The 113809-nt window shown below is 57.2% G+C and carries 109 protein-coding genes, 1 tRNA gene and 1 other RNA gene (1 of these 111 only partly in view); 57 read left to right on the forward strand and 54 right to left on the reverse strand.

Annotation, left to right across the window (positions count from 1 at the left end; genetic code table 11):
- Window positions 1–33: 33 nt before the first annotated feature.
- Both NYE85_RS06885 and NYE85_RS06890 read left to right on the forward strand, forming a co-directional pair.
- The gene (locus NYE85_RS06885; protein ID WP_259003942.1) at window positions 34–486 is read left to right on the forward strand and encodes a ribonuclease domain-containing protein; all 453 of its coding nucleotides are present in this window, start codon (window positions 34–36) and stop codon (window positions 484–486) included.
- A gap of 5 nt (window positions 487–491) precedes the next feature.
- Window positions 492–791 (forward strand): barstar family protein, encoded by a 300-nt coding sequence (locus tag NYE85_RS06890; protein ID WP_259003944.1) that lies wholly within the window; start codon window positions 492–494, stop codon window positions 789–791.
- A 42-nt stretch (window positions 792–833) separates the two neighbouring features.
- Here NYE85_RS06890 and yjgA read toward each other — a convergent pair whose 3' ends face one another.
- Window positions 834–1382: a ribosome biogenesis factor YjgA gene (gene yjgA, locus NYE85_RS06895; protein WP_259003945.1), complete on the reverse strand. Its 549-nt coding sequence runs from the start codon at window positions 1380–1382 to the stop codon at window positions 834–836.
- A 169-nt stretch (window positions 1383–1551) separates the two neighbouring features.
- On the opposite strand from yjgA, the gene pmbA reads away from it, so the two are divergent.
- Together pmbA and cybC are read left to right on the forward strand one after the other, a co-directional pair.
- On the forward strand, window positions 1552–2892 hold the full coding sequence (gene pmbA / locus NYE85_RS06900) for a metalloprotease PmbA (RefSeq protein ID WP_259003947.1): 1341 nt from the start codon (window positions 1552–1554) through the stop codon (window positions 2890–2892).
- 139 nt (window positions 2893–3031) lie between these two features.
- Complete coding sequence (gene cybC / locus NYE85_RS06905) at window positions 3032–3418, forward strand: cytochrome b562 (protein ID WP_259003948.1); 387 nt, start codon at window positions 3032–3034, stop codon at window positions 3416–3418.
- Between the two features lie 18 nt (window positions 3419–3436).
- Here cybC and NYE85_RS06910 read toward each other — a convergent pair whose 3' ends face one another.
- Entirely contained in the window at window positions 3437–4222 is a 786-nt protein-coding gene (locus NYE85_RS06910; protein WP_259003949.1) for a helix-turn-helix domain-containing protein, read from the reverse strand.
- Between the two features lie 113 nt (window positions 4223–4335).
- On the opposite strand from NYE85_RS06910, the gene NYE85_RS06915 reads away from it, so the two are divergent.
- The gene (locus tag NYE85_RS06915) at window positions 4336–5124 is read left to right on the forward strand and encodes a sulfite exporter TauE/SafE family protein (protein ID WP_259003951.1); all 789 of its coding nucleotides are present in this window, start codon (window positions 4336–4338) and stop codon (window positions 5122–5124) included.
- 32 nt (window positions 5125–5156) lie between these two features.
- Here NYE85_RS06915 and rnk read toward each other — a convergent pair whose 3' ends face one another.
- Window positions 5157–5567, reverse strand: a complete 411-nt coding sequence (gene rnk / locus NYE85_RS06920) for a nucleoside diphosphate kinase regulator (RefSeq protein ID WP_259003953.1) — start codon at window positions 5565–5567, stop codon at window positions 5157–5159.
- Window positions 5568–5921: 354 nt separating this feature from the next.
- Here rnk and NYE85_RS06925 point away from each other — a divergent pair, with 354 nt between their 5' ends.
- The 10 genes from NYE85_RS06925 (at window position 5922) to NYE85_RS06970 (ending at window position 14687) form a co-directional block, all read left to right on the forward strand.
- Window positions 5922–6266: a glycine dehydrogenase gene (locus tag NYE85_RS06925; RefSeq protein WP_259003955.1), complete on the forward strand. Its 345-nt coding sequence runs from the start codon at window positions 5922–5924 to the stop codon at window positions 6264–6266.
- Window positions 6267–6299: 33 nt separating this feature from the next.
- Window positions 6300–6665, forward strand: coding sequence for a glycine-rich SFCGS family protein (locus NYE85_RS06930; protein WP_259003957.1), 366 nt, complete (start codon window positions 6300–6302; stop codon window positions 6663–6665).
- Window positions 6665–6961, forward strand: coding sequence for a DUF4312 family protein (locus NYE85_RS06935; protein ID WP_259003959.1), 297 nt, complete (start codon window positions 6665–6667; stop codon window positions 6959–6961). The genes NYE85_RS06930 and NYE85_RS06935 overlap by 1 nt, the downstream gene beginning before the upstream one ends.
- Window positions 6962–6974: 13 nt before the next feature.
- Window positions 6975–7751, forward strand: a complete 777-nt coding sequence (locus NYE85_RS06940; RefSeq protein WP_004958107.1) for a DUF4311 domain-containing protein — start codon at window positions 6975–6977, stop codon at window positions 7749–7751.
- 12 nt (window positions 7752–7763) lie between these two features.
- The gene (locus NYE85_RS06945) at window positions 7764–8414 is read left to right on the forward strand and encodes a DUF4310 family protein (protein ID WP_004958108.1); all 651 of its coding nucleotides are present in this window, start codon (window positions 7764–7766) and stop codon (window positions 8412–8414) included.
- Between the two features lie 47 nt (window positions 8415–8461).
- The gene (locus NYE85_RS06950) at window positions 8462–9601 is read left to right on the forward strand and encodes an amidohydrolase/deacetylase family metallohydrolase (protein WP_259003962.1); all 1140 of its coding nucleotides are present in this window, start codon (window positions 8462–8464) and stop codon (window positions 9599–9601) included.
- Complete coding sequence (locus tag NYE85_RS06955) at window positions 9585–10700, forward strand: DgaE family pyridoxal phosphate-dependent ammonia lyase (protein WP_259003964.1); 1116 nt, start codon at window positions 9585–9587, stop codon at window positions 10698–10700. Before NYE85_RS06950 ends, NYE85_RS06955 begins: the two co-directional genes overlap by 17 nt.
- Window positions 10697–11437, forward strand: a complete 741-nt coding sequence (locus NYE85_RS06960) for a 2-dehydro-3-deoxy-phosphogluconate aldolase (RefSeq protein WP_259003965.1) — start codon at window positions 10697–10699, stop codon at window positions 11435–11437. The genes NYE85_RS06955 and NYE85_RS06960 overlap by 4 nt, the downstream gene beginning before the upstream one ends.
- A gap of 70 nt (window positions 11438–11507) precedes the next feature.
- Window positions 11508–12722, forward strand: a complete 1215-nt coding sequence (locus NYE85_RS06965; RefSeq protein ID WP_259003966.1) for a lactonase family protein — start codon at window positions 11508–11510, stop codon at window positions 12720–12722.
- 48 nt (window positions 12723–12770) lie between these two features.
- Window positions 12771–14687, forward strand: coding sequence for a transcription antiterminator (locus tag NYE85_RS06970; RefSeq protein ID WP_259003967.1), 1917 nt, complete (start codon window positions 12771–12773; stop codon window positions 14685–14687).
- A gap of 51 nt (window positions 14688–14738) precedes the next feature.
- On the opposite strand, the gene npr is transcribed toward NYE85_RS06970, so the two are convergent.
- The 11 genes from npr to NYE85_RS07025 all read right to left on the reverse strand — a co-directional run bounded on the left by npr (window position 14739) and on the right by NYE85_RS07025 (window position 23028).
- Window positions 14739–15011 (reverse strand): PTS phosphocarrier protein NPr, encoded by a 273-nt coding sequence (gene npr / locus NYE85_RS06975; RefSeq protein ID WP_259003969.1) that lies wholly within the window; start codon window positions 15009–15011, stop codon window positions 14739–14741.
- The gene (gene rapZ, locus NYE85_RS06980) at window positions 15008–15862 is read right to left on the reverse strand and encodes an RNase adapter RapZ (RefSeq protein WP_004958122.1); all 855 of its coding nucleotides are present in this window, start codon (window positions 15860–15862) and stop codon (window positions 15008–15010) included. Before rapZ ends, npr begins: the two co-directional genes overlap by 4 nt.
- Before the next feature lie 129 nt (window positions 15863–15991).
- Entirely contained in the window at window positions 15992–16453 is a 462-nt protein-coding gene (gene ptsN / locus NYE85_RS06985; protein ID WP_088499798.1) for a PTS IIA-like nitrogen regulatory protein PtsN, read from the reverse strand.
- 267 nt (window positions 16454–16720) lie between these two features.
- The gene (gene hpf / locus NYE85_RS06990) at window positions 16721–17008 is read right to left on the reverse strand and encodes a ribosome hibernation promoting factor (RefSeq protein WP_039991660.1); all 288 of its coding nucleotides are present in this window, start codon (window positions 17006–17008) and stop codon (window positions 16721–16723) included.
- Between the two features lie 23 nt (window positions 17009–17031).
- Window positions 17032–18465 (reverse strand): RNA polymerase factor sigma-54, encoded by a 1434-nt coding sequence (gene rpoN, locus NYE85_RS06995; RefSeq protein ID WP_259003972.1) that lies wholly within the window; start codon window positions 18463–18465, stop codon window positions 17032–17034.
- A gap of 50 nt (window positions 18466–18515) precedes the next feature.
- The gene (gene lptB, locus NYE85_RS07000; RefSeq protein WP_004958131.1) at window positions 18516–19241 is read right to left on the reverse strand and encodes an LPS export ABC transporter ATP-binding protein; all 726 of its coding nucleotides are present in this window, start codon (window positions 19239–19241) and stop codon (window positions 18516–18518) included.
- Window positions 19242–19247: 6 nt separating this feature from the next.
- Window positions 19248–19790, reverse strand: a complete 543-nt coding sequence (gene lptA / locus NYE85_RS07005; RefSeq protein WP_259003974.1) for a lipopolysaccharide ABC transporter substrate-binding protein LptA — start codon at window positions 19788–19790, stop codon at window positions 19248–19250.
- A complete protein-coding gene (gene lptC / locus NYE85_RS07010) occupies window positions 19759–20337 on the reverse strand; it encodes an LPS export ABC transporter periplasmic protein LptC (RefSeq protein WP_259003975.1) in 579 nt (192 codons plus the stop codon). The genes lptA and lptC overlap by 32 nt, the downstream gene beginning before the upstream one ends.
- Entirely contained in the window at window positions 20334–20888 is a 555-nt protein-coding gene (gene kdsC / locus NYE85_RS07015; RefSeq protein WP_259003976.1) for a 3-deoxy-manno-octulosonate-8-phosphatase KdsC, read from the reverse strand. Before kdsC ends, lptC begins: the two co-directional genes overlap by 4 nt.
- 56 nt (window positions 20889–20944) lie before the next feature.
- Complete coding sequence (gene kdsD, locus NYE85_RS07020) at window positions 20945–21931, reverse strand: arabinose-5-phosphate isomerase KdsD (RefSeq protein ID WP_259003977.1); 987 nt, start codon at window positions 21929–21931, stop codon at window positions 20945–20947.
- Window positions 21932–22041: 110 nt separating this feature from the next.
- Window positions 22042–23028 carry a calcium/sodium antiporter gene (locus NYE85_RS07025; RefSeq protein WP_259003978.1) on the reverse strand — a complete coding sequence of 329 codons (987 nt, stop codon included), beginning with the start codon at window positions 23026–23028 and terminating at the stop codon, window positions 22042–22044.
- Between the two features lie 330 nt (window positions 23029–23358).
- Here NYE85_RS07025 and mlaF point away from each other — a divergent pair, with 330 nt between their 5' ends.
- From mlaF to murA, 7 genes are all read left to right on the forward strand, one after another.
- Window positions 23359–24162: a phospholipid ABC transporter ATP-binding protein MlaF gene (gene mlaF / locus NYE85_RS07030; RefSeq protein ID WP_259003980.1), complete on the forward strand. Its 804-nt coding sequence runs from the start codon at window positions 23359–23361 to the stop codon at window positions 24160–24162.
- Window positions 24163–24178: 16 nt separating this feature from the next.
- A complete protein-coding gene (gene mlaE, locus NYE85_RS07035) occupies window positions 24179–24961 on the forward strand; it encodes a lipid asymmetry maintenance ABC transporter permease subunit MlaE (RefSeq protein ID WP_259003982.1) in 783 nt (260 codons plus the stop codon).
- 4 nt (window positions 24962–24965) lie between these two features.
- Complete coding sequence (gene mlaD, locus NYE85_RS07040; RefSeq protein WP_259003983.1) at window positions 24966–25517, forward strand: outer membrane lipid asymmetry maintenance protein MlaD; 552 nt, start codon at window positions 24966–24968, stop codon at window positions 25515–25517.
- 14 nt (window positions 25518–25531) lie between these two features.
- On the forward strand, window positions 25532–26161 hold the full coding sequence (gene mlaC, locus NYE85_RS07045) for a phospholipid-binding protein MlaC (RefSeq protein ID WP_259003984.1): 630 nt from the start codon (window positions 25532–25534) through the stop codon (window positions 26159–26161).
- Window positions 26161–26463 (forward strand): lipid asymmetry maintenance protein MlaB, encoded by a 303-nt coding sequence (gene mlaB, locus NYE85_RS07050; protein WP_259003985.1) that lies wholly within the window; start codon window positions 26161–26163, stop codon window positions 26461–26463. Before mlaC ends, mlaB begins: the two co-directional genes overlap by 1 nt.
- A 137-nt stretch (window positions 26464–26600) precedes the next feature.
- Entirely contained in the window at window positions 26601–26855 is a 255-nt protein-coding gene (gene ibaG, locus NYE85_RS07055; RefSeq protein WP_259003987.1) for a BolA family iron metabolism protein IbaG, read from the forward strand.
- Between the two features lie 250 nt (window positions 26856–27105).
- Window positions 27106–28365 carry a UDP-N-acetylglucosamine 1-carboxyvinyltransferase gene (gene murA / locus NYE85_RS07060; RefSeq protein ID WP_259003988.1) on the forward strand — a complete coding sequence of 420 codons (1260 nt, stop codon included), beginning with the start codon at window positions 27106–27108 and terminating at the stop codon, window positions 28363–28365.
- Window positions 28366–28429: 64 nt separating this feature from the next.
- Here the strand turns inward: murA and degS are convergent, their stop codons facing one another.
- From degS to zapG, 3 genes are all read right to left on the reverse strand, one after another.
- On the reverse strand, window positions 28430–29488 hold the full coding sequence (degS, locus tag NYE85_RS07065; RefSeq protein ID WP_259003989.1) for an outer membrane-stress sensor serine endopeptidase DegS: 1059 nt from the start codon (window positions 29486–29488) through the stop codon (window positions 28430–28432).
- 89 nt (window positions 29489–29577) lie between these two features.
- Window positions 29578–30945, reverse strand: a complete 1368-nt coding sequence (gene degQ, locus NYE85_RS07070) for a serine endoprotease DegQ (RefSeq protein WP_259003991.1) — start codon at window positions 30943–30945, stop codon at window positions 29578–29580.
- A 197-nt stretch (window positions 30946–31142) separates the two neighbouring features.
- The gene (zapG, locus tag NYE85_RS07075) at window positions 31143–31541 is read right to left on the reverse strand and encodes a Z-ring associated protein ZapG (RefSeq protein WP_259003992.1); all 399 of its coding nucleotides are present in this window, start codon (window positions 31539–31541) and stop codon (window positions 31143–31145) included.
- Between the two features lie 233 nt (window positions 31542–31774).
- On the opposite strand from zapG, the gene zapE reads away from it, so the two are divergent.
- The 5 genes from zapE to sspB all read left to right on the forward strand — a co-directional run bounded on the left by zapE (window position 31775) and on the right by sspB (window position 35605).
- Complete coding sequence (zapE, locus tag NYE85_RS07080) at window positions 31775–32902, forward strand: cell division protein ZapE (RefSeq protein ID WP_259003993.1); 1128 nt, start codon at window positions 31775–31777, stop codon at window positions 32900–32902.
- Between the two features lie 267 nt (window positions 32903–33169).
- Window positions 33170–33598 carry a 50S ribosomal protein L13 gene (gene rplM / locus NYE85_RS07085; protein ID WP_004958166.1) on the forward strand — a complete coding sequence of 143 codons (429 nt, stop codon included), beginning with the start codon at window positions 33170–33172 and terminating at the stop codon, window positions 33596–33598.
- Window positions 33599–33613: 15 nt separating this feature from the next.
- Window positions 33614–34006, forward strand: a complete 393-nt coding sequence (rpsI, locus tag NYE85_RS07090) for a 30S ribosomal protein S9 (protein ID WP_004937080.1) — start codon at window positions 33614–33616, stop codon at window positions 34004–34006.
- 454 nt (window positions 34007–34460) lie between these two features.
- Complete coding sequence (gene sspA, locus NYE85_RS07095; RefSeq protein WP_004958168.1) at window positions 34461–35102, forward strand: stringent starvation protein SspA; 642 nt, start codon at window positions 34461–34463, stop codon at window positions 35100–35102.
- 5 nt (window positions 35103–35107) lie between these two features.
- On the forward strand, window positions 35108–35605 hold the full coding sequence (sspB, locus tag NYE85_RS07100; protein WP_198773885.1) for a ClpXP protease specificity-enhancing factor: 498 nt from the start codon (window positions 35108–35110) through the stop codon (window positions 35603–35605).
- Between the two features lie 111 nt (window positions 35606–35716).
- On the opposite strand, the gene NYE85_RS07105 is transcribed toward sspB, so the two are convergent.
- Both NYE85_RS07105 and gltB read right to left on the reverse strand, forming a co-directional pair.
- Window positions 35717–37135 (reverse strand): glutamate synthase small subunit, encoded by a 1419-nt coding sequence (locus NYE85_RS07105; protein ID WP_259004001.1) that lies wholly within the window; start codon window positions 37133–37135, stop codon window positions 35717–35719.
- A 10-nt stretch (window positions 37136–37145) separates the two neighbouring features.
- Window positions 37146–41615: a glutamate synthase large subunit gene (gene gltB, locus NYE85_RS07110; RefSeq protein WP_259004002.1), complete on the reverse strand. Its 4470-nt coding sequence runs from the start codon at window positions 41613–41615 to the stop codon at window positions 37146–37148.
- Window positions 41616–42331: 716 nt separating this feature from the next.
- On the opposite strand from gltB, the gene NYE85_RS07115 reads away from it, so the two are divergent.
- The 4 genes from NYE85_RS07115 to mtgA all read left to right on the forward strand — a co-directional run bounded on the left by NYE85_RS07115 (window position 42332) and on the right by mtgA (window position 47318).
- Window positions 42332–43261: a TIGR01212 family radical SAM protein gene (locus tag NYE85_RS07115; protein ID WP_259004005.1), complete on the forward strand. Its 930-nt coding sequence runs from the start codon at window positions 42332–42334 to the stop codon at window positions 43259–43261.
- Window positions 43262–43359: 98 nt separating this feature from the next.
- Complete coding sequence (gene arcB, locus NYE85_RS07120) at window positions 43360–45699, forward strand: aerobic respiration two-component sensor histidine kinase ArcB (RefSeq protein ID WP_259004006.1); 2340 nt, start codon at window positions 43360–43362, stop codon at window positions 45697–45699.
- Window positions 45700–45936: 237 nt separating this feature from the next.
- A complete protein-coding gene (elbB, locus tag NYE85_RS07125) occupies window positions 45937–46590 on the forward strand; it encodes an isoprenoid biosynthesis glyoxalase ElbB (RefSeq protein ID WP_259004008.1) in 654 nt (217 codons plus the stop codon).
- The gene (gene mtgA, locus NYE85_RS07130) at window positions 46587–47318 is read left to right on the forward strand and encodes a monofunctional biosynthetic peptidoglycan transglycosylase (RefSeq protein ID WP_259004009.1); all 732 of its coding nucleotides are present in this window, start codon (window positions 46587–46589) and stop codon (window positions 47316–47318) included. Before elbB ends, mtgA begins: the two co-directional genes overlap by 4 nt.
- A 43-nt stretch (window positions 47319–47361) precedes the next feature.
- Here the strand turns inward: mtgA and dolP are convergent, their stop codons facing one another.
- From dolP to NYE85_RS07150, 4 genes are read right to left on the reverse strand one after another with little or no spacing between them, the layout of a single operon-like run.
- Window positions 47362–47937, reverse strand: coding sequence for a division/outer membrane stress-associated lipid-binding lipoprotein (gene dolP, locus NYE85_RS07135; RefSeq protein WP_259004010.1), 576 nt, complete (start codon window positions 47935–47937; stop codon window positions 47362–47364).
- A gap of 31 nt (window positions 47938–47968) precedes the next feature.
- Window positions 47969–48559 carry a DnaA initiator-associating protein DiaA gene (diaA, locus tag NYE85_RS07140; protein WP_004958189.1) on the reverse strand — a complete coding sequence of 197 codons (591 nt, stop codon included), beginning with the start codon at window positions 48557–48559 and terminating at the stop codon, window positions 47969–47971.
- Window positions 48560–48604: 45 nt separating this feature from the next.
- Window positions 48605–48958, reverse strand: coding sequence for a YraN family protein (locus NYE85_RS07145; protein WP_259004151.1), 354 nt, complete (start codon window positions 48956–48958; stop codon window positions 48605–48607).
- Window positions 48955–50982, reverse strand: coding sequence for a penicillin-binding protein activator (locus NYE85_RS07150; protein WP_259004012.1), 2028 nt, complete (start codon window positions 50980–50982; stop codon window positions 48955–48957). Before NYE85_RS07150 ends, NYE85_RS07145 begins: the two co-directional genes overlap by 4 nt.
- 62 nt (window positions 50983–51044) lie before the next feature.
- On the opposite strand from NYE85_RS07150, the gene rsmI reads away from it, so the two are divergent.
- Together rsmI and rnpB are read left to right on the forward strand one after the other, a co-directional pair.
- A complete protein-coding gene (rsmI, locus tag NYE85_RS07155) occupies window positions 51045–51908 on the forward strand; it encodes a 16S rRNA (cytidine(1402)-2'-O)-methyltransferase (protein WP_259004013.1) in 864 nt (287 codons plus the stop codon).
- A 41-nt stretch (window positions 51909–51949) separates the two neighbouring features.
- An RNA gene (rnpB, locus tag NYE85_RS07160) (RNase P RNA component class A) lies at window positions 51950–52327 on the forward strand.
- A gap of 87 nt (window positions 52328–52414) precedes the next feature.
- Here the strand turns inward: rnpB and NYE85_RS07165 are convergent.
- Window positions 52415–53110, reverse strand: a complete 696-nt coding sequence (locus NYE85_RS07165) for a pirin family protein (RefSeq protein ID WP_259004014.1) — start codon at window positions 53108–53110, stop codon at window positions 52415–52417.
- A gap of 217 nt (window positions 53111–53327) precedes the next feature.
- Here NYE85_RS07165 and NYE85_RS07170 point away from each other — a divergent pair, with 217 nt between their 5' ends.
- Entirely contained in the window at window positions 53328–54224 is an 897-nt protein-coding gene (locus NYE85_RS07170; RefSeq protein WP_004958198.1) for a LysR family transcriptional regulator, read from the forward strand.
- A 33-nt stretch (window positions 54225–54257) separates the two neighbouring features.
- On the opposite strand, the gene NYE85_RS07175 is transcribed toward NYE85_RS07170, so the two are convergent.
- The 11 genes from NYE85_RS07175 to NYE85_RS07225 all read right to left on the reverse strand — a co-directional run bounded on the left by NYE85_RS07175 (window position 54258) and on the right by NYE85_RS07225 (window position 61719).
- Entirely contained in the window at window positions 54258–55244 is a 987-nt protein-coding gene (locus NYE85_RS07175; RefSeq protein ID WP_259004015.1) for a glutathione S-transferase family protein, read from the reverse strand.
- 63 nt (window positions 55245–55307) lie between these two features.
- Window positions 55308–55703 carry a DoxX family protein gene (locus NYE85_RS07180; protein WP_259004016.1) on the reverse strand — a complete coding sequence of 132 codons (396 nt, stop codon included), beginning with the start codon at window positions 55701–55703 and terminating at the stop codon, window positions 55308–55310.
- Window positions 55704–55995: 292 nt separating this feature from the next.
- A complete protein-coding gene (locus NYE85_RS07185) occupies window positions 55996–56283 on the reverse strand; it encodes a YqjK-like family protein (protein WP_259004017.1) in 288 nt (95 codons plus the stop codon).
- Window positions 56280–56681: a phage holin family protein gene (locus NYE85_RS07190; RefSeq protein ID WP_259004018.1), complete on the reverse strand. Its 402-nt coding sequence runs from the start codon at window positions 56679–56681 to the stop codon at window positions 56280–56282. Before NYE85_RS07190 ends, NYE85_RS07185 begins: the two co-directional genes overlap by 4 nt.
- Before the next feature lie 2 nt (window positions 56682–56683).
- Window positions 56684–56989, reverse strand: a complete 306-nt coding sequence (locus tag NYE85_RS07195; protein ID WP_004958207.1) for a YqjD family protein — start codon at window positions 56987–56989, stop codon at window positions 56684–56686.
- 161 nt (window positions 56990–57150) lie between these two features.
- On the reverse strand, window positions 57151–57522 hold the full coding sequence (locus tag NYE85_RS07200) for a DUF1090 domain-containing protein (protein ID WP_259004019.1): 372 nt from the start codon (window positions 57520–57522) through the stop codon (window positions 57151–57153).
- A 199-nt stretch (window positions 57523–57721) separates the two neighbouring features.
- Window positions 57722–58096: an EnvZ/OmpR regulon moderator MzrA gene (gene mzrA / locus NYE85_RS07205; protein WP_259004020.1), complete on the reverse strand. Its 375-nt coding sequence runs from the start codon at window positions 58094–58096 to the stop codon at window positions 57722–57724.
- Window positions 58093–58764: a DedA family protein gene (locus NYE85_RS07210; RefSeq protein WP_004958212.1), complete on the reverse strand. Its 672-nt coding sequence runs from the start codon at window positions 58762–58764 to the stop codon at window positions 58093–58095. Before NYE85_RS07210 ends, mzrA begins: the two co-directional genes overlap by 4 nt.
- A gap of 127 nt (window positions 58765–58891) precedes the next feature.
- Complete coding sequence (locus NYE85_RS07215) at window positions 58892–59335, reverse strand: hypothetical protein (protein WP_259004021.1); 444 nt, start codon at window positions 59333–59335, stop codon at window positions 58892–58894.
- Window positions 59336–59523: 188 nt separating this feature from the next.
- Window positions 59524–60300 carry a transcriptional regulator ExuR gene (exuR, locus tag NYE85_RS07220; protein ID WP_004958216.1) on the reverse strand — a complete coding sequence of 259 codons (777 nt, stop codon included), beginning with the start codon at window positions 60298–60300 and terminating at the stop codon, window positions 59524–59526.
- A 120-nt stretch (window positions 60301–60420) separates the two neighbouring features.
- Window positions 60421–61719 carry an MFS transporter gene (locus NYE85_RS07225; protein ID WP_259004022.1) on the reverse strand — a complete coding sequence of 433 codons (1299 nt, stop codon included), beginning with the start codon at window positions 61717–61719 and terminating at the stop codon, window positions 60421–60423.
- A gap of 281 nt (window positions 61720–62000) precedes the next feature.
- Between NYE85_RS07225 and uxaC the strand changes: the two genes are divergently transcribed.
- The 3 genes from uxaC to NYE85_RS07240 all read left to right on the forward strand — a co-directional run bounded on the left by uxaC (window position 62001) and on the right by NYE85_RS07240 (window position 65566).
- Entirely contained in the window at window positions 62001–63413 is a 1413-nt protein-coding gene (gene uxaC / locus NYE85_RS07230) for a glucuronate isomerase (RefSeq protein ID WP_259004023.1), read from the forward strand.
- A 25-nt stretch (window positions 63414–63438) separates the two neighbouring features.
- On the forward strand, window positions 63439–64929 hold the full coding sequence (locus NYE85_RS07235; RefSeq protein ID WP_259004024.1) for a UxaA family hydrolase: 1491 nt from the start codon (window positions 63439–63441) through the stop codon (window positions 64927–64929).
- A gap of 73 nt (window positions 64930–65002) precedes the next feature.
- Window positions 65003–65566 (forward strand): YgjV family protein, encoded by a 564-nt coding sequence (locus tag NYE85_RS07240; protein ID WP_259004025.1) that lies wholly within the window; start codon window positions 65003–65005, stop codon window positions 65564–65566.
- Here NYE85_RS07240 and sstT read toward each other — a convergent pair.
- From sstT to NYE85_RS07265, 5 genes are all read right to left on the reverse strand, one after another.
- Window positions 65563–66798 (reverse strand): serine/threonine transporter SstT, encoded by a 1236-nt coding sequence (sstT, locus tag NYE85_RS07245; protein WP_259004026.1) that lies wholly within the window; start codon window positions 66796–66798, stop codon window positions 65563–65565. The genes NYE85_RS07240 and sstT overlap by 4 nt on opposite strands.
- Window positions 66799–67076: 278 nt before the next feature.
- Complete coding sequence (locus NYE85_RS07250; protein WP_309600856.1) at window positions 67077–68051, reverse strand: TerC family protein; 975 nt, start codon at window positions 68049–68051, stop codon at window positions 67077–67079.
- Between the two features lie 308 nt (window positions 68052–68359).
- Window positions 68360–69091, reverse strand: a complete 732-nt coding sequence (locus tag NYE85_RS07255; RefSeq protein ID WP_259004027.1) for a glutamine amidotransferase — start codon at window positions 69089–69091, stop codon at window positions 68360–68362.
- Between the two features lies 1 nt (window position 69092).
- A complete protein-coding gene (locus tag NYE85_RS07260) occupies window positions 69093–70073 on the reverse strand; it encodes a Gfo/Idh/MocA family protein (RefSeq protein ID WP_259004028.1) in 981 nt (326 codons plus the stop codon).
- Between the two features lie 57 nt (window positions 70074–70130).
- Complete coding sequence (locus NYE85_RS07265) at window positions 70131–70643, reverse strand: M48 family metallopeptidase (protein WP_259004029.1); 513 nt, start codon at window positions 70641–70643, stop codon at window positions 70131–70133.
- A gap of 150 nt (window positions 70644–70793) precedes the next feature.
- On the opposite strand from NYE85_RS07265, the gene rlmG reads away from it, so the two are divergent.
- Window positions 70794–71933 carry a 23S rRNA (guanine(1835)-N(2))-methyltransferase RlmG gene (rlmG, locus tag NYE85_RS07270; protein WP_259004030.1) on the forward strand — a complete coding sequence of 380 codons (1140 nt, stop codon included), beginning with the start codon at window positions 70794–70796 and terminating at the stop codon, window positions 71931–71933.
- A gap of 194 nt (window positions 71934–72127) precedes the next feature.
- On the opposite strand, the gene NYE85_RS07275 is transcribed toward rlmG, so the two are convergent.
- A complete protein-coding gene (locus tag NYE85_RS07275) occupies window positions 72128–74149 on the reverse strand; it encodes an NADPH-dependent 2,4-dienoyl-CoA reductase (protein ID WP_259004031.1) in 2022 nt (673 codons plus the stop codon).
- A 424-nt stretch (window positions 74150–74573) separates the two neighbouring features.
- Between NYE85_RS07275 and NYE85_RS07280 the strand changes: the two genes are divergently transcribed.
- Window positions 74574–76193, forward strand: coding sequence for an ABC-F family ATP-binding cassette domain-containing protein (locus tag NYE85_RS07280; RefSeq protein ID WP_259004032.1), 1620 nt, complete (start codon window positions 74574–74576; stop codon window positions 76191–76193).
- Here the strand turns inward: NYE85_RS07280 and NYE85_RS07285 are convergent.
- Window positions 76140–77651, reverse strand: a complete 1512-nt coding sequence (locus NYE85_RS07285; RefSeq protein WP_259004033.1) for a PLP-dependent aminotransferase family protein — start codon at window positions 77649–77651, stop codon at window positions 76140–76142. The genes NYE85_RS07280 and NYE85_RS07285 overlap by 54 nt on opposite strands.
- Window positions 77652–77773: 122 nt before the next feature.
- Between NYE85_RS07285 and NYE85_RS07290 the strand changes: the two genes are divergently transcribed.
- The 3 genes from NYE85_RS07290 to NYE85_RS07300 are packed head-to-tail and all read left to right on the forward strand — an operon-like array spanning window position 77774 to window position 81806.
- Window positions 77774–79039: a 4-aminobutyrate--2-oxoglutarate transaminase gene (locus NYE85_RS07290; protein WP_259004034.1), complete on the forward strand. Its 1266-nt coding sequence runs from the start codon at window positions 77774–77776 to the stop codon at window positions 79037–79039.
- Window positions 79040–79051: 12 nt separating this feature from the next.
- Window positions 79052–80506 (forward strand): NAD-dependent succinate-semialdehyde dehydrogenase, encoded by a 1455-nt coding sequence (locus NYE85_RS07295; protein ID WP_259004035.1) that lies wholly within the window; start codon window positions 79052–79054, stop codon window positions 80504–80506.
- Between the two features lie 58 nt (window positions 80507–80564).
- A complete protein-coding gene (locus NYE85_RS07300) occupies window positions 80565–81806 on the forward strand; it encodes an amino acid permease (protein ID WP_259004036.1) in 1242 nt (413 codons plus the stop codon).
- Window positions 81807–81870: 64 nt separating this feature from the next.
- On the opposite strand, the gene yfcF is transcribed toward NYE85_RS07300, so the two are convergent.
- The gene (gene yfcF / locus NYE85_RS07305) at window positions 81871–82503 is read right to left on the reverse strand and encodes a glutathione transferase (RefSeq protein ID WP_259004037.1); all 633 of its coding nucleotides are present in this window, start codon (window positions 82501–82503) and stop codon (window positions 81871–81873) included.
- Between the two features lie 246 nt (window positions 82504–82749).
- On the opposite strand from yfcF, the gene NYE85_RS07310 reads away from it, so the two are divergent.
- The 5 genes from NYE85_RS07310 to NYE85_RS07330 are packed head-to-tail and all read left to right on the forward strand — an operon-like array spanning window position 82750 to window position 91325.
- Window positions 82750–84969, forward strand: a complete 2220-nt coding sequence (locus NYE85_RS07310) for a type VI secretion system Vgr family protein (protein ID WP_259004038.1) — start codon at window positions 82750–82752, stop codon at window positions 84967–84969.
- Window positions 84970–84979: 10 nt separating this feature from the next.
- A complete protein-coding gene (locus NYE85_RS07315) occupies window positions 84980–86560 on the forward strand; it encodes a hypothetical protein (protein WP_259004039.1) in 1581 nt (526 codons plus the stop codon).
- Entirely contained in the window at window positions 86557–86682 is a 126-nt protein-coding gene (locus NYE85_RS07320; protein ID WP_259004040.1) for a hypothetical protein, read from the forward strand. The genes NYE85_RS07315 and NYE85_RS07320 overlap by 4 nt, the downstream gene beginning before the upstream one ends.
- 24 nt (window positions 86683–86706) lie before the next feature.
- Window positions 86707–90819, forward strand: a complete 4113-nt coding sequence (locus NYE85_RS07325) for an RHS repeat-associated core domain-containing protein (RefSeq protein WP_259004041.1) — start codon at window positions 86707–86709, stop codon at window positions 90817–90819.
- Complete coding sequence (locus tag NYE85_RS07330; RefSeq protein WP_259004042.1) at window positions 90810–91325, forward strand: hypothetical protein; 516 nt, start codon at window positions 90810–90812, stop codon at window positions 91323–91325. The genes NYE85_RS07325 and NYE85_RS07330 overlap by 10 nt, the downstream gene beginning before the upstream one ends.
- 107 nt (window positions 91326–91432) lie before the next feature.
- Here the strand turns inward: NYE85_RS07330 and NYE85_RS07335 are convergent, their stop codons facing one another.
- From NYE85_RS07335 to NYE85_RS07355, 5 genes are all read right to left on the reverse strand, one after another.
- Complete coding sequence (locus NYE85_RS07335; RefSeq protein ID WP_259004043.1) at window positions 91433–92746, reverse strand: amidase; 1314 nt, start codon at window positions 92744–92746, stop codon at window positions 91433–91435.
- A gap of 65 nt (window positions 92747–92811) precedes the next feature.
- A complete protein-coding gene (hisD, locus tag NYE85_RS07340; RefSeq protein ID WP_259004044.1) occupies window positions 92812–94122 on the reverse strand; it encodes a histidinol dehydrogenase in 1311 nt (436 codons plus the stop codon).
- The gene (locus tag NYE85_RS07345) at window positions 94122–95264 is read right to left on the reverse strand and encodes an ester cyclase (protein ID WP_259004045.1); all 1143 of its coding nucleotides are present in this window, start codon (window positions 95262–95264) and stop codon (window positions 94122–94124) included. The genes hisD (NYE85_RS07340) and NYE85_RS07345 overlap by 1 nt, the downstream gene beginning before the upstream one ends.
- Window positions 95265–95401: 137 nt before the next feature.
- A complete protein-coding gene (locus tag NYE85_RS07350; protein ID WP_259004046.1) occupies window positions 95402–96376 on the reverse strand; it encodes a nuclear transport factor 2 family protein in 975 nt (324 codons plus the stop codon).
- Complete coding sequence (locus tag NYE85_RS07355; protein WP_259004047.1) at window positions 96373–97443, reverse strand: LacI family DNA-binding transcriptional regulator; 1071 nt, start codon at window positions 97441–97443, stop codon at window positions 96373–96375. The genes NYE85_RS07350 and NYE85_RS07355 overlap by 4 nt, the downstream gene beginning before the upstream one ends.
- Before the next feature lie 321 nt (window positions 97444–97764).
- Between NYE85_RS07355 and NYE85_RS07360 the strand changes: the two genes are divergently transcribed.
- From NYE85_RS07360 to NYE85_RS07385, 6 genes are all read left to right on the forward strand, one after another.
- Window positions 97765–99003, forward strand: a complete 1239-nt coding sequence (locus NYE85_RS07360; protein WP_259004048.1) for an MFS transporter — start codon at window positions 97765–97767, stop codon at window positions 99001–99003.
- Between the two features lie 76 nt (window positions 99004–99079).
- Window positions 99080–100402 carry a histidinol dehydrogenase gene (gene hisD / locus NYE85_RS07365; protein ID WP_259004049.1) on the forward strand — a complete coding sequence of 441 codons (1323 nt, stop codon included), beginning with the start codon at window positions 99080–99082 and terminating at the stop codon, window positions 100400–100402.
- A 3-nt stretch (window positions 100403–100405) separates the two neighbouring features.
- On the forward strand, window positions 100406–101170 hold the full coding sequence (locus tag NYE85_RS07370; protein ID WP_259004050.1) for an SDR family NAD(P)-dependent oxidoreductase: 765 nt from the start codon (window positions 100406–100408) through the stop codon (window positions 101168–101170).
- On the forward strand, window positions 101167–101904 hold the full coding sequence (locus NYE85_RS07375) for an alpha/beta fold hydrolase (protein ID WP_259004051.1): 738 nt from the start codon (window positions 101167–101169) through the stop codon (window positions 101902–101904). Before NYE85_RS07370 ends, NYE85_RS07375 begins: the two co-directional genes overlap by 4 nt.
- Window positions 101895–102686, forward strand: coding sequence for an HpcH/HpaI aldolase/citrate lyase family protein (locus NYE85_RS07380; protein WP_259004052.1), 792 nt, complete (start codon window positions 101895–101897; stop codon window positions 102684–102686). Before NYE85_RS07375 ends, NYE85_RS07380 begins: the two co-directional genes overlap by 10 nt.
- 11 nt (window positions 102687–102697) lie before the next feature.
- A complete protein-coding gene (locus NYE85_RS07385; protein WP_259004053.1) occupies window positions 102698–103876 on the forward strand; it encodes a cupin in 1179 nt (392 codons plus the stop codon).
- Between the two features lie 197 nt (window positions 103877–104073).
- Here NYE85_RS07385 and NYE85_RS07390 read toward each other — a convergent pair.
- Window positions 104074–104149, reverse strand: a tRNA-Ile gene (locus tag NYE85_RS07390).
- Window positions 104150–104292: 143 nt separating this feature from the next.
- Here NYE85_RS07390 and mug point away from each other — a divergent pair.
- Window positions 104293–104796, forward strand: coding sequence for a G/U mismatch-specific DNA glycosylase (gene mug, locus NYE85_RS07395; protein WP_259004054.1), 504 nt, complete (start codon window positions 104293–104295; stop codon window positions 104794–104796).
- 47 nt (window positions 104797–104843) lie between these two features.
- Here mug and rpoD read toward each other — a convergent pair whose 3' ends face one another.
- The 3 genes from rpoD to rpsU all read right to left on the reverse strand — a co-directional run bounded on the left by rpoD (window position 104844) and on the right by rpsU (window position 109055).
- Window positions 104844–106679: an RNA polymerase sigma factor RpoD gene (gene rpoD, locus NYE85_RS07400; protein ID WP_259004055.1), complete on the reverse strand. Its 1836-nt coding sequence runs from the start codon at window positions 106677–106679 to the stop codon at window positions 104844–104846.
- A gap of 276 nt (window positions 106680–106955) precedes the next feature.
- The gene (gene dnaG, locus NYE85_RS07405) at window positions 106956–108704 is read right to left on the reverse strand and encodes a DNA primase (protein WP_259004056.1); all 1749 of its coding nucleotides are present in this window, start codon (window positions 108702–108704) and stop codon (window positions 106956–106958) included.
- Between the two features lie 135 nt (window positions 108705–108839).
- Entirely contained in the window at window positions 108840–109055 is a 216-nt protein-coding gene (rpsU, locus tag NYE85_RS07410; RefSeq protein ID WP_001144069.1) for a 30S ribosomal protein S21, read from the reverse strand.
- Between the two features lie 348 nt (window positions 109056–109403).
- On the opposite strand from rpsU, the gene tsaD reads away from it, so the two are divergent.
- Window positions 109404–110417, forward strand: coding sequence for a tRNA (adenosine(37)-N6)-threonylcarbamoyltransferase complex transferase subunit TsaD (gene tsaD / locus NYE85_RS07415; RefSeq protein WP_259004057.1), 1014 nt, complete (start codon window positions 109404–109406; stop codon window positions 110415–110417).
- 42 nt (window positions 110418–110459) lie between these two features.
- Here tsaD and plsY read toward each other — a convergent pair whose 3' ends face one another.
- Window positions 110460–111113 carry a glycerol-3-phosphate 1-O-acyltransferase PlsY gene (gene plsY, locus NYE85_RS07420; RefSeq protein ID WP_259004058.1) on the reverse strand — a complete coding sequence of 218 codons (654 nt, stop codon included), beginning with the start codon at window positions 111111–111113 and terminating at the stop codon, window positions 110460–110462.
- Window positions 111114–111220: 107 nt separating this feature from the next.
- On the opposite strand from plsY, the gene folB reads away from it, so the two are divergent.
- The gene (gene folB / locus NYE85_RS07425) at window positions 111221–111580 is read left to right on the forward strand and encodes a bifunctional dihydroneopterin aldolase/7,8-dihydroneopterin epimerase (RefSeq protein WP_259004059.1); all 360 of its coding nucleotides are present in this window, start codon (window positions 111221–111223) and stop codon (window positions 111578–111580) included.
- A gap of 129 nt (window positions 111581–111709) precedes the next feature.
- Window positions 111710–112534, forward strand: a complete 825-nt coding sequence (gene bacA, locus NYE85_RS07430; protein ID WP_259004060.1) for an undecaprenyl-diphosphate phosphatase — start codon at window positions 111710–111712, stop codon at window positions 112532–112534.
- A gap of 42 nt (window positions 112535–112576) precedes the next feature.
- Here bacA and NYE85_RS07435 read toward each other — a convergent pair whose 3' ends face one another.
- A protein-coding gene (locus tag NYE85_RS07435) for a multifunctional CCA addition/repair protein (RefSeq protein WP_259004061.1) crosses the window boundary here: on the reverse strand, window positions 112577–113809 show its 3' portion. Its footprint extends 12 nt past the window's final position; 1233 of the gene's 1245 nt are visible here — the last part of the coding sequence; the start codon falls outside the window, past its right edge; its stop codon occupies window positions 112577–112579.

Here is a 113809-nt window from a genome sequence, read left to right on the forward strand (position 1 = left end):
CGTATCCTGAGCCCCGGTACGACAGGGAAAGTAATGAACAAGCGGATTCTGGTGGCGGTGCTGATCGCCGTGGTGATGGCCGGTTTTATCGCATTGCGCGGTAATGGCGATCGGGCGATTGGCCATGTGCCTGCGGTGGCGGCAACGGAAAGTATTGATCAACTGACACAGCAAAAACGGGTGGTGCGCTACCTGAAGCAACACCAGCGCCTGCCGGGCTATTACATTACCAAGAAGCAGGCGCGTGAGCAGGGGTGGAATGCCGGTGACGGCAACCTGTGTTCGGTGTTGCCAGGCAAGGCGATCGGCGGCGATCGCTTTTCAAACCGTGAAGGGCGTCTGCCTGCCGCGCACCAGCGCGTCTGGCGTGAGGCGGATATCAATTATCAGTGCGGGCGGCGCGGTGCCGATCGCCTGCTGTACTCTAGTGACGGTTTGATTTTTGTTACGCGTGACCATTACAAAAACTTCATTCGGGTGGAGTGAGTCTGATGGGAAAAGTTGAATTTGATTTCAGCCAGATACCCGATCCGTCGGCTTTCTATCGGGATTTTGCCGGCAAGTTTGCATTGGGCGAAGAGTTTGGCGCCAATCTGGACGCGCTGTGGGACGTGGTGACCGGCGACATCGGTTTACCGGTCGAGATTGAGTTCGTCAATCTCGATAACCGGCGCAAACGCCGTTTCGGTGCGATTATTCTGCTGTTTGAAGAAGCGGAGGAAGAGCTGGAAGGCAGCCTGCGTTTCAATATTCGTGAGGACAGCAGCGCGCCAGCGCACCATCAGGGATGAACGATGATGTTCATCCCTGGATGCAGGCGGCGCTGCGGCCACTCATTCGCTGGTCTCGGCCAGCTCGCGCAGATACTGGAAGATCTGGCGGTATGCTTTTGGCGGTTTATTGGCGGCCTTTTCTTTCTGGGCGTTACGCACCAGTGAGCGCAGTTGCTGCCGGTCGGCCTGCGGATACAGATCCAGAATGGCGGGTACCGCGTCATCGCCTTCTTCCACCAGGCGGTCGCGCAGCGCTTCCAGCTTGTGGAACAGCGATACCTGCTGATTGTGGCGGTTTTTCAGCTTGTCGAGCGCGGTCTGAATCGGCTCAACGTCGCGGGCGCGCAACATTTTGCCGATCAGCTGGATCTGGCGGCGGCGGCCTTCTTTCTTGATCTTTTGCGCCAGCTCAACGGCGTTGCGCAGGTCTTCATCCAGCGGGATACGTTCCAGCGCGTTTTTCCCCAGTTCAACCAGTTCGGTTCCCAGGTCTTTCAGCGCTTCGGCGTCGCGTTTGATTTCACTTTTACTGACCCAGATAATCTCGTCATCGTCCTCGTTGTCATTGTCCGGGACATCGTCGAGCCAGTCTTCAGGCTGTTTGTTCATGGTAGGCTCCGTTAAAAAGAGGCTAATCCTAACAGGTTGCTGCCTTTATGCGAAATTCCACGCGGTTCCTGTTAGACTCAAGGGCATTATTCATTCGATTTTGCGTGCCATTCGCGCAACCACGCCGCCACGGCACTTTTCTCAACGATTTTTTAATTATGGCAGATTGATGAAAGTAGTCACTCAAGTTGCAGAACAGCGCAAGACGCTGGAACGGGCTGTTTCACAGGCTCTGGAACTGGCGGGCGCCGGTTCCGATGCGGCAGAAGTTGCCGTCACCAAAACCACCGGCATCAGTGTCAGCACTCGCTTTGGCGAGGTAGAAAACGTCGAATTCAACAGCGACGGCGCACTGGGCATCACCGTTTATCATCAGCAACGCAAGGGCAGTGCATCGTCAACCGATCTCAGCCCGGACGCCATTGCGCGTACCGTGCAGGCGGCGCTGGACATTGCGCGCTACACCTCGCCGGATCCGTACGCCGGCCCGGCGGAACGGCAGTTGCTGGCGTTCGATGCGCCGGATCTGGATCTGTTTCACCCGGCCGAGCTGGACGCCGAGCGTGGTATTGAACTGGCCGCCCGTGCCGAACAGGCGTCGCTGGCGGCGGACAAGCGCATCACCAATACCGAAGGCGGCAGCTTCAACAGCCACTATGGCATTAAAGTATTCGGCAACAGTCACGGCATGCTGCAAAGTTACTGTTCCAGCCGCCATTCGCTGTCCAGCTGCGTGATTGCCGAGCATCAGGGCGATATGGAACGCGATTATGCCTATACCATCGGACGGGCAATGGGCGATTTGCAAAGCCCCGAGTGGGTGGGGGCGGAATGCGCCCGCCGCACGCTGTCGCGCCTGGCGCCGCGCAAATTGTCGACCATGAAGGCGCCGGTGTTGTTCGCCGCCGAAGTGGCAACAGGTCTGTTTGGCCACCTGGTGGGGGCCATTAGCGGCAGCAGCGTCTATCGCAAATCCACCTTCCTGCTGGATTCGCTTGGCAAACAGATCCTGCCGGCCTGGCTGACCATCGAAGAGCACCCTCATTTGCTGAAAGGGCTGGCCTCGACGCCGTTTGACAGCGAAGGCGTACGCACCCAGCGGCGCGATATCGTCAAGGACGGGGTGTTGCAGACCTGGCTACTGACCAGCTATGCGGCGCGCAAGCTGGGCATGCACAGTACCGGCCATGCGGGGGGGATTCATAACTGGCGTATTGCCGGTCAAGGCAATGACTTTACCGCGATGCTGAAACAGCTGGGCACCGGACTGGTAGTGACGGAACTGATGGGTCAGGGCGTTAGCGGCGTGACCGGCGATTACTCGCGTGGTGCCTCCGGCTTCTGGGTGGAAAACGGAGAAATTCAATATCCGGTCAGCGAGATTACCATTGCCGGCAACCTGAAGGACATGTTGCGCAATATCGTCAGCGTGGGCAGCGACATTGAAACCCGCAGCAATATTCAGTGTGGTTCGGTGCTGCTGCCAGAAATGAAAATCGCCGGCGAATAACCGCGTGACGGCCGGCGGGAGCCGGCCAGTTTTGCAGGGGGTCGGCTTTATATCGTTGCTTACAAATATTTTCTGTCGATGTTGCGGTGCGCCGATTATGTTAATTAACGGTAACTAAAACAATAACTGGAAGGTGAGCATGAAGACAACACTGAAGGCGCTGGTGGCGTTGACGCTGCTGGGGGCCAGTTCGCTGGCGATGGCTGCCGATCTCGACGAAGATATGGATATCATTTCTGGTAACTACAAAACTGCGTTAAAAACCGATTCCATCGCCACATTTAAACAAAGCCTGCAAAATATGCGCGCTGCCGCGCAGGATGCGCAAAAGGCCACGCCGCCAAAGCTGGAGAATAAAGCGCCGGACAGTGCGGAAATGAAAGACTTCCGTCACGGTCTGGATACGCTGATCGGCCAGATTGATGGTGCGCTGGCGGCGGCTAACCAGGGCAAACTGGCCCAGGCGCAGAGCTTGGCGCAGGATTTCAAAACCACCCGCGATAGCTACCACCAAAAATACCGCTAATTGCGCGCGCGCGGCCCGCTATCGACGCGGGCTGGCGCCGCTCAGGAAACTGGACGGCGTTTGCCCCAGCACCCGACGAAACATGGCGGAAAACGCTGCGCTGTTCTCATACCCCAACTCCCAGGCAATTTGCGTTACACCCTCCCCGGCCGCCAGGCGGGACAACGCCAGCACCACGCAGGCACGCTGGCGCCATTGCGAAAAAGCCAGACCGGTTTGTGACTGAAAGAAGCGGCTGAACGTGCGGATGCTCATATACAGCTGCTGTGCCCAGTGTTGCGGTGACAGATGAATATTCGGCTGTTGCAGGAACGATTGGCACAGCGCGTTCAGTCGACTGTCGGTGGGCAAGGGGATATGCAGTGGCAACGACGACAGACGGGCTATTTCGTGCAGTAACAGGGAGACCAGGCAGGCGTCGCGCCCTTGTAGCGCATAGTCGAGCGGCATTTCCACCGCCTCGATCAGCAACTGACGCAGCAGCGGAGAAACGCTGACCACCTGACAACCCGCACTACGCGCTGTCAGCGGCAAGGCCTCTGGCTCGATATACAGGCTGCGGGTGGTGACGCCCTGCATTTTTACCTGATGAGGCATGTGCGGCGGCAGCCAGACCGCACGCTGCGGTGGCACGATCCAGTTCCCACTGCGGGTATGGACATGCATGATGCCGGTTGCGCCATACAACAACTGGGCGCGGCGATGGCTGTGCATGGGGAGGAGATAACCCGGCGGATAGTCTCTGCCGATGGCAACCACCGGCCGTGGGAGATGATCCACTTCATCGATAGCTATGTTGCGCATGGTCCTGCGATTCATATTGGCCGAATCACCATGATAGTTGGCTTTACATCGTATGCAAGCCAGTGGCCAAGATGATTACCCTATTGCCTTTTGATGTGCGGAGGCAATGCAGCATGACGGAACTGATAATTATCCTTTCTGCCGGTTTTCTGACCGGTATTACCACCATCCTGTTTGGGTTCGGCGGCGGTTTTGTGGTAGTGCCGTTTGTCTACCAGCTGATTTCCGCCTCCGGTGAGCACCCCGGTCAGGCAATGCATATCGCGGTGGCTACCTCGACGACGGTGATGATCCTCAACGCCGGCTACGCCACTTACGGGCATTGGCGCAGCGGCAGCATACTGCGGGAAACGGTTGTTCCGCTGATTTTTTTTATTGCGATCGGCGCGCTGGCAGGGGCATTGGCGGCTACCTTGATGACCGACCGCGTCATTCGCCTGCTGTTTATCGCCTATATGGTAGTCACCATCGCTGACTGCTTGTTCCACCAGGGGTTTTTACAGCGCCCGGCGCGGCGTGCGCTGTCGTCTCGCACGCACAGGTTCGGTGGGGCGCTGATCGGCTGCGTGGCGGCGATGCTTGGTGTGGGGGGCAGCGTGATGACGGTACCGCTGTTGCGGCGTCATGGCTACGAAATGAAATATTGTGTCAGTGCAGCCAATCCGCTGTCGATCGCAGTGGCGGTGATGGGGACGGCCACATACGGTTGGCTGGGGCAGGGAAAAATCGCCGGAGCGGCCTATTTGGGCTATGTAAACCTGGTTATTCTGGCGCTGTTGGCGCTGGCCGGTACGGTGGGGATCGCCTTTGCCAAACGTGCGTTGCCGCGGATTGACGATACGCTGCACGCGCGGATCTACGTGCTGTTGCTGATACTGGTGCTGGTGGCCATTGCCTGGTGACATAAGGGGCGGCGCGTTGCCGCCCGCGCCGATCAGCGGTGGTACACGCCCGCCGCTTCTGGCTGATACAGTATTTCCAGCACTTCTATTTGCGCCTGCTCCCCGCTCGGCAGCGCCCAGTCAATCTGTTTGCCGACGTGCATGCCGAGCAAGGCGGCACCCAGCGGCGCCATCACCGACAGTTGCTCACTGCTGTTTTGCAATTCAGCCGGGTAAACCAGCGTACGCACGTGCTCTTCGTTGGTATGCAAATCGCGGAAACGCACTCGGCTGTTCATGGTAACAACATGGGCCGGGATCTGGGCTGGCGGCAGGATCTCGGCCCGATCCAGTTCAGCATTCAATGCTGCAGCGACATCGGTATTGGCATAGGCCGGCTTTTCCAGCAACGCATCCAGTCGTTCCGCATCCAGCTCATTAATAGTAATGGTTGGTTTGGTCATTCCACTCTCCAATAGCCTCAAATAAACAACACAAAGCAACACCCCCGCGCCGTGGGGAGCGGGGGTGTTGGAAATGTCGGTTTGTTCTTCCGATAGTAGGGGGTTAGCGCAGGAAAAGAAAGAGATCCCGATCACGAACTTTTCTTCGACATAAACGCCACCGAGGCAAGCGTTCATCATGTTATCTTTTTGTATTCCAATTAACTTATTTGCAAAAGCGGCAATATGCGAAATGGATCCCAGATAATCACCCAATTTCCACTTTGAACTGGAAAAAAACGCGCTACACACCCAATGGAACAGAGAGTAGGGTAAAGATAACAGATAAAGTGAGCGATTCGGGAGTGACTGAAAGTGAATGAAGGAGCGGCATCGCTAAAAACCACACAGGTTGATATTACCCAGGCAGAAACCATTACCGAAAGGGTATTGTCAGATATTACCACCATGCTAAATTCAGAGAGTATTTATACCAACGCGGTGCAACAACAAATGCTGGAGTCGCATATTCGTGCAATGGTGCTGCGTTCAATTACTGGCGAACCTCTGCCTGAAGTGGACAAATCACTGTTCGATGAGATCTCGCCACATTCAATGCAGTTGGCGCAGCGAGTGGTAAGCCAGTTTAATAATTTGCCGATCGAAGAATCCTATTTACTTTCGGTACACTTTGAAGTGGCAAAAGATAATAACCAATAAGCGTTTTATTGATTTCAATCAGGAGAATAAACCATGGGTCAAATTACCGTTGTGATCGGCGACCGTCTGGGCAAAGGGCAAAAAGTTGGCCAGGGCATTGAAAGTGCGGGTGGAAAAGCCATTGTCATTCCCGGAGTGGCAGCCGACATGAAGCTGGGCGACGTAATGAAAGCAGAAAACGCACAGCTGGGTATCTCGTTCTGCGGCAGCGGTGGCGCCGGTGCCATTACCGCGCAAACCAAATATGGCTACAAGGCCAAATATGGCATGCGTTCGATTGAGGAAGGCGTGACGGCAATTAATGAAGGCTGTAACGTGCTGGGATTCGGTTTTATGGATAAAGAAGAACTGGGGCAGAAACTGGTTGAAGCCTATATCAAGAAACACGGCGTAGCATAATGAAGGAACAGTATACCACCTCGGTAATTGTTACGGGCAAGGGTGACAGCAAAGCAAAAGCCTTTGCTTCCGCCCTGGCGAATGTACAGGGTGCGGTATTAAAGTCCACCAATAATATTCTGCTGCGCATCGAACCGCAGGACGTCAGCGTATTAAGCGCGGAAGAAAAAACAACTCGAGAGAAATTCCTGTTCTTCTTTCTACCGCGTGAAAGAAAAAGTTATGCCGTTTCTCTGGAAGTAACCATAAATGTGACAGTTATCAACACAGAAAAGGTTGTTTTCACCTCGAAATAATAAGGGCAGACTCATGTTCCTAATAATTTTATTTAAGTCGATTATTATCGGCGGGCTGGTGGGGGTTGGCGTCGGTGCCGGCGCCGCCCGCATGTTCCATGCTCCGACAACACAGGGTATGGGTGCATTCCGCACCTTGGGCGAGCTGAATTCCTGCGAAGGCGATCCGGCATCACACTTCTCATTTGGCCTGGGCTTTTTCTTCAATGCCTGGGCGTCTTCCGTGGCGGCCGGTGCCTTCACGCAGGACGTTGACCACCGCATCATCCCCAACTGGGGGGCGGCCGCGCTGATGATCAAGAACCGCAATGTGGCGCAAACGCTGCACGATCCGAAAAAAATGGCCATCGCCTGCGGCATCATCGGCATGCTGGTGGTGGCCTTTCTTAACTCCACCGCCTCGGCCGTTCCGGCGGCGCTGCAGGTTACGGCCATCAAGGTGCTGGTGCCGGCTGCCAACCTGCTGGTGAATACCGTGATGCCGGTGATCTTCTGGCTGGCGGCGATTGATGCCGGCAAGCGTTCCGGCTTCTGGGGCACCATTTTTGGTGGCCTGGCACAGTTGATTATGGGCAACGCCGTTCCGGGGCTGGTGCTGGGTATTCTGATCGGCAAAGGGGTTGAAGAGAGCGGCTGGAACAAGGTCACCAAAATAATGATGGCGGTGATCGTGCTGTTGTTCGTGCTGAGCGGCTTCTTCCGCGGCTTCGACATGAAACTCCTCGAGTCCTTCAGCCTTGGCATACCGGGCTGGCTGGATGCCATTCACAACACCCTGAGCGGTAAATAAGGCGGCGTGACGATGGAACAACAAACTCAACAACAAGGCTTCTGGTACGCCGACTGGTCGTTCCCGATTTTTGTCGGCCTGCTGTCCTCGGGCGTGTTTGCCGGGACCCATATGTACTACCTGTACGGCATTGGCGCGTTCAACGAAGTGGCTTTCGTCTCGATGCTGCGTGCCGGCATGGATACCGGCGTGTATGGCGCGGTGGCGGCGTTCGGCGCCAGCTTCCTGTTTGCCCGCATTATCGAAGGCTCGCTGGTTGGCATCCTGGATATCGGCGGGGCGATCCAGACCGGTGTTGGGCTGGGCGTGCCGGCGCTGCTGCTCGGCGCGGGCATCGTGTTCCCGGTAGCCAACTTTGCCGCGTCGCTGGTCACCGGTCTGGTGATTGGGCTGGCGATCGGATACCTGATCATCCTGGCGCGCAAGTTCACCATCAACCAGAGTAACTCGACCTATGGCGCAGACGTCATGATGGGCGCGGGCAACTCCTCCGGGCGTTTCCTTGGGCCATTGATCATTTTGTCCGCCATGACCGCGTCGATTCCGATCGGCATCGGTTCGTTGCTCGGTGCGCTGCTGTTTTATATCTGGGGTAAGCCTATTACCGGCGGCGCCATCCTTGGCGCAATGATCCTGGGGGCCATTTTCCCGGTTGCCATCTGAACGAGGCCGTGGGGCGAACGGTGTCGCCCCGCGGTAAGGAGTAAAGCATGTATGACTTAATCATCCGCCACGCGCGGCTGGCCGACGATCGGTTGGTTGACGTGGCGGTTCAGGACGGCAAGATTGTGGTGGTTGGGCAACTGGCGCCGCAGGCTCAGGGGAAGCGCCAACTCGATCTGGGCGGCAGATATCGCCTCAGCGCCGGTTGGATCGACGCCCACGTCCACTGTTACCCGTCTTCGCCGATTTATCACGATGAACCAGACAGCGTCGGCACCTGTTGCGGCGTTACCACGGTAGTAGATGCTGGCAGTACCGGTACTGACGACGTCGACAGTTTCTATGCCCTGACGCGCAGTGCCAAAACCAACGTGTTCGCCTTCCTGAATATTTCGCGCATTGGCCTGTTGCGCCAGAACGAGCTGGCCGAGATGGCGGATATCGACAAGCAGGGCGTGCAGCGGGCCATTGAGCGGCATCGCGGATTCATTATCGGCATCAAGGCGCGCATGAGCAGCAGCGTCGTTGGCCAGAATGGCATCAAACCGCTGATACGTGCCAAGGAGATCCAGCAGGAAAACAATCAGCTGCCGTTGATGGTACATATCGGCAACAACCCGCCGGATCTGGATGAAATCGCCGATGTGCTGACGCGTGGCGATATTATCACCCATTGTTATAACGGCAAGCCCAACCGCATTCTGACTCCGGCCGGTACGTTGCGCGAGTCAATTCAACGGGCGTTGAAGCGCGGCGTATTGCTTGACGTTGGCCACGGTACCGCCAGCTTCAGCTTTGAGGTTGCGCGGCAGGCGATCGCTCTCGGCATTCTGCCGCATACCATCAGTTCCGATATCTACTGTCGCAACCGCCTGTCCGGGCCGGTACACAGCCTGGCGACGGTAATGTCCAAATTCTTCACCGTCGGCCTGTCGTTGCCGCAGGTGATTGACTGCGTAACCGTCAATGCCGCATCGGCCTTGCAACTGACCGGTAAAGGGCAGCTGCAACCGGGCTTTGACGCCGATTTGACCATTTTCGATCTTCGCCAGGCGCCGCAGGTATTTGCCGACGCCGAAGGGCAATCCGCCAAGGGTGAACAATTGCTGGTGCCGCTGGCTGCGGTGGTGGCCGGGGAAGTCCTATTAACCGATGAAGGGAAAGCCGCTCATGTCTTCGATCTATGAAAAATACCAGTTAAAACAGGTAATCAATACGTCCGGCCGTATGACGGCGCTTGGCGTTTCCACCCCTCGTCAGGAGGTTATCGACGCGGTAGGTTATGGTCTTGACCACTATTTCGACATCAAGGATCTGGTGAATAAAACCGGTGCCTATATCGCCGATCTGCTGAACGTCGAGGCGGCGGTAGTGGTTTCCTGTGCCTCCGCCGGCATTGCGCAGTCGGTGGCGGCCATCATTGTCAAAGACAATGCCAACCTGCTGGTTAACCTGCACGCCGCGCCGGTAAACGAACCACGCGAGATCGTGCTGCCGCGCGGGCATAACGTCAACTTCGGCGCGCCGGTCGACACCATGGTGGCGCTCGGCGGCGGTAAAGTAGTGGAAGCCGGCTACGCCAACGAATGTTCCGCCGAACAACTCGAGGCCTGCATTACCCGGCAAACGGCGGCCATTCTCTATATCAAGTCGCACCACTGCGTGCAGAAGAGCATTCTGTCGGTCGAACAGGCGGCGGCGGTGGCGCGCAAGCATCAGCTGCCGCTGATCGTGGATGCGGCTGCCGAAGAAGACCTGCTGTGTTATTACCAGATGGGGGCCGATTTGGTGATTTACAGCGGAGCGAAGGCGATTGAAGGGCCGACCAGTGGTCTGGTGATCGGCAAAGAACAGCTGGTCGAGTGGGTGAAATTGCAGTCCGGCGGCATCGGTCGTGCGATGAAGGTCGGCAAGGAGGGCATTCTGGGTCTGACGCAGGCAATTGAAAGCTACCTGACGCAGGAAAAGACCAGCGGCGCGCAAATGGTGGAGCGCATGACGCCCTTTATCAATAGTCTGAATACCTTGAACGGGGTAAGCGCCAAAACCGTCTGGGACAGCGCTGGCCGCGACATTGCGCGCACGGAAATCGCTTTTGACGAAGCGGCGATCGGCATGTCGACCCTCGACATTGTGCAAGCGCTGAAAACCGGTGACATCGCCATTTACTTCCGTGGTTACAAGGCCAACGAAGGCAAGATCGAAGTGGATGTGCGCAGTGTGGATCAACAGCAGCTGACGACCGTTTTTAACTGCATTAAAAAATTATTGGAGCAACAAGCATGAAGCTGAAGCCGAACTATTACCGTGACCGCGTATGTCTGAACGTACTGGCGGGTTCAAAGGACAACGCACAGGAGATTTACGCGGCGGCAGAAGGGCACGTGCTGGTTGGCGTGCTGTCCAAGAATTACCCTGACGTCGCCAGTGCGGTAGCCGATATGCAGCGCTACGCGCGCCTGATTGACAACGCGCTGTCGGTGGGACTGGGGGCAGGCGATCCGAACCAGTCGGCGATGGTCAGCCTGATTTCACAACAGGTGCAGCCACAGCACGTCAATCAGGTATTCACCGGCGTCGGCGCCAGCCGTGCGCTACTGGGGCAAAAGGATACGGTGGTCAATGGCCTGGTATCGCCGACCGGGCGGGTTGGCTGGGTGAAGATTTCCACCGGGCCGCTGAGCGCCGCTGCGCCGGACGGTATTGTGCCGGTTGAGACGGCGATTGCGCTGTTGAAAGACATGGGAGGCAGTTCGATCAAGTACTTCCCCATGGGTGGACTGAAGTGCAAGGACGAGTATCAGTACGTTGCCAAAGCGTGCGCCGAACATGACTTCCTGTTGGAACCGACCGGTGGCATCGATCTGGACAATTTTGAGCAGATCCTGGCAATCGCGCTGGAAGCGGGGGTGAAGCAGGTGATCCCACATGTCTACAGTTCGATCATTGATTCTGCCAGCGGCAATACGCGCCCGCAGGATGTTAAAACGCTGCTGGCGATGACCAAAAAACTGCTGGGCTAAACGCCGGCGCGTCGGGGTAATTCATCGTGGCTTCGTAATGTGTTGTTCTTTACCAATATAAGGAATAAATATGCGAAACTGGCAAGGTAATACCACACGATTAGCGGTATCTCTGGCGCTGTTGGCGATGTTCTGCCCGGCGCTGCATGCTGAGGAAGCAATGAAGTCCACGATGTCCCATTTTGCCTATATCGGCTCTTACAATCCCAACGGCGAAGGGGTTTACCGGGTGCAGGTCGATCCGACCAGCGGCGCGCTGAGCGGTAAAACCCTGGTCAGCACCTTGCCGAATCCGGCCCAGTTGGCCGTCGATGCGGCCGGCCGCACCCTGTACGTGGCCAGCGAGGTGGCAGACTTCAACGGTGGTAAGCATGGTGCGATAAGCGCGCTGCGCATCAACGAGCGCGACGGTAGCCTGACACCACTGAATCAGGTGGATTCGCAGGGCGCCGGGCCGGTATTTCTTTCGCTGACACCGGACGGGCGCCATTTGCTGGTGGCGAATTATATCAGCGGCAGCGTGGCGGCGTTCCCGCTGGACAGCGAAGGCCAGTTGAAGGAAGCCAGCTCGGTGCGCCAGCAGCAAGGCCCAGCGGGGGCGAGCAAGCCGGTCGCGGCGGTGGAGGGCAGCTTTGCCATCAGCGATCACAATGGCCCGCATGCGCATATGATCGCCAGCGATCCGAGCGGTAAGTTCGTCTTCTCAACCGATCTGGGTCTGGATCGTATCTACCAGTGGCGTTTTGACGATACCCGTGGCGAACTGACGCCAAACGATCCACCGTGGATCGCGGCCTCGTCGCCTGGGGCTGGCCCGCGCCACTTTGTATTCCACCCGGACGGCAAAACCTTGCTGCTGGTGAACGAAGAGGCCTCTACGCTGACCAGCTACCGTTTTGATCGCCAAAAAGGCACGCTAACCCAGCTGCGCGTGGCTTCTACCCTGCCTGCGGATTACAAGGGTACCAGCTTCGCTGCCGGCCTGGCGCTCAGTCAGGACGGTAAAAACCTGTACGTCGCCAACCGGCTGCATAACAGCATCGCGCAGTTCAGCATCGGCAACGGTGGCAGCATGACGCTGGTGGGCGATACCTGGACACGGGGTGATTATCCACGCACCGTCACGCTCAGTCCGAGTGGGCGTTATCTGTACGCGCTCAACCAGCGCAGCGATAACATTACGCGTTTTCGCGTCGATCCACAGAATGGCAGGCTCAGTTTCGTGAACGGCTACACCCCGGTAGGCAGCCCTTCGCAAATGGTATTTGCACCGGCAACGAAGTAACCCGTGGCCCGCCTGGCAGCAGGTGGGCGACCTGACATTGGAATGACTATGGTGAGATTTCCCTATCCCCGTTTGGCTTATCTGTTTGACGCATTGCAGACGGAAACGCTGCCGCAGGATGAACTGGCGAAGCGCTTTGCGGTTTCCACCCGCACGGTGCGGGCAGACATTACGGCGCTGAATGACATTCTGGAAAAATACGGCGCGCGCTTTGTGCATAGCCGCGGAGCCGGTTATCGGCTACAGGTGGACGACGCGGCGCTGTTTAGCGGGTTACAGCGGCAGGAGCGCCGCAAGCACGCCACGCCACGCACCGCCCAGGAGCGCGTGCACTATCTTTTGATTCGTTTTTTGACCTCAGCCTTCTCTCTGAAGTTGGAGGATTTAGCCGATGAATGGTTTGTCAGCCGGGGCACGCTGCAAAACGACATGGCTGAGGTGAGGGAACGGCTGGCGCATTACCAGTTGACCATCGAAACCAAACCGCGTTACGGCATGAAGCTGTTCGGCTCCGAGATGGCTATCCGCGCCTGCCTGACCGATTTGCTGTTCCAATTGCATCTGGCGGATGCCGAGAATCCATTGCTGAATAACGAGATCCTGCTGCAACCGCAGGTGGCAACCTTTGCCGGTTTGCTGCACCCACTGCTGTCGCAGTACGCCATACGTCTGACCGACGAAGGCGAACAATATCTTATCTTCTATTGTGCGGTGGCGCTGCGCCGTATCGGCGACGGCTATCCGCTGCCGGAGTTTGACGTTGAAGATGGCGACGAAGCGGTGCGCAAGGCGTCGACCTGGCTGGCGGGTGAATTGGGCAAGGCGGCCGGTAAAGAGGTCTCGGCCGCGGAAGAAGCCTACCTGCGGGTGAATATCGCGGCGCGGCGGGTACAGGACGTGCGCCCCAGCGAGATCAACGCCGATGACGAAGAGGCGCTGGTGGACTACATCCTGTCCTACATCAACGCGCACTATAACTACAATCTGCAAGGCGACAAGCAGCTGCGTGCCGATCTGCTCACTCATATCAAGACCATGATTACCCGGGTGAAATACCAGATCAACATCCCCAATCCGCTATTGGCCAACATCAAGCAGCACTATCCGATGGCCTACGACGTGACGCTGGCGGCGGTAGCCAGCTGGGGAAAATATACGCCCTACACGCTGAGCGAAAATGAGATTGGCTATCTGGTGCTGCACATTGGCGTTGGGCTGGAGCGCCATTACAACATCGGCTATGAGCGCCATCCGCAGGTGATGCTGGTGTGCGACACCGGTAATTCGACGGTGCGCATGATCCAGGCGCAGATCGCGCGCAAGTATCCGCAATTGGTGATGACGCGCATTGTCTCGCTGCGTGATTATGAAGTGCTGGCGCATATTGATGAGGATTTTGTCATTTCCAACGCACGCATCAGCGAAAAGAACAAGCCGGTGGTGGTGATGTCGCCATTCCCGACCGAATATCAGCTCGAACAGCTGGGCAAGCTGGTACTGGTGGACCGTACCAAACCGTACATGCTGGAAAAGTTCTTCGACGCCAGCCATTTCATGATCGTCAATGAGCCGCTGACCCAGCAGCAACTGTTCCGCAAAGTGTGCGCGCAGCTGGAGCAGGAAGGCTATGTCGGCGGGGATTTCTACCCGTCGGTGGTCGAACGTGAAGCGATCGTTTCCACCCTGCTGGGGGAAGGTATTGCGCTACCGCATTCGCTGGGCCTGCTGGCGAAAAAAACCGTGGTGGTGACGCTGCTGGCGCCACGGGGCATTGCCTGGGGCGATGGGGAAGTGGCACAGGTGATATTTCTGCTGGCGATCAGTAAAAGCGATTACGAAGAAGCGATGGCGATTTATGACCTGTTTGTCACCTTTGTGCGCGAACGTTCGATGAGTCGGCTGCTGGGTAGCAACGACTTTGACAGTTTCAAAGCGGTGGCGCTCGACTGTCTGAGCCGCATTTAAACCGCCGAACGTGGCATTGAGCGTTCAGCCCTCTGCCGTGTTACCCACGGTTCAGTCCTCATCAAAACCGGAGTTGAACAGCTCGATCACCGCTGCCAGCGCTTGCTGCTCTTCCGGGCCACTAGCTTCCACTTCAATCTGCCGGCCCTGAGCGGAATCCAGCATCAGCAAGGCAATGACGCTGCTGGCTTCGGCTTCGGTGCCGCTGTCGTTACGCAGCAGCACCTCGGCGTCAAAACTTTGTACCAGCTCAAACAGCTTCATCGCCGGGCGAGCGTGCATGCCCAGCTTGTTTTTGATTTCAACCGTTTGTCTGACCGTCATTGCTTGCGTTTTTCCAGGGTACGGTGGCGCGACTGCACGTTCTTGCCGCGCGAACGGAAGTAGTCGGCCAGCTGTTCCGCCACGTAGACCGAACGGTGTTTGCCGCCGGTACAGCCAATCGCCACCGTCAGGTAGCTGCGGTTGTTGGTTTCCAGCATTGGCAGCCACTGTTCGAGATAACTGCGGGTTTGGTAGATGAAGTTGTGTACCTCGGTATGGCGATCGAGGAACGACGCCACCGGTTTATCCAGGCCGGTCATGGGGCGCAGCTTCGGATCCCAGTGCGGGTTTGGCAGGAAACGCACGTCAAACACGTAGTCGGCATCGATCGGGATACCATGCTTGAAGCCGAATGATTCGAATACCATCGTCAATTCACGCTCACGCTTGCCCAACAGGCGGGTGCGCAGCATTTCCGCCAGTTCGTGCACGGACATTTCGGAGGTGTCGATGATCAGGTCGGCGCGTGAGCGCAATGGCTCCAGTAAATCGCTTTCTTCATCGATGGCGCTTTCCAACGACAGGTTCTTGCTGGAAAGCGGATGCAGACGGCGGGTGTCACTGTAGCGGCGAATCAGGGTATTGCGGTCGGCGTCGAGAAACAACAGCTGTGGCGAAAAGCTGTCCGGCAGCTGGGTCATGGCATACTCAAACACTTCCGGCGATTCCGGCATGTTACGCACGTCGATGCTTACCGCCGCGGAGCTGTTGCGTTCGGCCAGCGTCTGGGCAAGCTGCGGCAGCAGCACCACGGGCAGGTTATCAACGCAGTAAAACCCCATATCTTCCAGCGCCCGCAAGGCGACAGATTTCCCTGAACCGGAACGGCCGCTGACAATCATCAGCACCATGTGGCAACTCCCCCTGGCATCTCGGCGGTATTTATCACCGCCGTTGAAAATATGAGCCCGATGCAAACCGGGTTCCATGACAAATAGACAGTATCGCTATCAACGCCGGATGTCACCCCGGCTAAAAGGTTATTCGGTAATGATTTGGTAAAGTTCTTCATCACTCTGTGCGGCACGCAGGCGGCGGCAGACGGTTTTATCCGCCAGACGCTTGGCGACCAGAGACAGGGTGTGCAAATGCGTTTTGCACTGATCGGCCGGTACCAGCAAGGCGAACAGCAGATCGACCGGCTGGTTGTCGATGGCGTCGAAGGCGATCGGTTGGTCGAGACGGATAAACACGCCAACGGCCCGCAGGGTGTCCTCTTCCAGTTTTCCATGGGGTATGGCAATGCCGTTGCCGATACCGGTACTGCCCATGCGCTCACGGGTGAGAACCGCGTCAAACACCACCTGCGGTGGCAGGTTAAGTTGTTTTGCTGCCAGCTCGCTGATAATTTCCAGAGCGCGTTTCTTGCTGTTGCAGTGTACCGAGCTTCTGGTGCACTCGATACTCAGTACCGAGCTTAATTGCATTGTTTCGTTGTTCATCTCATCTTCACTTAAAGCCATGTTTATCAGACTATTTTACCGGCCATTTTGCCCCCGGGCAGAGCCCGAACCCTTCGCGTACTCGCGTGTGCGCTGCGGATCCTGCTTGCTGGCCGTGACGCAAACTGCCTGCGCCAATGACGCCTGAAAAGATGGCTTTCGCCTGTTTTAACCCTGATTACCGTTCGGCGCGTTACCCATGCAGGTAACGCGCCGATAGCCGAGGCTGCGTTAAGCAGCGCCTCTGGTGGAAAGTGGCCCAGAGTGTCAGTGTTGCTTCAGTTTGTCTTTATGTTTGTTCAATTGCCGCGCCAGTTTATCAATCAGGCAGTCAATTGCAGCATACATATCTTCTTTTTCCGAGGTGGCGTGCAACTCGCCTCCATTCACGTGCAGCGTCGCTTCTGCGATCTGCTGCACTTTTTCCACACTTAAAACGACATACACCTGATTGATCCGATCGAAATACTGTTCGAGCTTGGCAAATTTGGCGTTCACAAACTCACGCAATGGATCGGTGATGACGATGTGGTGTCCGGTAATGTTGAGCTGCATAATGTCTTCCTTCTCTATTGAGGTCAAACCAACTGTTTGCGCTGGTTCGACGGCGGGATGGACAAAGACTCTCGGTACTTGGCGACGGTGCGCCGTGCCACCATGATCCCCTGATCGGAAAGCAGGGTGGCCAGTTTGCTGTCGCTCAGCGGTTTGGCGGGGTTTTCCGCCGCGATCAATTTCTTCACCAGTGCCCGGATGGCCGTCGAGGAGGCTTCGCCACCGCTGTCGGTGTTCACATGGCTTGAGAAGAAATATTTCAACTCGAAAATGCCGCGCGGGCTGTGCAGGAACTTCTGCGTGGTCACGCGTGAGATCGTCGATTCATGCATATCCACGGCCTGTGCGATATCCGCCAGCACCATGGGTTTCATAAATTCTTCACCTTGTTCAAAGAACGCTTCCTGCTGCTCGACGATGCACCGTGTGACTTTCAGCAGCGTATCGTTACGGCTTTCCAGGCTCTTGATCAGCCACTTCGCTTCCTGCAGGTTACTGCGGATAAACTGGCCATCGGCTTCGCTGCGCGAGCTGTTGCCCAGTGCGGCATATTGCTGGTTGATCTTCAGACGCGGGATGCTGTCGGCGTTAAGTTCCACCGTCCACTTGCCCTGCACCTTGCGCACCAGCACGTCCGGAATGACGTACTCCGATTCACCGGTGTTGATCGACTGTCCCGGGCGTGGGTCGAGTGACTGAATCAGCAGCATCGCTTCTTTCAGTGTATCTTCTTTTGCGCGCGTTGTTCGCATCAGGCTGCGAAAGTCGTGATTGGCCAGCAAATCCAGATGGTCGCTGATGATCTGCCGCGCTTCGTTGAGGTAAGGGGTGTCCTTGGCGTACTGGGAAAGCTGAATCAGCAGGCAGTCGCGCAGGTCACGGGCCGCCACGCCGATCGGATCGAAGCGCTGAACGCGTTTCAGCACGGCCTCCACTTCGTCCATTGAGACATTCTCGTCGCCTATGCTTTCCAGAATGTCTTCCAGCGGGACGGTGAGATAACCGGTATCGTCAACCGCATCGACGATCGAGGTAGCGATGGCGGCGTCGGTATCTGAAAATGGCGTCAGATCCACCTGCCACATCAGGTAATCCTGCAGCGTTTGGGTGGTTTCGCCCTGATAGACCGGCAGTTCGTCGTCGCTGTAGTCGGTACCGGTACCGGACGGTGTACCAGCGGTGTAGATCTCATCCCAGGTGGCGTCCAGCGGTAGTTCTTCCGGCATGTCCTTCTGTTCTAACGCTTCACGGGTGTCCAGGCCTTCGGTCTCGGTGGTTTCCTTCGCGTCGATCTCGTCGTGCAGGTCGGTTTGTTCAAGCAGCGGGTTGCTCTCTAACGCCAGTTGGATCTCCTGCTGGAGTTCAAGCGTGGACAGCTGCAGCAAGCGAATGGCCTGCTGTAGCTGGGGGGTCATGGCCAGTTGTTGACTGAACCTGAGTTGCAAACCTTGCTTCATAGTCTTTTTTCTACTTCCGTTAACCGCCGTCCGTCAGGATCAGCTGGCAATCACAGGCGGAATTCTTCGCCCAGATAAACGCGTTTCACCTGCTCGTCGGCCAAAATGGCGTCCGGTGTGCCGTGGGCGATCAATTTACCCTGGCTAACGATATAGGCGCGTTCACACACGTCCAGCGTTTCGCGTACGTTATGGTCGGTGATCAGCACGCCGAGACCGCTGTCACGCAGGTGCTCGATGATTTTCTTGATGTCGATAACGGAAATCGGATCAACCCCGGCAAACGGCTCATCCAGCAGGATGAATTTCGGGTTGGCGGCCAGCGCGCGGGCAATTTCGACGCGGCGGCGTTCACCACCGGACAGTGCCTGGCCAAGGTTGTCGCGCAGATGAGAAATATGGAATTCTTCCATCAGTTCGTTGGCACGGTCGGCGCGTTGTTCGCTGGTCAGGTCCTCGCGAATCTCCAGCACCGCCATCAGGTTGTCATACACGCTCAGACGGCGGAAAATCGACGCCTCCTGCGGCAGATAGCCGATACCGCGGCGCGCGCGGGCATGCAGCGGCAGAATGCTGATGTCTTCGTCGTCAATGACGATGCGGCCAGCGTCACGCTGTACAATACCGACCACCATATAGAACGTGGTGGTTTTACCGGCACCGTTTGGCCCTAACAGGCCGACGATTTCGCCGGAGTTCACTTTCAGGCTGACGTCTTCAACGACTTTTCGGCCCTTGTAGGCTTTCGCCAGATTTTCTGCGATGAGTGTTGCCATAAGTAATTAGTTGCTCTTTTTCTGCTGCCCGTTTTTGTCCTGCAACTGCGACGGTACCAGCACCGTCTTCACGCGGTTGCCTTTAGCGCTGAACGCCTGCATCTGCTGCTGTTGCACCAGATAGGTGATGCGATCGCCTTTGACATTGCTGTCGAGCTGTTCCAGATAGGCGTTGCCGGTCAGGGTAACCAGCTGTGGCGCCACGTCGTAACGGACTTTCTGCGCATGGCCTTTCACCGGTTTACCGTTGTCTTGCATCTGATAGAAGGTAACCGGATTGCCGAACGCTTCGATATAGGTCTTGTTCTGATCGCCGCCCGGACGAGTCACCACTACCTTGTCGGCTTTGATTTCAATGGTGCCCTGTTTGATCACCACATTGTCAGTGAAGGTGCTGACGTTGCTCTGCATGTCCAGAGCCTGCTTCAGCGAGTCAATGCTCACCGGTTGATCGGAGTCGGATTTCAGCGCCAGTGCCGGGGCGCTGACGGCCAAAACGGTGCTGGCAATCAATAGATTACGGAGTTGTTTTTTGGTTCTGAATTTCATAGTTGGTCTTAACCTTATCAATCAGCTCAGCGGTTTTGGCCCGCAGGTTCCCACGCATTTTCATGCCGTTAGAGGTGAAGTTGGTGCCAAAGAGCGTCACTTCATCGTCGGAGGACACGTCCTGAGTCACCAGATTTACCTGAGCATTGTCCGTTTTAATCTTTTCCAGTTGCGAGGTGGTAGTCAGGCTGTTCACCTCAACGTGGCCATACAGATACAGCATGCGGTCTTTGGTCAGTTTGGCGCGGTCGGCGCGTACCGACCAGGTGGCAACGGCGTTTTCATCAAACAGCGTCATCACCGGCTGGGTAAACCAGCTCAGCTCGTCGGTGGTGTAATACTTCACGTCCTCTGCCACCAGTTTATAACTTAATTTACCGGCCGGGTTGTAGACGATAGTGACCGTATGCTGGCTCTGATAGGTCGGGGCCTGGGTATTAATCGGCTCGGCCGTGCTATCGTCGTCGAAATCCGCCATGTTCCAGCCAATCAGGGCCAGTACGATCACCGTCAGTATGATGGTGATCCAGAATTTGGTTTTGCTCATATCGACAGCCCTTTGGCGTCCTCCAGCTTGTTCTGAGCCAAAAGAATGATGTCGCACAGTTCACGTACTGCGCCGCGGCCACCGGCAATGCGGGTGACATAATGGGCACGCGGGGTCAGCAGAGGGTGGGCATCCGCCACCGCCACCGCCAGACCAACCTGGGCCATCACCGGCCAGTCGATCAGATCGTCGCCGATGTAGGCCACCTGATCCGGTGACAGCGACAGTGTATCCAACAGTTCACGGAAGGCCAAAAGCTTATCGGACTGCCCTTGATACAGATAGTTAATTCCCAGCGTTTTTGCCCGGTCCTCCAACAACTTGGCGCAACGCCCGGTGATAATGCCTACCTCGATATCCGAGGTTTTCAGGCAGCGGATGCCGTAGCCGTCGCGCACGTTGAAGGCCTTCAGCTCCTCGCCGTTGTTGCCCATGTAGATCAGGCCATCCGACAGCACGCCGTCGACATCGCAAATCAGCAGGCGGATTTTCCCGGCCCGTGCCATCACTTGTTCCGTTACCGGCCCGTAGCAGGTTTCAACCGTACTCATTCAATATCCTCAGGACTTCTTTCTAAAACAGGCTGAGCGCAGCGGCAGCCTGAAACTCATACCACGCCGGCGCGCAGCATGTCATGCATATGTACCACACCCAGCAACTGGTCGCCATCGGCAACCAGCAGCGCGGTGATATGGCGCTGTTGCATCAGGTTGAGCGCATCTACCGCCAGGGTGTTCGGGCGCACCCGTACGCCACCGAGCGTCATGACGTCGGCGATCCTGGCATGGTTCAGATCGATGCCCATATCAAACACCCGGCGCAGGTCGCCGTCGGTAAAGATACCGGCAATTTTCATCAGATCGTTGCAGACCACCGTCATGCCAAGATTCTTGCGGGTGATTTCCAACAGTGCGTCGCGCAGTGACGCGTCGGCGCTGACGTGTGGGATTTCGTCGCCGCTGTGCATGATATCAGTGACGCGCAGTAACAGGCGGCGGCCCAGCGCGCCGCCAGGATGCGACAGCGCAAAATCTTCCGGGGTAAAACCGCGGGCCTTCAACAGCGCGACTGCCAGCGCGTCGCCCATCACCAGCGTTGCGGTGGTGCTGGTGGTTGGTGCCAGGCCGAGCGGACAGGCTTCCTGCGGCACTTTGATACACAGATGGATGTCAGCGGCCTTGCCCATGGAACTGTCGGGGTTGTTGGTCATGCAGATCAATGGGATGCGTTGGCGCTTCAGTACCGGGATCAGCGCCTGAATCTCGTTGGACTCGCCGGAGTTGGAAATCGCCAGTACGATGTCTTGTGCCGTGACCATGCCGAGATCGCCATGGCTGGCTTCGGCAGGATGCACGAAAAACGATGGTGTACCGGTGCTGGCAAAGGTGGCGGCAATCTTGCAGCCGATGTGGCCGGATTTGCCCATGCCCATCACCACCACTTTACCGCCGCAGGCGGCGATCGCTTCGCAGGCGCGGGTAAAATCGTCGTTAATGTAGCGATCGAGCTGGGCCAGCCCGTCGCGTTCGATCTGAAGCACTTCTTTACCGGCTTGCTGAAAATCGAAGCCGGATTGCAACTCAATGTTCGACATGCTTGTTCCCGTCGGTTAGACCTGCATCCGTTACGATGGCAGGGGCATTGGCGGTTTTTATCGTTCGCCGCTTGTGCGGTCTGCACTCGCCGCCCTCCGTTTCCTCGCCGCTATTGGCCACCGCCAACTGCGCTGAAAGGGTTGAAAAACAGCACCGCAAGATACGCAATAAAGCCACATAATAACAGAGCGCCCGCCAGATGGCCGATGCGATGTTTACGGCCGATGCACAGTGCGCTGAGCACCACGCTGACCGCCAGCATTACCCAATAGTCGCGTTGGTAGGCTGCCGGGTTGATGCTGCCCGGTGACAGCAGCGCCGGGACGCCTAGCACAATCACCGAGTTGAAAATATTCGAGCCGATAATATTGCCTATCGCCATATCGTCTTCGCCTTTCAGGGCGCCGGCGATGGAGGTGGCAAGCTCGGGCAAGCTGGTGCCGACCGCGATGATGGTCAAGCCGACCACCAGTTCGCTCAGGCCGAAATAGTGGGCGATCACCGTTGCGTTATCGACAATCATCCGCGAGGAGAGCGGCAAGATGATAAACGCCAGCAGCAGCCACAGCATCGCTACGGTGTTGCTGCTGTCCTGCGGCAATTCGGCGATTTGCTCCACCGTCAGGCTGTCGTTGCCTTCGTGCTGTGCCAGCCGGGCGATTTTCAGCATCAGCATGATAAATCCGGCGGCAGCGGCCAGCAGAATGACCCCGTCCAGTCGGCTCAGATGGCTGTCCATCAACACAAAGCCGCACAATACTGTGACCGCCAACATCAGCGGCAGTTCGCGCCGCAGCACTTCCGAACGTGCTGCCAGCGGATGGATCAGCGCGGCAACGCCCAGTATCAGCAGGATATTGGTAATGTTGGAACCCAGTACGTTGCCGACCGCCATGTCGATCTGGCCGTTCAGGGCGGCAGTAACCGACACGATAAGTTCCGGCAGCGAGGTGCCGATGCCGACGATGGTCATGCCGATAATCAGCGGCGGCACGCCCAGCGAACGGGAAATGACCGCCGCGCCATACACCAGGCGATCAGCGCCATACACCAGTAAAAATAAACCAACGATAAGTAACGCTATCGCGAGAAACATGCAAAGTCCTTGGGGGTGATTATCCCGTTCGTTGGTTAAATGCTGCAATTCAGCTATCTTGCTTGCCCATAGTGGTCTGCGGCAGAGCCGCGACGCGTTTCCCAGGCTAAAATTCGTTCAGTTTCATTTTTTTGCGTTTTATGTCTAATTTTGACCGTGTGCAGCAGAAAAGTAAAACCAATGGCACCATTGGTAGCGAAATGCGGGTAAGTTTTTGTAAAAATGGGCCGCGTGGCGCCCATTCGATTATTATCACGGGTAAATTCGTATCCCAATGCGTCGAACAGGACGCAGGAATCCGTCAAATGAGCGGTATGTAAGGATCCAAACATGCTTCAGAAGGCAGACAATCTGGTCGAAGTGCGTGGCATGAGTTTTTCACGTGGCGATCGGCTGATATTTGAAGACATCAACCTGACGGTTCCCCGTGGCAAGGTAACGGCGATCATGGGGCCGTCCGGCATCGGTAAAACCACGCTACTGCGCCTGATCGGTGGCCAACTGGCGCCGGACCGCGGCGAGATCTGGTTTGACGGTGATAACATTCCCGCGCTGTCACGTCACCAGCTGTACGAATCTCGCAAGAAAATGAGCATGCTGTTTCAGTCCGGCGCGTTGTTCACTGACCTGACGGTGTTTGAAAACGTGGCGTTTCCGCTGCGTGAGCACAGCGCATTGCCGGAAGAGATCCTGCGCACCACCGTACTGATGAAGCTGGAGGCGGTCGGCCTGCGTGGTGCAGCCGAGCTGATGCCCAACGAACTGTCTGGCGGCATGGCGCGGCGTGCGGCGCTGGCGCGTGCCATTGCGCTCGACCCGCAACTGATCATGTTCGATGAGCCGTTCGTCGGTCAGGACCCGATCACCATGGGCGTACTGGTAAAGCTGATCGACGAACTGAACCATGCGCTGGGTATTACCTGCATTGTGGTGTCGCACGATGTGCCGGAAGTCCTGAGCATTGCCGATTATGCTTACATTGTGGCGGAAAACCGCGTGATTGCCGAAGGCACCACGCCGCAATTACAGAACAATCCCGATGCGCGGGTGCGCCAGTTCCTGGATGGTATTGCCGATGGGCCGGTGCCATTCCGTTATCCGGCCGGTGATTACCGTGCCGAACTGTTAGGATAAGGGAGTAACTATCCTCATGTTATTACAGGCGTTAGCGTCTTTTGGACGCCGAGGTATCAACACCAGTGCCGCCTTTGGGCGTGCGGGGCTGATGCTGTGGGGCGCGCTGATCGGGCGGCCCGAACCGCGCAGGCAATGGCCGTTGCTGGTGAAGCAACTCCACAGCGTCGGTGTGCAATCCCTGTTGATCATTATGGTTTCCGGACTGTTTATCGGCATGGTGCTGGGGTTGCAAGGCTATCTGGTACTGACCACTTACAGCGCCGAAGCCAGCCTCGGCATGATGGTGGCGTTGTCGCTGCTGCGTGAACTCGGACCGGTGGTGACCGCGCTGTTGTTCGCCGGTCGCGCCGGCTCGGCGCTCACGGCGGAAATCGGCTTGATGAAAGCCACCGAACAAATCTCCAGCCTGGAAATGATGGCGGTCGATCCGCTGCGACGCATTGCGGCGCCCCGTTTCTGGGCCGGTCTTATCAGCATGCCGCTGTTGACCATCATTTTTGTTGCCGTGGGTATCTGGGGCGGTTCGGTGGTTGGCGTAGACTGGAAGGGCATCGACAGCGGCTTCTTCTGGTCGGCGATGCAGGGCGCCGTAGAATGGCGTCAGGATTTGCTCAACTGCCTGATCAAGAGTGTGGTATTTGCCATCACCGTTACCTGGATTGCTATCTTTAACGGGTATGACGCGCTGCCGACCTCCGAAGGGATCAGCCGGGCAACGACCCGAACCGTGGTACATTCGTCTCTGGCGGTGTTGGGATTGGATTTCGTGCTGACAGCACTGATGTTTGGGAATTGAGTCGATGCAAACGAAGAAAAGTGAAATCTGGGTTGGGGCATTTATGCTGATCGCGCTGTGCGCCATCATTTTTATCTGCTTGCAAGTGGCGAACGTCAAATCGATCGGCAATGAGCCGACTTACCGTATCTATGCCACATTCGACAATATTGGTGGCCTGAAACCGCGCTCCCCGGTGAAGATCGGCGGGGTGGTGATTGGTCGGGTGGCGGATATCGCGCTCGATCCTAAAACCTATACGCCACGCGTCGCGTTGGATATCCAGGATAAATACGATCAGATCCCGGACACCAGCTCGCTGGCGATTCGCACCTCTGGTCTGCTGGGTGAACAGTATCTGGCATTGAACGTCGGTTTTGAAGACCCGGACATGGGTACGACTATCCTGAAGGATGGTGGCACCATTCAGGACACCAAATCAGCAATGGTTCTGGAAGACTTGATCGGCCAGTTCCTGTACAAAAGCGGCGGTCAGGATGGCGCAGCCAAACCGGACGAGGCGGCCAATGCGCCGGCTGCCGGCGACGCCATGCCATCTGCCACCCCGAGTCATTAAAAGAGGAAGCCTGCATGTTTAAACGTTTATTGATGGTTGCCCTGCTGGTGGTTGCACCGCTGGCGAACGCGGCGGATCAAACCAATCCGTACAGCATGATGCAAGAAGCGGCGCAAAAAACCTTCGACCGCCTGAAAACCGAGCAGCCGAAAATCAAGCAGGATCCTAACTATCTGCGCACCATTGTGCATCAGGAACTGATGCCTTATGTACAGGTAAAATACGCCGGTGCCCTGGTGCTGGGGCGTTATTACAAAGAAGCAACGCCGGCGCAGCGCGAAGCGTACTTCACTGCGTTCCAGGCCTATCTGGAACAGGCTTACGGCCAGGCGCTGGCGCTGTATCACGGCCAGACCTACCAGATTGCGCCGGAAAAACCTTTGGGGAACGCCGATATCATCGCCATCCGCGTGACCATCATTGATACCAATGGCCGTCCGCCGGTTCGCCTGGATTTCCAATGGCGCAAAAACACTAAAACCGGTAACTGGCAGGCTTATGACATGATCGCCGAAGGCGTCAGCATGATCACCACCAAGCAAAACGAGTGGGCATCTACGCTGCGTACCAAAGGCATTGATGGCCTGACCCAGCAGTTGCAGGCCGCGGCCAAACAGCCAATTACCCTGGATCAGAAAAAGTAATGGCATCATCCCTTCGCTTTGACGCACGGCAGCAAACGCTGGTACTGAGCGGCGATTTGGATCGGGAAACGCTGCTGCCACTATGGCAACAGCGTGGTTCCCTGCTGGCGGGCAAAACTGCGGTTGACGTGGCGCAGTTGCAGCGGGTTGACTCGTCCGGGCTGGCGCTGCTGGTGCATCTGTGCGCACAGCAGCAACGCCAGGGCGTGGAGTTGCAGATTATCGGCGCCACCGATCGGCTGAAAACGCTGATTACCTTGTACAACCTGCAAGAAATAATGCCTGTCGATACCGCCGTTTAGCGCGTTTTTCTGGCGTTTTGCCACCGTTTGCCCAGAAAGCCCCTGTTACACAGGGGCTTTTTCTTTAGTTTAAGAAAGCGCCGTATTCCTCTAAGATGTCAGGCTGATTATGATCCTTTACGGCAGAACTGGATACTATGGAAAATAACGAAATTAAAGACGTGCTGATGAACGCATTGGCACTGCAAGAAGTACACGTAACCGGCGACGGCAGTCACTTTCAGGTGATTGCGGTGGGCGAGATCTTTGCCACCATGAGTCGGGTAAAAAAACAGCAGGCCGTCTATGCACCGCTGATGGAATACATTGCGGACAATCGCATTCATGCGTTGTCGATCAAGGCATATACCCCTGAAGAGTGGCAGCGCGATCGCAAACTCAACGGATTTTAAAGCGGCATCCCCTCGGGGCAGTCGGCGATATCCAACATAAACGGCGTTACATCAAGCGGGCACAAGGTGCGTATCGATCAGCGCGTTTGGCCGAATGGCTCGAGCAGTAAATCTCGATGCTAGATTGGTCCGCGGTTACCGCGGCCGAACAAGCCAGACCGATGGGCAGGGCGAACAATCTCTCCTTGCCAGCGCCGATGCGGCTCCCGCGATGCAGGCCCAGGTTAATGAAATAATAGAGAGTAGTCAGATGGATAAATTTCGTGTGCAGGGCCGGACCCGCCTGAGCGGTGAAGTGGCTATTTCCGGGGCGAAAAATGCTGCCCTGCCGATTCTGTTTGCTGCGCTATTGGCAGAAGAGCCGGTTGAGCTACAGAATGTTCCTAAACTCAAGGATATCGACACCACCATTAAGCTACTCAACCAGTTAGGCACCAAGATCGAGCGTAACGGTTCGGTATTCGTGGATGCCAGCGGCGTGCATGAGTTTTGCGCACCGTACGATCTGGTGAAAACCATGCGTGCGTCCATTTGGGCGCTGGGTCCACTGGTGGCGCGCTTTGGCCGTGGCCAGGTTTCCCTGCCGGGCGGCTGCGCCATCGGTGCACGTCCGGTCGATCTGCACATCACCGGCCTGGAGCAGTTGGGTGCGGAAATCAAGCTGGAAGAAGGCTACGTTAAAGCGTCGGTTGACGGCCGTCTGAAAGGCGCGCATATCGTCATGGACAAGGTGAGCGTTGGTGCTACCGTCACCATCATGAGCGCGGCGACGCTGGCGACCGGCACCACCATCATTGAAAACGCCGCACGTGAACCGGAAATTGTCGATACCGCCAACTTCCTCAACACCCTGGGTGCCAAGATCAGCGGCGCCGGTAGCGACAAAATCACCATTGAAGGCGTCGAACGCCTGGGTGGCGGCGTGTACCGCGTACTGCCTGACCGTATCGAAACCGGGACTTTCCTGGTAGCGGCGGCGATTTCCGGCGGTAAAGTACTGTGCCGCGACACCCGTCCCGATACGCTGGATGCGGTGCTGGCCAAGCTGCGCGAAGCCGGTGCCGACATTGAAGTTGGCGAAGACTGGATCAGTCTGGACATGCACGGCCAGCGGCCAAAGGCGGTGACCGTGCGTACTGCGCCGCACCCAGGCTTCCCGACCGACATGCAGGCGCAGTTCAGCCTGTTGAATCTGGTGGCAGAAGGGACTGGCGTGATCACCGAGACCATCTTCGAAAACCGTTTCATGCACGTGCCGGAACTGATTCGCATGGGCGCACATGCGGAAATCGAGAGCAATACGGTGATTTGCCACGGGGTTGAGCAACTGTCCGGCGCGCAGGTGATGGCGACCGATTTACGCGCGTCAGCCAGCCTGGTATTGGCTGGTTGTATTGCCGACGGCGTGACCATTGTCGATCGTATTTATCACATCGACCGTGGCTATGAGCGTATCGAAGACAAGTTGCGTGCGTTGGGTGCCAATATCGAGCGGGTGAAAGGCGAGTAACGACTGCGCTATTGCGTCACCTAACCAGCAAAAGCCCGGCTGATTCAGTCGGGCTTTTTTGATCTCAATTGCTGTCTTCGGGGAATTCACCCACCGTCATTCGCAACGTTATGCGTTTGCCGTCGCGCAAGACCACGACCGGGATTTCCGTTCCCGGGCGTATTTCTGCAACCTGATCCATGGTTTCCAGTACCGCGACCGCCGGTTTGTTGTCTACGTTGACTATCACGTCGTTAATATGGAAACCGGCGTTGGCGGCCGGGCCGTTTGGCGTGATTTCCGTGACGATGATGCCTTGCAGACGTTCAATACCCGAGGTGGAGGTGCGCAGCGGGATGATCTCCTTGCCCTGAATTCCAAAGTAGCCGCGAATCACTCGGCCGTCACGGATCAGTTTGTCGAGGATTTTGGTTGCCAGTTCGGTTGGAATGGCGAAGCCCAGCCCCTCGGGGGTCTCACCGTCGGTGACCTTGTCATAGGTCAGGGTATTGATGCCCATCAGTTCACCTAACGAGTTGACCAACGCGCCGCCGGAGTTGCCGCGGTTAATCGACGCATCGGTTTGTAGAAAGGTCTGGCGGCCGGTGGTGCTCAGGCTGATGCGGCCGGTGGCGCTGATAATCCCCTGGGTCACGGTCTGGCCGAGGTTATACGGGTTGCCGATGGCCAATACCACATCGCCGATATGTGCCGTGCGTTTGGTGTTGATCGGAATCACCGGCAGGTTGCCGGGGTCGATTTTCAATACGGCCAGATCGGTCAGGCTGTCGGAACCGACCAGCAGGGCTTCGTAGCGCCGGCCGTCCTGCAACACCACGGTGATTTGCTGCGCATCCTTGACCACGTGACGGTTGGTCAGGATATAGCCGCGATCGTTCATGATCACCCCAGAACCCAGCGAAAGCACGTTCGGCGCGCCGTTCATGTTGCGATTATAAATATTGACCACCGCCGGTGCCGCACGGCGCACGGCCTTGTTATAACTGGTCGGGGTTTCGTCGACGGTACTCTCAAGCCTGGTTGCAAACAGTTGATTGGACGAGCGCAGCACGGGAAGCGCTGCCAACAGCAGGCCGGCAACGATCAAACCAATTACAACGGAACGCAAGAGCTTAGCAAACATGGAGTTTTAATACGTGAAATGAAAGATGGACGGAGAATACCACGAGTTAACCGGGCACAGTATGTTACCGAGCCCGGTTTTTGCACAAATTAACGCAACAGCAAATACAGGGTTTCGCCGCCGCGCACGATGTTGAGCGCCATTACCGGTGGTTTGGCTTCCAGCACTTTGCGCAGCGCGGTGATGTTTTCGACCCGCTGACGGTTGATGCCGATAATCACATCGCCTTTTTGCAGGCCAACCTGGGCTGCCGGCGTGCCCTTTTCAACGTTGTCGATCTTGACGCCTTTCGCCCCGCCGGCAATTGCGCCATTGCTGAGTGAGGCGCCCTGCAACGCCGGAGAAAGGGTTTCCGCGCTGGTGGTTGCCGTTTCGCTATTATCCAGCGTCACCGACACTTCCTGCGGCTTACCGTCGCGCAACAGGCCGACCTTGATGGTTTTACCCGGAGCGGTGGTTCCGACCTTGGCGCGCAGTTCGGCAAAACTGCTGACCGGTTTGCCATCCACCGACACCAGTATGTCGCCGGCCTTGATGCCGGCCTTGGCAGCCGCAGACTTCGGCAGCACTTCGCTGACAAACGCGCCGCGTTGGGCGTCGGTGTTGAACGCCTTCGCCATGTCCGCAGTCATTTCGCTACCCTTGATGCCGAGCAGACCGCGTTTGACTTCGCCAAATTCGATCAACTGCTGGCTAAGGTTCTGCACCATGTTGCTCGGGATGGCGAAGCCGATGCCGATGTTGCCTCCGCCCGGCGCCAGAATGGCGGTGTTGATGCCGATCAGCTCACCGTTCAGGTTGACCAGGGCGCCGCCGGAGTTACCGCGGTTGATGGAAGCGTCGGTCTGGATGAAGTTTTCCAACCCTTCCAGATTCAGACCGCTGCGGCCCAGTGCAGAGATAATGCCCGAGGTGGCGGTCTGGCCCAGTCCGAACGGGTTACCGACGGCGACGGCGAAGTCACCAACGCGCAGCGTGTCGGAATCGGCCATTTTTACTGCGGTCAGGTTTTTGGCGGTGACTTGCAGCAGCGCGATGTCGGTCTGTTCATCGCGGCCAATCAGCTTGGCGTCGAACTCACGGCCATCGTTCAGCTGTACCTTGATTTTGTCGGCGTTGGCGATGACGTGATTGTTGGTCAGGATATAGCCTTTGGCGGCATCGATAATCACGCCGGAGCCCAATCCTTCAAACGGGCGAGAGCTTTGCTTTTGCGTAGGGAAATTGGGGCCGAAGAAATATTTGAATTCTTCTGGCAATTGCTGGCGTTGCACCTGAGTCCCTTCAATATGCACGCTGACCACTGCGGGTAACACTTTTTCCAGCATCGGCGCCAGGCTTGGCAATTGCTGCCCCTGAACGGCGAGTGGTAAAGCCGCGTTGGCCACCGGTACGGAGGCGAGCGTCAGGCCAATGCTCATTGCGAGTGCACTAAGTATTAACGACTTTTTCTTCATTGATGTTAACTCTCTCAATACCTGCCGGTGAAAGTGTGATGATAAGGCAATTGCGTTGCCACAGTGAAGTTAAGACCGTGAATTTGCGTGAAAAGTTCACTGAAGCCCTGTCTTAAGCATAGCGCAGGGGCGGGGAACGGTAAGCGGGCAGGAGCAAAAGCCCGCGGCGCAGTGGCTCACGGGCTGAATGTTAACGCTTAGTCGCGGCGTGGTGCGCCACGCAGCAGGCCGGATGCACCTTCAGAGTAGTCGCGCGGCATTTCAACCGGCGCCTGATCGTTGTCCGCTTCGGATTCGGTCAGACGATAGCGGAACGGATTGTCCTGCATCGGCAGATCCGGCAGCAGGTTGTTGGAGCTTTTCGCCATATGCTGATACAGCTGACGATAATCGCGTGCCATGTTATCCAGCAGCTCTGCGCTACGGGCAAAGTGGCCCACCAGTTCCTGACGATACTCTTCCAGCTCGGTTTTGCTTTTGTCCAGTTCGTTCTGCAAAACCTGTTGTTGACGTAATTTACGGTTACCAAAGCGCATCGCTACCGCACCAATGACGATACCGACCACCAAACCAATCAGCGCATACTCCCAGGTCATGATGACTCCTTTTGTGACTTCGTTGTTCCGCAGGGATTTTTCACTTAATAATATCCACTATAACCGTTAACCTTGTCCGAGTGGAATCCTGATGCGCTTTTACCTCCGGCAACCAGGGTTTTTGCGTGCGCCGCAGCGCGGGTAAATGTGGCGATAACCGGACAACTCACCGGTAACGCGTTGCTAAAATGGGCTAAATAAATTCTTACCGTTGTCAGGGATTATAGATAGACATGCAATCACAGTCACCGTTATCACGTTACCAGCAGGCGCTGGACGCGGGCGAGTATCAGGCCGATGAGGTTCAGCGGCAGGCCATCAGCCGATTGGACGGCATTTATCACCAACTGCTGCAGGCGCCGAAAAGTCAGGCCACAGGCGGCGGATTACGCAGCAAGCTTGGTCGTTGGCTGGGCAAGGGCGGTGAGCCGACGGCGCAAACACCGGTACAGGGCCTGTATATGTGGGGCGGCGTCGGGCGCGGTAAAACCTGGCTGATGGACATGTTTTTTCACAGTCTGCCGGGCGATCGCAAGCTGCGTCTGCATTTTCACCGTTTTATGCTGCGGGTGCATGAAGAACTGACCGAACTGCAGGGCCAGGAAAACCCGCTGGAGATTATCGCCGACGGCTTCAAGGCGCAGGCTGATGTGCTGTGCTTTGACGAGTTTTTCGTCTCTGACATCACCGACGCAATGCTGTTGGCAACGTTGCTGCAGGCGCTGTTCGCCAGAGGCATCACGCTGGTGGCGACCTCCAACATTCCGCCCGACGATTTATATCGTAACGGTTTGCAGCGGGCGCGTTTCCTGCCGGCGATCGATCTCATCAACCAGTATTGCGAAGTGTTAAACGTTGACGCCGGTATCGATTATCGGTTGCGCACGCTGACGCAGGCGCATCTCTATCTGACGCCGCTCAATGCGCAGACGCAGCAGACGCTGGATCAGATCTTCGTCAAGCTGGCGGGCAAGGAGGGGGAAGAGGCGCCGATATTGCAGATTAACCACCGACCGCTACCGGCGATCCGCGCGGTGGAAGGCGTCTTGGCGGTGGACTTTCATACGCTGTGCGAAGATGCTCGCAGCCAGCTGGATTACATTGCGCTGTCGCGCCTGTATCACAGTGTGATGCTGTACAACGTACGCATCATGGGGCCGTTGAAGGAAAACACCGCCCGGCGTTTCCTTGCGCTGGTGGACGAGTTTTACGAGCGCCATGTCAAACTGGTGATTGCCGCCGAAGCGCCGATGTTCGAGATCTATCAGGGGGAGCGCCTCAAGTTCGAATACCAGCGCTGTCTGTCACGCTTGCAGGAAATGCAGAGCGAGGAATACCTTAAGCTGCCACATCTGCCGTGATACAATTTGGGGTCTCGACGGCGAGACCCTCGTTCCGGCAGGCAAAATGCAATTTCCATTCAAAAACTGTTCGATCTTTGCGAGCGACTTCTCTATAATCTTGCGACCCCACGTTACAACAAAGTTTTTTTTCCCAAAAACTTTATAGTGCCGGCAATGGCTATTCGAAGGGGTAGGTTTGCTGGACTTGATGGTCGTGTGAGCCTCAACTGTTTTCGAGCGTTTGGGTGTTCACCAACGTGTAACTAATTATTGGGTAAGCTTTTAATGAAAACTTTTACAGCTAAACCAGAAACCGTAAAACGCGACTGGTACGTTGTTGATGCAGACGGTAAAACTTTAGGCCGTCTTGCTACTGAACTGGCTCGTCGTCTGCGCGGCAAGCATAAAGCGGAATACACCCCGCACGTTGATACCGGTGATTACATCATCGTTCTGAACGCTGAAAAAGTTGCTGTAACCGGCAACAAGCGTAACGACAAGATGTACTACCACCACACCGGCCACATCGGTGGTATCAAAGAAGCGACCTTTGAAGAGATGATTGCCCGCCGTCCTGAGCGTGTGATTGAAATCGCGGTTAAAGGCATGCTGCCAAAGGGTCCGTTGGGTCGTGCAATGTTCCGTAAACTGAAAGTTTACGCGGGCACCGAGCACAATCACGCGGCACAGCAACCGCAAGTTCTGGACATTTAATCGGGATTAATGGCAATGGCTGAAAATCAATACTACGGCACTGGTCGCCGCAAAAGCTCCGCCGCTCGCGTCTTCATCAAGCCGGGCAACGGTAACATCGTTATCAACCAGCGCAGCCTGGAACAGTACTTCGGTCGCGAAACTGCCCGCATGGTAGTTCGTCAACCGCTGGAACTGGTCGACATGGTTGGCAAACTGGATCTGTACATCACCGTTAAAGGTGGTGGCATCTCTGGTCAAGCTGGTGCGATCCGTCACGGTATCACCCGTGCACTGATGGAGTACGATGAGACTCTGCGTTCTGAACTGCGTAAAGCTGGCTTCGTCACTCGTGATGCTCGTCAGGTTGAACGTAAGAAAGTCGGTCTGCGTAAAGCACGTCGTCGTCCGCAGTTCTCCAAGCGTTAATTTTTCTGCTCCGGCAGAACGATACACGCAAAAAACCCGGTGTTTCACCGGGTTTTTTTATGCCTCAAATTTAATATTCCTGCATTAAAATCTGTGGGATATCAGACAAATCACGATGAAATCGCCACGTATCCCCCACAAAACAGGCAAAATCTGGTAAACTATCATCCACTTTTGCGCCTGTTCGCCGAGCAGTTGCCGTCAGTCTACCTCCAAGGCCGAATTCCAGACCCTAAGGTTTATCTGCGAGCATGCCGGCTGCGGCAAGATCATTCAGGATAGCAGCCTGGTAACCCGATAGATTTCATGGTGCAGCAAGGCGGCGACCGAACGCATCCCCAGCAGCTTGGCTTGCCAGCCGACGGGGAGTTGAGGGAGCTGATATCGTTGCGGTATGGAAGGTGAAGGGACGTTGGCTATTCGCAGTATTTTCTAGATAAACTTGGAGGTTTTCATGGCTGTCGCTGCCAACAAACGTTCGGTAATGACGCTGTTTTCTGGCCCGACCGACATTTTTAGCCATCAAGTACGTATCGTACTGGCGGAGAAAGGTGTCAGCGTCGAGATTGAGCAGGTTGAGATGGATAACCTGCCGCAGGATCTGATTGACCTCAATCCTTACCAAACGGTGCCAACGCTGGTCGATCGCGAGCTGACCCTGTATGAATCCCGCATCATCATGGAATACCTTGATGAGCGCTTTCCGCACCCGCCGTTGATGCCGGTTTACCCGGTTGCACGTGGCGAAAGCCGCCTGTGGATGCAGCGTATCGAGAAAGACTGGTATACGCTGATGTACAAAATCGAACGTGGCACCGGCCAGGAAGCCGAGGCGGCGCGCAAGCAGCTGCGTGAAACGCTGATCGAAATCGCGCCGGTATTCAATATCAAGCCGTATTTCCTCAGCGATGAATTCAGTCTGGTCGATTGCTACCTGGCGCCGTTGCTGTGGCGTTTGCCGCAGATGGGCATCGAACTGAATGGCGCCGGCTCGAAAGAGCTGAAAGGCTACATGACTCGTGTATTCGAGCGTGATGCGTTCCTGGCCTCCCTGACCGAAGCCGAGCGCGAGATGCGCCTGCAAACTCGGGGCTAAGCAGCATGGATATGTCCCAGATGACACCGCGCCGTCCCTACCTGTTACGCGCGTTCTATGACTGGTTGCTCGACAACCAGCTGACGCCGCATCTGGTGGTCGATGTTACGCGCCCCGATGTGCAGGTGCCGATGGAGTTCGCGCGCGACGGCCAGATTGTGCTGAACATTGCGCCGCGCGCGGTGGGCAACCTGCAACTGGGCGACAACGACGTGAGCTTTAACGCGCGCTTCGGCGGCGTGCCACGCCAGGTACTGGTGCCGATGGCCGCAGTGCTGGCGATTTACGCGCGTGAAAACGGCGCTGGCACCATGTTCGAACCGGAAGCCGCGTATGAAGCTGAAGGCACCTTTGAGGGGCTGGACAACGAGACGGTGCCGTCCGAAAGCCTGATGTCGGTGATTGACGGCGATCGTCCGGACGCCGGCGACGATCGGGATCCGGATGACGAGCCGCCACAGCCACCGCGCGGTGGTCGCCCGGCATTGCGCGTCGTCAAGTAACGCCAGCGCAAAAAGAAAAAGGTACAGCATGGCTGTACCTTTTTTTATGCTGGTAAGCGGGAGCCGACGGCGCCATGTAAAGCCCGGCCTAGGCCGGGCAGCGCGGTGCGATTACACTTCCAGGTAGTTCAGGATGCCGTCGGCAGCCTTACGCCCTTCGGCAATCGCCGTGACCACCAGATCTGAGCCGCGCACCGCATCGCCGCCGGCAAAGATTTTCGGGTTGCTGGTCTGGAAGGCGTTTTCGATACCTTCCTGCGCGACGATGCGCCCTTGCTTATCCAATTGCACGTCGTGGGTCGCCAGCCAATCCATCTGGTGCGGGCGGAAGCCAAACGCCATGACCACCGCATCGGCGTCGAGAACATGCTCGGAACCTGGCACCTGCTCGGCGACCTGGCGGCCATTGGCATCTGGCGCGCCCAGCTGAGTACGCACCATCTTCACGCCGGCAACGCGGCCGGCGCTATTCAGTTCGATGCTCAGCGGTTGCAGGTTGAATTTGAATTCAACCCCTTCCTCACGGGCGTTTTTCACTTCGCGTTTGGAGCCCGGCATGTTGGCTTCGTCACGGCGGTAGGCGCAGGTGACCTGCGTGGCACCTTGACGAATCGAGGTCCGCACACAGTCCATGGCGGTATCACCACCGCCCAGTACCACCACGCGCTTGCCTTCCATACTGACGTAAGGCTCCTGCTCGCTGGCGTCATAACCCATCAGCTGCTTGGTATTGGCAATCAGGAACGGTAGCGCGTCGTACACTCCCGGCGCGTCTTCGTTGTCCAGACCACCGCGCATCGATTGGTAGGTGCCGACGCCAAGGAACACCGCGTCATAGTCATTCAACAGCGCATCCATGGTGACGTCTTTGCCGACTTCGGTATTGAGCTGGAACTCGATGCCCATCTCACTGAAGATGTGACGGCGCTTGACCATTACTTCTTTTTCCAGCTTGAAGGCCGGAATGCCGAAGGTCAGCAGGCCGCCGATTTCGGGGTGACGATCGTAAACCACCGCTTTCACACCGTTACGGGTCAGTACGTCGGCACAGGCCAGGCCGGCGGGACCTGCGCCGATGATCGCCACGCGTTTGCCGGTCGGCTGCACGTGCGACATATCAGGCTTCCAGCCCATCTCGATTGCTTTATCGCTGATATAGCGTTCGATATTGCCGATGGTCACTGCGCCGAATTCGTCGTTCAGGGTACATGACCCTTCGCACAGACGATCCTGAGGACATACGCGACCGCAGACTTCAGGCAGGCTGTTGGTCTGGTGCGCCAGATCCGCCGCCTCCATGATGCGACCCTCGTTTGCCAGCTTCAGCCAGTTCGGAATGTAGTTGTGAACCGGACACTTCCATTCGCAGTAAGGGTTGCCGCAAGACAGGCAACGGTCGGCCTGCGCTTTCGCCTGGGTTTCCGAAAACGGCTCGTAAATCTCTACAAACTCAATTTTACGGATCTTCAGCGGTTTCTTTGGCGGATCAACGCGCTGCAAGTCGATAAATTGATACACATTCTGACTCATTGATGACCTCTTACTGCGCCTGAACCCGCAGCTCGGCTGCGGAACGACTACGGTGACCCAATAATGCCTTCACATCACTGGACTTCGGCTTGACCAGCGCGAACTTCGACGCCCAGACCGGCCAGTTGGCCAGAATTTCCTCGGCGCGCGCAGATCCGGTCGCCTGCACGTGCTCGGTGATCAGGCCACGCAGGTGCTCTTCATGAATCGCCAACTGGTCGACGTCCAACACCTCTACCAGTTCCGGGTTCACGCGTTTACGGAATTCACCGTCTTCATCCAATACGTAGGCAAAGCCGCCGGTCATGCCGGCACCAAAGTTGATGCCGGTTTTGCCCAGCACGCAGACGATGCCGCCGGTCATGTATTCGCAGCCATTGTCGCCGATGCCTTCAACGACGGTGATGGCGCCGGAGTTACGCACGGCAAAACGCTCACCCGCGCGGCCTGCGGCAAACAGCTTGCCGCCGGTGGCACCGTACAGGCAGGTATTGCCGATGATGCTGGCTTCAAAACTGCGGAAGGCGGAGCCGACCGGTGGGCGAACGGCGATGCTGCCGCCGGCCATGCCCTTGCCGACATAGTCGTTGGCGTCGCCGGTCAGGGTCAGCTCAACGCCGCCGGCGTTCCATACGCCGAAGCTCTGTCCGGCGGTGCCGGAGAAGTGCGCCTTGATCGGATCCGCCGCCATGCCCTGATCGCCATGTACCGCAGCAATCGCGCCGGACAGCGTTGCACCCACCGAACGGTCGGTATTGCGAATATCAAAGTAGAACGTCTTGCTGTGTTTCGCTTCGATAAACGGCTCGGCCTGCGCCAGCAGCTCCTTGTTCAGCAGGCCACGGTCGAACGCCGGGTTGCTGCTTTCGGTGCAGTACACCGCTTTGCCCGGATGCGGCGTAGCGGTTTGCAGCAACGGCGACAGATCCAGCTTGTTCTGCTTGGCGGAAATGCCGTCCAGTTCGGTGAGGAACTCGGTACGGCCAATCAGATCCACCAGCTGGCTGACGCCCAGCGAAGCCATGATCTCGCGGGTCTCCCGTGCGATAAACTGGAAGTAATTGGTCACGCGTTCTGGCAGGCCGTGATAATGGTCACGGCGCAGTTTTTCATCCTGAGTGGCTACGCCGGTGGCGCAGTTGTTCAGGTGACAGATACGCAGGTATTTACAGCCAAGCGCCACCATTGGTCCGGTGCCGAAGCCGAAGCTTTCCGCGCCGAGGATCGCGGCCTTGACGATGTCGACGCCGGTCTTCAGACCGCCATCAACCTGCAGGCGGATCTTGTGACGCAGGCCGTTGGCTACCAGCGCCTGCTGGGTTTCTACCAGGCCGAGTTCCCACGGGCAACCGGCGTATTTGACGGAAGACAGCGGGCTGGCGCCGGTGCCGCCGTCGTAGCCGGCGATGGTGATCAGGTCGGCATAAGCCTTGGCCACGCCGGTAGCGATGGTACCAACGCCCGGTTCGGACACCAGCTTCACTGAAATCACCGCTTTCGGGTTGACCTGCTTCAGGTCGAAAATCAGCTGGGCCAGATCCTCAATCGAATAGATATCGTGGTGCGGCGGCGGGGAAATCAGGGTTACACCCGGCACCGAATAGCGCAGCTTGGCGATGTACGGTGTGACCTTGTCGCCCGGCAACTGACCGCCTTCGCCCGGTTTCGCCCCCTGGGCAACCTTAATCTGGATCACGTCGGCGTTAACCAGATACGCCGGAGTCACGCCGAAGCGGCCGGACGCAACCTGTTTGATGCGCGACACTTTGTTGGTGCGGTAACGCGCCGGATCTTCGCCGCCTTCGCCGGAGTTGGAGAAGCCGCCGAGGCTATTCATGGCGATGGCCAGTGACTCGTGAGCTTCCGGGCTGAGGGCGCCGATCGACATTGCCGCGGTATCAAAACGGCTAAACAGCGATTCTGCCGGTTCAACCTGATCTACCGGGATTGGCGCGCCTTTTGGCGTAATGGCCAGCAGATCGCGCAGCATGGCCACCGGACGCTGGTTAACCAGCGTGGCGTAAGCCTGGTAATCGGCGTATTCGCCGCTGTGCACTGCTTTTTGCAGCGTATTGACCACGTCCGGATTATAGGCATGGTATTCGCCGCCGTGGACGAACTTCAGCAGGCCGCCCTGATCCAGCGGCTTGCGCTTGAGCCAGGCGCGTTTGGACAGGTTTTGCAAATCCTGCTGGAAGTCGCTGAAGCTGGCTCCGCTGATGCGGCTGACCACGCCCTGGAAACACAGATCGGACAGATCGCGATGCAGGCCAACGGCTTCAAACAGCTTGGAACAGCGGTAAGAGGCTACGGTCGAAATGCCCATTTTGGACATGATCTTGTACAGCCCCTTGTTGATGCCATTGCGGTAGTTGAGCATCACGTCGCGGTATTTTTTGTCGATCGCCTGGCTGTCCACCAGTTTGGCCAACGTTTCATAAGCCAGATACGGGTAGATGGCAGTAGCACCAAAGCCCAACAGCACGGCAAAGTGGTGCGGGTCGCGGGCGCTGGCGGTTTCAACGATGATGTTGGCATCGCAGCGCAGGCTCTTTTCAACCAGACGGGTCTGCACCGCGCCCACGGCCATCGGTGCCGGCACTGGCAAACGGTTCGGCGCAATGGCGCGATCTGACAACACCAGCAGCACCGCGCCGTCGCGAACCTTGCGTTCCGCTTCATCGCACAGGGCACGGATCTTCTGTTCCAGATCCTGCTCTGCCGGATCGAAGGTCAGATCCAGCGTGTCGGCGCGATAGTATTCGCCTTCCAGCGTAGTGAGCTGCTTGAAATCTGAATACAGTAGAATTGGCGATTTAAAGCTCAGGCGGTGCGCCTGACCTTCGGCCTCGCAAAACACGTTCATTTCGCGGCCGATACTGGTCGCGAGTGACATCACGTGCGCTTCACGCAGCGGATCGATCGGCGGGTTGGTGACCTGCGCGAACTGCTGGCGGAAGTAGTCATAAATGATGCGCGGGCGGCTGGAGAGCACGGCAAATGGGGTGTCGTCGCCCATTGAGCCGGTAGCCTCCTGACCAATCTCGCCCAACACGCGGATCACCTGATCGAGCTCTTCGCTGCTGTAGCCGAACTGCTTCTGGTAGGTTTCCAGCGTAGCGTCGTCCAGCTCGCGGCTGCCGACCTGGTCTTCCGGCAGGTCTTCGAACGGTACCAGCCGCCTGACGTTTTTCTCCATCCACTCTTTGTACGGATGGCGGCTCTTCAGATCGTTGTCGGTTTCGGCGGAGTGCAGAATGCGGCCGCTGCGGGTGTCGATCACCATCAGTTCGCCTGGGCCAACGCGGCCTTTTTCGACCACTTCGTCCGGTTGATAATCCCAGATGCCGACTTCCGAGGCGCAGGTGATCAGCTTGTCTTTGGTTATCACATAACGTGCCGGGCGCAAGCCGTTACGATCAAGGTTACAGGCGGCGTAGCGGCCGTCGGACATGACGATACCCGCCGGGCCGTCCCACGGTTCCATATGCATCGAGTTGAAGTCGAAGAAGGCGCGCAGATCGCCGTCCATATCAGGGTTGTTCTGCCAGGCTGGCGGCACCAGCAGACGCATGGCGCGGATCAGATCCATACCGCCTGCCAGCAGCAGTTCCAGCATGTTGTCCAGCGAGCTGGAATCGGAGCCGGTTTCGTTGACGAAAGGCGCCGCGGATTGTAAATCCGGGATCAGCGGCGTCTGGAATTTATAAGTACGGGCGCGCGCCCACTGGCGGTTACCGGTGATGGTGTTGATCTCGCCGTTGTGCGCCAGATAGCGAAACGGTTGCGCCAGCGGCCAGCGTGGCACGGTATTGGTGGAAAAGCGCTGGTGGAACAGGCAAATGGCCGATTCCAGGCGCAAATCTGCCAGATCCAGATAAAAACGCGGTAGATCCGCCGGCATGCACAGGCCTTTGTAGATCGTTACCAGGTTCGAGAAGCTGCAGACGTAGAAGCTGTCGTCCTGCACCTCTTGGACGCGTTTCTCAATGCGGCGGCGCGCCACAAACAGGCGGCGTTCCATATCACGCGGACGCCAGCCGGCCGGGGCGTTAACGAAAATCTGTTCAATACGCGGCAGAGAAGAGAGCGCAATTTCACCCAGTACGTCCGGGTTGGTCGGTACTTCACGCCAGCCCACGATCGACAGGGTTTCGTTTTGCAGTTCTTCTTCCACAATACGGCGGCTGGCACGGGCCTGTTCCTCGTCCTGGCTGAGGAACATCATGCCTACGGCGTAATTCTTGGCTAAACGCCAGCCGCGCTCTTCGGCAACCATGCGGAAAAAGCGATCGGGCTTTTGCAATAACAGGCCGCAACCGTCGCCAGTCTTGCCGTCAGCAAGAATTGCGCCACGGTGCTGCATACGGGCCAGTGCGTGAATGGCGGTACGCACTACCTTATGGCTAGGTTCGCCTTCTATGTGGGCGATCAGGCCGAAACCACAGTTGTCCCTCTCTAGGGATTTGTCGTACAACATATCAGTGAACCTCCCCAGGCTCTGCGTGACTCTCACAACCGGTGCACGAGCGGCTTAACGCGCTTGGGCAGACGCTCAATCGGCGAATACCCGTGATATATCCATGAGGTATTCATAACGCCAATCTGCTTTTCCGCCCTCCGTTAAGGGCCTCTCGTGACGGTTATCACAAGTGGTGAAGACTTGTTTTAAGAGGGAGTCTTAAATTACTGCATAAATATGACGAGTCGTTTGCCCGTCCAGAAAGCTTCCAGCGGACTTCCAACTTATCGAGAAAGAATACGCAGGTCAAATATAGGCTTATGGGTCTTTTAAAGGGTGGAAAAAGTAATTAATTTTTTGATTTATAATGTTTTTTAATGTTATTTGACCTGGATCGGCAGGGCGTTGACCGCCGGAGAAATGTGAGCTGTCTCACTATAGTGCAACCGCTGGATCTCTGCACCATGCTAGTGCGAGCAGTAATGGCAGAATATTATTCCAGTAAATTCGTATATTTCGTTGTTTGTAACTATTTTTCATTGGACTGTCATACTGGGCAAAACCACTGCTATGAAATTAGAATAATTCATCGCAGGCGCGGTGATTTTATTTGCATTTATAATGAATAGTTATGCCTGTGGAGGCCTTTGAAGAAAAGCGTTGATCTCTGTCATCGCGGGAAAAGCCGTTTCTAATTAGCATCGCGGCTTTGAACACAGAGAAACACCAAGATTATGCAGTTGCCACAATTAGTCAATATGTTTGGTGCCGATCTTCAACGCCGTCATGGTGAAAAGGTCCATAAACTCACGCTGCACGGTGGTTTCAACTGCCCGAACCGCGACGGTACCATAGGGCGCGGCGGCTGCACCTTTTGCAATGTGGCGTCGTTCGCCGATGAGCAAATGCGCCGGCAAACCATCGCCGAACAGCTGACGACGCAGGCTGGCAAAGTCAACCGTGCCAAACGCTATCTGGCCTATTTTCAGGCCTATACCAGTACCTATGCCGAGGTGACGCTGCTGGAAAGTCTGTATCGGCAGGCGCTTGCGCAGGTGAACATGGTGGGGATCTGCGTCGGCACCCGGCCGGACTGCGTACCGCAGGCAGCGCTCGATCTGTTGGCCGGCTACCGTGCCCAGGGGTATGAGGTATGGCTCGAACTGGGTTTACAGACCGCGCACGATAAAACGCTGAAACGCATTAATCGCGGGCATGATTTCAACTGTTACCGGGAGACTGCTCGGCGCGCGCGTGAACGTGGCCTGAAGGTTTGCTGCCATCTGATTGTCGGCCTGCCGGGCGAAACGCCGGTCGATCATCTGGCGACGCTACAGGCGGTAGTGGCCGCAGGCGTAGACGGCATCAAACTGCATCCGCTGCACGTGGTGGCCGGCAGCACCCTGGCGCGTGCCTGGCAGGCCGGGCGTCAGCCGGTGCTGACGCTGGAGGACTATGCCGCCAGCGCCGGTGAAATGATCCGCCATACGCCGCGTGACGTGGTGTTTCATCGTCTGTCTGCCTATGCGCGCCGGCCGACGCTGTTGGCACCATTATGGTGCGAAAACCGCTGGAGCGGCATGCAGGCGGTCGGCAGCTATCTGATTCGTCATGGCGGGCAGGGGGCCGCGCTGGCGGCGGCGTTGCGCTACGCCCCCGCGTAAAGCTGATTTGCCGGCTTTTTCACACTTCCATTGCGCTAATCGCAGCGATGCGGCTATTTGCGGTATGATTTACCCCCTATGTCTGTCGGGAGCGGTTTATGAAGCAAATCCGGGTATTGGCCCAGTACTACGTTGATCTGATGGTGAAGCTGGGGCTGGTGCGCTTCTCGCTGTTGCTGGCGTCGGCGTTGGTGGTGCTGGCGATGATCGTCCAGATGGCGGTGACCATGCTGCTGCGCGGCGAAGTTGAAAGCATCGACGTCGTGCGCTCGATCTTCTTCGGGCTGTTGATCACTCCCTGGGCGGTCTATTTTCTGTCGGTGGTGGTGGAACAGCTGGAGGAGTCACGCCAGCGGCTGGCACGGCTGGTGGACAAGCTGGAAGAGATGCGCCACCGCGATTTGCAATTGAATCAGCAACTGAAGGACAACATTACCCAGCTCAACCAGGAAATTGCCGATCGCATCAAGGCGGAAGAAGCGCGTTTGCAGGTAATGGACAAGCTGAAAGAAGAGATGGAACAACGCGAGCTGGCGCAGATAGAGCTGGGGCAACAGTCGGCGCTGCTGCGCTCCTTCCTCGATGCTTCACCGGATCTGGTTTACTACCGTAACGAAGACAAAGAATTTTCTGGCTGCAACCGTGCCATGGAACTGCTGACCGGCAAAAGCGAGAAACAGCTGATCGGCTTGACGCCATATGATGTGTATGAGCGGGATATCGCCGACAAGGTGATCGAAACCGACGAAAAGGTATTCCGCCATAACGTCTCGCTGACCTATGAACAGTGGCTGGTGTACCCGGACGGTCGCAAAGCCTGTTTCGAACTGCGTAAGGTGCCGTTTTACGATCGGGTGGGCAAACGTCACGGGCTGATGGGCTTTGGACGCGATATAACCGAGCGTAAGCGCTATCAGGACGCGTTGGAGAACGCCAGCAGGGATAAGACCACCTTTATCTCAACCATCAGTCACGAGCTTCGTACGCCGCTTAATGGCATTGTCGGCCTGAGTCGCATACTGCTCGATACCGAGCTCGACGATGAGCAGCTCAAATACCTGAAAACCATTCACGTCAGCGCTATCACCCTCGGCAATATCTTTAACGATATTATCGAAATGGACAAGCTGGAGCGTCGCAAGGTACAGCTAGATAATCAACCGGTTGATTTTACTGGCTTCCTTGCCGATCTGGAAAACCTGTCCGGTTTGCTGGCCCAGCCGAAGGGCCTGCAATTTGTGCTGGACCCCCAGCAACCGCTGCCGCAGCAGGTGATTACCGACGGCACACGTCTGCGGCAAATCCTGTGGAATCTGATCGGCAACGCGGTGAAGTTCACTCAACAGGGGCAAATCGTGGTGCGCGTGCGTCGCGATGGGCAGGACAGGCTGGTTTTCGAGGTCGAAGACTCCGGCATGGGTATCCCACAGGACGAGCAGGACAAAATCTTCGCCATGTACTATCAGGTCAAAGACCAGCGCGGTGGGCGGCCGGCAACCGGCACCGGCATCGGCCTGGCGGTTTCCAAGCGACTGGCACAGAGCATGGGCGGCGATATCACGGTGGACAGCCGTCCGGGTCACGGTTCTTGCTTTACCCTGACGATTAAGGCGCCGGCGGTGCAACAGGAAGTCGCCGCCGCGCATACCGAGGAGCCGCTGCCGTTGCCGGCGTTGCATATCCTATTGGTTGAGGACATCGAGTTGAACGTGATTGTGGCGCGCTCGGTGTTGGAAAAACTGGGCAACAGCGTAGAGGTGGCAATGAACGGCGCGGAAGCGCTGGCGATGTTCGATCCTGACGAGTTCGATCTGGTATTGCTGGATATCCAGTTGCCAGACATGACCGGGCTGGATATCGCGCGCGAGCTGCATGAGCGCTATGCCGGCCAGACGCTGCCGCCGCTGATCGCGCTGACGGCCAACGTGCTGAAAGACAAAAAAGAGTACCTGGATGCGGGTATGGACGATGTGCTGAGCAAACCGCTCTCGGTACCGGCTCTGACCACGATGATCACCCGTTACTGGGGCCATCAACCTTCTCATGCGACAAAGAAAATGGAGCACAAAGCGATGCAGATTAATGAATCGTTACTGGATACCGCCATGCTGGAACAATACATGGATCTGGTTGGGCCACAGCTGATACACCAAAGCCTGGAAATGTTCGAACAGATGATGCCAGGTTATCTGGCGCTGCTGGATTCCAACATGACCGCTCGCGATCAGAAAGGTATCGCCGAGGAAGGGCACAAGATCAAGGGCGCCGCCGGGTCGGTTGGATTGCGTCACCTGCAGCAACTGGCACAGCAAATCCAGACGCCAACGCTACCGGCATGGTGGGACAACGTACAGGACTGGGTCGACGAACTGAAACAGGAATGGCCTAACGACGTGGCGGTACTGCGCGCGTGGGTTGAGAACGCTGAAAAAAAATGACCCCGACCTAGGCCGGGGTGCGCGAATATTGCGCCAACACCAGGGAAATCGTGACCTGCGTATTGGTTTTCAGTGTTCTGGTCGAGCAGGTTGTAATAAATTCCTAAACATCATACAGCCAACAACATAGCAAATGTAAGCTTTCATGTTAGAAGATTCATTAAAATGTGTGATGTAGATTAGTCTTTGTCAACTCAGAACGCAAACCCGTTGACAGTATTGATGAGGAGAAGGGTGATGAAACAGGTCGGGGTGGTACTGAGCGGTTGTGGGGTTTACGACGGTACGGAAATCCACGAAGCGGTGCTGACGCTGCTGGCATTGGACCGTGCGGGAGCGCAGGCGGTGTGCTTTGCTCCGGATAAGCCACAACTGCATGTAATTAATCATTTATCTGGCGATGAAGTCAGCGAGCAGCGTAACGTGTTGGTTGAGTCTGCCCGTATCGCGCGCGGAAAGATACAGCCGCTTTCTGCGGCTGACGCAGCGCAGCTGGATGCGTTGATCGTGCCGGGTGGGTTTGGCGCGGCCAAGAACCTCAGCAGCTTTGCGGCGCAAGGGCAGGAGTGCGACGTCGACATAGATTTGGCAAATCTTACACGGCAAATGCATAAGGCAAATAAACCAATTGGTTTTATGTGTATTTCGCCAGCGCTGCTGCCGAAAATACTGGATCAGCAGGTGCGTCTGACCATTGGTAACGATCCCGATCTGGGTGAGGTTATTGATGCCATGGGCGGTGAGCCGGTGATTTGTCCGGTTGATGACATTGTGGTCGATATTGAAAACAAAGTGGTGACCACACCGGCATACATGTTGGCGCAATCGATCGCCGAAGCGGCAAGCGGTATTGATAAGCTGGTTTCACGAGTGCTGGAACTGAGCGAATGAGAAAATCGGGGCGTAAATCGCCTTTTCTCCTGCCATGGCTTTGGTTCAAGCGCAGCGTGCTTGCCGTTATCGGCCTGTGGCTGGCGGGGATCGTGTTGTTTGCCTTTCTACCGGTGCCGTTTTCTGCGGTGATGGTGGAACGGCAGATCGGTGCCTGGCTGCAGGGGGATTTCGGTTATGTCGCGCATTCCGATTGGGTATCGATGGACGCCATCTCGCCCAATATGGCGCTGGCGGTGATGGCGGCGGAAGATCAGAAGTTTCCCGCGCATTGGGGCTTCGATGTGGCTGCCATTGAAAAAGCGCTCGATCACAACGAGCGGCGTCCGGCGCGCATTCGCGGCGCCTCGACGCTGTCGCAGCAAACCGCCAAAAACCTGTTCCTGTGGGACGGCCGCAGTTGGTTGCGCAAGGGCCTGGAGGCCGGCCTGACCGGCGGTATCGAACTGGTCTGGACCAAGCGGCGCATTTTGACGGTGTATCTCAACATTGTCGAACTGGGGGATGGCGTTTTTGGTGTGGAAGAAGCGTCGCAGCGTTATTTCAACAAGCCGGCCAAGCGTCTTAGCGCATCGGAGGCCGCGTTACTGGCGGCAGTGTTGCCAAACCCGCATCGCTTTAAAGCCGATGCACCCTCCGGTTACGTAATACAACGTCAGCAGTGGATTTTGCGTCAGATGCGCCAACTGGGCGGCGAAGGATTTTTAAAAGCCAACGGGTTGGACTGAGCAGGGGATTGGGGCGAAGCAACGGCGCTTCGCCCCGGTCAGATTACTTCAGGTAGGTAAACGCGGTAGTGACGTGTTTAACGCCGCTGACCTGGCTGGCGATTTGTGCCGCCGATTTGCCTTCCTGTTCGGTGACCAGACCGAGCAGGAACACTTCGCCATTCTCAGTGGTCACTTTCACGTTCGACGATTTCACCGTATCGCTGGTGAGGATCTGCGAACGCACCTTGGTGGTGATCCAGGTATCCATCGACGCGGTGCTGAGGCTGACCGGCGTACCCTGACGGATTTCGCTGTACACCTCTGCCGCTCCTTCAACGCCGAGAGCGATCTGTTTGGCGCGGCTGGCCAGATCGGTGTTTGGCGCCTGCCCGGTCAACAGCACTTTACCCTGATAGGCGGTGGCAACGACGCGCGCGTCCTTTTTCAGTTGCTGATCCTTACTCAAGGCGTTTTCAACCCGGGCTTCCAATGTGCCGTCGTCGACCTGAGTGCCAATAGTTCGTGGATCGGTAGCGGTCTTGGTGGCGACAGCCGCGCTGCCGACCACCACTGCCGGCACACAACCCTGTAGCAACAGCGCGCCGAGCAGTACGGCATAGATGGATCGAAGTTTCATTCTAACTCCTAGCGCCTATTTCATTAGGCTATTAATCGTCCTGGTGGGGAAACAGCGTATTATCAATCAGGTCGCATAGGCAATTTACCGTCAGCATATGCATTTCCTGAATACGTGAGCTACGGTGTGATGGGATACGGATTTCTACATCCTGCTGGCCGAGCAATCCGGCCAGTTCCCCGCCGTCGTAACCCGTAAGCGCCACGATGGTCATATCTCGCGTTACCGCAGCTTCGACCGCTTTCACAATATCACGGCTATTGCCGCGGGTGGAGATGGCCAGCAATACATCGCCAGCATGGCCAAGCGCGCGCACCTGCTTGGCATACACTTCATCATGCAGCCGATCGTTGCTGATGGCGGTCAACACGACATTATCAGCATTGAGCGCAATCGCCGGCAGACTTGGGCGCTCGGTTTCAAAGCGGTTTATCATGCTGGCAGCGAAGTGCTGCGCATTGGCCGCCGAGGTGCCATTGCCGCAGCACAGAATTTTATTGCCGTTCAACAGCGATTGGACCAGGGTCATGGCAGCGCGGGATATGGCATCCGGCAAGGCTTCCGCTGCCGCAATCTGAGTTTGGATACTTTCGGTAAAACAAGCTTTGATTCTATCCAGCACGTTGTATTAATCCACTAAGTCAAAGGGCGGCTTGCACCGCCAACGTTAATCCGCATTGAAGGCGTTGGGTATCCATTCTACCTGGCTACCGGTAAAGGCCAAAACGTCAAAACGGCACGGCGAGGTATCGAAACTGGCGCCACGTGCGGCCAGCCAGACGGCGGCGGCGTGCAGCAAACGCTGCTGTTTGCGGTAAGTCACGCTGGCAGCGGCACCGCCAAAGGCGGCGTTACGCCGATAGCGCACTTCAACGAACACCCAGGTTTGCCCATCGCGCATGATCAGATCAAGCTCGCCGCCGCGCACCGTCACATTGGCGGCGACAAAAACCAGCCCGGCGCGTTCCAGATGGCGGCGGGCCTGTAACTCATAGCCCGCCCCCGTGGCGCGCCGACTCAGGAGGCCGGAACGACCTGTCCCTGACGGTATTGCAGCCAAGGCAGTTTCCTGTTGATCACACAGTTGGCAGAGGAGGTCAGCATGCCGGTGGTGCCGGACACCTGGAAGCCGGGCAGTTGACGCATTTCAGAGAAATGATTGGCCAATTGCCAGGCGTCCATCCCCATGGCATACAACCGCACCAGGGAATAGTCGTTATGGAATCTGGCGCTGGCCTGTTGCATCAACTGCGGGTTGGCCCCGGCCAGCAGCGGAATGTCGCTGAACTGCAGGCCTTCCATTTCCAGGCGGAAATCCGGGCCGGCGCCGGCCTGATAGCTGCGTGAGCTGGCGTACATCGCCGGTTTGCTGCGCGAGCTGGTGGTCATGTCGATCATCGGTTTGATCAGCGTCAGCTGCGACTGGCTGGCGACGATATAAACCGCATCAACGCTGCCGCCGGTAGCGGCCGGAATGTCGCTCGGCGGTGCTGGAATGGTCAGTCCGGCAATGGTGACCGACTGGGCCGCAGGTGCGCTGGCGGCGACAGGCGTGCCGGTCATGCGAATGCCGCCGGAATTGACCATCTGACGCAGCTCACCGGTAGAGCCCAATCCCTGCTGCAGCACGGTTTGGCCGCCCAGCTTCTGCCATTCGGCGGCAAAGGCATTGGCGACGCGTTGGCCGAAGGCACCGCGTGGCACCAGCAGCAACGGCTGGCGTTTTTGCTGTTCCCAGATATGATTGGCGGCGTCGCGTGCTTCATCTTCCGGTGACAGGGCAAAATAACAGATGTTTGGATTGTCTTTTGGCGTTTCCGGCTGGTTGAGCGCCAGCACGTTCAGCGTGGTCGATGTGCTGGACAGCTGGTCGACGTTGTTTTTCAACAGCGGGCCGACCACCAGTGTGGCGCCGTCCTGCTGCGCCTGGGTCAGCAGTGCGCTCAGCGGCTGGCTAGAGGTGTCATACACCTTCACCTGGGCATTGGCGGCCTGTGGCGGAGTGATAGGCGCTGGCGCGGCTTCGGCAGGCTGTGCCGAGGTCACAGGTGCCGGCTGTTCGGTCGGTGCCGAGGTGCTTACCGCACCATTGGCGTTAGGATCGGTCGACGCCGCCTGCGGTGCCGTGACCGGCTGGTCCGGGTTATTGACCGGCGGCTGCGGTTGCACTGGCGCATTGACTGCCGTGCCGTTTTTCGCCGCTTCAAAGCCTTGCTGAATAGCGTCGGCGAACACTTTCGCCTGGCCGTTCAACGGCAACAGCAGGGCGATTTTAGCGGTCGACGCCTGGGTGAAGTTCAGCACTTGGTTCAGTTGGGTTGGCAGATTTTTGGCTGCCGGATTCTGCGGGTAGCGGTTCTGCCAGTCTTTGATACCGGCTTTCAGCATGTCCGGATCCTGGCGGTTTTCGTGATAGACCCGCAGCAGATCCAGCCAGCCTTGCAGAACATTTTCATCGGCGTTGATCACCAGGCTGTTCATATCCTGCGGCGTCAACCCCAGCAACGCTTGCCAGGTTTTGTCCAGGTTGTCCTGATGTGCCTGGTCGTTGAGCAGCGGCTCTTGCGCGATGTAGGCGCGGATCAGCGGCAGCGAGGCCTTGCCCTGATTGGCGGCGATCTGCGCCTGATAGAAGCGTACGCGCTGGTTAGGCGACAGCGAAGCGTTGTCGATACGGCTCAGGGTGCTGCGCGCGGCGCTGACATTCTTGCCGGCGATTTGCAGTTCGGCGGTCAACAGCTGACGTTCAAGCTGCTGAACGCTGCTGAGGTTTTGCGGCAGCGTGCTCAGTTGCTGATTGGCCTGCGGCAGTTTTCCTTCACGCAACAATGCGCGAATAGCAAGTAATTGCCAGTCAGCCTTGTTATCATCGCTGCTCTGCTGCCACTGTTGCAGATAGTAATCGGAGCTGGCGCTCGCCTCGTCCTGGATATTGGCGGGCGGAGTTTGCGGGGCCTGGCTCGGACAGCCTGCGAGAAGGAAGGCTGCCACTACAACAGGCATAAAACGCCCTGCTTTGGTACGAACGAATGTTGAGGAAAGCATACTGTATCCAGTGATGTTTTTTTCAAGATGCTCAATATTAAATCGGCAACCCGGATGAAACAATGAATCAACACCAACAATCAGTCATTTCTGCATCAACGCTGTACGTGGTGCCCACTCCCATCGGCAATTTGGGCGATATCACCCACCGAGCGTTAGAGGTGCTGAAGAGCGTTGATCTGATCGCGGCGGAAGACACGCGTCATACCGGGTTGTTGTTGCAACACTTCGCCATCAATGCGCGACTGTTTGCCCTGCACGACCATAATGAACAGCAAAAGGCGGATCAACTGCTGGCGAAACTGCAGGAAGGCCAGAGCATTGCGCTGGTTTCCGATGCTGGAACGCCGCTGATTAACGATCCCGGTTATCACCTGGTGCGCCGCTGCCGCGAAGCGGGCGTGCGCGTGGTGCCATTACCGGGCGCCTGCGCGGCGACTACGGCGCTGTGCGCGGCCGGCGTCGCTTCAGACCGCTTCTGCTACGAAGGGTTCCTGCCGGCGAAAACCAAAGGACGCAAGGATACCCTGCTGGCGCTGGCAGAGGAACCGCGTACGTTGATTTTCTATGAGTCGACTCACCGCCTGCTGGAAAGTTTACAGGACATGGTCACGGTATGGGGGCCGGAGCGCTACGTGGTGCTGGCACGTGAACTGACCAAAACCTGGGAATCAATTCATGGCGCGCCGGTTGGCGAACTGCTGGCCTGGGTGCAGGAAGATGAGGTGCGTCGCCGTGGGGAAATGGTGCTGATCGTCGAAGGCCACAAGCAGCAGGATGACGCCCTGCCGCCGGAAGCGCTGCGTACGCTGGCGTTGCTGCAACAAGAGCTGCCGCTCAAGAAGGCGGCGGCGTTGACGGCGGAAATCCACGGCGTGAAGAAAAATGCCCTGTATAAGCACGCTTTAGAGCAACAACAGCCGTAAAGCGGTTGACCTGTCGCCAGCGCAACGCTACTATCCGCGCCGGAGTTGACCAGACAGTCGCCGCTTCATTGCCGTCCTCATTGAGGAGACAGATGGAGGGGAGGAAAGTCCGGGCTCCATAGGGCAGGGTGCCAGGTAACGCCTGGGAGGCGCAAGCCTACGACTAGTGCAACAGAGAGCAAACCGCCGATGGCCCGCGCAAGTGGGATCAGGTAAGGGTGAAAGGGTGCGGTAAGAGCGCACCGCGCGGCTGGCAACAGTCCGTGGCACGGTAAACTCCACCCGGAGCAAGGCCAAATAGGGGTTCGCATGGTACGGCCCGTACTGAACCCGGGTAGGCTGCTTGAGCCAGTGAGCGATTGCTGGCCTAGAGGAATGACTGTCCACGACAGAACCCGGCTTACCGGTCAACTCCCTCTATCAATAACCCCGCGTAGCGTCTGCTGCGCGGGGTTTTTCTTTTTGCGCCACCGGAATCCCGCATGCTGCCGGGGCTGGCGCTGCTCTTATATCGGCAAATCAATCAGCAATGCACGCAGTGGGGTAGCGGCACGCAGCGTCAGGCGATGCTCATCGTGAATGAATGCGCCGTCGCCGCAGGTCAACTGCTGCGTCGTGTCGCCGAGGGCGGTCAACGAGCCGTGGATCGACTGTAAATAGGCGCGTGGCCCGCGCAGCGCCAGCGTTTGCTCCTCGCCCGGCTGCAGATCGAGGTGGTGGATCCACACTTGCTGGCGCAACTGCAGGCTGTCGTGCTCACCGTCCGGCGAGGCCAGCAGAGTATGCGCCTGCGCTGGCAACGTCAGGCGCTGTTCGCGTTTGCTGCTGCGCTCCGGGCAGGCATCCAGCCACAGCTGGAGGCGCGTCAGCGGGGTGGTGGCGCTGATATTCTGCTCGCTGTAGCTGAGCCCCTGCTGGGTCGCCAGCAGCAAAGCGTCACCGGCTGCCGCATGCAGGGTATTACCGTCGCTGTCGCGGTATTGCGCTTCGCCTTGCAGGATCAGGTTCAGGATGTCGACGTTGGGATAAGTGCGCGGTTGAAACGACGCGCCTGGTGCCAGCACTTCCTGATTCAGTACCCGCAATGAGGCATAGCCCATCAGTTTCGGATCAAAATAATGGCCGAAGGAAAAGGTATAGCGAGCCTGCAGCCAACCAAAGTCAGCTTGCCCGCATTGTTCTGCTGTTCTGCATGTAATCATGGCAATCGGCTCTCTAAGAGGGTTTCCGAATACTTCACGCGCCAGGCTGCCAAGCGGTTTGGCCAGCGTACGGGGTATCCCGTCACCGGCGCGAACCACGGCGACTGCCAGAGAAACCGCGGAAAGTATGTTTGATATAAATGGTAAGCATCTGGACGACGGATTGTTAGCCAGTTAATCTGGTCGGCATATTCAAATTTCCTGACAGAGAGAAGCGATGGCCAGAGATCGGGCGTTAACGCTTGAGGCGTTACGGGTAATGGATGCGATTGATCGGCGTGGCAGTTTCGCGGCGGCGGCCGATGAATTGGGGCGAGTGCCGTCGGCGCTCAGCTATACCATGCAAAAACTGGAAGAAGAGCTGGACGTGGTGCTGTTTGACCGCTCCGGTCACCGTACCAAATTTACCAACGTCGGACGCATGCTATTGGAACGCGGTCGGGTGCTGCTGGAGGCGGCAGACAAACTGACCACCGATGCCGAAGCGCTGGCGCGCGGCTGGGAAACCCATCTGACCATCGTCAGCGAGGCGTTGTCGCCGCCGAGCCTGTTGTTTCCGCTGGTTGACAAGCTGGCGTTGAAAGCCAATACCCAGGTGTCGATTTTTACCGAGGTGCTGGCTGGTGCCTGGGAGCGACTGGAGCAGGGGCGTGCGGATATCGTTATTGCACCAGACATGCATTTTCGCGCTTCGTCGGAGATCAACACCCGCAAGCTGTACAAGGTAATGAGCGTTTACGTCGCCGCGCCGGACCACCCGATTCACCTGGAACCGGAGCCGCTGTCGGAAACCACTCGGGTCAAATATCGCGGCATCGCGGTGGCGGACACCGCGCGTGAGCGGCCGGTACTTACCGTGCAGTTGCTGGACAAACAGCAGCGTCTGACCGTCAGTACCATTGAAGATAAACGGCTGGCGCTGCTGGCGGGATTGGGGGTCGCCACCATGCCATACCCGATGGTGGAACAGGATATTGCCGCCGGGCGCCTGCGGGTGGTGGGGCCGGAGTACAGCCGCGAGGCGGATATCATCATGGCCTGGCGGCGTGACAGCATGGGCGAGGCCAAGGCCTGGTTCCTGCGTGAAATACCGCGCCTGTTTATCCAGCGCTAAACAATCCCCCGCCTTAATCAGCGGGGGTTTTTACTAACCAAAACGCTGGTCGCGCCCGTGCGGCTCGTCCAGATCCTGCGCCGGCCCGATGGAAATAATACCGTGCGGGTTGATGGTGGCGTGGCTGCGATAATAGTGATTGCGGATATGCGCCAGATCGACGGTTTCGGCGATACCCGGCAACTGATAAATATCGCGCAGGAAACCGTACAGGTTCAGGTAATCGCTGATGCGGCGCTTATCGCATTTGAAGTGTGTAACGTAGACCGGATCGAAGCGCACCAGCGTGGTCCATAGCCGCAGATCGGCTTCGGTCAGACGATCGCCGGTCAGATAACGATGCTGGCCAAGGATTTGCTCCAGACGCTCCAATGAGGCGAATACGCCGTTGACCGCTTCGTCATACGCCTCCTGGCTGGTAGCAAACCCGGCTTTATAGACACCGTTATTGACGGAGTCATAAATCCAGCCGTTCAACTGGTCAATTTTTTCCCGCAGTTCCGGTGGGTAATAGTCGCCCGCCCGGGCGCCGACGCCATCGAACGCGCTATTGAACATGCGAATGATATCGGCAGATTCATTACTGACAATGGTTTGCTGGCGCTTGTCCCACAGCACTGGAACGGTAACGCGGCCGGTATAGTGCGGATCGGCGCGCAGATACAATTGATACAGGAAGTCGGCGTGGTAAAGTGCGTCGCCGGTCGCCGCCGGGAAGTCGGTGCCGAACGTCCAGCCGTTTTCCAGCATCAGCGGATGCACGACCGACACCGGGATAAGCTGCTCCAGCCCTTTTAACTTGCGCATCAACAGGGTGCGGTGCGCCCAGGGGCAGGCGAGGGAAACGTACAGATGATAACGATCTTTTTCGGCGTTGAATCCGCCGTTACCGTGTTCGCCCGGTTGGCCGTCGGCGGTTACCCAGTTACGGAACTGAGAGGTTGAACGCTTGAAACGGCCGCCGGTGGATTTTGTGTCGTACCAGATGTCTTGCCAAACGCCATCAACGAGTTGTCCCATGGGAGTCTCCTTGCTATAGAGGTGGCAGAGCCAGATTGTTCTGACTCTGCCAGGGTGGCTAGATTACCATTTCTTGTTTAGCAGGCGGTCAATACTGAAGGCACCCGGGCCTGCAACGGCCAATACGATGTAGCCGCCAGCGATGGTCAGGTTTTTCATGAACATCAGCTGATTGACGCCTTCAGCGAAGTTGGTGTGGAACAGCAACGCCGTCAGGATGGTGAAGCCGGCGGTGAACAGCGCAGTAGTGCGAGTCAGGAAGCCGAACATAATAGCCAGACCGCCGCCGAACTCCAGCAGAATGGTCAGCGGCAGCAGAAAGCCCGGCACGCCCATTGCCTGCATATATTGTTGAGTCCCTGCATAAGCATCACCCATTTTGCCGTAGCCTGCCACGATGAACAGGATTGGCATCAGGATACGTGCTACCAGCAAACCGGCATCTTCTAATTTTTTCATCATTCACTCCATACGTGATTTCGTTTGCCACTGACGGCGTAGTTTGGACATTGCTGACATAGGCGGTTGCCATGCCGCGTCTTTTCGATGGAGTGGATGTTAAACGTGAATACAGCCGGTTGTTAGCAAGTAAAACTGTCGTAATCATTCAAAAATATTGAAATCATAGCCTGCTAATAAAAAACAGCCTAATCAGCTGCTTGCATGCCCCGCGCACAATAAAAACCCAAAAGCCGACCCGCGGCCTGTTGTAACAACAAAATCATGGAACAACGGCGGATAAGGAGATGGGTTATTTGGCGGTGAAGGTTTTGCGGATCAGTTTAATGGTACCCCATGCGCCCAGCGCCCGGCGTGACCAGCGGATTAGTTTGCTCGGGTGGCGAATGCCGTATACCGCCATGATGCTGGAGCCGACGACCAGATACTTGCGCATGCCGAACAGCGTTTGATAACCGCGATCGATACGCTCGGTTTTTTCCAGCCATTGCTGTTTATTGTCCGCCAGATCCAGACGCTGTTGCTGGATCTGGCGGATCAGGCGGGCTTTTTTCCATTCCAGATACTGGCGGCGGCTCATTTGTCGCCCTCCAGTGCGGCACGGTCCTGTTCCAGCTGTTTGCGGGTTTCGCTCATCAGCGTGGTGCGTTTCGCTTTGACCAGTGTCCAGATGATGCCGACGATGGCCAGAAACAGCAGAACGGCAGTGGTTATCCCCAACGCCATGACGCGGTAGGCCGGATCGATCGCCCAGAATAGCAGGATCAGCAGACTCATCAGGCCAAACGCGGTAAACAGCAGGCTGATGCCGGCCATCATCAGCAACTGAATGAGGTTGGCTTTTTCCTCTTCCAGTTCGACGACCGCCAGCCGAACCCGCGTCTCCACCATGCCAACAAGAATGGTGACGATCCGCTGGCCGATATCCAGGACCCCTTTGGCGGGGCCCTGCGCACGGTTTTGCGATTGCTCAGTCATAATCAGCGACGCGCAAGCAGAACGCCCAGTACTACGCCGACTGCTGCGCCAATACCGATGCCGGTCCACGGATTGTCGCGTACGTAGTCGTCGGCCTGGCCGGCAATTTGCTTGGTCTGGGTAGCGATTTTGTCACCGGCGTCGCTCAGACGGGCGCGTGTATCCTTCAGCGCACCTTCTGCTTTGGAGCGTAATTTCTCCAGCTCAGCTTTCGATTTATCGCTGGAAGAGTTCAGTACTTCTTCCAGCGTATCGGCTAACGACTTCAGTTCAGCGCGTAAGTTTTCTGCATTTGAATCTTGTGCCATTTCGTTAACTCCTTAACGTTACTGAGAGACTTCAACATAGCGGATTTTTTGCTCGGAGCAAAGGGGGATTCCCTAGCCGATATCACTCACTGAGCCAGCGTTATCACATTAAAATCCCGTACAACGCGGCTCTCATCGATATTTCCGCTACTGGAAAATAATTATTCTGCCTGCGCTTGCTTAAGCTCTGCTTCAGCTTCGGCCAGTTTTTGCTGTTTCTTGGCGATCTTGTCCAACTTACCGGTTTGCTGCGCTTCCTTCAGCTCTTGCTGGCGCTCGGCGACCTTGCTTTGCTTTTCGGCAATGTTTGCCTGGCGTTCGGCCTGCAAACCGGCTTCGGTACAGTTGTCCTGCACTTCGCTCAGCGCTTTTTTCAGCCCGGCGACGCGGTGGTCGTTGCCATGCTGAGTGGCATAGTCGATCTGCTGCTGAATGTCCTGCGCCTTCGCGGCACAACCGCCTGTAGCGGCAGAAGACAGCGCGGAGAAAGCGAGCAGTGGGAGTGCCAGTAAGGTTGCGTGGCGTAATTTCATGGGTTCTATTCCTTATTAGGGGATGCATTGGCATGCATCCAGGTTCCTGCTGCCGTTGTGGCAGTGCGACTGGCGTATCGCTGACCACCGCTGTTATTCAGCATAGTCATAAATCATCTGGACACCAAAATTTAAGGCGTAAACTACCGACGATTGGCGATTTAATGAGCGGATGCAATATCCCTTCATCAAGAAGGGATTATCCCAGGTTCAGCGGGGCACGTGCAAATTTGCGTACCCACTGGGTGGGCGCAGGCGTTTCGCTCAGAGCGATGATGTAGCCAGGCGGCAGAATGGTTTTCAGCGCTTCCCGCGCCAGCAATTGCTGTTCCGGCGAATCCAGTCGGATCACCAACCCATTGCCATCTGGCGTGATGCTTTTGATGCGAATGCCGCGCTCGTCCAGGCGCTGATAAACGTAAAAACCGTCTGGCAATGACAGTCCGTGCTGATTGGTGCGAATGCGCAGTTCGCTTTCGGTGCGCATCATGGCAGGCACCAGCAGAACGGTGAGCGCCAGCAAGGCCAGCGCCATCATCAGGGAGTATTGCCAGCGCGGACGTTTCGCTCTCACGCGTTTTTCCCCTGATCGGCACGCTTCTTGCGCCAGAGGACAATCAACGAACCCACCAGCCCGACCACCAGCAACACCAGCGGTAGCAGCATCAGGCAGAACATCAGCTGATCTTCATATTTGCGGAACACCGGCGTCTTGCCGAGCGCAAAACCCAGCGACGTCAGAATCAGCACCCACAGCAGGCCGCTCATCCAGTTAAAAAACTGGAAACGTGCATTGCTCAGGCCTGACAGACCGGCAATCGTTGGCAGCAGGGTGCGTACAAAGGCCAGAAAACGCCCGACCAGCAGCGCGGACAGGCCGTGGCGGTGGAACAACTGGTGTGCGCGTTGATGATAATGGGCCGGCAGATGCGCCAGCCAGCCTTGTACCGTTCGGGTATTACCCAGCCATTTGCCCTGTATGTAACTGACCCAGCACCCCAGACTGGCGGCAACGGTCAGAATGAAGATGGTCAGCGGGAAGTTCATCGTGCCTTTGGCCACCAGCACGCCCACCAGGATCAGCAGGCTGTCGCCAGGCAAAAACGCGGCGGGCAACAGGCCGTTTTCCAAAAAAAGAATCATGAACAGCAGAACGTACAACGTCCACACCAGCGACGGGTTCGCCAGCGTTTCGAAGTCCTGCTGCCACAAGGCATCCAACAGTTGTTTAATGATGTCCATCCAGTATTCCTAAAACGTCTTTGTTTGGCTTTCTCTCAGCGGCGGATCTGGAAGGGCTGAAAGCGCGCGGGCGATCCGGTATTGCTGATTCGGTGTGACTTTTTGGTTATGGTCGTTGCGACACCGATCATGAGTGGTAAGTCAGCGAGCCTCGATAAAGCATGTTGCTCTCTTTCCAACCGCCGATTCGGCTCTGCTGGCGTGACGAATGCAGCGCCCAGTTGACCTGATGCAGGCGGTTGGGCGCCATTGTCGCCCGGCGCGACGGCTTGCGTTCGCCGCGCTGCTCAGCTAAAGCATAGCTGGGCGTGAGCGCGGCGAAAGAAAACAGCGAACAGGGATAAGAGTGAACCCTCGGCAATAACAGCGGCAGTTTCCCCGGGGCCTTGCGCCGCAAATCGGCCAGCGGGCGCAGCGCCGGTTGATGAGCAACCGACGCGAAAATGCCGTCGTCATTCAGGCTGCTCAAGGCGAAAGACATGGATGTGGGTTGCGTCGCGTAGAGTTTTTGGCCGGAAACCATGCCGGTCCAGCAAAAAAGAGCAATAAGCATGGCAAGCAACCAGCGCATGAATTCGCGTTCCGCCCCCGAGGCCAAAGGGTAAAAAAGTGGTCTGATTCTAGCAAAACAGCAAGATCGGCAACAGGGAAATATACGCCGTTGCCGGCGAATTATTACACGGCAAACGGCGGTTTCAGCATCGATTCAGCGGACTTTACAATACCTGACATAACCCAAGCTTTTTTGACCGCGATCGGTCATTTATTGCCGTTGGCCGCGTTATCCAGATGTACCACCGGATTTTCGGCGAACAGATAGCGATCGACGTTGTATTCAAAGTCATCGGTAGTGGCGTTGAACAGCATTTGCTTGGTGTTTTCCAGATGTTGCCACATCGCCAGTTTGGCGGCGTTGGGATCTTTGCGCATCAGGGCTTTGAGGATCTGATCGTGGTCGTCGCACCAGCTGTCGATCGAACGTGCATCAATGTGCTCGTGCAACTTGATCCAGTAGGGGTTGTGCGCCCGCTGGCTCCACATTTTTTCCACGATGGTCGCCATGGCGGTGTTTTGGGTGGCCAATGCGATTTGCACGTGGAACTTCAGATCCCACTGAGAATCGCGAAAGCGATCTTCCTTGCGCGCGTGCTCCTGGATCTCCATCAGCTGGACGATGTCCTGCTTGGTAACCTGGGTGGCGGCGAACTCGGCAATGTTGCTTTCGATCAACTGGCGTGCCTGCAGCAGTTCGAATGGCCCGACGGTGGCAAACTCGATGCTGTCGCCCGGTACCACCAGGTGCTTTTGCTGATTGGAAATTACGTGGATGCCAGAACCTTTGCGCACTTCCACATAACCTTCCACCTCCAGCATGATGATCGCCTCCCGCACTACGGTGCGGCTGACGTTCATCTCTTCGGCGATATAACGTTCGGCCGGCAACTTGTCGCCGACCGGGTAAACACCGCCTTCAATGCGTCGCTTAAGCTCGGCGGCCAACTGCTGATACAAGCGTCTGCTTTCGGTGAATTCCATAATGATTGCTCTGCGGTAGGAAAGGCGAGTTGCCCATAGACTTGTTATACCACTTAACGGCCAGCGTCGCCAGTGGCGCAGAGGCAGGGAACCCGGTGGTTTGACCGGGTTCCCGCAGGCTTAATTGCTGGCAGTGGCGGGCTGCAACGGCTGTTCTGCCGCTGGAGTAGCCGGGCGGTTTTGCAATACCGTCCAGATGACGATGGCGCCGAGAATATCGAACACCGACAGAGCGGCGAACAGTGGGCTGAACCCCAGCGTATCGGCCAGCGCACCGACGACCAGGGCAAACAGCGTGCTGGCGGTCCAGGCTGCCATACCGGTGAGCCCGTTGGCGGTGGCCACTTCGTTGCGGCCAAACACATCGGAAGACAGGGTGATTAACGCCCCGGACAGCGCCTGATGCGCAAAACCGCCGACGCACAGCAAGGCAATTGCCACATACGGGCTGGCAAACAGGCCAATCATGCCGGGCCCGATCATCAACACCGCCCCCAGAGTGACCACCAGCTTGCGTGACACGATCAGGTTTACCTTGAAATATTTCTGGAACAGGGGCGGCAGATAGCCGCCAACGATGCAGCCCAGATCGGCAAACAGCATCGGCATCCAGGCAAACATGGCGATTTCCTTCAGATTGAAACCGTAAGCCTTGAACATAAACAGCGGGATCCAGGCGTTAAAGGTGCCCCAGGCCGGTTCAGCCAGAAAACGCGGCAGCGCAATGCCCCAGAACTGGCGGTTACGTACGATCTGCCAGGCGGACAACTTTTTACCGTTACTGGTCTGATGCTGTGCTTCCTGGCCATCCAGAATGTAGCTGCGCTCTTGGTCGCTGAGCTTCTTCTGATCTTTCGGGTGCTTATAGAAAATCAGCCAGCAGATGGCCCAGGTCAGGCTCAGCACGCCGGTGATGATAAACGCCATTTGCCAACTGTGGGCGACAATGGCCCACACCACCAGCGGTGGGGCAATCATGCCGCCGATGGAGGAGCCGACGTTGAAGTAGCCGACGGCGATCGAGCGTTCTTTGGCCGGGAACCATTCGCTGCTGGCCTTGAGTCCGGCTGGGATCATTGCTGCCTCTGCCATGCCGACCGCGCCGCGAGCCAGCGCCAGCCCACCCCAGCTGTTGGCCAGCGCGGTGCCCATACAGAACAGCGCCCACAGAATGGCGAACATGGCATAGCCCACCTTGGTGCCCAGCACGTCCAGCACGTAACCTGCCACCGGCTGCATTACGGTATAACAGGCGGAATAGGCCGCCACGATATAGGAATACTGCTGGGTGGTGATGTGCAGGCTGCTTTCCAGCGTCGGTGCCGCCACTGCGATCGCGTTGCGGGTCAGATAGCCCAATACGGTGCCAATGGTTACCAGCCCGATCATGTACCAGCGTAACCCCTTGATTTTCCGCATTCGTTCTCTCTCCAATCGGCATAGTCAGTAGTGCAAGTGGCGAAAAGATAACTTGTCATACAGATTTAAAAGTTGAGTGACATCACAAAAGTCATTATTCAATTCGGCAATAATGCAGATGCTGTGCTTAAGCTTGATAGGGGTTTTTCGGCCTTTAAACGCTGTTTTGGAGGCAAGAAAGCAATTTTTAGGTTAAAAAATCTGGACTGCCCGTCTAATTGGTGTGATAACTTTTCGGCATTGAGGCGACACAGAACGGTACGCAAGGTGAGGAACCTGATATGGCCACGTTTTTAAGCGAAGACTTTTTATTGCATAACGAGTTTGCCCGGCGTTTGTATCACGAGTATGCGGCACATCAGCCGATTTTTGACTATCACTGCCACCTGCCGCCGGAGCAGATTGCGCAAAACTATCGCTTCAAAAATATGTACGACATCTGGTTGAAGGGCGATCACTATAAGTGGCGTGCGATGCGCACCAACGGCGTGGCAGAGCGGCTATGTACCGGCGATGCCGGCGATCGTGAGAAGTTTGACGCCTGGGCTGCCACAGTACCGCATACCATTGGCAACCCGCTGTACCATTGGACGCATCTGGAACTGCGTCGCCCGTTCGGTATTACCGACACCTTGCTGTCGCCGAGCACCGCCGATGATATTTGGCAGCGTGGCAATGCGCTATTGGCGCAGGACAACTTTAGCGCGCGCGGTATCATGCAGCAGATGAACGTAAAGATGGTCGGCACCACCGACGATCCGATTGACGATCTGCGCCATCACCAGGCGATCGCCGAGGACGGCAGTTTCAATATCAAAGTCCTGCCGAGCTGGCGGCCGGATAAGGCATTTAACATCGATGCGCCGACGTTCACCGATTACCTGCAACTGCTGGAGGCCGCGGCGGATACCGCCATCAGCCGCTTTGACGACTTGCGTCAGGCGTTGAAAAAACGCATGGATCATTTTGCCGCGCACGGCTGCAAGGTGGCGGATCATGCGTTGGACGTAGTGGTGTATGGCGAAGCGGATGAGGCGACGCTGGATCGGATCCTTGCCGATCGTCGCAGCGGCAAACTGCCGACACCGCAACAAAGCGCCCAGTTCCGCAGCGCGGTGCTGCTGTTCCTTGCGGCAGAATATCAACGGCGTGAATGGGTGCAGCAATATCATATCGGCGCATTGCGCAATAACAACAGCAACATGTTTGAACGCATCGGGCCGGACATCGGCTTCGATTCCATCGACGATCGGCCACTGGCGCAGCCGCTGTCACGCTTGCTGGACGCGCAGGCGAAGCAGGGCGGGTTGCCAAAGACCATTCTGTACTGCCTTAACCCGCGTGATAACGAAGTGATCGGCACGATGGTCGGCAATTTCCAGGGTGAAGGCACGCCAGGAAAGATGCAATTTGGCTCCGGCTGGTGGTTCAACGATCAGAAAGACGGTATGCAGCGCCAGATGACGCAATTGGCACAGCTGGGCCTGCTGAGTCGTTTTGTCGGCATGCTGACCGACAGCCGCAGTTTCTTATCTTATACGCGCCATGAATATTTCCGTCGCATCCTGTGCCAGATGATCGGCCGTTGGGTGGAAGATGGTGAAGCGCCGGCTGATATCACACTGTTGGGTGAGATGGTGCAGAACATCTGCTTCGACAATGCCAAAAACTACTTTGCCATCGAACTGGCGTAGCCATCATTGAGGTTGGTTTAAGTCTATGCAAAGCATCATTAAAATTCATTCACAGGATAATGTGGCGGTGGCACTACGGGATCTGGACACCGGCGAAACGCTGACCCAGGACGCCGTAACCCTGACGCTGTCGCAACCGGTAGCGCGCGGGCACAAGTTTGCGCTGGTGCCGATTGCCGCCGGCGAAATGGTCATCAAATACGGTTTGCCGATCGGCCATGCGCTGACGGCGATTGCGCCGGGTGAACATATTCATTCGCAGAATGCCAAAACCAACCTGAGTGAGGTCGACAGCTACCACTATCAGCCGGAATTCCCGTCGTTGCCGCCCCAGGCGGCGGATCGTCAGGTGCAGATCTACCGCCGTAGCAACGGCGAGGTGGGGATCCGCAACGAACTGTGGATTATTCCGACCGTGGGCTGCGTCAACGGCATCGCACGGCAGATCCAGCAGCGTTTTCTGAAGGAGACCGCTAACGCGCCGGGCATTGACGGCGTGCATCTGTTCAGCCACCCGTTCGGCTGCTCGCAGCTGGGTCAGGATCATGAAAATACCCGCACCATGCTGCAAAATATGGTGCGCCACCCGAACGCCGGGGCCGTGCTGGTGATTGGTCTGGGATGTGAAAACAATCAGGTTGATGCATTCCGCAGCACCCTGGGCGAGGTGGATGAAGCACGGGTACGCTTTATGATTTGCCAGCAGCAGGACGACGAGGTCGAAGCTGGCCTGGCGCTGCTGCATGTGCTGTATCAGGCGATGCGTGACGATCGTCGCCAGCCGGGCAGGCTGAGCGAACTGAAATTTGGCTTGGAGTGCGGCGGTTCGGATGGATTGTCTGGCATCACCGCCAACCCGCTGCTCGGGCGTTTTTCGGATTATGTGATCGCCAACGGAGGTACCAGCGTGCTGACCGAGGTGCCGGAAATGTTCGGTGCGGAGCGCATCTTGATGAGCCGCTGTCGCGATCGGCAGACCTTTGAGAAAACCGTCAGTATGGTCAATGAATTCAAGCAGTATTTCCTTGATCACCACCAACCGATCTATGAAAACCCTTCGCCGGGCAACAAGGCGGGTGGCATAACCACGCTTGAGGAGAAATCGCTCGGCTGTACGCAAAAGGCCGGGCAGAGCCAGGTGGTGGACGTGTTGAAATATGGCGAACGATTACGGCAGCCAGGGTTAAATCTGCTCAGTGCCCCGGGCAACGATGCGGTGGCGACCAGTGCGCTGGCCGGGGCCGGTTGCCATATGGTGCTGTTCAGCACCGGGCGTGGCACGCCGTACGGCGGCTTTGTCCCCACCATCAAACTGGCGACCAACAGTGAACTGGCGGCGAAAAAACCGCACTGGATTGACTTTGACGCCGGTCGGTTGATTCACGGTATGCCGATGGAGCAACTGTTGGCGCAGTTCGTTGATGCGATCGTTGAGATTGCCAATGGAAAATCGGCAAAAAATGAGCTGAATGATTTCCGCGAACTGGCGATTTTTAAGAGCGGCGTCACATTGTAAAGCATTACCGGCGGGAGTAACATAAAACGGCGTTTCATTTTATTTGCCGTTTTCTCCCGCATCAGGATGTTTCATGACCTTTTATTGGTTTGCTCAAGCCGTGGGCGTGCTGGCTTTTTTAATTGGTATTACCAGCTTCTTCAACCGTGACGATCGGCGCTTTAAACTGCAACTTTCCGGCTACAGCCTGACTATCGGTATCCATTTTCTGCTGATGGGGGCCAACGCCGCCGGCAGCAGCGCCTTGCTCAGCGCCTGTCGCAACCTGGTGTCGATCCGTACCCGTAATTTATGGGTGATGTGGGTTTTTCTTAGCCTGACGCTGGTGATGGGGCTGACGCGCTTTACTTACTGGATAGAGCTATTGCCGGTGTTTGGCACCTCGATCAGTACCTGGGCGCTGTTTCGTACCCGTGGCCTGACCATGCGCTGCATCATGTGGTGTTCCACCGCCTGCTGGGTAACGCACAACGTTTGGCTGGGATCGATCGGTGGTTCGCTGATAGAGGGCAGTTTTCTACTGCTAAACGGCTTTAATATTATTCGTTTCCGCCGCCTGCAACTGCGCGGCGTTGACCCGTTCGCAGCCGAAAAAAAGGCGCCCGGCGGGCGCCTGGTTCAGCAGAATGACGCTTAACGCGTCTTCAGCGGGTCTTCATTGGCCAACCGCTGGTCTTCGGCCTGACAGGCCGCTGCGGTGAACAACACGTCGGTGGAGGAGTTCAACGCGGTTTCTGCAGAATCCTGCAATACGCCAATGATAAAGCCGACGGCAACCACCTGCATGGCAACGTCGTTTGGAATACCGAACATATTACATGCCAGCGGAATCAACAGCAGCGAGCCACCCGCCACGCCAGAGGCGCCACAGGCGCACACCGCCGCAACCACGCTCAACAGCAACGCGGTGGGAATATCGACCGCAATTCCTAGCGTATGTACCGCTGCCAGCGTCAGTACGGTGATGGTGATAGCCGCGCCGGCCATATTGATGGTGGCCCCCAGAGGAATGGAAACCGAATAGGTGTCTTCGTTCAGATTCAGCTTCTTGCATAGTTCCATATTAACCGGAATGTTGGCCGCCGAGCTGCGGGTGAAGAAGGCGGTAACGCCACTTTCACGCAGGCAGGCGAACACCAGCGGGTATGGATTGCGGCGGATTTTCCAGTAAACGATCAGCGGGTTCAGCACCAGTGCCACCAGCAGCATGCAGCCAATCAATACCATCAGCAACTGAGCATAACCCCACAGCGCGCCAAAACCGGTGTCTGCCAGCGTTGACGCCACCAGGCCGAAAATCCCCAGCGGTGCACAGCGGATCACCGCCCGCACCACCATGGTGACGGCGTGCGACATGTCGTTGATCAGCAATTTGGTGCTGTCGGCAGCGTGGCGCAGCGCCAGTCCCAGACCGATGGCCCATGCCAGAATGCCGATGTAGTTACCGTTGATCAGCGCGTGGAACGGGTTGGCTACTACGCTCATCAGCAGGCCTTTCAGTACTTCCACAATGCCGCCCGGCGGGTTGATGTCGACGTTGCCAGTCACCAGCGCCAGGTTGGACGGGAAGGCGAAGCTGAGCAGAACCGCGACCAGCGCCGCGGCAAAGGTGCCCAGCAGGTAGAGGAACAGGATTGGGCGGATATTGGTTTTTTGCCCCTGCTTGTGGTTGGCGATGGAGGCCATTACCAGCACCATCACCAGCACCGGCGCGACTGCTTTCAATGCGCCGACGAACAGTGAGCCGAGCAGGCCAACGGCCGATGCGGCGGCGGGGGAGATAAAGGCCAGAACGATGCCGGCAATCAGGCCGACCAGAATTTGTTTAACCAGGCTGCCCTGTGTAATGCGCGTAAGTATTTTATGCATGATGCTTTTTTGCGTTTCCGCTTCCTGATGATGTTGCGTACTGGGGTGCAACGCCTCGGCAGGAACATTGCCGGGCGTTTTATACGCACCTGTTACGAAGTGTGTTTGCCGAATCAGTATTCAGCAAACACACGGGGTTGGAAAGAGGCAGAGGTGAAATTCTCAGCGCGGATCACTGTTGATAACATTCTGCTTACATTTGTGTGATCGCAATAACATTTGGCGTTTGGCGGTAATTGCCAGACAATCGCAGGGCGGCAAGCCGCCCTGATAACAGATTATGGTGCTTTTCGCGACAAGCGATCGTTACGGTGGTTAACCCAGGCGTTGATTGCCAGCGTCAGTGCCAGAATGCCTGCCACCACGCCGAGCGAGATGGCGATCGGAATATGGTAGAAATCAACGATCAGCATCTTGACGCCGATAAACACCAGGATCACCGACAGGCCGTATTTCAGCATCGAGAAACGTTCCGCCACGTTGGCCAGCAGGAAGTACATGGCGCGCAAGCCCATAATGGCAAACAGGTTGGAGGTCAGCACGATGAACGGATCGGTGGTGACGGCGAAAATGGCCGGGATACTGTCGACTGCGAAGATCACGTCGCTCAGCTCTACCAGAATCAGCACCAGCACCAGCGGCGTCGCGAACAGCAAGCCGTTGCGGCGCACAAAGAATTTCTCGCCTTCCAGGTTGTCGGTCATGCGCAGATGGCTGCGTAACCACTTGACCAGCGGTTTGTCGCCAATTGCACCGTCATCTTCCTTCGCCAGCGCCATCTTGATACCGGTAAACAGCAGGAATGCGCCGAACACATACAGCAACCACGAAAATTGGGTGATCAGCCAGCTGCCGGCGAAAATCATGATGGTACGCAGCACGATGGCGCCGAGCACGCCGTAGATCAGCACGCGACGTTGCAGATTGGCCGGAATGGAGAAATAGCTGAACAGCATCAGCCAGACGAAGACGTTGTCTACCGCCAGGGCTTTTTCAATCAGATAGCCGGTGAGAAACGCCAGTGCCTGGGTATCGGCCACTGCGCGACCGGCAGTTTCATTCAGGTAGTACCAGAAACCGAAGTTGAACAGCAGGGAAAGGCTGACCCACACCAACGACCAGCAGGCGGCCTGCTTCATCGACATGGTATGTGAGCCTTTGCGGCCCTGCAGCAGTAAATCAACGGCGAGCATCACCACTATGACGGCGGCGAAGCTGCCCCATAACCACGGTGTGCCAACGGTATTCATCATCAGAGTATCCTTCAAAAACAAAAATGGCCAACGTCGGAAGGACGCTAGCCGCTCTATGAACGCTATAAGCAAACCTCGCCTCCCGGCAAGGTCTCACTTACAACGTTAATGAAGGTGTTAAACCCTGGCATCAAGTTGCCCGGTAACCGGATGCGTACGCATCGTAATGACGATTGACCGGTAAATACCCGTAACTGGCTAAATTGTCGCTTTCTGCGGCGATTTAACCGGTATTGGGCATCAAAGTTACTCCCCTTTGCATGGCAAAAAGTAATGCAAAATGTGTCACCGGTCAACTTTTTAAACGCTTAGCCGGCTAACGCTTGCTGTGCGCCCAGGCTGACGACAAACCCCTGTAACAGCAACTGGCTAAACGGGGTGTCGCTAACCTGTTGTTGCTTCTGCTGATAATCCGCCAGGTTATCCGGCTGCAGTTGGCCCAGCCAGCTCAGGTAATGGTGCATGATGGCGCCGTTGAATTCCGGGTGGAACTGGGTGGTCAGCGCATTATCGCCATAGCGCAGGATCTGGTGGGGATCCTCGGCGGAGCGCGCCAGCACCTCGGCACCCGGCGGTGGCGTCAGCACGCTTTGCGCGTGGATCAGATTGGCCTTGAAACGTGGAGGCAACATCATCAGCCGACGGTCGCTGGCACCGGCCGGCAGCAGTTCGATCTCCAGCGTACCGACCTCCATGCCGTGAGGAAGATAGCCTACTTCGCCGCCGAGGGCATCGGCCAGCAGCTGATGACCGTAACAGACGCCGAAGATAGGCAAACGGATGACCATCGCCTGTCGTAGCCATTCGGCAGCCAGTTCGCTCCATGCTAACCGCTCGGTGACCATTGCCGGAGAGCCGGTAATCACTACGCCGCAATAGGCGTCGGGCGGCTGCGGCTGCTCGCCGGAAGGAAGATGAACAGTCTGCACGCGTTCGGCGGCGATGTGTCCCTGTTGCAGGAACATCTGCTCAAAATTGCTCTGGGCCCGTTGAATGGCCTCCGGTGCGTCGCCGGTCTGCATCAAGAGCAAGGGTTTCATTTCATACTCCATCGGCCGGGAATACTACCCCGGTCTGACGACGAATTTCGGTCAGCAGGGTGGCAATGATGCGTGAGGTTTCCAGACCGGCATGCTCCACCTGGTTGTTTTCCACCAGCGCGGCGAACGCCACTGCCTCATACAGCATGGTATTGATGTGCTGCGGCTGGCTTAAGTCCTGCCGGCTGCCGCCACGCGGCGTCAGCGCGACACTCTGGCATTCCGAAATTCCCTCGATGACCAGCGTGCCGTCTTCACCCTGAATTTCACTGGGGATGGTGGAGTTACTGACTTTCGAATGGCTGAGGGTGACGTCGAAATCACCATAATTCAGGCAGACGGTGCCGTGAGCGTCAACGCCGGTATCCAGTAGCGTGGCGCTGGCCAGCACCGACTGCGGCGCGCCGAACAGCGTGACCGCGCTGGCCAGACAGTAATAGCCGATGTCCATGATCGAACCGTTGGAGAACTGCGGATTGAAGGTGTTCGGGTTTTCTCCCGCCAGATAACGTGGATAGCGCGACGAATACTGGCAATAATTGATAAATGCCTTACGCAGCTTGCCGACCTGCGGCAGGGCCTGCCGCAGGGTAATAAAATTCGGTAAATGGGCGCTTTTAAACGCTTCGAACAGCACCACCTGATTGGCACGGGCGCAGGCCAGCAGTTGCTCCACTTCTTTCAGGTTGGATGCCAGCGGTTTTTCGCAAATAACGTGTTTTTTATGGCTAAGAAACAGCAGCGACTGCGGGCAGTGCAGAGAGTTAGGGCTGGCGATATACACCGCGTCAATCACGTCGGATTGCGCCAGCGCGTCGAGAGAATCGAAAAAGTGCTCGATATGGTAGTTGGCGCCAAACGCCTTTGCCTGTTCCAGACTGCGTGAATAGACTGCGCTCAGTTTGAGTTTGCCGCTTTCATGGGCGGCATCGATAAAGCGCTCGGTAATCCAGTTGGTGCCAACGACGGCAAAACGAATCATAGCTAACTCCGGTTCCCAGACCCTAAAACAGCAGATTAGCATGCCGTTGGCAGAATCTCACCGCTGGGAATAGAGTTCGCCAAATAACGAAAGGTGAGTCAGATACAGTCGGGTATCGAACTCCAACTGGTGGTAGTTTGGCTCCATATGGCAGCACAGATTATAAAACGCCTTGTTGTGATCCTTTTCTTTCAGATGCGCCAATTCATGCACCACGATCATGCGCAGAAAGGCTTCCGGCGCGGTCTTGAACACCGTTGCCACGCGGATTTCCGCCTTGGCCTTCAGTTTGCCGCCCTGCACGCGCGAAATGGCGGTGTGCAGGCCCAGGGCATGCTTCATCACATGGATCTTGCCGTCGTAAGCCACTTTGCTCACCTGCTGGGCATTGCGCAAATACTGATTCTTCAGATCGAGGGTAAACTGATACAACGCCTTGTCCGTCGTGCGGTCGTGGGTCTGCGGATAGCGCTGTAACAGCACTTCGCCAAGACGTTGCTGGTGGATCAACTGTTGCACCTGGGTTTGCAGATGATCGGGGTAACCTTGCAGGTAAGCGAGTTCGGGCATGGCATCACGGTCTTTGAGGGTTATCTGGCCGCCCATTGTAGGATGTTTTTTCGCACAAAACCCGTAAAGGGCAATTAATACCAAAAAACATTTTACTGATGGCCGTTTTTAGGGGATAAACAGCCCAAATTTTAACAGTCAGGAGGGGCAATGAACCAACTCGATCTGGGAACACGGCAACTTGAGCTGGAGCGTTATCCCCATCAGGAAGCCGCCACCCAGTTACAGGCGTGGGAAGCGGCGGATGAATATCTGCTGCAACAACTTGAAAACACAGACTTCGGCGGCCGGCCGGTGGTGATTTTCAATGACAGCTTTGGCGCGCTGACCTGCGCACTGCACGCGTTGAATCCCTACAGCGTCAGCGATTCTTACGTCAGCCAGCTGGCCACGCGCCACAATCTGGCTTTGAACGGTCTGGATGCCGAGCAGGTCACGCTGCTGGGTAGCCTGGATGCGCTGCCTGCCGCGCCGGCGCTGGTGCTGATCAAAGTGCCAAAGGCACTGGCACTGCTGGAACAGCAACTGCGTGCGCTGCGCAAGGTGGTGGCACCGGACACGGTGATTATCGGCGGCGCCAAGGTGCGTGATATCCATACCTCGACGCTGCAACTGTTCGAACAGCTGCTTGGGCCGACACGTACCACGCTGGCGTGGAAAAAGGCACGTCTGATCAACTGCCAGGTGGCGGACATCGTACCGCCGGTCGCGCCGGAAACCACCGACTGGCTGCTGGACGGCACCGACATGCTGATCCACAACCACGCCAACGTATTTTCGCGCGGTGGCCTGGATATTGGCGCGCGCCTGTTCCTGGAAAACCTGCCGAGCGATCTGGGCGGTGAGATTATCGATCTGGGCTGCGGCAACGGCGTCGTAGGTTTGACGGCGCTGCGGCAAAACCCGGACGCGCAACTGACCTTCGTCGATGAATCCTATATGGCGGTGGCGTCCAGCGAGCTGAATGTTAAACACAACCTGCCGCAGGATGTAGACCGTTGCCAGTTTATCGTCAACAACTCGCTGGCGGGGATGGAAGGTGGCAGCGCGCAGGCAGTACTGTGTAATCCGCCGTTCCACCAGCAGCATGCGATTACCGACGAAACCGCCTGGCAGATGTTCCTTGATGCCAAGCGTTGTCTGAAGGTGGGTGGAGAGTTGCGCATTGTCGGCAACCGCCATCTGGATTACTACCAGAAACTCAAGCGCCTGTTTGGCAACTGTGTGACGGTGGCTTCAAACCAGAAGTTCCTGGTACTGAAGTCGGTCAAGACCGGCGCACGTTACTGATATGAAAGGGCGCTGATGCGCCCTTCAGACTGATGACAAACCTCGTTCCTGCACTGAACGAGTAGAGGTCAATAAATAAAAATCAGGAAAATCAATTTATTGATTTTCGGCTGCTGACCACAAAGCAGGAAAAACCACGCTTTTTCCTGTTTTGTCAGCAACCTAAAGGGCGCTGATGCGCCCTTTTTAATGCCTTACAGCATCATTGCCAGCCGGGTGCCCTGATCGATCGCCCGTCGGGCATCCAGTTCTGCGGCCACGTCGGCGCCGCCAATCAAATGCACGGTTTTCCCCAATGCCAGCAGTGGCTGTTGCAGTTCTCTGCGCGGCTCCTGCCCGGCACAGATCACAATGGTGTCCACCGGCAGACAGCTGGCCCGATCGGCGCGTTCAATGTGCAGACCTTCATCATCAATACGTTGATAATTGACGCTGTTGAGCATCTTCACGCCGCGCATCGCCAGGCTGGCGCGATGGATCCAGCCGGTGGTTTTCCCCAGTCCATCGCCCACTTTGCTGGTTTTACGCTGCAGCAGGAAAATCTGCCGCGGCGCGGGTGGCACCTGGGGGCCGTCCGCGGCCAGCCCGCCGCGCTGATTGAGCTGTGAATCAATGCCCCATTCGCGATTGAACGCCTCGCGATCCAGGCTGCTGGCCTCGCCGTGCTGGCTCAGGTATTCGGCGGTGTCGAAGCCGATGCCGCCGGCACCGATAATCGCCACCCGCTGACCGACCGGTTTCTTGTCGCGCAGCACATCCAGGTAGCTCAGTACCTTGGCGTTGTCGATACCGGGAATGTCCGGGGTGCGCGGCACGATGCCGCAGGCCAGGATCACCTCGTCAAAGTCGGTCAGATCCTGCGCCTCGACTCGTTTGCCAAGTTGTAGCGTCACTTCGCGCAACGCCAACTGGCGGCGGAAGTAGCGCAGAGTTTCATGAAACTCTTCTTTGCCGGGAATTTGCTTGGCGATATTGAACTGGCCACCAATCTCCGCTGCGGCGTCGAACAGCGTGACCTGATGGCCGCGGCTGGCGGCGGTGGTGGCGAACGCCAGGCCGGCAGGGCCGGCTCCGACCACCGCCAGCCGTTTGGGTTTTTCCGCCGCCAACAGCGGCATTTCGCTTTCGCGGCAAGCGCGCGGGTTGACCAGGCACGAGGTCAGCTTGCCGTCAAAAATCTGGTCCAGACAGGCCTGATTACAGCCGATGCAGGTGTTAATTTCGTCGGCCCGGCCTTCGGCCGCCTTGCGCACGAACTCGGCGTCCGCCAGAAACGGTCGCGCCATGGAGACCATATCGGCGCATCCCTGCGCCAGCGTTTGTTCTGCCACCGCCGGATCGTTAATGCGGTTGGTGGTGATCAACGGAATGCCGACCTTGCCCATCAGCCTGTGCGTCACCCAGCTAAAGCCGGCGCGTGGCACCATGGTGGCGATGGTGGGAATGCGCGCTTCATGCCAGCCGATGCCGGTGTTGATCAGCGTCGCGCCAGCCTGCTCAATCGCCTGGGCCAACTGTTCGATCTCCTGCCAACTGGAGCCGTCCTCGACCAGATCGAGCATCGACAGGCGGTAGATCACAATGAATTCCCGACCCACCGCCTGACGCACGGCGCGCACAATCTCCACGGCAAAGCGCATGCGGTTTTCCGCGCTGCCACCCCATTGGTCATCGCGATGGTTGGTGCGAGCGACCAGAAACTGGTTGATCAGGTAACCTTCGGAGCCCATTACTTCAACGCCATCATAGCCGGCCTGCTGTGCCAACGCGGCGCAGTGGGCAAAATCGGCGATGGTGTCTTCAATCTGCTGGTGGCTGAGAGCGGTCGGCGTGAAAGGGTTGATCGGCGCTTGCAGCGCAGACGGTGCCACCGGCTGGGGTTGATAACTGTAACGGCCGGCGTGCAGGATTTGCAGTGCGATCTTGCCGCCGGCCTGGTGTACGGCATCGGTGACAATGCGGTGATGCGCCACCTGCTGCGGTTGATTGAGGATTGAACCACCGCGGTAAACCACGCCCTTGTCATTCGGCGCGATACCTCCGGTGACGATCAGCGCGACGCCGGCCGCCGCACGTTCGGCGTAAAATGCCGCCATTCTTTGCGGACCATCGGGCAGTTCTTCCAGTCCGGTGTGCATCGAGCCCATCAGTACCCGGTTTTTCAGGGTGGTAAAGCCAAGATCCAGCGGTGCCAACAGATGTGGGTATGCGCTCATTGCCGTCTCCATCGGGTTGCATCAGCAACCCGTCATTATTGTTATGCAGGTGGTTCTACTCGGCATGATGTACGTCGCTGCAAGGTGGCAACGCCGATTATTGGCAGCAGGATAGGGGATCTTCTGCCGAACCGGTGCCGGCCCTGCTTTTGCGGGTCGACGTATCATGGTCAAGTGGTCGGATGAGATAAATCTAGCCGTTGTCCGATAAGTTTGAAATCAATGTTGCGCTGAATGTGATGGGCGTCATAAATACCGCTCGGCCTTTGCATTTTGCATGGTCGTCAGGTTAACATCTGTCCGCTTTATTCTGTTTCCTGCTGGAGTCCTGACCGAAAATGAACAAACACGCCTGTTGAATCTGGTCCCATGCCGAGCATTTTGCTGACGGATGGGGATACGTTGATTTCATTCAGGAGTGTCTATGGCTCATTTTTCGCCATCCCCTTATCTGGTTTTACACCAACTGACCTGCCAATTTGCTGACGGCGAAACGCTGTTCGGTCCACTCAACCTGCACCTCGATCGGCGACGCTGCGCGCTGGTGGGGCGCAACGGCGTCGGCAAAAGCCGTCTATTGCGCCTGCTGGCCGGCAAGGATTGCCCTGGCGACGGCCATGTGGAAACCCATGGTGTGATGGCCAGCGTGGCGCAGCACCACGAGATATCAACGGACGTTACGGTGGCGCACTGGCTCGGCTTCGGCGACGAAATGGCCGCTTTGGCGCGTATGAAACGTGGTGCAATGCTGGCCGACGACGTCGAGCTGCTGGACGGGCAGTGGGATCTGATTGAACGACTGCAGGCGGCGTTTGTGGCGGCGGGGTTACCGGCGCTGGATATGCATCAGCCAGCCGGGGCGCTAAGCGGCGGCGAACGTATGCGCGTGGCGTTGTGCGCCGCGTTCATTTCCCGGGCTGATTTTCTGCTGCTGGATGAACCAAGCAACCACCTGGATCGCCACGGGCGCGCATGGCTGTATCGGCAACTGGCAGCGTGGCGCGGCGGGATGCTGGTCGCCAGCCACGATCGGCAACTGTTGATGCACATGCAGCGCATTGTCGAACTGACCCCCGGCGGGTTGATCAGCTACAGCGGCAACTACCAGGATTACAGCCGTCAGCGCGAACGCCAACGGCAGACGGCGCGCGAAGCGCTGGAACATGCGGCGCAGGAGCGTAAACGTACCCGCACCCGGCTGCTCAAAGAACACGACGCCAGCCAGCGCCGCTCGGCCAGCACTTTGCGTAACGTGGACAACCTCAACATCGCGTCTTTTGAACGGGTGGCATACAAAGGCGCGGCAAAGGAAAGCCTGGGTACGCTGCGCAAGCAGCATCAGCGGCAGAAACAGGCGCTGGATGACAAGGTACGCGCCGCGCAACAACGGGTCGAAGATGAGAACCCGGTGATGTTTACCCTGCCGGGCAGCGCGGTGGCGGCGGGCAAGCAGCTATTGGAACTGCAAGGCGTGCAGTTGCCGTTCGTGACACAGCCGCCGCTGAGCTGGTGTCTGACGGGGCCGTCGCGGGTGGCGATCGGTGGGCCGAACGGCTGCGGTAAATCTACCTTGCTGAAAGTGATCGCCGGTCAGTTGGCAGCGCGGGCAGGAGATTGCCGACTGGCGGTCAGCGCCGCCTACCTCGATCAACACCTGAGTCAGTTCGATCTGTCACGATCGGTGATCGATCATCTGGCATTGGAAGACTCGCCGGTGGCCGCAGGTGAGCTGCGTACCCGCCTGGCGCAGTTACAACTGGATGGCGATCGGTTACGGCTGCCGCTGGCGATGCTCAGCGGTGGTGAACGCCTGAAAGCGGCGCTGGCCTGTGCGTTGTGGCGCCGGCAACCGGCACAGTTACTGCTGTTGGACGAACCAGCCAACCATCTCGATCTGGCGTCGTTACAGGCGATAGAGACGGCGCTGAAGGCGTATCCCGGCGCGCTGCTGGTGGTGTCCCATGATGATGCGTTCCTGCAGGCGCTGCGGTTAACCCACCGGCTGGATTGGGGGGAGCACGGCTGGCAAAGCCTGACACTGTAAAATGCAGTCCAGCAGGATGGTGAACGCCGCGGCCATCTGTTCTTCCGGCACGCAGGCAAAGCCCATCAGTAAGCCGCGGCGGTGGTTCGGCAGCATGTAATAACGCGAAAGCGGCCGCACCAGAACGCCACGCGCGCTGGCGGCGGCGGCGATCGCCACGTCGTCGGCGCTGTCGGGCAGATTGAGGATCAGATGCAAACCGGCATTACTGTTGAATTCGCTGAGCGCCTGTTTGCCAAGATGCTGTTCGATAAGCGTGGTAAGAAATGCGCGCCGCTTGGCATACAGCAAGCGCATGCGGCGTATGTGCGCGGTGTAATGTCCTTCCTGGATGAACTGCGCCAATGCGGTCTGGATCAGCAAATGTCCGCCGCGATACAGTTCGGTATGGGCGGTTTTCAGCGCGCCGACCAACGGCTTGGGCAGCACCACATAACCCAGCCGCAGCGCGGGATACAGCGTTTTGCTGAAGGTACCGATATAGATCACCGGCGCATCCGCTTCCAGGCCTTGTAGCGCCGGAATCGGTTGGCCGGAGAAGCGGAATTCGCTGTCATAGTCGTCTTCGACGATCCAGCCGCCGCCATGCCGCGCCAATCCCAGCAGGCGTTGGCGACGCGCCAGGCTCATCACCGATCCCAGAGGGTATTGGTGCGACGGCGTGACGAAAATCAGCCGAGGTGCACCACCCGCTTGTTCCGGCGGCACCATGCCGGCTTCATCCACCGGCAGGGGGCGAATATCCACATCGTTCATGCGCAATACGTTGCGAATGCCCCAATAGCCCGGTTCCTCAATCCACACTTCGTCGCGCGGGTTGCACAGCATGCGCGCCACCAGATCGATCGCCTGATGGATGCCTTCGGTAATCAGGATCTGCTCCGGCGAACAGCGCACCGAGCGCGCCACGCGCAGATAATCCACCAGCGCGTGCTGCAACTCCGGGCTGCCACCCTGATTACTGTAGGTAAGGCGCTGCGGCGTCGGGCGACGGCTGATGCGCGCCTGGATCTTGCTGAACAGCTGGTGCGGGAAGGCATTGACGTCCGGCACGCCGGGAATGAAGGCCCCCCATTGCTTGGGGCTGGCGCTGGCGTGTTGCAGCAGCGCTTCACCGCGTTGGGACAGTTCCAGCGGGCGCTCGGCGGCGTCGCTGCCAATCGGCATACTGGCGGTGGACAAACAGCTGTCCGGCACCGTTTCTGCGACGAAGGTCCCACTTCCGGCACGTGAAAATACATACCCTTCAGCCAAAAGTTGTTCATAAACGGTTAAAACCGTGTTGCGTGACAGGCCCAGTTCCTGTGCCAGATCGCGCGAGGCGGGCAAACGGTTGGAGGGCGGCAGACTGCCGTCGAGGATGCTGATGCGGATGGCGTTATAAAGCCGTTTATGCAGCTTGTCATCCGGTTGTTCGCCCAGCCTTTGCAACAGTAAATCACCGCTTAATGAACGCAAGTGGATCCCTCAATTAATCGTAACTGGCACTCGATTATAGGGCCACACCCTGTGTAAATAAACGTCATTGTTTCACGAATGTGAACGAAACGTGTAACTGACATTGGGCGGAGAACACAACCATGAAAAACGCAGAACTGAATCAACGTCGTCTTGATGCCACCCCGCGCGGCATCGGCGTCATGTGCGGCTACTATGCCGACCGGGCGGAAAACGCCACGCTGTGGGATGTGGAAGGCAACAAGATTATCGATTTTGCCGCGGGTATTGCTGTGCTGAACACCGGTCACCGCCACCCGAAAGTGGTCGCCGCCATTGAGCAGCAACTCAAGTCGTTTACCCATACTGCTTACCAGATCGTGCCATACGAAAGTTATGTGGCGCTTGCCGAGCGCATCAACCAGCGCGCACCGATCGACGGACCTGCCAAAACCGCATTCTTCACCACCGGCGCCGAAGCGGTAGAAAACGCGGTGAAAATTGCCCGCGCCCATACCGGCCGGCCAGGGGTCATTACCTTTGGCGGCGGTTTCCACGGCCGTACTTACATGACCATGGCGCTGACCGGCAAAGTGGCACCTTACAAGCTTGGCTTCGGCCCGTTCCCGGGATCGGTGTTCCACGGCCAGTACCCGAACGCGCTGTACGGCGTCAGCACCCAGGACGCAATGAATAGCCTGGAACGCATCTTTAAAGCAGATATCGAGCCGAAACAGGTGGCGGCGATCGTGCTGGAACCGGTGCAGGGCGAAGGCGGCTTCAACGTCGCGCCGCCGGAGTTCATGCAGGCGCTGCGAGCACTGTGCGACGAGCATGGCATTCTGCTGGTAGCCGACGAAGTGCAAACCGGGTTCGCACGCACCGGCAAACTGTTCGCCATGGAACATTACGCCGTGAAGGCCGATTTGATCACTATGGCGAAAAGCCTGGCGGGTGGCATGCCACTGTCTGGCGTGGTTGGCCGTGCCGAAGTGATGGACGCGCCGGCGCCGGGCGGGCTGGGCGGCACCTACGGCGGTAACCCGCTGGCGGTGGCAGCAGCCCATGCGGTGCTGGATGTGATCGACGAAGAACAGCTGTGTCAGCGTGCGCAGCGTCTGGGCCAGCATCTGGTGGAAGTGTTGCAGCATGCGCGGGAAACCTGCCCGGCGATCGCCGACATCCGTGCGCAAGGATCGATGGTGGCGGTGGAGTTCAACGACCCTGCCACGGGGAAACCGTCACCGGACTTTACCCGTCAGGTACAGCAAAAAGCCCAACAGGAAGGCCTGTTGCTGCTGAGCTGCGGGGTGAACGGTAACGTGATTCGTTTCCTGTATCCGTTGACCATTCCAGACGATCAATTTACCGAAGCGCTGGGTATCCTTTCCCGCGCGTTGGCTCAGTAAGGAACGCATGCCATGAAACTGAACAATCCCGAATTGCTGCGCAACCAGTGCCTGATCAACGGTGAATGGTGCGATGCGCTGAGCGGCAAGCGTGAAGCGGTGATTAACCCGGCGACCGGCGTCGAGCTGGCGTCTATCCCACTGGTCAGCGGTGAAGAAACCCTACAGGCGATCGGCGCAGCGCAGCGGGCGCAGCAAGACTGGAAGCAGCTCACGGCCAAACAGCGTTCGGCGTTGCTGCTGGCCTGGGCCGAACGGATCCTGGCAGCTCAGGAAGATCTGGCCCGGTTGATGACCGCCGAACAGGGGAAATCACTGGCGGAAGCGCGGGGCGAAGTGGCATATGCCGCGTCGTTTATCACCTGGTTCGCCGAAGAAGCCAAGCGGGTCGATGGTGCGGTATTGCAGGCGCCGCAGGCCTCGCAGCGTCTGGTGGTGGTAAAGCAGCCGATCGGCGTCTGTGCGGCGATCACCCCGTGGAACTTCCCGGCGGCGATGATCACCCGCAAAGTGGCACCGGCGCTGGCGGCGGGTTGCGCCATCATCGTCAAACCGGCGGAACAGACGCCGTTGACCGCCCTGGCGTTGGGCAAACTGGCGCAGGACGCGGGTATTCCTGCCGGAGTGCTGCAGATTGTTACCGGCGACGCAGCGCAGGTCGGCAAAGTGCTGTGCGACAGTCCGGTGGTACGCAAGCTGAGTTTCACCGGTTCAACGGAAGTGGGGCGCATTCTGATGGCGCAATGTGCGCCGACCATCAAGAAACTGTCGCTGGAACTGGGCGGCAACGCGCCGGTGATCGTGTTTGACGATGCCAATCTGGACGCGGCGGTGGCCGGCATTATGGCCTCCAAGTTCCGCAATAGCGGTCAGACCTGCGTTTGCGCCAACCGAATTTACGTGCAGGCCGGTATTTACGAGCGGCTGGTGGATAAGCTGGTCGCCGCGGTGGAACAGCTCAAGGTCGGCGACGGCGCGTTGGAGGGCACTACGCAGGGGCCGCTGATCGATCGAGCCGCGGTCGAAAAAGTGCAAAGTCATATTGATGACGCGTTGATCAAGGGGGCGCAGATCGCCACCGGCGGCCAGCCGCACGCGCTTGGCGGCACCTTCTATCAACCGACGGTGGTAACCGGCGTGACGCAGCAGATGCGCTTCGCCAAAGAGGAAACCTTTGGCCCGGTAGCGCCGCTGTTCCGTTTTCAGGATGAGCAAGAGGCCATCGCCATGGCTAACGATACCGAATTTGGTCTGGCGGCTTACGTCTTCACGCAAAATGCAGCGCGCCAGTGGCGGGTTCCCGAAGCGCTGGAGTACGGCATGGTCGGCATCAATACCGGTCTGATTTCCAACGAGGTGGCGCCGTTCGGCGGCGTGAAGCAGTCAGGGCTCGGACGCGAAGGATCGCGCTACGGGATAGAGGAATATCTGGAGCTGAAATACCTGTGTATCGACGTGAGCTGTTAACCCTCGGGACAATAACCTCACCCGGTGGCGTTTGTCGCCGGGTTGCAAAGGACAATCTATGCCTTCTGACAACATCACCCTGTCTGCGGCGCTTGCCGGGGAGCGGGCATCTGCACCCGCCAAATCACTGAGTTTCCTGGAAGGGGTGGCGATGATCGTCGGTACCAATATCGGTGCCGGCGTGCTGTCAATCGCTTACGCTTCAAGCAAGGCAGGCTTTCTGCCACTGCTGTTCTGGCTGGTGATGGTCGGCTGCCTGACGACCATCACCATGCTGTACGTCGCCGAATCCACCTTGCGTACCCGTGCGCATTTACAGCTGAGCGGCCTGGCGAAACGCTATGTCGGCGGCCTGGGCGCCTGGCTGATGTTTGCGTCGGTCTGCGTCAACAGCGTTGGCGCGTTGACCGCCTACATGACCGGTAGCGGCAAGTTGCTGCAATCCCTATTCGGCATTTCCCCGGCGTTAGGCAGTCTGCTGTTTTTCATTCCGGCTGCCGGCGTGCTGTACCTTGGTTTGAAGGCTATCGGCCGGGGCGAAAAGTTTATCAGCATCGGCATGGTGGTGATGCTCAGCGCGCTGGTGATTGCGACGCTGCTGAAAGACACCACGCAAATGCGCAACCTGCTCGACGGCAACTGGCGGTTTATGGTGCCGGTGTTCAACGTGGTGGTGTTCTGTTTTTCTGCGCAATATATCGTGCCGGAGATGGCGCGCGGCTTCTCGAACAAACCGGAACAGTTGCCCAAGGCGATTATCGTCGGCATGGTGATCACCTTTGTGCTGCTTGCGGCGGTGCCGCTGTCGGTCATTGCGCTGAGCGGGCTGGACGGCATTTCTGACGTGGCGACCATTTCCTGGGGGCAGGCGCTGGGGCAGTGGGCATTCTTTTCGGCGAATATCTTTGCACTGTGCGCCATGCTGACATCATATTGGGGCCTGGGCGGCAGCTTCCTGACCAATATTTTCGACAAATTCCGCCTGGGTAACGACGAACAGCCGCTGCGCCGTTTTGCCGTATTGCTGCTGGTGGTAGTACCGCCGTTCGTACTGGCTTACAGCGGCTTTGTTTCATTCGTTAACGCACTGTACTTTGCCGGCGTATTCAGCGGTGTGATTCTGTCGATAATGCCGATGCTGATCCTGCGCGGTGCGCGTAAAGAAGGTGACATGACGCCACGCTGGCAATGCAGCTGGATCACTCACCCTCTGCTGCAAATCTGCATTGTGCTGCTGTATCTGTCCAGCGCGGTATACGCCATAGCGTCGCTGCTTGGCTACCTGCCGGCAGGATGGTAATCCTCTCCCTCAAGTGATGTGTTTTCTCTGCATAGAGAACGGCGGCGTCGTGGCCGCCGATTTTTTAATTACCCGGTGCTGACAGCGCCAGCCAGGCCTGTAACAAAGGGCGTTGCCACTGTTGTCGGGCATAGCGCTGCAGATTTTCCGGCACCGCATCACCATGCATGACCAAGCGATTGAGCATCAGCGCCAGATCGCTGTCGGCGATGCACCATTCGCCAAACAGATATTCCTGCCCGTGCGCCAGCAGCGTATTGGCGGCGGTAAACAGCTTCTGCGCCGTGGCCTGCGCCTCGGTGGACAACGCGGCGAATTTGCCGCCGTTGAAAACGGCTTCGGTCGGACGTTCGGCGCGGATTGGCAGCAGATCGCTGCGCAACCAGGCCTGAACCTCACGCGCCTTGGCGCGCAGCTGCCGATCGCGCGGATACACCGGCGGCTGTGGGTACAGCTCTTCCAGATACTCCTCGATAGCCGAGGATTCTGCCAGGGAAAATCCCTCATGGATCAAGGTTGGCACCCGGTGGGTCAAGGAAATATCAGCAAAAGTGGCGCCAAGGTGTTCGCCCTGCGATAAATCGACCGGCACCGTTTTGAAGGGAATGCCTTTTTCGGTCAGCGTGATAAATACAGACATGGCATAAGGGCTGAAGAAGTTGGCATCGGTATACAGCAGGGTGGTTGGCTGGCTCATGGTGTGTCCTGAAAATAACCGGATTGAGCTGATGATAATTGCTGACTAACCTAACGGAATCAATAAGAAAATCATCGACGATGATAAGGCGGATTAATGGATATTAGCCGTTTACAGGCAATAATTCAGACCGTCTCACAGAATTGGTTAATTTCACTAATAAATGTTGTACCCGCAAGTAAAAATACGCTAGAAGGTGATACAGGTGATTTTTTAATCTGACACTTCTGCGCACGGGTTTTGCTTATGCTGGATCGGATTACTGCACATACTCCTCTCGGCCCTGACGAGCTGATGTTCTGGTCTTTGCAGGGCAGCGAGCAACTCGCCAGGCCCTATGTCTTTCAGGTGGAGCTGCTTAGTCAGAACTTTCGCCTCGATCGCCGGGCATTGCTCGGCCAACCGGTCACGCTGGCCATCCCCACCCAGAACCTGCTTACGCCACGCTACCTGAACGGCAAGGTCACCGCGGCGGCGGTGCGCAGCCAGGAACTCGGCGACACGCGTTATGCGGTGTACCAGCTGCGGCTGGAGCCGGATCTGTGGCCGATGATACGCGATCGCAACTTTCGCATCTTCCAGCAACTGACGGTGCCGCAGATAGTTAAAACCTTGCTGGCGGAGCAGAATGTCACCTGCGAGGATCGGCTGACCGGCGCCTATCGACAGTGGGAATATTGCGTGCAATATCAGGAGAGCAGCTACAACTTCATCAGCCGGCTGATGGAGCTGGAGGGCATTTATTACTTTTTCCGCCATGAAATGGGCAAGCAGACGCTGGTGCTGATGGATGCGCCACAATCGCATCAACCCTTCGAAGGTTACGAAGCCATTGCGTATCATGTGACCCCCTCCGGAGGCAGCACGTCAGAAGAGGGCATTAGCCACTGGTCGGTCAACGATGTGGTGACGCCGGGTATTTACAGCATTGATGATTACGACTTCCGCAAACCCAACGCCTGGCTGTTTCAGGCTCGGCAGAATCCGGCGTCGCCCCAGCCGGGTCAGATTGACGTTTACGATTGGCCAGGCCGCTTTGTTGACCATCAGCATGGGGAGTTTTACGCGCGCATCCGGCAAGAGGCCTGGCAGGCCGAGCACCAGCAAACCAGCGGCACCGGCACCGCGTTGGGGATTACGCCGGGACATACCTTTACCCTGCATAACGCCCCTTATGCCAGCGACAATGGCGAGTATCTGGTGACGCAGGCGGAGTACAACCTGCGTGAAAACCGCTATGCCAGCGGCGGAGAGAGCAGCGAACACCGTATCGATTTCAGCGTGATGCCGGCCGACGTTCCCTTCCGCCCGGAACAACAATCCCCCTGGCCGAAAACCTGCGGGCCGCAGACCGCCAGGGTGGTGGGGCCAAAAGGCGAATCGATCTGGACCGACAGGTATGGCCGGGTCAAGGTCAAGTTTCACTGGGATCGGCTGGCGGCCGGCGACGACACCAGTTCCTGCTGGGTTCGCGTTTCCAGCGCCTGGGCCGGGCAAGGCTTTGGCGGAGTGCAGATCCCGCGGGTTAACGATGAGGTGGTGGTCGATTTCATCAACGGCGATCCGGACCGGCCAATCATTATCGGACGAGTCTACAACGAAGCCAGCATGCCGCCGTGGGCGCTGCCGGCGGCGGCGACGCAGATGGGATTTATCAGCCGTTCGAAGGACGGGACGCCGGATAATGCCAACGCGTTGCGCTTTGAAGACAAGACCGGATCGGAACAGGTGTGGATCCAGGCCGAACGTAATCTGGATACCAACGTCAAGAATGAGGAAAGCCACTCCGTCGGCAGTAACCGTACCAAAACCGTCGGCGCCGATGAAACCAGCCACATCAAGCAAAACCGCAACAAAAACGTCGATGGCAACGAAACGGTGATTATCGGGCAAAACCGTAGCAAAACCGTCAGTGGCAATGAAACCACCACGGTAAAACAGAACCGCAGCCAAACCGTTGAAGGCAGTGAAACGCTGATGGTGCAGCAAAGCCGCAGCGAGACCATCACCGGCGATCACACGGCGACGGTGAAGAGCAATCAGACCGCAACGGTAGAAGGCAATCAGGTAATGACCGTCAATCAGGATCGCACCCGGACGGTGAATGGCAACGAGAAGGTCAGCGTAGTGAAGAACCGCGAAGTGCAAGTGACCGGCCACCAGACTCTGGGGATAGCCGGCAATCGCGAAGCCTCGATTACCGGCAGCGAAAACAAACTGATCGGCAAAAAGCAGGAGGTCAATATTGGCGAGGGCCGCACCATCGTGATTAACGGCGGCGATACGCGTTACACCGACGGCGTGGTGAACGACAGCGCGTCGCAGGCGTTCCAGATCAGCGTAGGGGAATCAACCGGTATCACCATTTCATCCGGCAGCATCGAAATTGTTGCCGGCGGCGCCAGCATAACCATCAATTCGGCGGGCGTGATGGTCAACGGCACCAAAATCGAACTCAACGCCTGAGCGGACACCGATGATGCACAGCCAGGCGAGAAATCCCACCGAACAGCTGATGGCGCAACTGGAACGGCAATGGTTGGCAGCCAGCAACGATCCGGCGGCGCGGTTGTTTATCTGGCGGGTGAAGGCGAATGCCGAATCGCTGATCCAGGCATTTATCGCGCTGCAACAGCAGCCGCCGGGCGACTACAGCACACCGGATCTGTTTATCGGTTTTATGGCGCCGTTTGATACCGCTTACGGCTATAGCCGGGCGCTGGCAGACGAATTGATTGAACGCTACGAAGCCAGCGACGGCGCGCAGGGCTGGGATTTCGAGCCGCTGCTGCCCTGCCTTGGCGCAACGCAATGGCAGGCGCTGCTTGGTCACTTTGCCGAACACCACCGCGAACAGCTGCGCTATGTGGTGGCGGTGTTCACCCCGGCACAGGTCAGCGATCGGGCGGCGCTGGAACGCTGGCTGGCACAGACTGTAGAGCGTATCACTGATGGCGTGCGCGTCATGCTCATCGATACGCTGGAACAGCCAGTCTGGCAGTCATTGCAGCAGGCATTTCCCCAACGGGTGCGGCTGATGACGTCAGATATCGACGGCATGACGCTGATGCAGCAGACCGCCAGTCAGCTCAGCGATCGTGACGGCGATCGCCTGCGCTGCCGGCAATTTATGGCCGATGCGTTGCTGCTGCTGGAACGCGGTACGCCGCAGCAGGTTGCAACCCGTGCCGGGCTGGCGCTGGCCATCGCTGCCAGGAAGGGCTGGCTGGAACAGCAGGTAGTGATGCACAACATCATCGGCGGCGGTTGGGTGAAGGGGAAGTCCGCCGAGAAGGCGGTGGCGGCGTATCGCCAGGCACAACAGGTGGCGCAGGGCATCGGTGACCAGCCGCTGCGCACCACTTTGCAGATGCAAAGTGCCTTCGGCGAAGGCGGTGCCTGGTTTAGCGTCGGGGAATATCGCCAGGCCGCCGGTGCCTATCGGCTGGCTGCCGGGCTGGCGCAGTTGGCGGACAACCGACTATTGGCGATCGAGGGAATGCGCATGGCGGGGCGATGCCTGGTATTGGACGGCGATCAAACCCATGCGCTGGCGGATTATGCTCAGGTTATTCATGCCGCACGGCCGCTGTCCGCCGAGGAGCGTAGGCAAACCACACTGCCGCTGGCGTTGCAGGACCTGCTACATATTCAAGACGATAAGCGAGCCCAGGCGCTGGCGGACTGTGCCGATGCCTATCAACAACGCAAACAGCAGCTTATCTTGCGCGCCGAAAGCGAGGTGGCGCAGCAAGGGGCAACCCTCCAGGCGGTGCGACTGGCGGAGAACCGGTTACAGCAGTCGCTGGAACAGAGTTTTCTGCAGGCGCGCAGCCAGCGCGAACAGCTGATCCTCGAGGGTTACCCCGGTTTTCGACAGGTGATCGCCATCGGGCGTCAGTATCTGCAGCCGCAGTGGAATGGCTTGCCGGAGATTGCCCACCCGTTTGATGCACCGGTCGGCGAATGGCAACGGATGCCGCATACCATGGCGCTGCCGTCACAGGACGCCGCCGAAGAATTTATTCAACACGCTACCAACAAGGATCGGGCATGAACAAGGTGGTGATAATTGTGGTGGTCACGCTGCTGGCGATCGGGTTTATCAGCCTGTCGGACAGCGATCTGGCCTACGAAGCGCGCACGTTCCTACGCGCCTTGCTGCGTGCGCTGTTCTGATCGGGGAACACCGAGGTTCGGCCTATGCACTCCAGTTCGCATTTTGACCCTCAGCTTGGGATAGATATTCATACCTATCCGTTTGGTCCGTTGCCGACGCCGCACATCGCTCTGGTGTTTGACGTTTTTGATTACCTGCCGCTGATTGGCACCACGGTAAACGTCAACGGCATCAAGCGGGCCAGCGCCGGTACCGGTGGGTTGGCGGTGCATATTCCGATTGGCGGCCCGTGGTTGCCCCCGTTGCGTTTGCCTGGCGGGCCACAGATCGACAACGAACTGTTTATGGGCAGTAAAACGGTGCGCGTTGACGGCGAGCCGTTCTCACGTATCACCATGCCGGTGTTGAGCTGCAACTTCATCGGTATGATGCCGCCGTTCCGGCCGAAGCGCCTGGCCAAACCCAAGCCGCTGTCGCTGATGATGCCGCTGACGCTCAACCTGGCGATCCCTAACCAGGTGGTGGTCGGCGGCCCCCCTACGGTCAACGTGATGGCGCTGGTGATGCGCGCCGGCTTGAGTGGATTAGGCAAGGGATTGAAGAAATTCAAGAAAAGTGCGGGCTACGCCAAGTTTATGACGCAGTTTCAGCAACTGCGGCAAAAACTGTTTAAAAACATGGATCCCGGCTTCCTCAAGTGTAAGGTGCTGCGCGCTGAACCGGTCGATATACGCGATGGCAGCGTGGCGCTGGAACATCAAGATTTCGTGCTACCGGGGCGGTTGCCGCTGATCTGGGCTCGCCACTATTCGTCGGCGGGGATCGATGACGCCGGTTATTGTGGCTATGGCTGGACAACGCCGGCGGATATTTGCCTGGAGCGGGACGACAGTGGCGTAATGCTGTTGACCCGGCCACAGGGGATCACCGCCTTTGGCAACATTCCCGAGCAGCCGGGGCGTGAGCATGCGGCGATAGGCCTGCCGGATGGCGGGCGTCTGTGGTGGGAACGGCATAACCGTCAGCGCAGCTGGATATATGAAGACCATGACGGGTTGCTGTATCGCTTTGACGATGGCAGCGTCATGCCGTTGGCATCGCTGGGCGATCGCAATGGTAACGGCTGGCGCCTGGTGCGTCAGCAGGGGCAACTGATACGGCTGGTGGAATATTCGGCCCAGGGTGCCAGCGGACGAGAGGTACATATCACCAGCGAGCGACAGCGTATCACCGTGATGCGTTTATACGATGCGCTCAACCATATTTACTCGCCGCTGGCCCGTTATGAATATGATACCGACAACCAACTGGCGGCAGAGATTGACGCATTGGGCGCCGCGCGTCGCTTCGACTATCAGCACCGGCGTATGACTTGGCATCAGGATCGCAACGGCCAGCGTTTTCACTATGCTTATGACCCGCAATGGCGCGTGATTCACGCCTGGGGCGACGGTGGGCTGTATGACTACCACTTTGTCTACCATGATCTGCTGAGCGAAGTAGAGGTCACCGATTCGCTTGGTTATACCTCTCATATCCGCTTCGACAGTGACGGCTTGCCGATTAGCGAGATCGATCCGTTGGGGGGCAATACGGTCTTTAGCTATGACGATTTTGGGCGTCCGTTGAGCGTTACCCAGCCGGATGGTCGGTGCTATCAATGGGAGTATGACGCGCAGGGATTGATCGTGGCGATGGTTCAGCCTGACGGCAACCGGGTGAGTCTGGCGTATAACGATTTTGCGCAGCTGGCAACGTTGACTGACGCGAAGGGGGCCCAGTGGCTCATGGAACACGATGAGCGGGGCAACCTGCTGGCGCAGTGCGATCCGACCGGCGTGACCCACCGCTACCGCTATGATGAGCTGGGGCAGCCGATCGCATTATTGGCCGCCGACGGCGAGCGGCAATGCTGTGAGTACGATCGCTATGGCTTTTTGCAATCCATGTCCAGCAATCACGGGCAGCAGTTGCAGCTACGCTACGATCTGCGCGGTAACCTGCGTATGAAAACCGACGAGCTTGGCCAGCAAACCCGTTATGAATATGACGCAAAAGATCGCCTGTTGCAGGTGCTTGCGGCGGATGGAAAACGGCTGGCGATCGAATACGATCGTGAGGATCAGCCAGTATGTTATCGCGACGAAGCGGGACGCCAGATTCTACTGCGCTATAACGCCACCGGCATGGTTACTGAATGCCTGACGCCAGAAGGGGAACGGGTAGCGTATCAGTATGACACTGAAGACCAGCTGACGGCGGTAGTCAACCCGATGGGGCAGACGTGGTGTTTACGGCGCGATGGGCTGGGGCGCGTGGTCGAGGAGCGCGATTACTGGGGGCAGGCGACCGGTTATCAATGGGACGCCTGTGGCCGTTTGCAGCGGCGCACCGATCCGCAAGGCCGCACGCTGGACTACGGTTACGATCGGGCTGGCCGGTTGCAGGAAAAGCGTAGCGGTGAGGGTTTACTGACACGTTATCGCTATGACGCCATCGGCCAACTGATTCAATGCGAAAACCGCTGGCGGCAGTTGGAGTGGCGCTATGACGCCGCTGGCAGGCTGGTGGCGGAACTGCAAGACGGTTTTACCGTCAGGCACCGTTACAATGATGCCGGGCAGCGTATACTGCGCGAGAGCGATGCCGGCCATCGGGTGGCATTTGGCTGGAACGACGCTGGCCTGCTGGCGTCGATCGGCCTGAATGACGATCCTGCGGTGGAACTTGTCTATGACGCGGCGGGCAGATTGTGCACCGAGCGGCTCAGCGCCGAACTGGAACGCCAGTTGGAATATGACGGGGACGGCCAGCTTATCGCACAGCGGGTGTTGCAAAACGAGCAGCCCATGTTCTCAACCGGCTACCGCTACGATCGTCAGGGCAATATGGTGGAACGGGACGACGGTCGCTGGGGGCGGGACCGTTATCATTATGATGCCGACGGGCGTTTGCTGGCGCATATTGATCCGGCGGAAAACATTCGCCGATTTGTCTGTGACGCCGCCGGCAATCGGCTGGCGCTGACGGTACGCGCGGTGAACGACACGCCAGAGGGGTGGTTCCGCGAAGGCTGGCATAATGATACGCGCTATGTGTTTGATCGTACTGGCAACCTGCGCCAGCGCCGTTATAGTGACGGCAGCAGGCAGGATTTCGTCTGGGATGAAAGCCAGCAGCTGATCGCCGTGCACCAGGGCGACAGGGTGACGCATTATGCCTATGACGGGCTGGGCAGGCGGGTCTGTAAGCAAACGCCACAGGAAACCCGCTGGTTTTACTGGCAGGGGGATGCTTTACTGGCAGAAGCCGCCACGCCTGCCGGGCAGGGGATTGACCCGTTGCCGCTGCACGATGTCGCCGGTCGACTGCGACGGCAAAAGGCGCAGGCCATGCTCTTTAACACGTTGCGAGAATACGTCTACTATCCCGGCAGTTTCCGACCGTTTGCCCTGTTGACGCAGCAAGACGGGCGGCGCAGCAGTTACCATTATCATTGCGATCCGAACGGCGCGCCGTTGCGACTGACCGACGGAGGGGGTGAAATCGTCTGGTCGCAACGTTGCGGTGTCTGGGGCGAACCCGGTACGGTGTATGCTAACAAGATCGCTAATCCACTGCGCTTCCAGGGGCAGTATTACGATGGCGAAAGTGGGCTGCATTATAACCGCTACCGTTATTACGATCCGCAGCTGGGTGGTTATATCAGCCAGGATCCGATTGGGCTGGCGGGCGGCGTCAACCCGTATCGCTATGCGCCGAACCCTTTGGGATGGGCGGATCCCTGGGGGTTAAAAAAAGACGACTACACCATCTCAGCCAATTCAGCGGCGACTGACATTCCCGCCAGGGGCGTACACGTTAATGTCCATGGCCCCGGTTTACCTGCAAAAGGCGGCCATGTCAGTCTGGTGCCTGGTGATATTCACCCTAAAACGAAAGCCGTGCTTAATTTGGCCTTTGAACCTGCGGATAAGGCAGCGTCAAGCGTTAGTGCCAGCCAATGGAAAAAAATACAGGCGTCAATTACTCGCTATCTCGACGATCCTAAAAATATGGCGCGATTGATATCTGCTGCCCAGGGCGGCATAGATTTACCTGCCAGTTCAATGAGTACGGCCCGTTTGGAACAGATTAAAACGGTGAAATCAGTGTTAGAAGAACATAAAGCAAAAGGAACCAACCCATGCAGATAAAAGAGTTTTTAAACCAAAACGGCCGACTGACACAGCTGGTGGAAAAATATATACAGGGAGGATCGCTCTTTACGTCGGATCAAAGCAGTGAGGTCGATCTGGGATATTTAACCATAAAATCACAGTGCGATGACTCCTCTGGTGAACCGGGGTTTAGTGAGATATTCTCCTTCGACTTTGCTTTACAGGACTGTGGCACGGTAGAGTTAAAATTATATTATAATAAAAATGATTTTTTTGGGGATGCCATCTGTCTCCATGAGGATCGATTAACCGCCGATGTGTTTTTAAATATCCTAAAAAATCAAAGTATTACATATGAAACCTATATAAATACTGACGTTGAGGATGAAGGGGGTATTTACCTTGCTAATGGCGTAATGGCGAGATTCAAAATCATCAACAATACAAAAATTGTTTATCAAGTCGAGTGCAACTTCTCCTTATATCCCGAGTTTGCTAACGGGATGAAAAAAACGCTAAGAGAAAGAATGAAGTTAATTTAGCATTTAAAATGTTGCAACGCCTTGTCATTAAATATTTCCCCCTTATTTTTAGGTTGCCGCCGATCGGATCAATGATTAAGGCAACCCCATGAGTTTTGAGGCGACATTCAGGCTTCGGCAAATACGCCTTCACACCCCAGTGCTACAGTCAGTAAAAAGTGCTCGTCGCGGGATGTAGCCAGTATCTCCATCCCTACCGGCAAAGCGGATTCGGCGTGACCGCACGGCAACGTGATGGCAGGCAGACCGCTAATGGCCGCCAGCTCAGGCGCACAACCCGGGGGCATTTTTTCGAGGCTGGTAGGTTGACGGCGGACGGTAGGATAGAGAAAAGCATCGATGCGGTAACGTTCGGCGGTCATGCCCAGTTCCTGATATAAATGGCGCTGAAAGCGGCGCCCGTTCAGCCACTGCGGCGTTTTCAGGCTGTCAAACATCAGCATTTGGTCCAGCAGCGGTAAAAATTCGGGCAGGCATTCACCAGACGCAGCAAGTTGCCGCAGGTTGACGGGGGTACTGTGCTGTGCCGCCAGCCAGGCGTTTATCGCGACCTGAAACTCATACAGGCTGAGGCAGGTCTGAGTCTCCACCTCCGCCAGAATCGGCAAATGCACATCGACGATCGTCGCTCCGGCCTGGCGAAGTTTATCCAGCGCCCGATGCCAGACCCTGAGTTGCGCCGGATCGTCGCCTTCCAGGGCATTGATCACCCCGAATCGTAGTTCTTTTATCGGTTTTGCCCTAAGCTCGGTGGGCTTTTCACCATGCATAATGGTGTGCAGCAGGGCCGCATCCTGCACGCCGTGCACCATGGGGCCGACGGTATCCTTGCTGATGGACAATGGCGCAACCCCCTGCAACTGACGGCGTCGAAAGGCAGGCCGCAGCCCCACCAGCCCGGAGTAACTACAGGGAATGCGAATCGAGCCACCGGTATCGGTGCCCAGCGCACCGTCTGCCATACCGGCGGCGACGGCCGCGGCGCAGCCACCGCTGGAACCGCCGGCGGTCACGGCGGGTTGTAGCGGATTACGCACGTCGCCACCGAGAGAACTGCGGGAGCGAACGTCGAAGGCAAACTCGGACATATTGGCCCTGGCGAGAATAATTGCTCCCGCCGCCCGCAGACGTTGGACTACCCAGGCGTCGGAGCTTGCCGTTAACGACGCCAATCCCTTGCAACCGAGCGTGATCGGCAAGGAGGCGCAGGCAATGTTGTCTTTGATAATCAGCGGGACGCCGTGCAGCGGCCCGGTTGAATAGCCGCTGCGCCGGAGCCGCTGACAGCGCTCAGCCTGCGCCAGCGCCGCTGTATTCACGCCAAGAATGGCGTTCAACTGCTGATGATGTTCGATAGCTCGTAGCCGCCGGGCCACTTCTTCCCGGCAATCCGGCGGTGGGATCAGTCGCATTTTTCGCATAGTTTGATAACCCGTTGCGCACTCTATCAGTCAGGCAGGCCTCTCGGCCTGCGCTGGTTTCGCTATCAATCCAGGGTGCCTGCGGTAATGGCGTCAATATCCCGGGGGCGCAGGCGGATCTCCGCCGCCCGGCGGTGGCCCTGCATGCCCTCGGTGCGGCTTTGGCGGATAGCCGGCTCCGCGATGGCTGGAATACCCTGTTCATCGATCCACTGGTGGGTGCACACTTTGACATATGCCCCTACCCACAGCCCGCCGGTATAGCGCGCCGCCGCCATCGTTGGCAGCGTGTGGTTAGTACCACAGCATTTGTCGGAGAAAACCACGCTGGCATTCTGGCCGATAAACAGCGAACCGTAGTTACGGATCTTGGCGGCGGTGGCGTGCGGATCACGGGTATGAACCTGTAAATGCTCGGTTGCCATATGGTCGGCAAAGGCGATCAGCTGCGCCTCCGTTTCACATACCACGATCTCGCCCTGACGACGCCAGGCTTCGCCCGCGGTGGCGGCAGTCGGCAGGTTAGCCAGCTGCCGCTCAATCTCGGCCAGCGTATGCGTTGCAATATCCCGGCTGGTGGTGGCCAGCCCGACGCGGGTATGGATATCGTGTTCCGCCTGCGCCAGCAGGTCGGCGGCCAGAATGCGCGGGTCTGCGCTGTCATCGGCAACGGTAAAGATCTCGCTCGGACCGGCAAGGGCGTCGATGCCTACTTTGCCAAAGACCTGACGCTTGGCCTCATTGACAAAGGCATTACCGGGGCCGACGATTTTATCCACCGCCGGAACGCTTTCGCTACCCCAGGCCATCGCGGCAATTGCCTGCGCGCCGCCGATTTTAAAGATGCGGTGCGCACCCGCCAGGTGACAGACGGCAATCATCGACGGATGCGCGCCCGGAGGCAGACAGGCGATGATTTGCTCGCAGCCTGCCACGGTGGCAGGCACGATCGACATCACCGGCGCGGAGAGGATCGGATAGCGTCCACCGGGCACGTAGCAGCCCACGGTCTGGATCGGGATGATGCGGTGTCCGAGATGCACGCCCGGCAGGGTTTCTATCTCCAGCGGTTGCATGGTGGCAAACTGGGCCTGGGCAAAGCGGCGCACCTGCTCAATGGCAAACTCGCTGTCGCGGCGGGTCTGCGGATCCATCGAGGCCAGCGCCTGCTCAATTTCACTCTCCGTAACCTCAAACTGTTGCGGTACCTGTTTGTCAAACTGCTGCGAGTAGTCGCGCAGCGCCGCATCGCCTTCCTGCTTGACGCGCGCAATAATGGCGCTGACGGTCTCGGTCAGAGAGCGATCCGCCTTCTCGTCCTGCCCCTGCGGGCGTTTAATCCAGTTAACCTGATTAACAATCGACTGCGCAGACATTATGCGTTCTCCATCTGTCCAAGTTTGATTTGCGCCAGCAGCGCCAGGTGATCGTAAACCACCCACTCATCAACGATTTTGCCGTTCACGATGTGATAGTGAGACATGCCCATTACCAGCAGTCGCTCACCGGTCGGTTTGCCCAGCTCGCCATAACCCAGGTGATGGCCTTCCATCACCCAGCGGATCGCGACCTTCACGCCGCCCTCATCGCAAGGGTTGGAGCAGATGTGCTGTGGAAGCCAGGCGCCGTCCGGGATCATGCCGATCAGGGCCAGCGTCTGGTGGGTGACCGAGGCAATGCCATACAGCTCTTTCATCAGTGGGCCGTGCCATTGGACGTTAGGGGCGTAAACCTCTTTGATTTTGCCCAGCATCCGGCGGTTATAGATTTCGTGCATCCAGCGCAGGCACTGCTCTTCGGTGTCGGTATGGGCGATGGAGACATCGCATGTCATCTCTGGTGGATACTGGCCCAGCAGGCGGCCATTCTCACCGATATCGGTCACGCGGAAGCCTTTATCAAACTGTTCCTTTGCCATATTCCAGGCGATCTCGTCGGTGTTCAGCCCCAGCTGCTTCATCAACGACATGTTGTCGCTCACGACCCACTCGCGATAAATCTTGTTTTCATGGATCATGCAGTCGGCAACGGTGCGCGTGACAAAAGTGCGGTTGGTCGGTTTACCAAGGTGGCTGTACTGAGTGTGTCGCCCCGTGCCGGTCACCAGATGCGAGGTATAGAAGCCATCCACGTCGTTACCGTTCCAAATGACCTGGGTTGCCATGCCCCGGCGCTCCGGGAAGGCCACCAGCCTTTTTAACGTATCCTGTACCACCTCTTCGCGGGTATATAGGGTGCCTAACGCATTATAAAGCACGCAGTTGTGCGTATAATGGGTATAAATTAAACCTACGTCGCGTTCATCCCATATTTTATGGGTGCAGCGCACGATATAATCGACAATATCCGTATAACAATCATCAAAGCCACGTAATGATTGTGCTCGTGGGCGTTTCTCCGGAACCAGATCGATAAAGTCGCGACGCTCTACCTGTAATACCGGCTCATCACGCTGAATTTTACCATTGCTTTTCTCGGGTACTGCTGGAGCTTTATTTGTTGCTTCGGTTGAAGACATGAGACCTCCTGCATGAATGTTCAGTATTGATGTTCAGTGATATTTAGACAATAAGACTTCCGCACCCAAATAAATGGATGATAGATAATGCCGCAATTAATATTGCGGCCGATTATAAAGCGTTTTTTATTGAAATTTTATTGATTGACGATTTGCGCCCAAATGGCTAATTCATCGATTCCCAGATATTCTCGAATAATCAAACCATCTCGTAATTCGAGCTGACTAATACCCGCAATAGAAATAGGTTTTCGCGTTGGCGCACCAAATTTTCCATAGCCGTCATGCCAGGTTAACAATGACCAGCGTAGCGAGATACGCACCGGCTCGTTGGCATCCTTACGCACAATCAAATGGTGAAGCTGGGTTTCACTGTCGGCAAACGAAGCGCGGTAGCCGGATAATAGCGCGCTGATTTCCGCCTCGCCGGTGCCCATGCAGTGCCCGGGGGCGTACAACGTTGCCGCCGGATGATAAAGACCAGGCACCGTGCCCCCGTTGCCGCCGGCCCACATCGACAGATAGCGCTCGATAATCCCCGCGATGGGGCCGTCGACATCATCCCCTTCAGGTCCGCCGGCCCAGCGCGCATCAAGCACTTCGGCCGTTGCGTTCTCCAGCCCCAGTTGCTCGCGCGCGCAGCCCAGGCTGCGGGCAAATTCGCGTACGTCCAGCCCTAGCTGGGCGACGATGGCGGCTCGGTCCTGCAACAGCCATTCCTGACGTATCGCGCCATCGGCGCAGATGCGATCCGCCCAGGTGCGAACCCAGACGTTCTTGCCCGTCGGCGGGCCAAAAAAGCCTTCGCCCTGATGGCGAATGGAGGCCACGGTGCGCTGAGAGGTGTAATACTCACCGCCGGGCGCGGCGGCACAGAGAATATCCTCCGTCAGTACGCTGCGCTGGGGGAAGCTGTACATTGCCTCCAGGGTGTGGCGCATAAACTGTGAAAGGTCGGTAAGCTGTTTCTCTGGCGTAATAAACACCACCGGCGAGCCATAGAAATCTGCCAACTGACCGATGTCCTTCTGTTCCCAGACGACGTGGGTTAGCGTCAGAATAAACTGCTGGATAGAGTCGAACTGGGGGCTGAAACCCGGCAATCTGCTCATTTAACCTCCTGAGGCTGAAACAGGGATACACCTTCTTTTTCGATGACGCCGCTGCGCGGGCGTCGGGCGGAATGGCGTACCACCAGCATGCCGGGCACGGTAATCTGCTCAGGCTCGATGGTGTCGCTCTCGATTTGCTTCATCAGCAGCTCTATCGCCGCAGCCACCATTTCCTGCACCGGCTGCGACATCGAGGTCAGCGCATAGGAGGGCCAGCCTGAGGGACCGGTATCGTCATAGCCAATCACCGATAGGTCCTGCGGAATTTGCAGGCCGAATTCGTAACGCGCCACGTCCATCACCGTAATTGCCATATGATCGTTGGCAACAAAGATGGCATCCGGCACCGGCGTGGTTGAAAACAGGCTGTAGGCGGCGCGAATGGTCTGCTGGGTGTCGTAGTTGCCGTGGACCACCTGGACCTCGTCTATTCCCTGCTCGTGCAGCGCTGCAAGGTAGCCGCGCTGGCGGGCGATATTGACCGACGAGTCGGCAACGCCGCCCACGTAGGCGTAGCGCTGGTGCTCACCGGCCATCAGGAACTCGGCAATCTGCCGTGCCGCCGCTTCGTTATTGCTGTTCACGCTCGACGCCATACCGCTCTCTTCGCTGCGGTTAAACAGCACTACCGGGATGCCGGCAGCCAGACACTCCTCTGAGAGATCCAGCGACAGCGTCACCGAAGCCAGCACGATACCGTCCACCCGATACTGCATAATCTGATCGAAAATCCTGTCCACATTGCCGTCTCTGTCGCCGACAAACAGCAGCAGGTGGTAATTGTGGGTATCCAGCTTTTGCGCCAGCGCTTCCAGAACCTGCGGATAAAACGGATTATCAAAATAGGAGATCACCACGCCGATGATGCGCGATCGGGCGGTATTGAGGGAGCGGGCAATCGCGTTTGGACGATAGCCTAGTTCCCGCGCCGCCTTCAGCACTTTTTCACGGGTGGCCGGGGAGATGCTCGCCCCCGGCGTGAAGCTCCGTGATACTGCCGACTGTGATACACCTGCCAGTTGGGCCACCTGCTGTGAGGTGACTGCCGCAAAACTCTTCCGCTTCATTACCCCTGATTCCTTATTTTCGATTCTTCCCACCAGCACCCTGCTTCAGCGGGGTCAGTCCCGCCAGCCACGCCGCAGGCAAAGGGTATTTTTATACTTACACCATCTTTGCATGCGTATGCAACAGGCAAATTTATTTTTCTGACAATGTTAATTGCGTCACTTTACAAAATTGAAACCTTTTTGTAACTTCAATTCTTGAATACGTATTCATAGAAATTTCACGCCGTCAAAGATACCGGGCAAGTGACCAGAGGGACAGAGCCGGTAAATGCCGTTCTTGATTGGTTATAGACCATTAATTACCAGAGGTTCACAACCATGTTTCGAGCACTGTTATGCCGACCTGAAGCCCGGCTGTTTTTCATTATCAGCATTTTGTTTTTCATCTGTATTCACAGTATTGACGCCTTTCTTGCGCCGATGATGCTTGAGCAGGGCATTGAACCGCAGGTGATGGGACTTATCATGGGCGCCAGCGGCCTGGCGACCCTGCTGATCCGCTTCCCGCTGGGGATTATTTCCGATGTGGTAAAAAGCCGGAAAATCTTTATACAAATCAGTTTGCTGCTGCCGGTTCTCACCTGGCCTTTAGCCTGGTGGGAGCCCAATGCGGTCACGCTGTATCTGGCCAAGGCCGCAGACGGCGTTACTGCGGCAACCTGGGTGCTCTATAACATCCTGTTTATTCGCTATTTTGACCGCAAGGAAGCCCCGGCGGCGGTGGCGCTGCTGGCGCTGGCCGGGCCGGTCGGCGTGTTTATCGGCAACTGCATCGGCGGTTTAATAATTCACTATTTTGAGAACAACATCGCATTTTTCCTCTCCTGCGTATCCGGGCTGCTGGCGTTGATCCTGACTACCCGCATCAGCGACGTGCACGACTCGGTGCGGGCACCGACGCTCCAGGCCTGCATTGCCGGAGCGCGTAAACAGCTCCGCGACCGCTCGGTGTGGATGATTGGCATCTTGGCAACCATTGTCGTTCTGGTTCCTTTCGCTACTCGCGATACGCTGACCCCGATCTACGCCGAACAGCTTGGCGCACGGGCGGGGATCCTGTCACTGCTAAGCAATATTCACCTGATCTTTTATGCCATCGCCATCGCACTGTGCAGCACGGTGTTCTACAAGCGTTTGGGCGTGATGAAAACGGCGGTACTGGGCATTATCTTGCAGGTGCTGTCGACCATCGGCATTCCCTTCACCAGCAATATGTATTTCATCTATGTTTTACAGGCACTGGCCGGTTTCTCCTTCGGCATGGCGTTTGCTGCTTTTATGTCGCTGAGCGTGGTGAACACCAGCCCCGACGAGCAGTCCACCCGAATGGGACTTTTCCAGACCATTTACTCGCTGGGAATGTTTATCGGGCCGGTCATTATGGGCGTCATGCTGCAATATATTAATCTGCCATCCGGCTATATCGTCATTGCCGCACTTTCCGTGATTGCCGCTATTATTACGCCACTTTCAGCGCGCTGGGTCTATAACCGCCAGATAAAACCCACGGCTGAATTACCCGCGAGCGGGCAATTAGCCTCCGCGCGCGACCAGTAATTATTGAATATATATCTATTCCATCCTGGCGTGCCGGGAGGGGCTTTCTTATACCAGTTATTGAAAGGAGTATCGCGTGGCCCATTACCTTAAAACCAGTAAACCCATTCAGGAGCGTCAGGAAGCTCAGCGCCAGATAAGAGAAACCGTGGAGCTTATTCTCTCTGATATTGAAAATCGGGGAAATAAGGCGATTCGCGAATTAGCCATAAAATTCGATAACTACGATCGTCAGGATTATCGACTGAGCGATGCCGAAATTAATAGCTGCATGCGCAAACTCAGTCGCCAGGATATTGCCGATATCGAGTTCGCCCAGGAGCAGGTCTTTAATTTTGCCCGCCAGCAAAAAGCCTGTCTGCTGGATTTGGAGGTAGAAACTCGTCCCGGCGTGATCCTCGGACATAAAAATATACCGATTAATGCCGTTGGCTGTTACGTACCGGGCGGCAAATACCCGCTGCTGGCCTCGGCGCATATGTCGATCATCACTGCCAACGTCGCGGGTTGCTCACGGATTATCAGCTGCGCTCCGCCGTTTAACGGCGAGCCGGCGCCGGCTATCGTGGCCGCCCAGAAGATGGCGGGGGCAACGGAAATCTATGCGCTGGGCGGCATTCAGGCTATCGGCGCGATGGCGCTCGGCACAGACACCCTGGCACCGGTGGATATGCTGGTGGGACCGGGCAATGCCTTCGTGGCCGAAGCCAAACGCCAGTTGTTTGGCCGCGTCGGTATCGACCTGTTCGCCGGTCCTACCGAAACGCTGGTGATTGCCGACGAAAGCGTTGATGGTGAAATCTGCGCCACCGACCTGCTGGGGCAGGCGGAGCATGGCGTCACCACGCCTGCCATTTTGCTGACCAACTCCGAGCGGCTCGCCAGAGAGACGATGGCCGAGATTGAACGACTGCTGGCGAAGCTGCCTACCGCCGACATCGCCCGCCGCGCCTGGGAAGACTACGGGGAAGTGATCGTCTGCGACGGCTATGAAGAGATGCTGAAAGAGGCCGACCGCATCGCCTCCGAGCATGTGCAGGTGATGACCGAACGTGACGAGTGGTTCCTGTCCAATATGACCAACTACGGTGCACTGTTCCTTGGCCCGCGCACCAACGTGGCCTATGGCGACAAAGTGATTGGCACCAACCATACGCTGCCCACTCAGAAAGCCGCTCGCTATACCGGAGGATTATGGGTCGGTAAATTTATGAAGACCTGCACCTGGCAAAAGGTGCTGAGCGACGAAGCCACGGCGGAAATCGGCAGCTACTGTTCGCGTCTCTCACTGCTGGAAGGCTTTGCCGGACACGCCGAGCAGGCCAACATCCGCGTGCGCCGTTACGGCCAGACGGATGTGCCATACGCCACGCCGGCTCCGGTCAGAGAGAAGGTGTAGCCCATGACGCTTCCGCATACGCCCGCGTTTTCCCTCAACGGCAGGCGGGCGCTGGTAACCGGCGGTTCCAGGGGCCTGGGCTTTGCCTGTGCGATCGCGCTTGCCCGGGCCGGGGCGCAGGTATGGATCGCCGCCCGCAATGGCGACGAACTTGCCAGGGCGGTTGAACTTGCCGCCACCGAGGCTCTGGTGCTGCATCCGCTGGCGCTGGACATCACGCAGACGCAGCGGGTGGAGGAAGCCCTCAGTCAGTTGCCAGCTCTGGATATTCTGGTCAATAGCGCCGGGCTGGCTCGCCACCAGCCGTTTCTGGAGGTCAGCGAAGCCAACTTTGACGCAGTCATGGCGCTCAACCTGCGGGCCACCTTTTTCATTAGCCAACTGACGGCGCGGCGCATGCGTGAGCAGGGGATCGCCGGTTCCATCATTCACATCTCATCGCAGATGGGTCACGTCGGTGGCCCACAGCGCAGCGTTTACTGCGCGTCGAAATTCGCCCTCGAAGGGCTGACGCGCACCATGGCGCTGGAGCTTGGCGAGGCGGGGATCCGGGTCAACACCCTGTGTCCGACCTTTATCGAAACCGAGCTGACGCGCCACTCGCTGCGCGATCCGGATTTTCACCGCTTCGTAATGAGCAACATCAAGCTGCCGCGCCTTGGCAAAGTGGAGGACATCATGGGGCCGGTGGTGTTCCTCGCCAGTGACGCGGCGGCGATGATCACTGGCAGTGCGCTGATGGTGGACGGAGGCTGGACTGCAACATGACCCCTTCTGCCTTTATTGACAACGGCGATACGCCGCTGGTGCTGCTCGGTGGCACGCTTTGCAACGCCCGGCTGTGGCTACCGCTGATTGAACGCCTTAACGTTTCGGCGGTTACCTGCCTGACGGTAGCCAACGCCGCATCGGCGCAGGCGTTCTGCCGGCAGTTGTTAAAGGTGCTGCCGTCGCGCTTTCTGCTGGCCGGTTTCTCCCTCGGAGCCATCGTCGCGCTACAGTTGGCCGCCGATGCGCCTGAACGGTTGGCGGGGCTGGCGCTGCTGTCGGTCAACCCGCTGGCCGATAACCCGGAGAACGCCGCCGTTCGGCGGGCGGCGGTACAGGCGGCCGGTGCACAGGGACACGGCGCCTGGCTCTCTTCAACGCTGTGGAGCAAGTACGTGGCACCGGCCAACCTCGGTAACCGAACGCTGCACGACACCCTGTGCCTGATGGCCCAGGAAACGGATGGCGCAACCTTTGCCGGGCAGACCGAGATTGCCATTAGCCGCAGTGATAACCGCGATGCGTTAAGCGCGCTTAGCTGCCCGACGCTGATCCTTAACGGTGAACACGATGTCATCTGTACGCCGCAACATCACCAGTTGGCGGCGGCAAGCGCACCCGGCGCGACCTGGATCACCCTCAAATCAGCGGGACACTTTTTTGTCCTCGAAGCGGCGGATCGCGCCGCTGCCCCGCTACGACAGTGGATTATGGAGTCATTGAAATGCGAATAAATACGCTGAAAACAGCATTGGCAGAAAACCGCCCGATAATCAACGGCTGGCTGGCCATACCCTCCAGCTACAGCGCCGAAATTGTCGGACATCAGGGCTTTGATGCCGTAACGGTCGATTTGCAGCACGGCATGATCGACTTTGCCAGCGCCCTCACAATGCTACAGGCGCTCTCCGCCACCCCTGCGGTACCGCTGGTACGGGTGACCGACGACACGCCTGCACAGATCATGCGGGTACTGGACGCCGGTGCCTACGGCGTGATTTGCCCGATGATTTCTACGCCGGAGCAGGCGCGTCGCTTCGTCTCGGCCTGTCGATACCCGCCAGCGGGCATTCGCTCCTTCGGCCCGGCGCGTGGCCTGCTCTACGGCGGGCCTGACTATCCACAGCATGCCAATCGCGAAATCCTCACTCTGGCAATGATTGAAACCCGCGAAGGGCTTGGCAATATCGACGAGATCCTCAATACCGATGGGTTGGACGGGGTCTTTATTGGTCCGAACGATCTTTCCCTGACGCTGACGGGCACCGCCAGCGCCGAATCCACGCATCCGGAGATGCTCGCCGCGATTGAGAGGGTGGTCAGCCGCTGTCGCCAGCAGCAAAAGATCGCCGGTATTTTCTGCACCTCCGGTGCTGCGGCAGCCAGCCGCATCGCCCAGGGATTCAATCTGGTGACTCCCGCAAACGACGTTATGCAATTGGGCCGCGCATCGCGCGAAGCGATTGCACTGGCCCGCGGCAACGCGATCCCCACCGCCGGCGCATCCGGTTATTAACAGGAGCTGATATGCAAGCAATTACCTTAACCCCCGCTCAGGCCCGCAGCCGCTTAGTGGCGCCGGAAGATATGGTTTCCTGCAATCTGGCCTTTATCGACTGCAAGCTGCCGGGGTCACACCTCAAGCAGAACTACTCGTTTATCGGCCCTGGCGTAACCCAGTCGTCGGCGCAGGTGGTGAATATTCCCGAGCCGCACGGATTTAACATCGGCGCGGCTGCGATGCCAAAAGGCGTCACCAACAACCTGCATCTGCACTTTACCGCCGAGGTGTTTTTAATTCACGAGGGGACATGGCGCTTCCGTTGGGGAGCAAACGGAGAGCACGAGGCGGAGTTCAGCGCTCCGGCTATTCTCACCATGCCAACCTGGATTTTCCGCGGCTTCACCAACGTCAGCAAACAGGATACCTGTGGCATGGTGTATACCGTGCTGGGGGGGAATAACACCGGTGGGATCATCTGGCACCCGTCGATACTGGCGGCCGCCAGCGAGTATGGGCTGTATCTGAGCAAAGACAATATGCTGATCGACGTTAACGCGGGTGATGCGCTGCCGGAGCCGTCGGCCCGGTTGGCACCGTTACCGCCAGACGAGATCGCGGCCCTACGCGATTACTCCGTTGCACAGATGCGACAGCGGGCCGTGACTGGCGAAGAGCGCAACTGGTCTTCAGAAGGCTTGCTTGACGCCATACTGCCGGGCCACGGCGGGGAAGTTGCCCCGGTAATTGGCTATGGCATTTCGCAGGATCGTCACTCGCTGCCGCCGATTACCCAGCCGCACGGGTTTTCCGTCGAGTGGCTGCGCCTGAGGGAGGAACATCAGGTTGGTCGCCACCTGTGTCCGGATATTCAGGTCATTATGGTGTTTAAAGGCACGCTTGAGATTGTCTGGAATCAGGAAGGGGAGGAAGTCAGCATCGTCGCGCCGGAACGTTCGGTGGTGTCAGTCCCGGCCAACAGCTGGCGGCGTTATCGCGCGCTGGGCAGTCAGGCGGAGTTTATTCTCACCACGCAGGGCGATCAGCGTAAGCGCGTCTACTGGGATGCCGACATTTTGCAGCAGGCCAAGGCTCATAATCGCGGTCTTGATCCCGACGGTTATGTCAGCAAACTGGATATCCTGCCGGTTACCGCGCGACGGGCAGGCGCCAGAATGGAGCAGTTGGCTGGAGAGGGGGAATAAGCCAGGCGCGGCGCCGGTGACCAATCAACGGCTGGTCGCCGCAGCAATTACCGTGAGAAAAGAGAGCTGGTATCGTGGCGAAGTGCCGTTCAGGGGCTGTTACAGGGAGTTAAGGGCTGGGGGCAAGGTTACCTGTCCCGGCGGCGATAAAACGTAAAAGGAGTTAGATGATTGCTCATCTAACTCCTTGTTTTATTTGGTGGCCCCTGCTGGGTTTGAACCAGCGACCAAGCGATTATGAGTCGCCTGCTCTAACCACTGAGCTAAGGGGCCATGCGGGCGAGATTATACGGTAAGTTCGAGGGACAGGTCTACTGCTAGTCATCTGGATGATGTTTTTCTGCGCAGTTCTAGCATGTTGTATTTGCTGGTGGATTTTGCGATAACTGCGTTAAGCGACGTCAACGGGAGGCATGATGATCACGGATATTCTGGCAGACAACTTACGGGTGGTGTTTTGCGGCATTAATCCCGGCCTTTCCACCGCGCATCACGGTTACCATTTTGCCAATGCCAACAATCGTTTTTGGAAGGTTATTCATCAGGCGGGGTTTACCGCACGGCAGCTGGCACCGGAGGAAGAGCAGCATTTGCTTGATACCGGTTGCGGCATCACCATGCTGGTGGAGCGCCCGACGGTAGCGGCCAGCGAGCTGGAGCGTGACGAGCTGCGTAACGGCGGCGAGGCGTTAAAAGAAAAAATCCTGCGTTACCAGCCGCAGGCTTTGGCTATCCTTGGCAAGCAGGCATTCAGCAGCGCATTCGGTATTCGCAAGGTTGGCTGGGGGCGGCAGCCGACAATGATAGGCAAAACCGAGGTGTGGGTATTGCCCAACCCCAGCGGATTGAATCGGGCGACGCTGGAGCAACTGATCGCAAGCTACCGCGAACTGGCGCTGGCGCTGAAAACAGGGCAATAAAAAACCCCGGCAGGCCGGGGTTTTTTGTACGGCAGAGATAACCTGAATTAGTCGTCCAGGAAGCTGCGCAGTACTTCAGAACGGCTTGGGTGGCGCAGTTTGCGCAACGCCTTCGCTTCGATCTGGCGAATACGTTCACGGGTGACGTCGAACTGTTTGCCCACTTCTTCCAGCGTGTGGTCAGTGTTCATATCGATACCGAAACGCATGCGCAGCACTTTCGCTTCACGGGCGGTCAGGCCAGCCAGCACGTCGTGCGTGGCGGAGCGCAGGCTTTCCGATGTGGCGGAATCCAGTGGCAGCTCGAGGGTGGTATCCTCGATGAAATCGCCCAGATGTGAATCTTCGTCATCACCAATCGGCGTTTCCATGGAGATCGGCTCTTTGGCGATTTTCAGCACCTTGCGGATTTTGTCTTCCGGCATCAGCATGCGTTCTGCCAGCTCTTCCGGCGTTGGCTCACGACCCATTTCTTGCAGCATCTGACGCGAAATACGGTTGAGCTTGTTGATAGTCTCAATCATATGCACCGGAATACGGATGGTGCGCGCCTGATCGGCGATGGAACGGGTGATGGCCTGACGGATCCACCAGGTGGCATAGGTCGAAAACTTATAGCCGCGGCGGTATTCGAACTTGTCGACGGCTTTCATCAGACCGATGTTGCCTTCCTGAATCAGATCCAGGAACTGCAGACCGCGGTTGGTGTATTTCTTGGCGATGGAAATAACCAGACGCAAGTTCGCTTCAACCATTTCTTTCTTCGCGCGGCGGGCTTTCGCTTCGCCGATCGACATGCGACGGTTGATGTCTTTCACCTGTTCGATGGTCAGGCCGGTCTCTTCTTCAATCTGCCGCAGTTTTTGCAGGCTGCGCTGCACGTCTTCTGCTACATCTTTCAGTTTTTCGGACCAGGGCTTGGCCATCGCCAACGCCGCTTCGAACCAGGAATTACTGGTTTCATTACCGGCGAACAGCGTGACGAAGTTTTTCTTCGGCATTTTGCACTGCTCAACGCACAGCTTCATGATGATGCGTTCCTGGGTACGGACGCGATCCATCATGGTACGCATGCTGTTGACCAGGAAGTCGAACTGCTTCGGCACCAGGCGGAACTGCTTGAACACGTCGGACAGCTTCAGAATTTCTTCGGCTGCTCTGGCGTGGCTGCGGCCGTTGGTCTTGATGACCTGACGGGTCGCTTCGTACTGCTCGCGCAACTCGGTGAATTTCTGGCGTGCCAGTTCCGGATCGATGCTGTTGTCGTCTTCGGCGTCGTCGTCTTCGTCTTCTTCGTCGTCGTCGCTTTGTTCTTCGGTCGACAGCTCAGAACCGATGTGCGTTGCGGTAGGAGCGATGTCCTCTTCCGCGTTCGGATCGACAAAGCCGGTGATCAGATCGGACAGGCGAGATTCGCCCGCTTCGACGCGATCGTACTGCTCCAGCAGATAGGTAATGGCTTCCGGGTATTCAGCGACCGAACACTGCACCTGATTGATACCGTCTTCAATGCGTTTGGCGATGTCGATTTCGCCTTCGCGCGTCAGCAGTTCAACGGTACCCATTTCACGCATGTACATGCGAACCGGGTCAGTGGTGCGGCCAATCTCGGACTCAACGCTGGACAGTACCTGAGCGGCGGCTTCTTCTGCGTCTTCGTCGGTGCTGTTCGAATTTTCAGCAAGCAACAGGTCATCGGCGTCCGGTGCTTCTTCCATCACCTGGATGCCCATGTCATTAATCATCTGGATGATGTCTTCGATCTGATCGGAGTCGACGATATCTTCCGGCAGATGGTCATTGACCTCAGCATAGGTCAGATAGCCTTGCTCCTTACCACGGGTGACAAGTAGCTTCAGCTGTGACTGCGGGTTTTGCTCCATAAGACGGTATCCACACTTCAGAGTATTTGGGTTGGTGTCGGTCGGCGAAACCGCCAACAATAGCATTTGGGGCGTATTTGTTATAGCCGCGGCCCACTGTAGCGGCATCTTGCAGGGCTTTGCCCTCGCTTTTATCGGCACTTAAGCCGTTTGTATGCTTCATGCTTCACGTTGCAGGAGAGGGCGCTTTTCCTGTCCCGAGTCACTGACTGTAGTCAATTCACCGGAGAGCGTACGTTTTTCGCCCGCCTGAAACGCAAATAATGTTGTCCAGATTCAGTTTTTCTTTGCTAACACTTGATTGAGCGAGCGGACTTCTTCTCGCTCTTCCGGGCTCAGGCCGTGCGTTCTTGCCTGGGCAATCAACGTTTCCAACCGCTGCTCGAGCACCGAGTCATACAGGCTGGCCAGCGTATCTAAAAATGTTTGTTCAACCATATCCTCAATGATCATATGGTTCCACGTAGCCAGAGTTTCAAGCTGCTGGCTGAATTTGTTGTCGCGATACAGCTCTAACAGCTGCCCGGTAGTCAGGCCCGGCTGCGACAGGCAGGTTTGCACCAGTTCGACAAACAGCGGCAGTCCTGGCTGCCTGGTCTGCTCCAGCCCTTCCAGCGCCGGTACCAGCGTGGCCAAGTGCGGATTCTGTACCAGTAATCCTATCAGTATACGCATGGTTGTGCGTTTTAGCTGGGGAGGCTGATAACTATTGCCATTTTCCGCCTGCTTGGGCATCAGTTTGTCGAGCTGGCTGTCGTCCAGCAGTCCCAGCTTGCTGCCAAGCTGTTGACGCAGATACAAACGCAGCGTTTCGCCGGGCACCTGGGTGATCAGCGGCAGCGCCAACGTGCTCAGCTTGGCACGGCCGTCGGGACTGCTCAGATCAACCTGCGGCATCAGGGTTTCAAACAGGAAGGTGGAAAGCGGCTGTGCCTGCTCCATCCGCTGTTCGAACGCCTGTTTACCTTCTTTGCGTATCAATGTGTCCGGGTCTTCACCGTCGGGCAAAAACATGAACCGTAACTGCCGCCCATCATTGAGGTAGGGCAATGCGGTTTCCAGCGCACGCCAGGCCGCTTCTCGGCCGGCACGGTCGCCGTCATAACAGCAGACCACGTTATCGGTGGCGCGGAACAGCAGCTGGATATGGTCAGCCGTTGTCGAGGTTCCAAGCGAGGCGACGGCATAATCGATGCCGAACTGCGCCAACGCCACCACGTCCATATAACCTTCCACCACCAGCAAACGCTGTAGGGTCGGATGGCTCTGCTGTGCTTCATACAGGCCGTATAACTGGCGGCCCTTGTGGAATACTTCGGTTTCCGGCGAGTTCAGGTATTTTGGCATACCGTCACCCAGTACACGGCCGCCAAAGGCGATCACGCGCCCGCGCTTGTCGCGGATCGGGAACATAATGCGCTCGCGGAAACGATCGTACATTCGGCCTTGATCGTTAGTCACCAGCATGCCGGCATCGTTCAATGCCGCCCGGCTGTCGGGATCGCGACCAAAACGTTTCAAGGCGTTATCCCAGCCGGCGGGTGCGAAGCCGATGGCAAAGTGACGGATAACGTCGTCGCTCAACCCGCGCCGTTGCAGGTAATCGCGCGCCTGCTTGCCATTGGATTGATGCATTGACTGTTGATAGAACGTGCTGAGCTGTTCTATCAGTTGATAAAGACTTTGCCGCTGATGGCGTTCGATCTGGGTCGGTCCGGTGCCTGCCTCGTAAGGCACTTCCAGCCCGTGCATGGTTGCCAGTTCCTCGATGGTTTCGACAAACTCCAGCCTGTCGTAATTCATCAGGAAATCGACGGCGTTGCCGTGTGCACCACACCCAAAACAGTGATAGAACTGTTTTTCGCCATTAACGGTAAATGAAGGCGTTTTTTCGTGGTGGAACGGGCAGCACGCGTGGTAGTTCTTGCCTTGCTTCTTGAGCTTCACCCGTGCGTCGATCAGATCGACGATGTCGGTGCGCGCCAGCAAGTCATTGATAAATACACGCGGAATTCGTCCAGCCATAAGCCCCGGTTCGACTGCCTATAAACGAGAACAAGCCGCGCATTCCTTTCGGAAAGCACGGCCTTCGTATGCAACTACTCGGTCTGCGTGTTCTTGAAAAAGAAAAAATCACGCGGCGGGGTTACCCCCGAAGGATTAATACAGACGAGTGCGGCGTGCGTTTTCGCGAGCCAGTTTCTTCGCGTGACGTTTCACAGCAGAAGCTTTAGCGCGTTTACGTTCGGTAGTCGGTTTTTCATAGAACTCACGACGACGAACTTCAGCTAAAACACCTGCTTTTTCGCAGGAACGCTTGAAACGACGCAGAGCAACGTCAAATGGCTCGTTTTCACGTACTTTAATTACCGGCATGTGCCTCTCACCTCAATAGAATTCGGTTTGCTGCTGGCCAAGCGCCAGCCTTTTCAAAATGGTGCGGAATTTTACTCCAATGGGTGCTGCTTTGTAAAGCACCAAGTCAAAGAGAAACCCGACCGCACCGTGCGCCATTCCGAACGCCACTTCAGCAATTATGGCGCAATTTTGCGTCGGCCGCTGATTATAGACTAATCAGAAAAAATTGCTCGTTTTTAATCATTGGCACATTTGTTTCTGGAATCATCGACATAGTTGGCAGGTGGCGGCAAACTGCGCGCGGCTGGCGGTAAATGACGCGGTTTATGCTAAACTGGCGGCCGCACGTGAATGATGGGAACGGTAATGCGAGTACTGGGTATAGAAACGTCCTGCGATGAAACCGGAATTGCAGTTTATGACGAACACGCCGGTTTGTTAGCCAATCAATTGTACAGCCAGGTGAAGCTGCATGCAGACTACGGCGGGGTAGTGCCGGAGCTGGCCTCACGCGATCACGTGCGGAAAACCGTGCCTCTGATCCAGGCGGCTTTAAAAGAAGCCAATCTGACCGCTGCCGACATCGACGGCGTGGCCTACACCGCCGGGCCTGGCCTGGTAGGCGCATTGCTGGTTGGGGCAACCATTGGTCGCGCACTGGCGTTTGCCTGGAACGTACCTGCGGTGCCGGTGCACCATATGGAAGGCCACCTGCTGGCGCCGATGCTGGAGGATAACCCGCCGGCCTTTCCGTTTGTCGCGCTACTGGTTTCCGGCGGCCATACCCAGTTGATCGCCGTGACCGGCATCGGTGAGTACGCGCTGCTGGGAGAGTCGATCGACGACGCAGCCGGCGAGGCGTTCGACAAGACCGCCAAATTGCTGGGGCTGGACTATCCCGGCGGGCCGATGCTGTCGAAAATGGCACAACAGGGCACCGCGGGGCGTTTCACTTTCCCGCGGCCGATGACCGATCGCCCGGGGCTGGATTTCAGTTTCTCGGGGTTGAAGACCTTTGCAGCCAATACCATCCGCTCCAACGGTGATGACGATCAAACCCGGGCCGATATCGCCCGCGCCTTTGAAGATGCGGTGGTGGATACGTTGGCCATCAAGTGCAAGCGCGCCTTGGAACAGACCGGCTTCAAGCGGCTGGTGATGGCCGGCGGCGTTAGCGCCAATCGTACGCTGCGCGCCAAACTGGCGGAAATGATGCACAAGCGCGGCGGAGAGGTGTTCTATGCCCGCCCGGAATTTTGTACCGATAACGGCGCGATGATTGCCTATGCGGGGATGGTGCGGCTGCAAAGCGGTGCCAACCCCGCATTGAGCGTTTCGGTTCGCCCACGCTGGCCACTGGCCGAGCTGCCGGCGGTATAACGGCAAACGTCAGGGCCGGCGATAATCCGCCCCTGACGCTTTCTATTTATCGTCTTCCGACTCTATGTCTTGTGCTGCCACTTCGGTGGCATCCTGCTTCTTCTTGCGAAACCTGCCCCAGATTTTCCCTTCCTGACCACGCCACAGGCGCTGAATATTATCGTGATGGCGCATCAGGATCAGACATGACAGCATCGCCACCGGGAAGGTGAACTGGGGTTTGAACCACCAGACGTAAAACGGCGCAATCAGTGCGCTGACAATCGCCCCCAGCGAGGAATAACCACTGAGCAGCACCGTCAGCAGCCAGGTGCCGGTCATCAGTCCGGTCAGGTCCCAGCCAATGGGTGCTATGGCACCGAACGCCGTGGCGACACCCTTGCCACCACGAAAGTGGAAAAATAGCGGATAGATGTGGCCAAGACAGGCGGCGATCGCCGTCAGGCCGAGATACAGCGGCGGTACATTCAGTTCGTAGGCCAGCCAGACAGGCAGCATCCCTTTCAGCACGTCAAAAATCAGCACCGCCGCCGCCGCAAGGCGACCGCCGATACGCAGGACGTTGGTTGCTCCGGGATTCCCTGAGCCATGTTCACGCGGATCGGGCAGCCTGGCGATCCGGCAAACCAGGATCGCGCTGGAAATTGAGCCACACAGATACGCGAAGATAATCATGCCAAGCGCGGTAGCACTCATAACGCGGTTCCGTTTAATAATGGTCGTTTTACTCGCAACATCTATGGATAATACGCATATTCCGCTGGAAGTGGTATCCGGCAAGGCCAAAAACAGAGAATGACGTGATGGATATCGTATTTATTGAACAACTTACCGTAATCACCACCATTGGCGTTTATGACTGGGAACAGACTATTCGCCAGAAACTGGTGTTCGATATCGAAATGGGCTGGGACAACCGCCGAGCCGCCGCCAGCGATGACGTCAATGACTGCCTGAGCTATGCCGATATCAGCGACGCGGTGGTTCAACACGTTGAATCCGGGCGCTTTGCTTTGGTCGAACGGGTCGCGGAGGAAATATCCGAAATGTTGTTGCAACGCTTTAAATCGCCGTGGGTCCGTATTAAGGTCAGCAAGCCGGGGGCAGTTGCCCATGCCAGCCGCGTTGGGGTGATCATAGAACGTGGCACGCGTCCGGCTTGATTAACTGTCATGCTGAGGCAACTAAAGATCGATAGTTTGGTCTGAAACACAGAATTGTTTTAGCGGCAATGTATTGAACACTGCCGCTTTTTTATGTTTATAGCGGAAGATTACGGGGTAAGCGCGCACATGGCGGACATGCATTCACTGTTTGTGGCATTTGTACTTGGTGTGGTGGAAGGGTTAACGGAGTTCCTGCCGGTATCATCAACCGGCCATATGATTATCGTCGGCGAGTGGCTGGGTTTTACCGGTGACAAGGCCAAGACGTTTGAAGTAATTATTCAGCTCGGCTCGATTCTGGCAGTGGTGGTGATGTTCTGGCGCCGGCTGTTTGGTTTGATCGGCATCCACTTCGGCGGCAAGCCGGTCGCACATGAAGGCCATACGGCGGGGCGGCTGAAACTCAGTCATATCCTGTTGGCGATGGTGCCGGCGGTGGTGCTGGGGTTGGTGTTCCACGACGTGATCAAGTCGCTGTTTGAACCGAAAAACGTCATGTACGCGCTGATTGTCGGTGGTTTCCTGCTGTTGGCCGCAGAGTGGCTGAAACCGAAAAAACCGCGAGCGGTTGGTCTGGACGATATCACCTATCGTCAGGCATTCATGATCGGCTGCTTCCAGTGTCTGGCGCTGTGGCCGGGCTTTTCACGCTCCGGCTCGACCATTTCCGGCGGGATGCTGGTGGGTGTCAGCCGTTATGCCGCGTCCGAGTTTTCCTTCATTCTGGCCGTGCCGATGATGATCGGTGCCAGCGGTCTGGACTTGTACAAGAGCCTGCACTTCCTGACGCTGGCCGATTTGCCGATGTTCGCGGTCGGTTTTATCACCGCCTTTGTGGTGGCGCTGATAGCGATTAAAACCTTCCTGACGTTGATCAAACGTATCTCGTTCATTCCGTTTGCCATTTATCGCTTTATCGTAGCGGCGGTGGTCTACATGGTATTCATGTAATCCGCGGCCAGAAAAACCAGACCCCGCCAAGGCGGGGTTTTTTTACGCCTGTGGCGCTTCGCCATTCTGTGCGCGTTTCCATTGCGCCAACGCCTGTTGACGGCGTCGCTTTACCTCATCGCGGATTGCCAGCCCCTGGAAGCCGCTGTCAACCACCTCTTTTACTGCCACACCCTGGGCGACTCGATAGGCTGCGCGCAGGTAATCGCCTTGTGGATAGGGATTTTCTTCAAAACCGGTACGACCGCGCGCATCGGCCTCGCTGGTAAGGATCATCTGCTCCAGCCGCTGTGGCTTGCGCCATACGTCAATCGCATCGAACAGTTTCAACAGGGTTTCCGGCCGCAGTTTGTTCGCAGTGTGGATCAGATCGTGGTATTCAGCCACCAGTCTGCTCAGATCGCGGATCGGGTTTGGCACCCGCAACCGTTGGCACAGCTGCTCCACCAGACGAACTCCCGCCGGCCCGTGGCCATGGTGATGCGGCCAGTATTCCTTTGGCGTTAGTCCCTTGCCAAGATCGTGACACAGCGCGGCGAAGCGTACGTCTATCTCCGGGCTGAGCCGCGCGGCAATAGCCAGCGTCATCAGCGTATGCACACCGGTATCGATTTCCGGGTGCCATTTTTCGGGGGCCGGTACGCCAAACAGCGCATCGATTTCCGGGAACAGCACCTGCAGCGCGTGGCAATCGCGCAGCACCTGGAAGTACACCTGCGGATTGTCGCTTTGCAGGGCTTTTTCGGTCTCTTTCCACACCCGTTCGGCGGTGAGGGCCGACAGTTCGCCGCCGTCGGTCATTTGACGCATCAGGGCGGCAGTTTCCGGTGCGATGGTGAAACCGAGATGGGCGAAGCGGGCGGCAAAACGCGCGACGCGCAGCACGCGCAGCGGATCTTCGCCAAACGCAGGTGAAACGTGGCGCAATACGCGCGCATTGAGATCGTCGACGCCGTGATAGGGGTCAACCAGTTCGCCGTCGGTGGTTTGCGCGATGGCATTGATGGTCAGATCGCGGCGCAGTAAATCCTCTTCCAGCGTCACATCCGGCGCGGCATGGCAGACAAAGCCGGTATAACCCTGGCCGGATTTCCGTTCGGTGCGTGCCAGCGCATATTCTTCGTGCGTGGTGGGGTTGAGGAATACCGGAAAGTCCCTGCCGACCTGTTGGTAGCCCAGTGCCAATAATTCTTCTGGCGTGGCGCCGACCACCACCCAATCGTGATCGAAGACCGGTATCTTGAGAAGGCGATCGCGTACTGCGCCGCCGACCAG

It is taken from the genome of Serratia sp. AKBS12, assembly GCF_024793895.1.
Classification (GTDB): domain Bacteria; phylum Pseudomonadota; class Gammaproteobacteria; order Enterobacterales; family Enterobacteriaceae; genus Serratia_F.

What these genes read in the sequence shown, in the direction of transcription:
- mlaE (WP_259003982.1), top strand. Translation starts at nt 24,179, where the DNA reads ATGTTATTACAGGCGTTAGCGTCTTTTGGACGCCGAGGTATCAACACC.
- mlaD (WP_259003983.1), top strand. Translation starts at nt 24,966, where the DNA reads ATGCAAACGAAGAAAAGTGAAATCTGGGTTGGGGCATTTATGCTGATC.
- NYE85_RS07190 (WP_259004018.1), bottom strand. Translation starts at nt 56,681, where the DNA reads ATGACTGAGCAATCGCAAAACCGTGCGCAGGGCCCCGCCAAAGGGGTC.
- NYE85_RS07260 (WP_259004028.1), bottom strand. Translation starts at nt 70,073, where the DNA reads ATGATTCGTTTTGCCGTCGTTGGCACCAACTGGATTACCGAGCGCTTT.
- NYE85_RS07325 (WP_259004041.1), top strand. Translation starts at nt 86,707, where the DNA reads ATGCACTCCAGTTCGCATTTTGACCCTCAGCTTGGGATAGATATTCAT.
- rpsI (WP_004937080.1), top strand. Translation starts at nt 33,614, where the DNA reads ATGGCTGAAAATCAATACTACGGCACTGGTCGCCGCAAAAGCTCCGCC.
- NYE85_RS07335 (WP_259004043.1), bottom strand. Translation starts at nt 92,746, where the DNA reads ATGCGAAAAATGCGACTGATCCCACCGCCGGATTGCCGGGAAGAAGTG.
- NYE85_RS07275 (WP_259004031.1), bottom strand. Translation starts at nt 74,149, where the DNA reads ATGAGCGCATACCCACATCTGTTGGCACCGCTGGATCTTGGCTTTACC.
- rsmI (WP_259004013.1), top strand. Translation starts at nt 51,045, where the DNA reads ATGAATCAACACCAACAATCAGTCATTTCTGCATCAACGCTGTACGTG.
- pmbA (WP_259003947.1), top strand. Translation starts at nt 1,552, where the DNA reads ATGAAAGTAGTCACTCAAGTTGCAGAACAGCGCAAGACGCTGGAACGG.
- hpf (WP_039991660.1), bottom strand. Translation starts at nt 17,008, where the DNA reads ATGCAGCTCAACATTACCGGACACCACATCGTCATCACCGATCCATTG.
- NYE85_RS06965 (WP_259003966.1), top strand. Translation starts at nt 11,508, where the DNA reads ATGCGAAACTGGCAAGGTAATACCACACGATTAGCGGTATCTCTGGCG.
- dolP (WP_259004010.1), bottom strand. Translation starts at nt 47,937, where the DNA reads ATGAAACTTCGATCCATCTATGCCGTACTGCTCGGCGCGCTGTTGCTA.
- zapG (WP_259003992.1), bottom strand. Translation starts at nt 31,541, where the DNA reads ATGACCTGGGAGTATGCGCTGATTGGTTTGGTGGTCGGTATCGTCATT.
- NYE85_RS07250 (WP_309600856.1), bottom strand. Translation starts at nt 68,051, where the DNA reads ATGATGAATACCGTTGGCACACCGTGGTTATGGGGCAGCTTCGCCGCC.
- murA (WP_259003988.1), top strand. Translation starts at nt 27,106, where the DNA reads ATGGATAAATTTCGTGTGCAGGGCCGGACCCGCCTGAGCGGTGAAGTG.
- NYE85_RS07290 (WP_259004034.1), top strand. Translation starts at nt 77,774, where the DNA reads ATGAAAAACGCAGAACTGAATCAACGTCGTCTTGATGCCACCCCGCGC.
- degQ (WP_259003991.1), bottom strand. Translation starts at nt 30,945, where the DNA reads ATGAAGAAAAAGTCGTTAATACTTAGTGCACTCGCAATGAGCATTGGC.
- folB (WP_259004059.1), top strand. Translation starts at nt 111,221, where the DNA reads ATGGATATCGTATTTATTGAACAACTTACCGTAATCACCACCATTGGC.
- lptC (WP_259003975.1), bottom strand. Translation starts at nt 20,337, where the DNA reads ATGAGCAAAACCAAATTCTGGATCACCATCATACTGACGGTGATCGTA.
- bacA (WP_259004060.1), top strand. Translation starts at nt 111,710, where the DNA reads ATGGCGGACATGCATTCACTGTTTGTGGCATTTGTACTTGGTGTGGTG.
- exuR (WP_004958216.1), bottom strand. Translation starts at nt 60,300, where the DNA reads ATGGAATTCACCGAAAGCAGACGCTTGTATCAGCAGTTGGCCGCCGAG.
- NYE85_RS07210 (WP_004958212.1), bottom strand. Translation starts at nt 58,764, where the DNA reads ATGGACATCATTAAACAACTGTTGGATGCCTTGTGGCAGCAGGACTTC.
- lptA (WP_259003974.1), bottom strand. Translation starts at nt 19,790, where the DNA reads ATGAAATTCAGAACCAAAAAACAACTCCGTAATCTATTGATTGCCAGC.
- NYE85_RS07115 (WP_259004005.1), top strand. Translation starts at nt 42,332, where the DNA reads ATGCAGTTGCCACAATTAGTCAATATGTTTGGTGCCGATCTTCAACGC.
- zapE (WP_259003993.1), top strand. Translation starts at nt 31,775, where the DNA reads ATGCAATCACAGTCACCGTTATCACGTTACCAGCAGGCGCTGGACGCG.
- NYE85_RS06890 (WP_259003944.1), top strand. Translation starts at nt 492, where the DNA reads ATGGGAAAAGTTGAATTTGATTTCAGCCAGATACCCGATCCGTCGGCT.
- NYE85_RS07265 (WP_259004029.1), bottom strand. Translation starts at nt 70,643, where the DNA reads ATGCCCGAACTCGCTTACCTGCAAGGTTACCCCGATCATCTGCAAACC.
- NYE85_RS06915 (WP_259003951.1), top strand. Translation starts at nt 4,336, where the DNA reads ATGACGGAACTGATAATTATCCTTTCTGCCGGTTTTCTGACCGGTATT.
- hisD (WP_259004044.1), bottom strand. Translation starts at nt 94,122, where the DNA reads ATGTCTGCGCAGTCGATTGTTAATCAGGTTAACTGGATTAAACGCCCG.
- elbB (WP_259004008.1), top strand. Translation starts at nt 45,937, where the DNA reads ATGAAACAGGTCGGGGTGGTACTGAGCGGTTGTGGGGTTTACGACGGT.
- rnk (WP_259003953.1), bottom strand. Translation starts at nt 5,567, where the DNA reads ATGACCAAACCAACCATTACTATTAATGAGCTGGATGCGGAACGACTG.
- mlaF (WP_259003980.1), top strand. Translation starts at nt 23,359, where the DNA reads ATGCTTCAGAAGGCAGACAATCTGGTCGAAGTGCGTGGCATGAGTTTT.
- yjgA (WP_259003945.1), bottom strand. Translation starts at nt 1,382, where the DNA reads ATGAACAAACAGCCTGAAGACTGGCTCGACGATGTCCCGGACAATGAC.
- NYE85_RS07105 (WP_259004001.1), bottom strand. Translation starts at nt 37,135, where the DNA reads ATGAGTCAGAATGTGTATCAATTTATCGACTTGCAGCGCGTTGATCCG.
- NYE85_RS07385 (WP_259004053.1), top strand. Translation starts at nt 102,698, where the DNA reads ATGCAAGCAATTACCTTAACCCCCGCTCAGGCCCGCAGCCGCTTAGTG.
- NYE85_RS06940 (WP_004958107.1), top strand. Translation starts at nt 6,975, where the DNA reads ATGTTCCTAATAATTTTATTTAAGTCGATTATTATCGGCGGGCTGGTG.
- NYE85_RS06930 (WP_259003957.1), top strand. Translation starts at nt 6,300, where the DNA reads ATGGGTCAAATTACCGTTGTGATCGGCGACCGTCTGGGCAAAGGGCAA.
- NYE85_RS07215 (WP_259004021.1), bottom strand. Translation starts at nt 59,335, where the DNA reads ATGCGCTGGTTGCTTGCCATGCTTATTGCTCTTTTTTGCTGGACCGGC.
- mlaB (WP_259003985.1), top strand. Translation starts at nt 26,161, where the DNA reads ATGGCATCATCCCTTCGCTTTGACGCACGGCAGCAAACGCTGGTACTG.
- NYE85_RS07240 (WP_259004025.1), top strand. Translation starts at nt 65,003, where the DNA reads ATGACCTTTTATTGGTTTGCTCAAGCCGTGGGCGTGCTGGCTTTTTTA.
- NYE85_RS07300 (WP_259004036.1), top strand. Translation starts at nt 80,565, where the DNA reads ATGCCTTCTGACAACATCACCCTGTCTGCGGCGCTTGCCGGGGAGCGG.
- NYE85_RS07195 (WP_004958207.1), bottom strand. Translation starts at nt 56,989, where the DNA reads ATGGCACAAGATTCAAATGCAGAAAACTTACGCGCTGAACTGAAGTCG.
- NYE85_RS06950 (WP_259003962.1), top strand. Translation starts at nt 8,462, where the DNA reads ATGTATGACTTAATCATCCGCCACGCGCGGCTGGCCGACGATCGGTTG.
- rapZ (WP_004958122.1), bottom strand. Translation starts at nt 15,862, where the DNA reads ATGGTGCTGATGATTGTCAGCGGCCGTTCCGGTTCAGGGAAATCTGTC.
- mug (WP_259004054.1), top strand. Translation starts at nt 104,293, where the DNA reads ATGATCACGGATATTCTGGCAGACAACTTACGGGTGGTGTTTTGCGGC.
- npr (WP_259003969.1), bottom strand. Translation starts at nt 15,011, where the DNA reads ATGACGGTCAGACAAACGGTTGAAATCAAAAACAAGCTGGGCATGCAC.
- NYE85_RS07345 (WP_259004045.1), bottom strand. Translation starts at nt 95,264, where the DNA reads ATGTCTTCAACCGAAGCAACAAATAAAGCTCCAGCAGTACCCGAGAAA.
- lptB (WP_004958131.1), bottom strand. Translation starts at nt 19,241, where the DNA reads ATGGCAACACTCATCGCAGAAAATCTGGCGAAAGCCTACAAGGGCCGA.
- rlmG (WP_259004030.1), top strand. Translation starts at nt 70,794, where the DNA reads ATGAACCAACTCGATCTGGGAACACGGCAACTTGAGCTGGAGCGTTAT.
- NYE85_RS07175 (WP_259004015.1), bottom strand. Translation starts at nt 55,244, where the DNA reads ATGGGACAACTCGTTGATGGCGTTTGGCAAGACATCTGGTACGACACA.
- NYE85_RS07185 (WP_259004017.1), bottom strand. Translation starts at nt 56,283, where the DNA reads ATGAGCCGCCGCCAGTATCTGGAATGGAAAAAAGCCCGCCTGATCCGC.
- NYE85_RS07370 (WP_259004050.1), top strand. Translation starts at nt 100,406, where the DNA reads ATGACGCTTCCGCATACGCCCGCGTTTTCCCTCAACGGCAGGCGGGCG.
- NYE85_RS07355 (WP_259004047.1), bottom strand. Translation starts at nt 97,443, where the DNA reads ATGAAGCGGAAGAGTTTTGCGGCAGTCACCTCACAGCAGGTGGCCCAA.
- NYE85_RS06885 (WP_259003942.1), top strand. Translation starts at nt 34, where the DNA reads ATGAACAAGCGGATTCTGGTGGCGGTGCTGATCGCCGTGGTGATGGCC.
- arcB (WP_259004006.1), top strand. Translation starts at nt 43,360, where the DNA reads ATGAAGCAAATCCGGGTATTGGCCCAGTACTACGTTGATCTGATGGTG.
- kdsD (WP_259003977.1), bottom strand. Translation starts at nt 21,931, where the DNA reads ATGTCGAACATTGAGTTGCAATCCGGCTTCGATTTTCAGCAAGCCGGT.
- rpoD (WP_259004055.1), bottom strand. Translation starts at nt 106,679, where the DNA reads ATGGAGCAAAACCCGCAGTCACAGCTGAAGCTACTTGTCACCCGTGGT.
- ibaG (WP_259003987.1), top strand. Translation starts at nt 26,601, where the DNA reads ATGGAAAATAACGAAATTAAAGACGTGCTGATGAACGCATTGGCACTG.
- rplM (WP_004958166.1), top strand. Translation starts at nt 33,170, where the DNA reads ATGAAAACTTTTACAGCTAAACCAGAAACCGTAAAACGCGACTGGTAC.
- NYE85_RS07280 (WP_259004032.1), top strand. Translation starts at nt 74,574, where the DNA reads ATGGCTCATTTTTCGCCATCCCCTTATCTGGTTTTACACCAACTGACC.
- NYE85_RS07320 (WP_259004040.1), top strand. Translation starts at nt 86,557, where the DNA reads ATGAACAAGGTGGTGATAATTGTGGTGGTCACGCTGCTGGCGATCGGG.
- cybC (WP_259003948.1), top strand. Translation starts at nt 3,032, where the DNA reads ATGAAGACAACACTGAAGGCGCTGGTGGCGTTGACGCTGCTGGGGGCC.
- tsaD (WP_259004057.1), top strand. Translation starts at nt 109,404, where the DNA reads ATGCGAGTACTGGGTATAGAAACGTCCTGCGATGAAACCGGAATTGCA.
- gltB (WP_259004002.1), bottom strand. Translation starts at nt 41,615, where the DNA reads ATGTTGTACGACAAATCCCTAGAGAGGGACAACTGTGGTTTCGGCCTG.
- kdsC (WP_259003976.1), bottom strand. Translation starts at nt 20,888, where the DNA reads ATGAGTACGGTTGAAACCTGCTACGGGCCGGTAACGGAACAAGTGATG.
- NYE85_RS07150 (WP_259004012.1), bottom strand. Translation starts at nt 50,982, where the DNA reads ATGCTTTCCTCAACATTCGTTCGTACCAAAGCAGGGCGTTTTATGCCT.
- NYE85_RS07350 (WP_259004046.1), bottom strand. Translation starts at nt 96,376, where the DNA reads ATGAGCAGATTGCCGGGTTTCAGCCCCCAGTTCGACTCTATCCAGCAG.
- NYE85_RS06945 (WP_004958108.1), top strand. Translation starts at nt 7,764, where the DNA reads ATGGAACAACAAACTCAACAACAAGGCTTCTGGTACGCCGACTGGTCG.
- uxaC (WP_259004023.1), top strand. Translation starts at nt 62,001, where the DNA reads ATGGCCACGTTTTTAAGCGAAGACTTTTTATTGCATAACGAGTTTGCC.
- NYE85_RS07375 (WP_259004051.1), top strand. Translation starts at nt 101,167, where the DNA reads ATGACCCCTTCTGCCTTTATTGACAACGGCGATACGCCGCTGGTGCTG.
- NYE85_RS07170 (WP_004958198.1), top strand. Translation starts at nt 53,328, where the DNA reads ATGGCCAGAGATCGGGCGTTAACGCTTGAGGCGTTACGGGTAATGGAT.
- plsY (WP_259004058.1), bottom strand. Translation starts at nt 111,113, where the DNA reads ATGAGTGCTACCGCGCTTGGCATGATTATCTTCGCGTATCTGTGTGGC.
- NYE85_RS07360 (WP_259004048.1), top strand. Translation starts at nt 97,765, where the DNA reads ATGTTTCGAGCACTGTTATGCCGACCTGAAGCCCGGCTGTTTTTCATT.
- NYE85_RS07180 (WP_259004016.1), bottom strand. Translation starts at nt 55,703, where the DNA reads ATGAAAAAATTAGAAGATGCCGGTTTGCTGGTAGCACGTATCCTGATG.
- NYE85_RS07025 (WP_259003978.1), bottom strand. Translation starts at nt 23,028, where the DNA reads ATGTTTCTCGCGATAGCGTTACTTATCGTTGGTTTATTTTTACTGGTG.
- degS (WP_259003989.1), bottom strand. Translation starts at nt 29,488, where the DNA reads ATGTTTGCTAAGCTCTTGCGTTCCGTTGTAATTGGTTTGATCGTTGCC.
- NYE85_RS07295 (WP_259004035.1), top strand. Translation starts at nt 79,052, where the DNA reads ATGAAACTGAACAATCCCGAATTGCTGCGCAACCAGTGCCTGATCAAC.
- rpoN (WP_259003972.1), bottom strand. Translation starts at nt 18,465, where the DNA reads ATGAAGCAAGGTTTGCAACTCAGGTTCAGTCAACAACTGGCCATGACC.
- NYE85_RS06935 (WP_259003959.1), top strand. Translation starts at nt 6,665, where the DNA reads ATGAAGGAACAGTATACCACCTCGGTAATTGTTACGGGCAAGGGTGAC.
- NYE85_RS07380 (WP_259004052.1), top strand. Translation starts at nt 101,895, where the DNA reads ATGCGAATAAATACGCTGAAAACAGCATTGGCAGAAAACCGCCCGATA.
- NYE85_RS07255 (WP_259004027.1), bottom strand. Translation starts at nt 69,091, where the DNA reads ATGAAACCCTTGCTCTTGATGCAGACCGGCGACGCACCGGAGGCCATT.
- NYE85_RS07330 (WP_259004042.1), top strand. Translation starts at nt 90,810, where the DNA reads ATGCAGATAAAAGAGTTTTTAAACCAAAACGGCCGACTGACACAGCTG.
- rpsU (WP_001144069.1), bottom strand. Translation starts at nt 109,055, where the DNA reads ATGCCGGTAATTAAAGTACGTGAAAACGAGCCATTTGACGTTGCTCTG.
- sspA (WP_004958168.1), top strand. Translation starts at nt 34,461, where the DNA reads ATGGCTGTCGCTGCCAACAAACGTTCGGTAATGACGCTGTTTTCTGGC.
- NYE85_RS07200 (WP_259004019.1), bottom strand. Translation starts at nt 57,522, where the DNA reads ATGAAATTACGCCACGCAACCTTACTGGCACTCCCACTGCTCGCTTTC.
- NYE85_RS07310 (WP_259004038.1), top strand. Translation starts at nt 82,750, where the DNA reads ATGCTGGATCGGATTACTGCACATACTCCTCTCGGCCCTGACGAGCTG.
- sspB (WP_198773885.1), top strand. Translation starts at nt 35,108, where the DNA reads ATGGATATGTCCCAGATGACACCGCGCCGTCCCTACCTGTTACGCGCG.
- NYE85_RS07315 (WP_259004039.1), top strand. Translation starts at nt 84,980, where the DNA reads ATGATGCACAGCCAGGCGAGAAATCCCACCGAACAGCTGATGGCGCAA.
- ptsN (WP_088499798.1), bottom strand. Translation starts at nt 16,453, where the DNA reads ATGAACAACGAAACAATGCAATTAAGCTCGGTACTGAGTATCGAGTGC.
- sstT (WP_259004026.1), bottom strand. Translation starts at nt 66,798, where the DNA reads ATGCATAAAATACTTACGCGCATTACACAGGGCAGCCTGGTTAAACAA.
- NYE85_RS07235 (WP_259004024.1), top strand. Translation starts at nt 63,439, where the DNA reads ATGCAAAGCATCATTAAAATTCATTCACAGGATAATGTGGCGGTGGCA.
- NYE85_RS06970 (WP_259003967.1), top strand. Translation starts at nt 12,771, where the DNA reads ATGGTGAGATTTCCCTATCCCCGTTTGGCTTATCTGTTTGACGCATTG.
- mtgA (WP_259004009.1), top strand. Translation starts at nt 46,587, where the DNA reads ATGAGAAAATCGGGGCGTAAATCGCCTTTTCTCCTGCCATGGCTTTGG.
- yfcF (WP_259004037.1), bottom strand. Translation starts at nt 82,503, where the DNA reads ATGAGCCAGCCAACCACCCTGCTGTATACCGATGCCAACTTCTTCAGC.
- dnaG (WP_259004056.1), bottom strand. Translation starts at nt 108,704, where the DNA reads ATGGCTGGACGAATTCCGCGTGTATTTATCAATGACTTGCTGGCGCGC.
- NYE85_RS06955 (WP_259003964.1), top strand. Translation starts at nt 9,585, where the DNA reads ATGTCTTCGATCTATGAAAAATACCAGTTAAAACAGGTAATCAATACG.
- mlaC (WP_259003984.1), top strand. Translation starts at nt 25,532, where the DNA reads ATGTTTAAACGTTTATTGATGGTTGCCCTGCTGGTGGTTGCACCGCTG.
- NYE85_RS06910 (WP_259003949.1), bottom strand. Translation starts at nt 4,222, where the DNA reads ATGCGCAACATAGCTATCGATGAAGTGGATCATCTCCCACGGCCGGTG.
- NYE85_RS07225 (WP_259004022.1), bottom strand. Translation starts at nt 61,719, where the DNA reads ATGCGGAAAATCAAGGGGTTACGCTGGTACATGATCGGGCTGGTAACC.
- NYE85_RS07165 (WP_259004014.1), bottom strand. Translation starts at nt 53,110, where the DNA reads ATGATTACATGCAGAACAGCAGAACAATGCGGGCAAGCTGACTTTGGT.
- NYE85_RS06960 (WP_259003965.1), top strand. Translation starts at nt 10,697, where the DNA reads ATGAAGCTGAAGCCGAACTATTACCGTGACCGCGTATGTCTGAACGTA.